102 protein-coding genes, 5 tRNA genes, 1 pseudogene and 1 riboswitch (1 of these 109 only partly in view) are annotated in these 112,974 nt (G+C 71.9%); of the genes and pseudogenes, 23 read left to right on the forward strand and 85 right to left on the reverse strand.

From position 1 onward, the window contains the following. The 10 genes from ACOTKD_RS33785 to ACOTKD_RS33830 form a co-directional block, all read right to left on the reverse strand. Positions 1-619: flavodoxin-dependent (E)-4-hydroxy-3-methylbut-2-enyl-diphosphate synthase (locus ACOTKD_RS33785; protein ID WP_424892824.1), on the reverse strand; the 619-nt coding region annotated here is incomplete at its 3' end. Between the two features lie 174 nt (positions 620-793). Next, positions 794-2,095 (reverse strand): M50 family metallopeptidase, encoded by a 1,302-nt coding sequence (locus ACOTKD_RS33790; RefSeq protein ID WP_424892825.1) that lies wholly within the window; start codon positions 2,093-2,095, stop codon positions 794-796. Further along, a complete protein-coding gene (dxr, locus tag ACOTKD_RS33795; RefSeq protein ID WP_424892826.1) occupies positions 2,092-3,369 on the reverse strand; it encodes a 1-deoxy-D-xylulose-5-phosphate reductoisomerase in 1,278 nt (425 codons plus the stop codon). Before dxr ends, ACOTKD_RS33790 begins: the two co-directional genes overlap by 4 nt. 275 nt (positions 3,370-3,644) lie before the next feature. Next, positions 3,645-5,579, reverse strand: a complete 1,935-nt coding sequence (locus tag ACOTKD_RS33800; RefSeq protein ID WP_424892827.1) for an acyl-CoA dehydrogenase family protein — start codon at positions 5,577-5,579, stop codon at positions 3,645-3,647. A gap of 337 nt (positions 5,580-5,916) precedes the next feature. Continuing rightward, a complete protein-coding gene (locus ACOTKD_RS33805) occupies positions 5,917-6,642 on the reverse strand; it encodes a response regulator (protein WP_424892828.1) in 726 nt (241 codons plus the stop codon). Further along, positions 6,608-7,870, reverse strand: a complete 1,263-nt coding sequence (locus ACOTKD_RS33810) for a sensor histidine kinase (RefSeq protein ID WP_424892829.1) — start codon at positions 7,868-7,870, stop codon at positions 6,608-6,610. The genes ACOTKD_RS33805 and ACOTKD_RS33810 overlap by 35 nt, the downstream gene beginning before the upstream one ends. Before the next feature lie 461 nt (positions 7,871-8,331). After that, positions 8,332-9,291 carry an NADP-dependent oxidoreductase gene (locus ACOTKD_RS33815; RefSeq protein WP_424892830.1) on the reverse strand — a complete coding sequence of 320 codons (960 nt, stop codon included), beginning with the start codon at positions 9,289-9,291 and terminating at the stop codon, positions 8,332-8,334. 221 nt (positions 9,292-9,512) lie between these two features. Beyond that, entirely contained in the window at positions 9,513-10,958 is a 1,446-nt protein-coding gene (locus ACOTKD_RS33820) for an aldehyde dehydrogenase family protein (RefSeq protein WP_424892831.1), read from the reverse strand. Between the two features lie 327 nt (positions 10,959-11,285). After that, entirely contained in the window at positions 11,286-12,941 is a 1,656-nt protein-coding gene (locus ACOTKD_RS33825) for a PucR family transcriptional regulator (protein WP_424892832.1), read from the reverse strand. Between the two features lie 99 nt (positions 12,942-13,040). Further along, the gene (locus tag ACOTKD_RS33830) at positions 13,041-15,119 is read right to left on the reverse strand and encodes an ATP-binding protein (protein WP_424892833.1); all 2,079 of its coding nucleotides are present in this window, start codon (positions 15,117-15,119) and stop codon (positions 13,041-13,043) included. A gap of 458 nt (positions 15,120-15,577) precedes the next feature. On the opposite strand from ACOTKD_RS33830, the gene gabT reads away from it, so the two are divergent. Then, positions 15,578-16,927, forward strand: coding sequence for a 4-aminobutyrate--2-oxoglutarate transaminase (gene gabT / locus ACOTKD_RS33835; RefSeq protein WP_424892834.1), 1,350 nt, complete (start codon positions 15,578-15,580; stop codon positions 16,925-16,927). 609 nt (positions 16,928-17,536) lie between these two features. Beyond that, a complete protein-coding gene (locus ACOTKD_RS33840; RefSeq protein ID WP_424892911.1) occupies positions 17,537-18,079 on the forward strand; it encodes a phosphatase PAP2 family protein in 543 nt (180 codons plus the stop codon). Here ACOTKD_RS33840 and ACOTKD_RS33845 read toward each other — a convergent pair. From ACOTKD_RS33845 to ACOTKD_RS33870, 6 genes are all read right to left on the reverse strand, one after another. After that, positions 18,006-18,467, reverse strand: a complete 462-nt coding sequence (locus ACOTKD_RS33845) for a hypothetical protein (protein WP_424892835.1) — start codon at positions 18,465-18,467, stop codon at positions 18,006-18,008. The genes ACOTKD_RS33840 and ACOTKD_RS33845 overlap by 74 nt on opposite strands. Positions 18,468-18,819: 352 nt before the next feature. Next, positions 18,820-20,232, reverse strand: a complete 1,413-nt coding sequence (locus ACOTKD_RS33850; RefSeq protein WP_424892836.1) for an NAD(P)/FAD-dependent oxidoreductase — start codon at positions 20,230-20,232, stop codon at positions 18,820-18,822. Positions 20,233-20,236: 4 nt separating this feature from the next. Beyond that, positions 20,237-21,067 carry an ABC transporter permease gene (locus ACOTKD_RS33855; protein WP_424892837.1) on the reverse strand — a complete coding sequence of 277 codons (831 nt, stop codon included), beginning with the start codon at positions 21,065-21,067 and terminating at the stop codon, positions 20,237-20,239. Further along, a complete protein-coding gene (locus ACOTKD_RS33860) occupies positions 21,067-21,987 on the reverse strand; it encodes an ABC transporter permease (protein WP_424892838.1) in 921 nt (306 codons plus the stop codon). Before ACOTKD_RS33860 ends, ACOTKD_RS33855 begins: the two co-directional genes overlap by 1 nt. Beyond that, positions 21,987-23,150: an ABC transporter ATP-binding protein gene (locus ACOTKD_RS33865; RefSeq protein ID WP_424892839.1), complete on the reverse strand. Its 1,164-nt coding sequence runs from the start codon at positions 23,148-23,150 to the stop codon at positions 21,987-21,989. Before ACOTKD_RS33865 ends, ACOTKD_RS33860 begins: the two co-directional genes overlap by 1 nt. Before the next feature lie 109 nt (positions 23,151-23,259). Then, positions 23,260-23,640, reverse strand: coding sequence for a hypothetical protein (locus ACOTKD_RS33870; protein WP_424892840.1), 381 nt, complete (start codon positions 23,638-23,640; stop codon positions 23,260-23,262). Positions 23,641-24,033: 393 nt separating this feature from the next. Between ACOTKD_RS33870 and ACOTKD_RS33875 the strand changes: the two genes are divergently transcribed. Further along, entirely contained in the window at positions 24,034-24,492 is a 459-nt protein-coding gene (locus tag ACOTKD_RS33875) for a phospholipase (RefSeq protein WP_424892841.1), read from the forward strand. Positions 24,493-24,618: 126 nt separating this feature from the next. Here the strand turns inward: ACOTKD_RS33875 and ACOTKD_RS33880 are convergent, their stop codons facing one another. Together ACOTKD_RS33880 and ACOTKD_RS33885 are read right to left on the reverse strand one after the other, a co-directional pair. Beyond that, positions 24,619-26,142 carry a gamma-aminobutyraldehyde dehydrogenase gene (locus ACOTKD_RS33880; protein WP_424892842.1) on the reverse strand — a complete coding sequence of 508 codons (1,524 nt, stop codon included), beginning with the start codon at positions 26,140-26,142 and terminating at the stop codon, positions 24,619-24,621. A gap of 148 nt (positions 26,143-26,290) precedes the next feature. Further along, positions 26,291-26,803, reverse strand: a complete 513-nt coding sequence (locus tag ACOTKD_RS33885) for a DUF4190 domain-containing protein (RefSeq protein WP_424892843.1) — start codon at positions 26,801-26,803, stop codon at positions 26,291-26,293. A gap of 139 nt (positions 26,804-26,942) precedes the next feature. Between ACOTKD_RS33885 and ACOTKD_RS33890 the strand changes: the two genes are divergently transcribed. Further along, entirely contained in the window at positions 26,943-27,563 is a 621-nt protein-coding gene (locus ACOTKD_RS33890; RefSeq protein WP_424892912.1) for an NADAR family protein, read from the forward strand. Here the strand turns inward: ACOTKD_RS33890 and ACOTKD_RS33895 are convergent. Further along, positions 27,515-28,078: a DUF4190 domain-containing protein gene (locus ACOTKD_RS33895; protein ID WP_424892844.1), complete on the reverse strand. Its 564-nt coding sequence runs from the start codon at positions 28,076-28,078 to the stop codon at positions 27,515-27,517. The genes ACOTKD_RS33890 and ACOTKD_RS33895 overlap by 49 nt on opposite strands. A 407-nt stretch (positions 28,079-28,485) precedes the next feature. Between ACOTKD_RS33895 and ACOTKD_RS33900 the strand changes: the two genes are divergently transcribed. Beyond that, positions 28,486-29,508, forward strand: a complete 1,023-nt coding sequence (locus ACOTKD_RS33900; RefSeq protein WP_424892845.1) for an adenosine deaminase — start codon at positions 28,486-28,488, stop codon at positions 29,506-29,508. A 36-nt stretch (positions 29,509-29,544) separates the two neighbouring features. After that, complete coding sequence (locus tag ACOTKD_RS33905) at positions 29,545-30,258, forward strand: glycerophosphodiester phosphodiesterase (protein WP_424892846.1); 714 nt, start codon at positions 29,545-29,547, stop codon at positions 30,256-30,258. Between the two features lie 59 nt (positions 30,259-30,317). Here ACOTKD_RS33905 and ACOTKD_RS33910 read toward each other — a convergent pair whose 3' ends face one another. Then, on the reverse strand, positions 30,318-31,505 hold the full coding sequence (locus ACOTKD_RS33910) for a polyamine ABC transporter substrate-binding protein (RefSeq protein WP_424892847.1): 1,188 nt from the start codon (positions 31,503-31,505) through the stop codon (positions 30,318-30,320). A gap of 429 nt (positions 31,506-31,934) precedes the next feature. Beyond that, positions 31,935-33,386, reverse strand: a complete 1,452-nt coding sequence (locus tag ACOTKD_RS33915; protein ID WP_424892848.1) for a gamma-aminobutyraldehyde dehydrogenase — start codon at positions 33,384-33,386, stop codon at positions 31,935-31,937. 164 nt (positions 33,387-33,550) lie between these two features. Here ACOTKD_RS33915 and ACOTKD_RS33920 point away from each other — a divergent pair, with 164 nt between their 5' ends. The 5 genes from ACOTKD_RS33920 to ACOTKD_RS33940 all read left to right on the forward strand — a co-directional run bounded on the left by ACOTKD_RS33920 (position 33,551) and on the right by ACOTKD_RS33940 (position 39,135). Continuing rightward, positions 33,551-34,054 carry an Lrp/AsnC family transcriptional regulator gene (locus ACOTKD_RS33920; RefSeq protein WP_424892849.1) on the forward strand — a complete coding sequence of 168 codons (504 nt, stop codon included), beginning with the start codon at positions 33,551-33,553 and terminating at the stop codon, positions 34,052-34,054. Then, positions 34,039-35,418 carry an aspartate aminotransferase family protein gene (locus ACOTKD_RS33925; RefSeq protein WP_424892850.1) on the forward strand — a complete coding sequence of 460 codons (1,380 nt, stop codon included), beginning with the start codon at positions 34,039-34,041 and terminating at the stop codon, positions 35,416-35,418. The genes ACOTKD_RS33920 and ACOTKD_RS33925 overlap by 16 nt, the downstream gene beginning before the upstream one ends. Positions 35,419-36,071: 653 nt before the next feature. After that, positions 36,072-36,809, forward strand: a complete 738-nt coding sequence (locus ACOTKD_RS33930) for an ABC transporter ATP-binding protein (protein ID WP_424892851.1) — start codon at positions 36,072-36,074, stop codon at positions 36,807-36,809. After that, on the forward strand, positions 36,791-38,068 hold the full coding sequence (locus tag ACOTKD_RS33935) for a hypothetical protein (RefSeq protein WP_424892852.1): 1,278 nt from the start codon (positions 36,791-36,793) through the stop codon (positions 38,066-38,068). The genes ACOTKD_RS33930 and ACOTKD_RS33935 overlap by 19 nt, the downstream gene beginning before the upstream one ends. A 146-nt stretch (positions 38,069-38,214) precedes the next feature. Then, positions 38,215-39,135 (forward strand): hypothetical protein, encoded by a 921-nt coding sequence (locus tag ACOTKD_RS33940; protein WP_424892853.1) that lies wholly within the window; start codon positions 38,215-38,217, stop codon positions 39,133-39,135. 67 nt (positions 39,136-39,202) lie between these two features. Here ACOTKD_RS33940 and ACOTKD_RS33945 read toward each other — a convergent pair whose 3' ends face one another. From ACOTKD_RS33945 to rpsB, 9 genes are all read right to left on the reverse strand, one after another. Further along, entirely contained in the window at positions 39,203-40,246 is a 1,044-nt protein-coding gene (locus tag ACOTKD_RS33945) for an ABC transporter ATP-binding protein (protein ID WP_424892855.1), read from the reverse strand. Then, positions 40,247-41,881, reverse strand: coding sequence for an ABC transporter permease (locus tag ACOTKD_RS33950; RefSeq protein WP_424892856.1), 1,635 nt, complete (start codon positions 41,879-41,881; stop codon positions 40,247-40,249). Positions 41,882-41,937: 56 nt separating this feature from the next. Further along, positions 41,938-43,038, reverse strand: a complete 1,101-nt coding sequence (locus tag ACOTKD_RS33955) for a thiamine ABC transporter substrate-binding protein (protein WP_424892857.1) — start codon at positions 43,036-43,038, stop codon at positions 41,938-41,940. Next, positions 43,034-43,141: riboswitch (TPP riboswitch) on the reverse strand. Its footprint overlaps the gene before it by 5 nt. A gap of 66 nt (positions 43,142-43,207) precedes the next feature. Next, a complete protein-coding gene (gene rlmN / locus ACOTKD_RS33960; protein ID WP_030369662.1) occupies positions 43,208-44,317 on the reverse strand; it encodes a 23S rRNA (adenine(2503)-C(2))-methyltransferase RlmN in 1,110 nt (369 codons plus the stop codon). 167 nt (positions 44,318-44,484) lie between these two features. Then, positions 44,485-45,588 carry a phosphatidate cytidylyltransferase gene (locus ACOTKD_RS33965; protein WP_424892858.1) on the reverse strand — a complete coding sequence of 368 codons (1,104 nt, stop codon included), beginning with the start codon at positions 45,586-45,588 and terminating at the stop codon, positions 44,485-44,487. After that, positions 45,588-46,145: a ribosome recycling factor gene (frr, locus tag ACOTKD_RS33970; RefSeq protein WP_424892859.1), complete on the reverse strand. Its 558-nt coding sequence runs from the start codon at positions 46,143-46,145 to the stop codon at positions 45,588-45,590. The genes ACOTKD_RS33965 and frr overlap by 1 nt, the downstream gene beginning before the upstream one ends. Positions 46,146-46,311: 166 nt before the next feature. Next, the gene (pyrH, locus tag ACOTKD_RS33975) at positions 46,312-47,091 is read right to left on the reverse strand and encodes a UMP kinase (RefSeq protein ID WP_424892860.1); all 780 of its coding nucleotides are present in this window, start codon (positions 47,089-47,091) and stop codon (positions 46,312-46,314) included. Positions 47,092-47,253: 162 nt separating this feature from the next. Continuing rightward, on the reverse strand, positions 47,254-48,090 hold the full coding sequence (gene tsf / locus ACOTKD_RS33980) for a translation elongation factor Ts (RefSeq protein WP_424892861.1): 837 nt from the start codon (positions 48,088-48,090) through the stop codon (positions 47,254-47,256). Between the two features lie 100 nt (positions 48,091-48,190). Beyond that, positions 48,191-49,042 (reverse strand): 30S ribosomal protein S2, encoded by an 852-nt coding sequence (gene rpsB / locus ACOTKD_RS33985; protein WP_106676927.1) that lies wholly within the window; start codon positions 49,040-49,042, stop codon positions 48,191-48,193. 695 nt (positions 49,043-49,737) lie between these two features. On the opposite strand from rpsB, the gene ACOTKD_RS33990 reads away from it, so the two are divergent. Beyond that, a complete protein-coding gene (locus tag ACOTKD_RS33990) occupies positions 49,738-50,145 on the forward strand; it encodes a M23 family metallopeptidase (protein ID WP_424892862.1) in 408 nt (135 codons plus the stop codon). On the opposite strand, the gene ACOTKD_RS33995 is transcribed toward ACOTKD_RS33990, so the two are convergent. The 18 genes and pseudogenes from ACOTKD_RS33995 to proS all read right to left on the reverse strand — a co-directional run bounded on the left by ACOTKD_RS33995 (position 50,135) and on the right by proS (position 65,137). Continuing rightward, positions 50,135-50,674 carry a TetR/AcrR family transcriptional regulator gene (locus tag ACOTKD_RS33995; protein WP_424892913.1) on the reverse strand — a complete coding sequence of 180 codons (540 nt, stop codon included), beginning with the start codon at positions 50,672-50,674 and terminating at the stop codon, positions 50,135-50,137. The genes ACOTKD_RS33990 and ACOTKD_RS33995 overlap by 11 nt on opposite strands. A 102-nt stretch (positions 50,675-50,776) precedes the next feature. After that, positions 50,777-51,613: an RNA polymerase sigma factor WhiG gene (gene whiG / locus ACOTKD_RS34000; RefSeq protein WP_030369654.1), complete on the reverse strand. Its 837-nt coding sequence runs from the start codon at positions 51,611-51,613 to the stop codon at positions 50,777-50,779. Positions 51,614-51,851: 238 nt separating this feature from the next. Continuing rightward, the gene (dprA, locus tag ACOTKD_RS34005; protein ID WP_424892914.1) at positions 51,852-53,093 is read right to left on the reverse strand and encodes a DNA-processing protein DprA; all 1,242 of its coding nucleotides are present in this window, start codon (positions 53,091-53,093) and stop codon (positions 51,852-51,854) included. After that, positions 53,030-54,637 carry a YifB family Mg chelatase-like AAA ATPase gene (locus ACOTKD_RS34010; RefSeq protein ID WP_424892863.1) on the reverse strand — a complete coding sequence of 536 codons (1,608 nt, stop codon included), beginning with the start codon at positions 54,635-54,637 and terminating at the stop codon, positions 53,030-53,032. Before ACOTKD_RS34010 ends, dprA begins: the two co-directional genes overlap by 64 nt. After that, a complete protein-coding gene (locus tag ACOTKD_RS34015) occupies positions 54,637-54,996 on the reverse strand; it encodes a YraN family protein (RefSeq protein WP_424892864.1) in 360 nt (119 codons plus the stop codon). The genes ACOTKD_RS34010 and ACOTKD_RS34015 overlap by 1 nt, the downstream gene beginning before the upstream one ends. Before the next feature lie 82 nt (positions 54,997-55,078). Next, positions 55,079-55,387 carry a DUF2469 domain-containing protein gene (locus ACOTKD_RS34020; protein WP_424892865.1) on the reverse strand — a complete coding sequence of 103 codons (309 nt, stop codon included), beginning with the start codon at positions 55,385-55,387 and terminating at the stop codon, positions 55,079-55,081. A gap of 39 nt (positions 55,388-55,426) precedes the next feature. Further along, entirely contained in the window at positions 55,427-55,936 is a 510-nt protein-coding gene (locus ACOTKD_RS34025) for an NUDIX hydrolase (RefSeq protein ID WP_424892866.1), read from the reverse strand. Further along, entirely contained in the window at positions 55,926-56,672 is a 747-nt protein-coding gene (gene lepB / locus ACOTKD_RS34030; RefSeq protein WP_424892867.1) for a signal peptidase I, read from the reverse strand. Before lepB (ACOTKD_RS34030) ends, ACOTKD_RS34025 begins: the two co-directional genes overlap by 11 nt. 111 nt (positions 56,673-56,783) lie before the next feature. Further along, the gene (gene lepB / locus ACOTKD_RS34035) at positions 56,784-57,788 is read right to left on the reverse strand and encodes a signal peptidase I (RefSeq protein WP_424892915.1); all 1,005 of its coding nucleotides are present in this window, start codon (positions 57,786-57,788) and stop codon (positions 56,784-56,786) included. Continuing rightward, positions 57,730-58,767, reverse strand: a complete 1,038-nt coding sequence (gene lepB, locus ACOTKD_RS34040; protein WP_424892868.1) for a signal peptidase I — start codon at positions 58,765-58,767, stop codon at positions 57,730-57,732. The genes lepB (ACOTKD_RS34035) and lepB (ACOTKD_RS34040) overlap by 59 nt, the downstream gene beginning before the upstream one ends. 169 nt (positions 58,768-58,936) lie before the next feature. Continuing rightward, positions 58,937-59,722, reverse strand: a pseudogene (gene lepB, locus ACOTKD_RS34045) (signal peptidase I); the annotation flags it as partial. A 45-nt stretch (positions 59,723-59,767) separates the two neighbouring features. Next, positions 59,768-60,118 carry a 50S ribosomal protein L19 gene (rplS, locus tag ACOTKD_RS34050; RefSeq protein WP_424892869.1) on the reverse strand — a complete coding sequence of 117 codons (351 nt, stop codon included), beginning with the start codon at positions 60,116-60,118 and terminating at the stop codon, positions 59,768-59,770. 130 nt (positions 60,119-60,248) lie between these two features. Beyond that, a complete protein-coding gene (gene trmD / locus ACOTKD_RS34055; RefSeq protein WP_424892870.1) occupies positions 60,249-61,067 on the reverse strand; it encodes a tRNA (guanosine(37)-N1)-methyltransferase TrmD in 819 nt (272 codons plus the stop codon). After that, positions 61,067-61,744, reverse strand: a complete 678-nt coding sequence (gene rimM, locus ACOTKD_RS34060; protein ID WP_424892871.1) for a ribosome maturation factor RimM — start codon at positions 61,742-61,744, stop codon at positions 61,067-61,069. Before rimM ends, trmD begins: the two co-directional genes overlap by 1 nt. Positions 61,745-61,828: 84 nt before the next feature. Next, entirely contained in the window at positions 61,829-62,068 is a 240-nt protein-coding gene (locus ACOTKD_RS34065; RefSeq protein WP_020868149.1) for an RNA-binding protein, read from the reverse strand. A 2-nt stretch (positions 62,069-62,070) separates the two neighbouring features. After that, positions 62,071-62,505: a 30S ribosomal protein S16 gene (gene rpsP, locus ACOTKD_RS34070; RefSeq protein WP_106679545.1), complete on the reverse strand. Its 435-nt coding sequence runs from the start codon at positions 62,503-62,505 to the stop codon at positions 62,071-62,073. Positions 62,506-62,660: 155 nt separating this feature from the next. Continuing rightward, positions 62,661-63,251 (reverse strand): hypothetical protein, encoded by a 591-nt coding sequence (locus ACOTKD_RS34075; protein ID WP_424892872.1) that lies wholly within the window; start codon positions 63,249-63,251, stop codon positions 62,661-62,663. Positions 63,252-63,721: 470 nt separating this feature from the next. Beyond that, positions 63,722-65,137 (reverse strand): proline--tRNA ligase, encoded by a 1,416-nt coding sequence (gene proS / locus ACOTKD_RS34080; protein ID WP_424892873.1) that lies wholly within the window; start codon positions 65,135-65,137, stop codon positions 63,722-63,724. A gap of 297 nt (positions 65,138-65,434) precedes the next feature. Here proS and ACOTKD_RS34085 point away from each other — a divergent pair, with 297 nt between their 5' ends. Continuing rightward, positions 65,435-66,256, forward strand: a complete 822-nt coding sequence (locus tag ACOTKD_RS34085; protein ID WP_424892874.1) for an SAM-dependent methyltransferase — start codon at positions 65,435-65,437, stop codon at positions 66,254-66,256. A 198-nt stretch (positions 66,257-66,454) separates the two neighbouring features. Here the strand turns inward: ACOTKD_RS34085 and ffh are convergent, their stop codons facing one another. The 5 genes from ffh to ACOTKD_RS34110 all read right to left on the reverse strand — a co-directional run bounded on the left by ffh (position 66,455) and on the right by ACOTKD_RS34110 (position 74,254). Then, positions 66,455-67,999: a signal recognition particle protein gene (ffh, locus tag ACOTKD_RS34090; RefSeq protein WP_424892875.1), complete on the reverse strand. Its 1,545-nt coding sequence runs from the start codon at positions 67,997-67,999 to the stop codon at positions 66,455-66,457. Positions 68,000-68,075: 76 nt separating this feature from the next. After that, positions 68,076-70,505 (reverse strand): [protein-PII] uridylyltransferase, encoded by a 2,430-nt coding sequence (locus tag ACOTKD_RS34095; RefSeq protein WP_424892876.1) that lies wholly within the window; start codon positions 70,503-70,505, stop codon positions 68,076-68,078. Positions 70,506-70,720: 215 nt separating this feature from the next. After that, entirely contained in the window at positions 70,721-71,059 is a 339-nt protein-coding gene (locus ACOTKD_RS34100; RefSeq protein ID WP_030369327.1) for a P-II family nitrogen regulator, read from the reverse strand. Next, positions 71,056-72,366, reverse strand: a complete 1,311-nt coding sequence (locus tag ACOTKD_RS34105) for an ammonium transporter (protein WP_424892877.1) — start codon at positions 72,364-72,366, stop codon at positions 71,056-71,058. The genes ACOTKD_RS34100 and ACOTKD_RS34105 overlap by 4 nt, the downstream gene beginning before the upstream one ends. 397 nt (positions 72,367-72,763) lie before the next feature. Continuing rightward, on the reverse strand, positions 72,764-74,254 hold the full coding sequence (locus ACOTKD_RS34110) for a hypothetical protein (RefSeq protein ID WP_424892878.1): 1,491 nt from the start codon (positions 74,252-74,254) through the stop codon (positions 72,764-72,766). 469 nt (positions 74,255-74,723) lie between these two features. Here ACOTKD_RS34110 and ACOTKD_RS34115 point away from each other — a divergent pair, with 469 nt between their 5' ends. Further along, positions 74,724-75,401 (forward strand): bifunctional DNA primase/polymerase, encoded by a 678-nt coding sequence (locus tag ACOTKD_RS34115; protein ID WP_424892879.1) that lies wholly within the window; start codon positions 74,724-74,726, stop codon positions 75,399-75,401. A 186-nt stretch (positions 75,402-75,587) separates the two neighbouring features. On the opposite strand, the gene ftsY is transcribed toward ACOTKD_RS34115, so the two are convergent. Beyond that, positions 75,588-76,832, reverse strand: coding sequence for a signal recognition particle-docking protein FtsY (gene ftsY / locus ACOTKD_RS34120; protein ID WP_424892880.1), 1,245 nt, complete (start codon positions 76,830-76,832; stop codon positions 75,588-75,590). A gap of 209 nt (positions 76,833-77,041) precedes the next feature. Here ftsY and ACOTKD_RS34125 point away from each other — a divergent pair, with 209 nt between their 5' ends. Next, a complete protein-coding gene (locus ACOTKD_RS34125) occupies positions 77,042-78,526 on the forward strand; it encodes a purine-cytosine permease family protein (protein WP_424892881.1) in 1,485 nt (494 codons plus the stop codon). 735 nt (positions 78,527-79,261) lie between these two features. On the opposite strand, the gene ACOTKD_RS34130 is transcribed toward ACOTKD_RS34125, so the two are convergent. The 4 genes from ACOTKD_RS34130 to ACOTKD_RS34145 all read right to left on the reverse strand — a co-directional run bounded on the left by ACOTKD_RS34130 (position 79,262) and on the right by ACOTKD_RS34145 (position 85,724). Then, positions 79,262-80,680, reverse strand: a complete 1,419-nt coding sequence (locus ACOTKD_RS34130; RefSeq protein WP_424892882.1) for a sugar porter family MFS transporter — start codon at positions 80,678-80,680, stop codon at positions 79,262-79,264. Between the two features lie 223 nt (positions 80,681-80,903). Next, entirely contained in the window at positions 80,904-84,521 is a 3,618-nt protein-coding gene (smc, locus tag ACOTKD_RS34135) for a chromosome segregation protein SMC (protein ID WP_424892883.1), read from the reverse strand. Positions 84,522-84,790: 269 nt separating this feature from the next. Continuing rightward, positions 84,791-84,997 (reverse strand): hypothetical protein, encoded by a 207-nt coding sequence (locus tag ACOTKD_RS34140; protein WP_030369319.1) that lies wholly within the window; start codon positions 84,995-84,997, stop codon positions 84,791-84,793. Positions 84,998-85,442: 445 nt separating this feature from the next. Beyond that, positions 85,443-85,724 (reverse strand): acylphosphatase, encoded by a 282-nt coding sequence (locus tag ACOTKD_RS34145; protein WP_424892884.1) that lies wholly within the window; start codon positions 85,722-85,724, stop codon positions 85,443-85,445. A gap of 364 nt (positions 85,725-86,088) precedes the next feature. Between ACOTKD_RS34145 and ACOTKD_RS34150 the strand changes: the two genes are divergently transcribed. Then, positions 86,089-86,910 carry a CAP domain-containing protein gene (locus tag ACOTKD_RS34150; protein ID WP_424892916.1) on the forward strand — a complete coding sequence of 274 codons (822 nt, stop codon included), beginning with the start codon at positions 86,089-86,091 and terminating at the stop codon, positions 86,908-86,910. 83 nt (positions 86,911-86,993) lie between these two features. Here the strand turns inward: ACOTKD_RS34150 and mutM are convergent, their stop codons facing one another. The 9 genes from mutM to ACOTKD_RS34195 all read right to left on the reverse strand — a co-directional run bounded on the left by mutM (position 86,994) and on the right by ACOTKD_RS34195 (position 96,756). Next, entirely contained in the window at positions 86,994-87,884 is an 891-nt protein-coding gene (gene mutM / locus ACOTKD_RS34155) for a bifunctional DNA-formamidopyrimidine glycosylase/DNA-(apurinic or apyrimidinic site) lyase (protein ID WP_424892885.1), read from the reverse strand. A 154-nt stretch (positions 87,885-88,038) separates the two neighbouring features. After that, positions 88,039-88,893: a ribonuclease III gene (gene rnc / locus ACOTKD_RS34160; protein ID WP_424892886.1), complete on the reverse strand. Its 855-nt coding sequence runs from the start codon at positions 88,891-88,893 to the stop codon at positions 88,039-88,041. A 19-nt stretch (positions 88,894-88,912) separates the two neighbouring features. Next, positions 88,913-89,086, reverse strand: coding sequence for a 50S ribosomal protein L32 (rpmF, locus tag ACOTKD_RS34165; protein ID WP_015657589.1), 174 nt, complete (start codon positions 89,084-89,086; stop codon positions 88,913-88,915). A gap of 2 nt (positions 89,087-89,088) precedes the next feature. Beyond that, on the reverse strand, positions 89,089-89,685 hold the full coding sequence (locus ACOTKD_RS34170; protein ID WP_190021973.1) for a YceD family protein: 597 nt from the start codon (positions 89,683-89,685) through the stop codon (positions 89,089-89,091). Positions 89,686-89,899: 214 nt separating this feature from the next. Next, complete coding sequence (locus ACOTKD_RS34175; protein WP_424892887.1) at positions 89,900-91,015, reverse strand: ATP synthase F0 subunit B; 1,116 nt, start codon at positions 91,013-91,015, stop codon at positions 89,900-89,902. A 97-nt stretch (positions 91,016-91,112) separates the two neighbouring features. Then, entirely contained in the window at positions 91,113-91,622 is a 510-nt protein-coding gene (coaD, locus tag ACOTKD_RS34180) for a pantetheine-phosphate adenylyltransferase (protein ID WP_424892888.1), read from the reverse strand. Next, a complete protein-coding gene (gene rsmD, locus ACOTKD_RS34185) occupies positions 91,619-92,218 on the reverse strand; it encodes a 16S rRNA (guanine(966)-N(2))-methyltransferase RsmD (protein WP_424892889.1) in 600 nt (199 codons plus the stop codon). Before rsmD ends, coaD begins: the two co-directional genes overlap by 4 nt. A 204-nt stretch (positions 92,219-92,422) precedes the next feature. Next, a complete protein-coding gene (gene recG / locus ACOTKD_RS34190; protein ID WP_424892890.1) occupies positions 92,423-94,675 on the reverse strand; it encodes an ATP-dependent DNA helicase RecG in 2,253 nt (750 codons plus the stop codon). A gap of 71 nt (positions 94,676-94,746) precedes the next feature. Beyond that, complete coding sequence (locus tag ACOTKD_RS34195; RefSeq protein ID WP_424892891.1) at positions 94,747-96,756, reverse strand: DAK2 domain-containing protein; 2,010 nt, start codon at positions 96,754-96,756, stop codon at positions 94,747-94,749. A 292-nt stretch (positions 96,757-97,048) separates the two neighbouring features. Between ACOTKD_RS34195 and rpmB the strand changes: the two genes are divergently transcribed. Further along, positions 97,049-97,234, forward strand: a complete 186-nt coding sequence (gene rpmB / locus ACOTKD_RS34200; protein WP_078660562.1) for a 50S ribosomal protein L28 — start codon at positions 97,049-97,051, stop codon at positions 97,232-97,234. A gap of 197 nt (positions 97,235-97,431) precedes the next feature. Here the strand turns inward: rpmB and thiD are convergent, their stop codons facing one another. Both thiD and ACOTKD_RS34210 read right to left on the reverse strand, forming a co-directional pair. Continuing rightward, the gene (gene thiD, locus ACOTKD_RS34205) at positions 97,432-98,223 is read right to left on the reverse strand and encodes a bifunctional hydroxymethylpyrimidine kinase/phosphomethylpyrimidine kinase (RefSeq protein ID WP_424892892.1); all 792 of its coding nucleotides are present in this window, start codon (positions 98,221-98,223) and stop codon (positions 97,432-97,434) included. 209 nt (positions 98,224-98,432) lie between these two features. Continuing rightward, positions 98,433-99,404 (reverse strand): thiamine-phosphate kinase, encoded by a 972-nt coding sequence (locus ACOTKD_RS34210; RefSeq protein ID WP_424892893.1) that lies wholly within the window; start codon positions 99,402-99,404, stop codon positions 98,433-98,435. Positions 99,405-99,541: 137 nt separating this feature from the next. On the opposite strand from ACOTKD_RS34210, the gene ACOTKD_RS34215 reads away from it, so the two are divergent. Both ACOTKD_RS34215 and ACOTKD_RS34220 read left to right on the forward strand, forming a co-directional pair. Beyond that, a complete protein-coding gene (locus ACOTKD_RS34215; RefSeq protein ID WP_030369306.1) occupies positions 99,542-99,775 on the forward strand; it encodes an Lrp/AsnC family transcriptional regulator in 234 nt (77 codons plus the stop codon). Between the two features lie 20 nt (positions 99,776-99,795). Further along, positions 99,796-100,299 carry a DUF3515 domain-containing protein gene (locus ACOTKD_RS34220; protein ID WP_424892894.1) on the forward strand — a complete coding sequence of 168 codons (504 nt, stop codon included), beginning with the start codon at positions 99,796-99,798 and terminating at the stop codon, positions 100,297-100,299. 13 nt (positions 100,300-100,312) lie between these two features. On the opposite strand, the gene ACOTKD_RS34225 is transcribed toward ACOTKD_RS34220, so the two are convergent. The 3 genes from ACOTKD_RS34225 to ACOTKD_RS34235 are packed head-to-tail and all read right to left on the reverse strand — an operon-like array spanning position 100,313 to position 103,243. Next, positions 100,313-101,461: a D-alanine--D-alanine ligase family protein gene (locus tag ACOTKD_RS34225; protein ID WP_424892895.1), complete on the reverse strand. Its 1,149-nt coding sequence runs from the start codon at positions 101,459-101,461 to the stop codon at positions 100,313-100,315. A 34-nt stretch (positions 101,462-101,495) separates the two neighbouring features. After that, complete coding sequence (locus ACOTKD_RS34230; protein ID WP_424892896.1) at positions 101,496-102,497, reverse strand: NAD(P)H-dependent glycerol-3-phosphate dehydrogenase; 1,002 nt, start codon at positions 102,495-102,497, stop codon at positions 101,496-101,498. Then, positions 102,494-103,243, reverse strand: a complete 750-nt coding sequence (locus tag ACOTKD_RS34235; protein ID WP_424892897.1) for a lysophospholipid acyltransferase family protein — start codon at positions 103,241-103,243, stop codon at positions 102,494-102,496. The genes ACOTKD_RS34230 and ACOTKD_RS34235 overlap by 4 nt, the downstream gene beginning before the upstream one ends. 161 nt (positions 103,244-103,404) lie before the next feature. Between ACOTKD_RS34235 and cofC the strand changes: the two genes are divergently transcribed. Both cofC and ACOTKD_RS34245 read left to right on the forward strand, forming a co-directional pair. Next, the gene (cofC, locus tag ACOTKD_RS34240; RefSeq protein WP_424892917.1) at positions 103,405-104,136 is read left to right on the forward strand and encodes a 2-phospho-L-lactate guanylyltransferase; all 732 of its coding nucleotides are present in this window, start codon (positions 103,405-103,407) and stop codon (positions 104,134-104,136) included. A 9-nt stretch (positions 104,137-104,145) separates the two neighbouring features. Beyond that, entirely contained in the window at positions 104,146-104,370 is a 225-nt protein-coding gene (locus tag ACOTKD_RS34245) for a hypothetical protein (RefSeq protein WP_424892898.1), read from the forward strand. A 202-nt stretch (positions 104,371-104,572) separates the two neighbouring features. On the opposite strand, the gene ACOTKD_RS34250 is transcribed toward ACOTKD_RS34245, so the two are convergent. From ACOTKD_RS34250 to leuC, 4 genes are all read right to left on the reverse strand, one after another. After that, entirely contained in the window at positions 104,573-105,277 is a 705-nt protein-coding gene (locus ACOTKD_RS34250; RefSeq protein WP_424892899.1) for an HU family DNA-binding protein, read from the reverse strand. Between the two features lie 125 nt (positions 105,278-105,402). Then, positions 105,403-105,648, reverse strand: a complete 246-nt coding sequence (locus ACOTKD_RS34255) for a hypothetical protein (RefSeq protein WP_030369298.1) — start codon at positions 105,646-105,648, stop codon at positions 105,403-105,405. A gap of 169 nt (positions 105,649-105,817) precedes the next feature. After that, a complete protein-coding gene (gene leuD / locus ACOTKD_RS34260) occupies positions 105,818-106,411 on the reverse strand; it encodes a 3-isopropylmalate dehydratase small subunit (protein WP_106679579.1) in 594 nt (197 codons plus the stop codon). Positions 106,412-106,417: 6 nt separating this feature from the next. Continuing rightward, the gene (gene leuC, locus ACOTKD_RS34265) at positions 106,418-107,869 is read right to left on the reverse strand and encodes a 3-isopropylmalate dehydratase large subunit (protein ID WP_424892900.1); all 1,452 of its coding nucleotides are present in this window, start codon (positions 107,867-107,869) and stop codon (positions 106,418-106,420) included. A 127-nt stretch (positions 107,870-107,996) separates the two neighbouring features. On the opposite strand from leuC, the gene ndgR reads away from it, so the two are divergent. Next, complete coding sequence (gene ndgR, locus ACOTKD_RS34270; protein WP_030369295.1) at positions 107,997-108,725, forward strand: IclR family transcriptional regulator NdgR; 729 nt, start codon at positions 107,997-107,999, stop codon at positions 108,723-108,725. Positions 108,726-108,994: 269 nt separating this feature from the next. Here ndgR and ACOTKD_RS34275 read toward each other — a convergent pair whose 3' ends face one another. Continuing rightward, positions 108,995-109,507, reverse strand: a complete 513-nt coding sequence (locus ACOTKD_RS34275) for a DUF4188 domain-containing protein (protein WP_424892901.1) — start codon at positions 109,505-109,507, stop codon at positions 108,995-108,997. Between the two features lie 82 nt (positions 109,508-109,589). Here ACOTKD_RS34275 and ACOTKD_RS34280 point away from each other — a divergent pair, with 82 nt between their 5' ends. Next, on the forward strand, positions 109,590-110,243 hold the full coding sequence (locus ACOTKD_RS34280; protein WP_424892902.1) for a MerR family transcriptional regulator: 654 nt from the start codon (positions 109,590-109,592) through the stop codon (positions 110,241-110,243). A gap of 285 nt (positions 110,244-110,528) precedes the next feature. Here ACOTKD_RS34280 and ACOTKD_RS34285 read toward each other — a convergent pair whose 3' ends face one another. The 8 genes from ACOTKD_RS34285 to gltX all read right to left on the reverse strand — a co-directional run. Next, positions 110,529-111,590: an anti-sigma factor RsbA family regulatory protein gene (locus ACOTKD_RS34285; RefSeq protein ID WP_424892903.1), complete on the reverse strand. Its 1,062-nt coding sequence runs from the start codon at positions 111,588-111,590 to the stop codon at positions 110,529-110,531. Next, positions 111,580-111,921, reverse strand: a complete 342-nt coding sequence (locus ACOTKD_RS34290) for an STAS domain-containing protein (protein ID WP_424892904.1) — start codon at positions 111,919-111,921, stop codon at positions 111,580-111,582. The genes ACOTKD_RS34285 and ACOTKD_RS34290 overlap by 11 nt, the downstream gene beginning before the upstream one ends. Positions 111,922-112,173: 252 nt before the next feature. Beyond that, positions 112,174-112,249, reverse strand: a tRNA-Glu gene (locus tag ACOTKD_RS34295). 41 nt (positions 112,250-112,290) lie between these two features. After that, positions 112,291-112,362: transfer RNA gene (locus ACOTKD_RS34300), tRNA-Gln, on the reverse strand. An 18-nt stretch (positions 112,363-112,380) separates the two neighbouring features. Further along, positions 112,381-112,453: transfer RNA gene (locus ACOTKD_RS34305), tRNA-Glu, on the reverse strand. Positions 112,454-112,493: 40 nt separating this feature from the next. Next, positions 112,494-112,566 (reverse strand) — tRNA-Glu (locus ACOTKD_RS34310). Positions 112,567-112,648: 82 nt separating this feature from the next. After that, a tRNA-Gln gene (locus ACOTKD_RS34315) sits at positions 112,649-112,720 on the reverse strand. A gap of 231 nt (positions 112,721-112,951) precedes the next feature. Then, a protein-coding gene (gene gltX / locus ACOTKD_RS34320) for a glutamate--tRNA ligase (RefSeq protein ID WP_424892905.1) crosses the window boundary here: on the reverse strand, positions 112,952-112,974 show its end. The gene runs 1,489 nt beyond the window's last position; the window shows 23 of its 1,512 coding nt (coding positions 1,490-1,512); its start codon lies beyond the right edge, outside the window; the stop codon is at positions 112,952-112,954.

A 112,974-nucleotide genomic window follows, 5' to 3' on the forward strand; every position in this document is an offset into this window, starting at 1 on the left:
CCGCCAGCTGACGGTACGCGTTGACCATCACCACCGGGTCGTTGTGCTTCACCGAGATCTTGATGTCGCGGAAACCGTGCTCCTCGAACAGCGACGCCTCCCACAGCGCCGACTCCACCAGCGCCTCGGGCGTCGCCTTGCCGTACTTCTGCAGCAGGCGGCGGTCCAGCGAGCCCGCGTTCACACCGATCCGGATGGGGGTGCCCGCGTCGGAGGCCGCCTTCGCGATCTCCTTGACCTTGTCGTCGAACTGCTTGATGTTGCCCGGGTTCACCCGCACCGCGGCGCAGCCGGCGTCGATGGCGGCGAAGACGTACTTCGGCTGGAAGTGGATGTCCGCGATCACCGGGATCTGCGACTTCTTCGCGATCACCGGCAGCGCGTCCGCGTCGTCCTGCGTGGGGCAGGCCACGCGCACGATCTGGCAGCCCGAAGCCGTCAGCTCGGCGATCTGCTGCAGCGTGGCGCCGATGTCCGACGTCCTGGTCGTGGTCATCGACTGCACCGAGACGGGTGCGTCGCCTCCGACGGCCACGGAGCCGACCTGGATCTTGCGGCTGACCCTGCGGTCGGCGAGCTTGATCGGAACGGAGGGCATTCCAAGCGAAATCGCAGTCATGTGGCGAGCAACCCCAAGGTGTGAATCAAGGTCCCGAGATCGGCGGGCTCCGCTTCGAGATTACGGCACCCGGTCCGTTGGAAGCACATCCCATCGCGGAGGCCCCTCAAACGCGGACGACCGGCCACAAAATCCGGCCGGTCGCCACAAACGGGCGTTTGTCCTCACTTCGCGCTAGGTGAGCCGTACAGGGTTCACCACGTCCGCGATGAGGACGAGAAGAGTGAAGCAGATGAAGATTCCCGCCACCACATAGGCGACCGGCATCAGCTTCGCGACGTCGAACGGCCCCGGGTCGGGGCGCCGGAACACCTTGGCGAAGGCGCGCCGCACGGACTCCCACAGCGCCCCGGCGATGTGCCCGCCGTCCAGCGGCAGCAGGGGCAGCATGTTGAACAGGAACAGCGAGAGGTTGAAGCCCGCGACCAGGAACAGCATGGTCGCGATCTGCTGCGACGGCGGGATGTCGAGGTTGAACACCTCGCCGCCCACCCGTGCCGCCCCTACGACGCCCATCGGGGAGTCGGCCTTGCGCTCGCCGCCGTCGAACGCGGCGTTCCACAGGTCGGGGATCTTGCTGGGAAGCGCGATCAGCGACTCGACGCCGGACTGCACCATGTCGCCCATACGGTCGACGGACTGGCCGAAGGTCTGCGGCACCACGCCCGTGGCGGGCGCGAAGCCGAGGAACCCGGCCGTCACGTACTGCCCCTTGATGGGCGCGCCCTTGCTGTCGTACTTCTGGACCTGGTTGGAGATGAGGTTCGCGCTCAGGGTCTTGCGGACGCCGTCGCGCTCGACGGTGACGGTGGCCGGGCCGGTGGTCCTGCGGATCTCCTTCTGGAGCGTGGCCCAGTCGTCGGTGCGGTGCCCGTTGAAGGCCACGATCTTGTCGCGCGGCTTGAGGCCGGCGGCCTTGGCCGGGGAGTCCGGGTTGCCCTTGCCGCACTTGTCGGTGGGGGCGCTGGCGGCGACGACGCACTCGGAGACGGTCGAGACGGTCGTCGTCTGCGTGCTGATCCCGAAGGACATCATCACGCCGAGGAAGATCGCGACGGCCAGGACGAGGTTCATGAACGGGCCGGCGAACATCACGATGACGCGCTTCCACGGCTTGCGCGTGTAGAACAGCCGCGTCTCGTCGCCGGGCTGGAGCTCTTCGAAGGCGGCCGAACGGGCGTCCTCGATCATGCCGCGCCACGGCGAGGTGGAGCGGGCGGTGATCCGCCCGTCCGCACCGGGCGGGAACATGCCGATCATGCGGATGTAGCCGCCGAGCGGGACGGCCTTGATGCCGTACTCGGTCTCGCCCTTCTTCCGCGAGAAGATCGTCGGCCCGAAGCCGACCATGTACTGCGGCACGCGGATGCCGAACAGCTTCGCGGTCGACAGGTGGCCGAGCTCGTGCCAGGCGATCGAGAACAGCAGACCCACCACGAAGACGACTATCCCGAGGACCGTCATCAGTGTCGTCATGCGCGGGCCTCCGAGGTCGCCTTCGCGGTACGGGCCGCCGGGGCCGTCCGCGCTGCCAGTTCACGGGCCCGGGCGCGTGCCCAGGCCTCCGCTTCCAAGACGTCCGCGACGGTGAGACGGGTTCCCGTGGTGGGCGTGCCGTGTTCCGCCACCACCTCCGCGACCGTATCGACAATCCCGTTGAACGGCAGCCCGCCGGCGAGGAAGGCGTCGACGCACTCCTCGTTGGCGGCGTTGAAGACGGCGGGCGCCGTGCCGCCCAGCCCGCCGACGTGCCGGGCGAGCCCGACGGACGGGAAGGCCTCGTCGTCGAGGGGGAAGAACTCCCAGGTGGAGGCCGTGGACCAGTCGAAGGCGGGGGCAGCGTCCGGGATCCGCTCCGGCCAGCCGAGGCCGATGGCGATGGGGCCGCGCATGTCGGGCGGGGTCGCCTGGGCCAGCGTGGAGCCGTCGACGAACTCCACCATCGAGTGGACGTAGGACTGCGGGTGGACGACGACCTCGATGCGGTCGAAGGGGATGTCGTACAGCAGGTGCGCCTCGATGACCTCGAGGCCCTTGTTGACGAGAGTGGCGGAGTTGATCGTGATCACCGGCCCCATGGACCAGGTGGGGTGGGCGAGCGCGTCCCGGGGGGTCACGGAGGCCAGCTCGGCCTTCGTACGGCCCCTGAAGGGCCCGCCTGAGGCCGTGACGACCAGCTTGCGGACCTCGGCGCGCGTGCCGCCCAGCAGCGCCTGGAAGAGCGCGGCGTGCTCGGAGTCCACGGGGATGATCTGTCCGGGCTTGGCGAGGGCCTTGACGAGGGGTCCGCCGACGATGAGCGACTCCTTGTTGGCCAGGGCGAGCGTCCGGCCCGCCTCCAGGGCCGCCAGGGTCGGCGCCAGGCCGATCGAACCGGTGATGCCGTTCAGGACGGTGTGGCACTCGCTGCGGGCCAGCTCGGTGGCCGCGTCGGGGCCCGCGAGGATCTCGGGCTGCGGCTCCGCCCCGTACTGCGCCGCCAGCGCCTCGCGCAGCGCGGGCACGGTGTCGGTACGGGCGACGGCGACGGTGCGCACCTTCAGCTGCCGCGCCTGCTCGGCGAGGAGCCCCACGCGGCCGCCGGCGGCCGACAGGCCGGTCACCCGGAACCGGTCGGGGTTGCGGAGCACGAGGTCGATGGCCTGGGTGCCGATCGAGCCGGTCGAGCCGAGGATCACGATCTCGCGCGGTCCGCCCGCGGCGGTGGGGGCGGAGTAGCGCAGATGCGGGTCAGCGAGGGAGTCCGTCATGGGCTCCATTGTTGCCTCTTCCGCACGGAGGGCGGACAGGGAGGCCCTGTCCGCCCTCCGTGGGGTGACATCCGCATGGGGCGGGGCGCGCCCGCATGGGGCGGTGAAGCTGCCGCATGGGGCGGCGGAGCCCCGCATGAGGCGGTGATGACTGCCGCATGGGGCGGAGCTGCGCCGCATGAGGCTGTGGATCAGCCGCATGGGGCGAGGCGAGGCCGCATGAGGCGGTGGAGGAGCCGCATGAGGCGCGAGAGCGCCCGCATGGGGCGGCGGGGTCAGCGGATGGGGCGGTGGACGTTGTCCGTCTTGGCGGGGCCGGGGGTGGCGTCCGCGATCCAGGGGCCGTCGCCGCTGGGGTCGAGGATGCCGGCCTCGAGCCACTCGTACGCCCCGGACATCACGCCGGAGACGACCTTGCGGTCGAGTTCGTCGGTGTTGGTCCACAGCCGACCGAAGAGCTCCTCAATCCGGATCCGGGCCTGACGGCAGAAGGCGTCGGCGAGCTCGTACGCTTCCGCCCCGTGTTCGCCCTCGGCACGCAGCCGCTCCGCGCGGACGCATGCCGCGCTCATCGCGAAGAGCTCCGCGCCGATGTCGACGATGCGGCCCAGGAAGCCCTGCTTGGTCTCCATGCGGCCCTGCCAGCGCGACATGGCGTAGAAGGTGGAACGCGCTAGTTTGCGCGACGAGCGTTCGACGTAGCGCAGATGGGTGGCGAGGTCGCGGTGGCCCGCGGGGTGGAACTCGGCGTACGTGCGCGGGAGCTGCCCGGGGCCGGTGACCAGCTTGGGCAGCCAGCGGGCGTAGAAGCCCCCTGCGCGGGCGCCTGCGCGGGCCTTGTCGCCCAGTGACTTCTCGGGGTCGATGAGGTCGCCCGCGACGGAGAGGTGGGCGTCCACGGCCTCGCGGGCGATCAGCAGGTGCATGATCTCCGTGGAGCCCTCGAAGATGCGGTTGATGCGGGCGTCGCGCAGCATCTGCTCGGCGGGCACCGCGCGCTCGCCCCGTGCGGCGAGCGAGGCGGCGCTCTCGTAGCCCCGTCCGCCGCGGATCTGCACGAGCTCGTCGGTCATCAGCCAGGCCATTTCGCTCGCGTACAGCTTGGCGAGCGCGGCCTCGATGCGGATGTCGTTGCGGTCCTCGTCGGCCATCTGGCCCGACAGGTCGAGGACGGCCTCCAGGGCGAAGGTCGTCGCGGCGATGAAGGAGATCTTCGAGCCGACCGCCTCGTGCCGGGCGATGGGCTTGCCCCACTGCTCGCGTGCCGTGGACCACTCACGGGCGATCTTCAGCGCCCACTTGCCGCCGGCGACGCACATGGCGGGGATGGACAGCCGGCCGGTGTTGAGCGTCGTCAGGGCGATCTTGAGCCCGGAGCCCTCGGGGCCGATGCGGTTGGCGGCGGGGACGCGCACCCGGTGGAAGCGCGTGACACCGTTCTCGATGCCGCGCAGGCCCATGAAGGCGTTGCGCTGCTCGACGGTGACGCCTTCGGCCGTGGCCTCCACCACGAAGGCCGTGATGCCACCCTTGTGGCCCTCGCTCCTGGGCACCCGCGCCATGACGACCAGGAGGTCGGCGACGACGCCGTTGGTCGTCCAGAGCTTGACCCCGTCGAGGATGTAGTCGTCGCCGTCGGGGACCGCCGCGGTCGCGAGGCGGGCGGGGTCGGAGCCGACGTCGGGCTCGGTGAGCAGGAACGCCGAGATGTCGGTGCGGGCGCAGCGCGGCAGGAAGGTCTCCTTCTGCTGCTGGGTGCCGAAGAGCTTGAGCGGCTGCGGGACGCCGATGGACTGGTGGGCGGAGAGCAGCGCGCCGACGGCGGGGCTGACGGAGCCGACGACGGCGAGGGCCTTGTTGTAGTAGACCGAGGTGAGCCCCAGGCCCCCGTACTTGGTGTCGATCTTCATGCCGAGAGCACCGAGCTCCTTGAGCCCGTTCACCGTCTCGTCCGGGATCTTCGCCTCCCGCTCGATGCGGGCGGGGTCGATGCGGGTCTCGCAGAAGTCGCGGAGCTTGGCGAGGAACTCCTCGCCGCGCCGTACGTCCTCCAGGGCCGGGGTCGGGTGCGGGTGGATCAGATCGAGGCGGAACCGGCCGAGGAAGAGTTCCTTGGCGAAACTGGGCTTCTTCCAGTCCTGCTCCCGGGCCGCTTCGGCGACCTGGCGTGCTTCGCGCTCGGAGACCGGTCGTACGGATGGTGCGGTCATGAGGCACCTCGCCGCTTCAGTCGGGGCCGTCCCGGTCGGCTACCGACCGGTACTACTGGACCGTATGTACCCGATCCTCCCGTCATCTACCAGACCTCGCGCAACGATCCGGTCCGGGGCGGCCGGGGCATGGTGGCCTCGCCGCATGGGGCGGGGCATGGGGCCTCAGCATGAGGCGGGGCATGGGGCCGACGCCCGGTGTGCTGGGCCACAGGAGCATGACGGCCGTGTGATCAACGATGTAGGCGTGAGCCGGGCTTGGGCGTGAGGCCTGCGCCTGGTGCCTGGGCGTACGCTCGGGACAGGGCGTGAGCCGGGGGCCGGGGGCCTGGAGCGCTCAGTTTCCCGTACCGGGGACGACGAGGCCGTTCTCGTAGGCGACGACGACCGCCTGCGCACGGCTGCACAGGCCGAGCTTGGCCATGGCGCGGTTGAGGTGCGTCTTGACGGTGGCCTCGCTGATCACGAGTTCGGCGGCGATCTCCGCGTTGGACAGGCCTCGTGCGGTGTGCCGCAGCACCTCGAGCTCACGGCCGGTGAGCGCGTCGAGGGCGGTTCCGGGCGGGGCGGAGGTGCCCGCGTCCGTCCGCCGGGTGAAGGCCTCGACGAGGCGGCGGGTGACGCTGGGGGCGAAGAGCGTGTCGCCCCCAGCGACCGCCGTGACGGCGGCCAGGAGCCGTTGCGGGCCCGCGTCCTTGAGCAGGAAGCCGGCGGCACCGGCGCGCAGGGCCGCGTACACGTACTCGTCGAGGTCGAAGGTGGTCAGCACAAGGACACGGGGCGCCGGGGGCGGTGCGTCGCACAGGATCCGCTCCGTGGCGGTGATGCCGCTGAGGTCGGGCATCCGGATGTCCATGAGGATCACGTCGGGCCGGTGCTCGGCGGCGAGCGCCACGGCCTCCTCCCCGCCGGACGCCTCGGCGACGACCTCCATGCCGGGCGCGGCGCGCAGCAGTGCGGCGACACCGGCGCGGATGAGGACCTGGTCGTCCACGACGAGGACGCGTATGTCCCCCGTGCCGCCCGCCTCAGGCGCCCGTGCCCCGCCCGCCTTCCCCGTCATCCCCCGCTGTCCCTCTCCCGCGCACCGCCGGCTGCAAGGGAAGGGTGAGCCGGACCTCGAACCCGCCCTCGTCCCGCGGTCCTGCGGCCAGGGTTCCCCCGTAGATCCTGGCGCGCTCGCGCATGCCGATCAACCCGTGTCCGCCCGACGGTACGGGGATGGCCGGAACGTTTCCCCGCCCGTCGTCGGTGACCCGGACCGACAGCTGGTGCGGCTGGAAGGCGACGTGGACCGTGGCTCGCGCGGGGCGGGCGTGCTTGATGACGTTGGTGAGTGCCTCCTGGACGACGCGGTAGGCGCACAGGTCCGGTCCTTGGGCAAGCGGACGCCGCTCCCCCACGATCTGCAGCTCCACTTCCACGCCGGCCGCCCGTACGCGCGCGGCCATGTCCTGGAGCCGGTCCAGCCCGGGCGTGGGCTGGTAGGGGCCTTCCTCTCCGGCGCGCTCCCCCACGCCCTCCGGGCCGACGCGCAGCACGGCCAGGAGCCGGCGCAGTTCTTCCAGTGCCTCGCCGCTGGCAGCCGAGATGGTGCCGAGTGCCCCATGGGCGGTGCCGGGGTCGGCGGTGAAGACGTAATGGGCGAGCCCTGCCTGGACGGAGATCACCGACATGTGGTGTGCCACCACGTCGTGCAGTTCGCGGGCGATGCGGACGCGCTCCTCGGCGACCGCACGGCGGGCGTTCTCCTCGCGCTCGCGCCGCAGTTGCCCGGTCAGCTCGGACAGGGTGCGGTTGCGGGCGCCCAGCTTGCGGGCGTTGTCGCCGAACTTCCACATGATGAACGGCACGACAAGGGCCTGGGCGATGGCGGTCGTCGGGGCGTTGCTGCCGGCGAACAGCGCCCCCGCCACCCACACCGCGGCGAACGCGACTCCGCAGGCCGCGGCATGGGCCGTGCGGCGCATGGACGCGACCGTGTAGAGCGCCAGCATCAGAGCCGCGCTGTTGACGACCGGCCAGAACCCCGCGGCGATGTACCACAGCCACAGGGCTGCGGCACCGGCGAAGACCGCCACAGGGGCGCTGCGGCGGGCGGCGAGGAGAAGGTTGATGACGCAGATCAGCGTGTAGCCGAGGGCGTCGGGCCGGTCCCAGTACCACCCTTCCGGCGGGCGTTCGCCGGCGAGCAGCAGCGCTACGACGGTGAACCCCGCCGCCAGCGGCACGTCCAGCGCCGCCCTCGGCCGGCCCGCAACCTGCCCTCGTAGCGCCCGCCACGTCCGCATCGCCGCAGCGTAGCCATCCTGAGGGCAGCCCGGCATCGGTCAGGCGGAGGCTGTCCCGTCTACCGCACTGGTTGGAGACCGCCGAGCGGCTGCTGCGCGAGTTGAGGGTGGAATTCCACCCGTTACGGGACGACCGGCCCGCAGGCGGTCCGTACCGTCGGTGACGTCGGCCCGGCATCGGTCACGGGGGACGCGCCGACGGGACGGGGGAACCACGGGGGAACGCAGTGCGCTCCGTGCTCCGGCACGGAGCTGCGGGGCGCACTGTGCGGGTGCGGGACGACGGTGCCACGGCATGAGGCCGCGCCACGGAGGCGCCCCATGCCGCGCATGAGGCGGACCGGGACCGGTACGGGGCACCTGGAGCCCCGTGCGGACGCATGAGGCCGCGCATGGGGCCGCGCGCATGAGGCCACGAGGCTCGCCGCATGAGGCGGGTGACGCCGGCGGGCAAGCAGTGATCAGTCGCCGACGGTCAGCACGATCTTCCCGGAGGTGCGGCCCGTCTCCCCCAGCTCGTGCGCCTTGGCTGCCTCGGCGAGGGGCAGGACTGCGGCGATCTCCGTGCGGAGCCGTCCGGACTCGGCGAGCTCGCTGATGCCCCGCAGGCCCGCGAGGTCGGGCTCGACCATCATGCGCGCGGCGCGGATGCCGCGTTCGCGGGCCTCGGCCAGGACCGGCTCCTGCAGGGGGAGCAGCGAGACGAGGGTGCCGCCGGGGCGCAGGGTGCGCAGGGAGCGGGCCGGGTAGTCACCGCTGATGGACTCCACGACGACGTCGAGGTTCTCCAGCTCCTCGGCGAAGTCCTGCTCGCGGTAGTCGATGAGTTCGTCGGCGCCGAGGCCGCGCAGGAAGTCGTGCTTGGCGGCGCTGGCCGTGCCGATGACGTACGCGCCCCGGGCCTTGGCGATCTGCACGGCCAGGTGGCCGACGCCACCCGCGGCCGCGTGGATGAGGACACGCTGGCCCTCCGTGACCCGGGCAGTGTCGACGACGGCCTGCCACGCGGTGAGCGCGGCGAGGGGCAGGGCTGCGGCCTGGACGTGGTCGAGGCCCTGGGGCTTGGGGGCGAAGTGCCGGGAGGGCGCGGCGACGTACTCGGCGTACGCGCCCGCCGGGTGCGGGAAGCGCGGCATGCCGTAGACCTCGTCGCCCGGGGCGTACAGGGTCACGCCGTCGCCGACCGCCTCGACCACGCCCGAGACGTCGAAGCCGAGGCCGAAGGGCGGGACGTGGCCCGAGTAGTAGTAGCCACGTGTCCGGGTTTTCCAGTCGACCGGGTTGACCCCTGCGGCCCGTACCCGCACGAGGATCTCGGTGGGGCCCGGCACGGGGCGGTCGGTCTCGACGAGCTGCAGCACCTCGGGGCCGCCTGCGGTCTCCTGGCGGATGGCGTGCATGCGGGCGGGGGTGGCGGTCATGGTGGCGCTCCTTGCAGTCGTGCCGTTCGGTTCGATGTCCCCAAGATTCGCGGAGATCGAGGACGGCAACGAGTGGCCTGACTGCCATGGTTCGTAAGGATCAGGCCAGAACGGGATCGAGCCAGGACTTGGGAGCCGTAGCCGGGAACGCCGACGGCCGGGGCGCGCTCCATGCGCGTCCCGGCCGTCCGGTGGGGCTCTGCTGCCTGCAGGGGGCTCTGTCAGAGCGCCAGGCCCGTCAGCACGAGCACCCGCTCGTAGGTGTAGTCGTCCATCGCGTAGCGGACGCCCTCGCGCCCCACGCCGGACTGCTTGGCACCGCCGTAGGGCATCTGGTCGGCGCGGTACGACGGGACGTCGCCGATGATGACGCCGCCGGTCTCCAGCGCGCGGTGCGCCCGGAACGCGGTCTGCAGGTCGTGCGTGAAGACGCCGGCCTGCAGGCCGTACGGAGAGTCGTTGACCGCGGCAAAGGCGGCCTCCTCGCCCTCGGCCTTGGTGATCGTCAGGACCGGGCCGAAGACCTCTTCGCAGGCGATGGTCACGTCCGCCGGCACGTCCGCGAGGACGGTCGGGGCGTACGTGGCACCGTCGCGCTTGCCGCCGACGAGGAGAGTGGCGCCGTTCTCCACAGCCTCGTTCACCCAGGCCTCCACCCGCTTGGCGGCGTCCTCGCTGACCAGCGGGCCGACGTCCGTCGCGGCGTCCGACGGGTCACCGGTGACCTGGGCCTCGACGGCGGCGACGACCTTGGGCACGAGGCGCTCGTACAGCGAGGCGTCCGCGATGACCCGCTGCACCGAGATGCAGGACTGGCCGCCCTGGTAGTTGGAGAACGTCGCGATGCGCTGCGCGGCCCAGTCGAGGTCCTCCTCGGAGGACCAGTCGGCGAGGACGACCGCCGCGCCGTTGCCGCCGAGTTCGAGGGTGACGTGCTTGCGCGGGGCCGAGTCGAGGATCGACCAGCCCACCGGGCCGGAGCCGGTGAAGGAGATGACCGGCAGCCGCTCGTCCTGGACGAGGGCGGGCATGCGGTCGTTCGGGACCGGCAGCACGCTCCAGGAGCCGGCCGGCAGGTCCGTCTCGGCCAGGATCTCGCCCAGCACGAGGGAGGAGATCGGGGTCGCCGGGGCGGGCTTGAGGATGATCGGCGCACCGACGGCGATCGCCGGGGCGACCTTGTGGGCGCTCAGGTTCAGCGGGAAGTTGAACGGCGCGATGCCCAGCACGGTGCCGCGCGGGAAGCGGCGCGTGAGCGCCAGGCGGCCGGTGCCGCCCGCGTCGGTGTCCAGGCGCTGCGCATCGCCGGCGTTGAAGCGGCGGGCCTCCTCGGCGGCCCAGCGGAAGACCGAGACGGCGCGGCCGACCTCGCCGCGCGCCCACTTGATGGGCTTGCCGTTCTCGGCGGAGATGAGCTGGGCTATCTCCTCGGCGCGCTCGGTGAGCCGCTTCGCGACGTGGTCGAGGGCGGCGGTCCGCACGTGGGCGGGCGTCGCCGCGAACTCCTCTCGTACGGCGTGCGCGGCGGCAACGGCCTCCTCGACCTGCGCCTCGGTGGGCACGCTCACGGTGCCGACGAGACGGCCGTCCCAGGAGTTCGTGACGTCGAAGGTCTCCTCGCCGGTGGCCTCGCGGCCGGCCAGCCAGAACGCGTGGGGAGCAGTCACAATCCCGGCCCTTCCCAAGTGGTGTGGATATTGCTCCCCCACCGTAGGTGCGGGGTGGCCGGGCGCCGATTGTCCGTGGTGGAGCAGTACTGCGGGAGGGGGCACCGCAATGGCGGGGTGGCAGGCATGCCGGAGTCCCTCTCGCTCCTGCCCCGGGGCCGCCTTGGCCGGGCTGCCGGCTTTCATCTGCCGGCTTCCCGCCCAGGAGGCCGGCGCCTGGGCCTGAGGCGGCCCCGCCCGCCGCCTGAGGCCCCTCGCCGCCCTCCGGGCCTGGCCGTCGCCGGTGCCCGGCCTCAGGCCACCGTCACTCCTAACCCGAGGCCGCCGTCACTCCTGGCCTGAGGCCGTCGTCGCCTTCAAGGCCAGCCACAGCTCCATGCGGACGTCCGGGTCATCGAGTGACCGGCCCAGGATCTCCTCCACCCTGCGCATGCGGTAGCGGAGGGTGTGACGGTGGACGCCGAGGTCCGCCGCTGCCGCGTCCCACTGGCCGTGACGGGAAAGCCAGGCCCGCAAGGAGGCGACGAGGTCGCCGCGGCCCGTGGCGTCGTGTTCGTGCAGGGCCCGCAGCATGCCGTCCGCAAAGGCGCGTACGGCGTCGTCCGCGAGGAGCGGCAGAACGGAACCGGCGGCGACCTCCTCGTGCTCGACGAGGACCCTGCCGCGGCGGCGCGCGACGGACAGGGCCTGCTCCGCCTGGCGGAAGGCCGCCGCCGAGGCGATGGGTCCCGCGGGGGCGGAGAGGCCCATGACGAGGTCGCAGGCGGGGGCCGCGGTGCTGCGGTCCCGCGGGCGGGTCTTCGTCCCGCGCCGTGTCTCTATGGCGCGGGCGTGTTCCCCGCATGCGGCGGCCACCGCTCCGCCGTCGGGCGCAAGGACGACGAGCCGCCCCCCGTCCGGGACGACCAGCAGCGGCTCCGCCACCCGGCCCGCCGCGGTCTCCAGGGTGTCCGCGAGGACCGCGAGGGGGTCCACAGGGGCTTCGGGCTCCTCCTCGGGAGCCGCAGCGTCGATGTCGGCGGGCGCCTCCACCGCCTCGGCGACGATCATCCGGAACGGCGCGTCCAGAAGGCTGCCGTACAGATCGCCGGCCACGGCCCGCGCGTGATCGGGTTCGCCGGCCAGCAGCATGCGCAGCAGCGCCGCGCCCAGCCGCTGCTCCGCCTCCTGCAGGGCCCGGGAGCGCTCGGTGGTGAGGGTGAGCAGGGCGATGGCGGAATGCACGGCGTAGCGTTCGGCGGTGCCCAGGGGCGCGCCCGTCCCGACGGCGAGGACTCCGCGTGCGCGCCGCCCGGAGCCGAGGGACTGCAGTTCGACCCGGTCTGCTCCCTCCTCGGAAGGATCCGTTCCCAGGACGGCGGTCGCGGGCGCGGGGCGCTCACGCAGCCGCTCGACGTCCGCTCCGAGGCGCGCGGCACGGCGCACGGCCCACTCGGGCGCCGCCGCGACAAGCCCGCCTGAGGCGTCGTACAGCGCCGCCCAGCCGTCGAGGTGTGCGGCCAGCCTGGCGACGAGGGCGGCCGGGCCGTCCGGCCCGAGGGCGGCCCGGGTGAGCTCGCGCTGGGCCTCGAAACCGGCGGTCACCGCCCGGTACTGATCGGCCGCGATGGCTGCGGACACGGCCTTGGTGATGGCGATGAACGGCGTGCGCCGGGGCACCTCCAGCAGTGGCAGGCCTTCCTCGGCAGCAGCGTCGACCAGGGCTCCGGGCACTGTCTCGTAGTTGACACCGACCGCGAAGCCCAGGCCCACGACGCCGGCGCGCACGAGGCGGCGGACGTACTGCCGCATGGCCTCCGGATCCTCCGCGTCGATCTTCAACGCGGTGATCAGGAGCAGCTCGCCGCCGTCCATCCACGGCACCGGGTCGGCCAGCTCGCTGACGTGCGCCCAGCGGACCGGCCTGTCCAGCCGGTCCTCCCCCGCGAGCACGGTGAGTTTCAGCGCGGAGTGGTGGACGAGTGAAGCAAGCGTGGGGGGCATGGCACCTTCGGAGGGGGCGTCGCGACAACAGTGCCGCCGCGTATGAACTGCTGCAACCGATTCTGCCTCAGTGGAGCAATCACGGGGAACAGGACCGCTTCACCGCTGCAGATCGATCAGCACCGGAGGCGCGCTGCTCCCCCGTACGGAGGTCACCGACAGCACGGCGTGCCCCGCGGGCACACCGTGCGCCAGCTCGGAGGCGGACCAGCGTTCCCGCTCCACCTTGCGCACCGTCACCGACTGGGCTGTGACCGCCCGCCCCGTGACCAGCCTGCGCACCACATGGGTAACGCGGGTCAGCGGCTCGTGGGCGATGACCTGACGGTCGGTGACGTCACGGGTCTCCACCCATTCCTTGCCCCACACCTCCGCGAAGCGCGCCCCGTCCCACGTGGTGATCCCGGAGAAGGCCATGCGGCAGCCGACAGCGCCCAGCAGCGCACTGCGCAGGGACTCGGGCACGTCGTCGAGCGTGCGGAGGGTGAGCAGTGCCCCGGCGTTCGCGGAACGGAGCCGCGCGAGGCCCCGTACCGCCTCGGGAGTGACGGCGTGGGTGGCGTCGTCGAGCACGAGGCAGGCGAAGAGGGAACGGTCTCCCCGGGCGACCGCGCACTCCGTGAACTGGGCGAGGACGAGCCGGGCCAGCATCCGCGACGCCTCGGCGTGCCCGCGTTCGGGCAGGTCGATCCGGACGCGCAGGGGGTGTTCCAGGGCGCGCAGGGAGAAGGTGCGGGAGGGGTCGGTGGTGTCGAAGAAGCGGGCGAAGGCGGGGCGGTCGAGGAGCGCGAGGCGGTCGGCGAGCATGGGGCCGGCGTCGCCGGGCCGGTGCGCCTGCCGCTCCCGCGCGTCGATCTCCCGGACGAGGGCCTCGTGCCCCGCGTCCACGAGGGCGGCGCGCAGGGCGCCTACCGCGGCGGGTGAGCCGTCCAGGAGCTCCCGCAGTTCGGGGACGGACGGGAAACGGCCGTGGGCGGCGCGGTAAGGGCCGAGGATCTGGGCCAGCACCGTTGCGGCCCGGCGCCCGCCCTCGCCCGGCAGTGTGGCGGTGAGGTCGCCCACGAGCCCTTCGGCGAGGACGGCGGCGGCCTCGTCGGGGTCGTCGGTGCCGCCGTACAGGTCGAGGTCGTACGCGGAGTCCTGCCGGCCGATCCGCACCACGACGTCGAACGCCTCGTCGGGCGCCAGTCCCGCCCCCGCCGCGCCGACCGCGACGACGGCCGCCCGGCCGGCCAGGGCTTGCAGGCACTGCGACTCCAGCACGGGGCGGACCAGACGGTCGGTCTTGCCGCTGCCGGGCGGGCCGACGGCGAGCAGGGACGTGCCGAGCAGGCCGGGGTCGAGGGCGTATCCCGCGCCTCGGTGCACATACGGATTGCGCTCGTCCTCCACGGCAGCACCGATGCGCACCTGCCGGGTGACAAGGTCGTGGCGGGCGGCACGGACAGGCAGGTCGCGCGCACCGGAGGGATGCGCGCAGGCGGCCGCCCCGTGCCGCAGAACGGTTTCGGTGAAGGCGGCGAGCCGCCCGGGCTGCACGCGTACGGACTGCCACGCGCGCTCGATGCGGGAGTGGTCGACGTCGTTCATCAGCCCGGCGCGGGCCTCCGCGGCGAGCCGGTCGGCGGCCTCATGCGCACCCGCGGCGCGGAGCTGCGGCCAGTCGGCGGGGTCCTGGCGGGGGCCGCCTCCCACGGCGGCAGGGATGACACCGCCGTCGTCCCACAGCCGCGAGAGCAGCGGGGCGGCGTACCGCCGCCAGACCTGCGGCCAGCGCCCCAGGCGGCCGAAGACGTAGAGGAGGGCGCCGAGGCAGATGGCGTAGTAGATGTAGACGGTCCACACCGCCGCCATGCCCCGGTGCCAGGAGTCGGGGGTCAGGACGGTCAGGGGCCAGAGCCAGTACATGCCGAGGTAGCCGTTCCAGAGCAGCGATCCCAGCAGCCAGCCGCACAGGAGGGCGATGACCGCCCCGCTGAGGAGCTGCCGCCCGGGGATGCGGTCCGGCTCCTCGGGCGGCTTGGGGTGGTAGCCGTACGCCCAGATGCCGGGCCCGGCGGAGACGCGCGACGCGCGGAGCCAGGTGAGGAACGGGGACCGGTCGCGCGAAGCCGCCCCAGGCTCCCTCCCGGGCCGCTGGGGCACGGCACGAGGCCGGGGCGGGGCCTCGACGGGCATGGGGGGAGGCGCCCCCTGCGGCACGGAGGGTGCGGCATGAGGCATGGGTGGCGGCACCGGCAGGCCCGAGTGCTGCGGCGGCAGGGGCGGGGCCCCGGCCGCCTGGGCAGGCGCCTCCGCCGCCCCAGGCGTGCCGCCTCGTGCACCCGGTGCGTCGTACGTGCCCTCGTGCTCCATCGCTGCCCCTCGCCCCCCGCCGGCCGGCTTCATGCTTGTTGTGTGAGTGCGCGCCGCAGCTCAATCTAGTGGCCCACCGTGGCGAGTTCAGCGCCCCGGGCCGTGCCATCCTCGTGATCACCCGGGAGCGTGCAGGCGGGCCTGATGCGCCCCGCCATGTCCGGTACGGACAACGCGACGCGCCCACTTCTCCCGAACGGAGCATGCCCGACCCCCGCCGCCGCCCCTAGCCTGCGACTAAAAGTCCGTCCGAAGCCCGTTCTCTCCCCCTGGAGCACCTCATGACCGAACTGACCGGAGGCCCGGCCCTCCCCCAGGAGCGCCGCATCGTCACCGCGATCCCCGGCCCGAAGTCGCAGGAGCTGCTCGCCCGGAAGAACGCGGCCGTCGCGGGCGGCGTCGGCCTGACGCTGCCGGTGTTCACCAAGCGCGCCGGCGGTGGCGTGCTCGAGGACGTGGACGGCAACTCCCTGATCGACTTCGGCTCCGGCATCGCCGTGACCTCGGTCGGCAGCTCCGCCGAGGCCGTGGTGCGCCGTGCGACCGCGCAGCTCGCCGACTTCACCCACACCTGTTTCATGGTGACCCCCTACGAGGGCTACGTGGAGGTCTGCGAGCAGCTCGCCGAGCTGACGCCGGGTGACCACGCCAAGAAGTCCGCGCTGTTCAACTCGGGCGCCGAGGCCGTCGAGAACGCGGTGAAGATCGCCCGCGCGTACACCAAGCGCCAGGCCGTCGTCGTCTTCGACCACGGCTACCACGGCCGTACGAACCTGACGATGGCGCTCACCGCCAAGAACATGCCGTACAAGCACGGCTTCGGCCCGTTCGCCCCCGAGGTCTACCGCGTGCCGGTGGCGTACGGCTACCGCTGGCCCACCGGCCCGGAGAACTGCGCCGAGGAGGCCGCGGCCCAGGCCATCGACGCCATGACCAAGCAGGTCGGCGCCGACAACATCGCCGCGATCATCATCGAGCCGGTGCTGGGCGAGGGCGGCTTCATCGAGCCCGCCAAGGGCTTCCTGCCGCGCATCGCGCAGTTCGCGAAGGACAACGGCATCGTCTTCGTCGCGGATGAGATCCAGTCCGGCTTCTGCCGCACGGGGCAGTGGTTCGCGTGCGAGGACGAGGGCATCGTCCCCGACCTGATCACCACCGCCAAGGGCATCGCGGGCGGTCTGCCGCTCGCCGCCGTGACCGGCCGCGCGGAGATCATGGACGCGGCGCACGCGGGCGGCCTGGGCGGCACGTACGGCGGCAACCCGGTGGCCTGCGCGGCGGCGCTCGGCTCGATCGAGACCATGCGCGAGATGGACCTCAACGCGAAGGCCAAGCGCATCGAGGAGGTCATGAAGGGCCGCCTCTCCGCCATGCAGGAGAAGTTCGACATCATCGGCGACATCCGCGGACGCGGCGCGATGATCGCGATCGAGCTGGTGAAGTCGGGCAGCAAGGACGCCAACCCGGAGGCCGCCGGCGCCCTCGCCAAGGCCTGCCACGCGGAGGGCCTGATCGTCCTCACGTGCGGCACCTACGGCAACGTGCTGCGCTTCCTGCCGCCGCTGGTCATCGGCGAGGACCTGCTCAACGAGGGCCTGGACATCATCGAGGCCGCCTTCGCCCGCCTGTAGCCACGGCGGGCGGACGAGGGTGAAGAACCTGTGCGGAGCGGGTGGTGGAGGGGTGATCCGGCTGTCCGGACCGCCCGGCCTGCCGTACGGTTTCTGCAGATGAGAGAAACACCTCGTCCGCAGGGGACTGCGGGCGGAGCCGAGCCGGTACGTCCCCAGTGCCGACCCGGCCGTGCCTTCGCGCACACCACTGGAGCCCTGTGCTCCGGACATCCTCACCGATCGGATGGCCGCCCGCCCCATACCCCCCGGGGCGCGCGGCACCCCGGTCCTCACGGCGGCCTCGGAACCTCCCCCCCTGTTCCGGGGCCGCCGGCATGGCGCCACCGCCTCATGCGCGGCATTTTTCCGGCGCTGTGCGTACTGCTCTTCGTTCTGATCACCTGGCAGGTTGCGGCCCGTGGCCCCTTGCGGGCGCTCGACGAGGACCTCGGTCGTACGGTCGCGGCTTCGTCCGCCCCTGGCGGCGCCGCGCAGTTCCTCGCCGATCTCGGCAACACGTCGGTCGCGGTGCCCGTACTGATCGTCGCCATGGCCGCTTCCGTGCTGCTGCCGCGCCGCCGGCACCGGCCCAGGCCGTGGCTGCCGTCTGTGTGGGCGGCTCTCGCGATGGCGGCCGTCCCGGCCGTGATCGTGCCCGTAAAGGCCTGGATAGGCCGCACGGGGCCACCGGCCATGACGGCGTCCGGCGTGCACGACGGCTTCTTTCCTTCAGGCCATACGGCCACCGCCGCAGTCGCGTACGGGGCTGCCCTCCTGCTGCTCATGTCGCCCCTCGCCTCCGTGTCACGGGCGCGGCCCCATGCCGGCGTCTCTCCGCAGCCGCCTCATGCGGCTTGCGCCCGTATCGCGCCTCATGCCGGCTCTCCTCTCGGCAGCGCCCCGCCTCATGCGCGCCCCTCGCGGCTGAAGCCTCGCGACCGCCACGCGCGCACGCGCGCGTTGGCAGTGGTGGCCTACGTCCTCCTGAACGCGGGTGTTGCGGCCGGCCTGGTGCGGTGCGGCTACCACTGGCCGCTCGACGTGGTGGGCGCCTGGTGCCTGTCCGGCGTACTGCTGTGGGGCCTGGCACAGGCCCTCATGCGTCCCGGTCACGGGCGAGGGTCACGGCCGCCTCATGCATCGACAGCTCCAGCAGTACGGGGTCGGTGAGCGTGCCGGTACCGTCGGGCGGGACCACCCACCGGACGCCTGAGGCGGCACGCGCCGGGTGAGGCACGACGATCCAGCTGCCGGTGCCGGCGGCGCGCACGCCCGTGGCGATCCATCCTGCAGCGGTGCCCGGGGGCACGAAGAAGCCCATGCGGCAGTCGCCGAAGTCCGCCAGGACAGGGCCCAGCCGGTCCGTACAGCGGGACAGGATCTCCAGCGTGGGGCGGCCCAGTTCGCTGGAGAGAATGAGGACGTCCCAGATCCTGCCGGCGGGCAGCAGCGTCACCCCGAGGGGGTTGCGCTCCCACTCCCACCGGCAGGTCCCCGGATCGGGTGCCGCCGTCGCCAGCCACTCCACCGCGCTCGGCCTCCCCGCGTCGTCACTCATGGCAGTGCCTCCGTTCCGTGTTCGCTCGTTCTGCGTTCACGGATGGAGAGGCCCCGGAGTGCGGATCATTACGCGGGATTCCGGAACGGGTGGAGGTGAAGGGTTCACTGTCCGCAGGACGGCGTGACCCAACGCGCCTGGAGGCCGCGCATGGGGCGCCGGGCGGCATGCGCATGAGGCCGACGCACGAGACGCGCATGAGGCCGACGCACGGGACGCATCATCAGCACTACCCGCCGCAGCGCTGCCGCATGAGGCCGGGCGCGGCCCCACCGCATGAGGCCGACGCGCCCGCCTGCGTACGGCCCCGCTCCATGCCCCGCCCGGCCGCTCTCAGCCCCGGCCTCCTCCCTCAGCTGTCGAAACCCAGGCCGACCTTGTCCATCGCCTTGAGCCAGAGGTTGCGTCGCCCGCCGTTCTCGTCGGCCTTCGTCATCGACCACTGGGTGATGCCGATGCCCATGGAGCGCACCGGTTCGGGCGGGAACGGCAGCGGCTTGCTGCGCACCATGGCCAGCTCGGTGCGCTCCGTGCGTTCCCCCGAGAGCAGGTCGAGCATCACGTCGGCGCCGAAGCGGGTGGCGCCGACGCCCAGCCCCGTGTAGCCGAGGGCGTAGGCGACCTTGCCCCCGTGCGCCGTGCCGAAGAAGGCCGAGAAGCGCGAGCAGGTGTCGATGGCGCCGCCCCAGCTGTGGGTGAAGCGCACGTCCTCGAGCTGCGGGAAGCAGCGGAAGAAGTGCTCGGCGAGCTTCTGGTACGTGGCCGGGTGGTGGTCGTACTCCGACCGGACGCCGCCGCCGTAGTGGTACACGATGTCGTAGCCGCCCCACAGGATGCGGTGGTCGGGCGTGATGCGGAAGTAGTGGAAGTGGTTGGCTGCGTCCCCGAGCCCCTGCCGGCCCTTCCATCCGACGGCCGCGAGCTGTTCGGCGTTCAGCGGCTCCGTCATCAGGGCGTAGTCGTAGACGGGCGCGATGTAGGGGCGGACGCGCTTGACCAGTGAGGGGAAGGCGTTGGTGCCCAGGGCTGCGTGGCGGGCGTAGACGCGCCCGTACGGGGTGCGGACGGCGAGGCCGGCGGCACGGGAGGACAGTTCGGTCCCGGGCGTGTGCTCGTAGATGCGCACTCCGAGCTCCGTGCAGGCGCGCTTGAGGCCCCATGCGAGCCGGGCGGGGTGGAGCATCGCGACCCCGTCGCGGTCCCAGAGCCCGGCCAGGAAGGTCGGGGAGTGGACTTCGGCGCGCAGGGAGTCCTTGTCGAGGTACTCGTAGCCTGTGAGGCCGAGGGCATCGAGCTCCTCGGCGGCCTCCTGGAGCTCGTGCACCTGGTGCGGGGCGGTGGCGATGTCGATCTCACCCGTGCGTTCGAAGTCGCAGTCGATGCCGTACCGGGTGAGAGTGGCCTCGATGCCGTCGAGGTTGCCGAGGCCGAGTTCGTGGAGGGCGGCGAGCTCGTCAGGCCACCGTGAGGCGCCATTGGCCCAGCCGTGGGTGAGGGAGGCGGAGCAGAAGCCGCCGTTGCGGCCTGAGGCCGCCCAGCCGGTCTCCTGGGCCTCGATGAGGACGACGTCCCGGCCGGGGTCGCGCTCCTTGGCGAGGAGCGCGGTCCACAGTCCGGAGTATCCGCCGCCGACGACGAGCAGGTCGCAGTGCTCGTCGCCGACGAGCGCGGGGAGCGCCTCCGGCCGGGAGGGGTCGTCGAGCCAGTAGGGCCGGGGAGCGGCGTCAGAGAGTGCTTGGACAGGGTTCATGGCACGAGCGGCCATGTTCTCAGCTCCTTTTTCGGCGCCCGCCGATCAGCTGACCAGCAAGGACGCACAGCACGGCGACGGCGAACATCGCCGTTCCGATGACATTGATTTGAACGGGTGTGCCCCGTTGTGCGGATCCCCAGACGAACATGGGGAAGGTCACAGTCGAGCCGGCGTTGAAGTTGGTGATGATGAAGTCGTCGAAGGACAGGGCGAAGGAGAGCAGGGCGCCCGCCACGATGCCCGGGGCGGCGATCGGGAGGGTGACCCGCAGGAAGGTCTGCAGCGGGGTGGCGTAGAGGTCCTGGGCGGCTTGTTCGAGCCGGGGGTCCATGGACATCACCCGGGCCTTGACGGCCGTCACCACGAAGCTCAGGCAGAAGGTGATGTGGGCGATCAGGATGGTCCAGAAGCCGAAGGTGACGCCCATGTTGAGGAAGAGGGTGGCCAGCGAGGCGGCCATGACGACCTCGGGCATGGCCATCGGCAGGAAGATCAGGGTGCTGACGGAGGACCGGGCGCGGAAGCGGTAGCGGGCGAGCGCAAAGGCGAGCGCCGTACCCAGGACGGTGGCCCCCACGGTCGCCCAGACGGCGATCTGCAGGCTGAGCGAGAGGGAGCCACACAGGTCGGCGACGCCGCACGGGTCGGTCCAGGCGTCGGTGGAGAAGCGCTGCCACTCGTAGTTGAAGCGGCCGTTGGGCTTGTTGAACGAGAAGACGGTGACGACGACGTTGGGCAGCACGAGATAGGCCAGTGTGGCCAGCCCCGCGAGCACGACGAGGTTGTGGCGGAGCCACCGCACGGGGCGGCTGGAAAGGACGGCCTGGCGGGCGGGCGTAGCTGTCATCAGACCAGGTCCTCCGTCCCGGACTTGCGGATGTAGACGGTGACCATGGCGAGGATGGCGGCCATGAGGATGAAGGACAGGGCGGCGGCGGTCGGGTAGTCCAGGACGCGCAGGAACTGGGACTGGATGACGTTGCCGATCATCTTCTGGTCGGTGGAGCCGAGCAGCTCGGCGTTGATGTAGTCGCCCGTGGCGGGGATGAAGGTGAGCAGCGTGCCGGCGACGACTCCGGGCATGGAGAGCGGGAAGGTCACCTTGCGGAAGGTGGTCAGCGGCCGCGCGTAGAGGTCGCCGGCCGCCTCGTGCAGCCGTGCGTCGATGCGCTCCAGCGAGGTGTACAGCGGCAGGATCATGAAGGGCAGGAAGTTGTAGGTCAGGCCGCAGACGACGGCAAGGGGCGTGGCGAGGACGCGGTGCCCCTCGGTGACGCCGAGGGCGTTGGTGACGTCGAGAACGTGCAGGCTCGCGAGCGCGGAGACGACGGGGCCGCCGTCGGAGAGGATCGTCTTCCAGGCGAGGGTGCGGATCAGGAAGCTGGTGAAGAACGGCGCGATGACGAGGATCATCAGGACGTTGCGCCAGCGGCCGGCTTTGAAGGCGATGAGGTAGGCCAGCGGGTAGCCGAGGGCGAGGCAGAGCGCGGTGGCGGTCGCGGCGTAGGCCACGGAGCGCAGGAACTGGGGGTAGTACTCGGTCAGCGCGTCCCAGTACGTGGCGAAGTGCCAGGTGACCTGGAAGCCCTCTTCGAGGGAGCCGGTCTGTACGGAGGTGGACGCCTGGTAGACGAGCGGGGCGGCGAAGAAGACGAGCAGCCAGAGGATGCCGGGGAGCAGGAGCCAGTACGGGGTGGGCTTCCCGCCTCGTGCGGTCGTGCGGGAGGCCGCACGGGGCGCGGGGGGCTTGTCGGTGACGAGTGCCATCAGGTGCCCTCCCCCGCGTCCGTGCCGGCCTCGATGCTCTGCGCTGCGTCCAGTCCGAAACTGTGTCCGGGGTTCCAGTGCAGGACGACGTCGGCGCCCGGCATGAGGCGGCTGTCGCGCTCGATGTTCTGCTCGTAGACGGAGAGCCCCGTGGCCACCGGGCTGTCGACGAGGTACTGGGTGGAGACGCCGATGAAGCTGGAGGCGGTGATGCGGCCGTGGACGCGGTTGCGCCCCTCGGGGATGGTGCCGGCGTCGTCGGCGTGCGTGAGGGTGATCTTCTCCGGCCGTATCCCGATGAGGAGCTTCCCGCCCGCACGGGGGGCGGTGGTACATCGCGCACGAGGCAGGGCGAGTTTGGTATCCGCGGCGCGCAGGACGAGGGTCTCGCCGGAGGTGTCGAGGGCCTCGGCGGTGATGAGGTTCGAGGTGCCGAGGAAGTTGGCGACGAAGGTGGTGCGGGGGGTCTCGTAGAGGTCGGCGGGGGCGCCGAGCTGTTCGACCCGGCCGGCGTTCATGACCGCGACCGTGTCGGCCATCGTCATGGCCTCTTCCTGGTCGTGGGTGACGTGGATGAAGGTGATGCCGACCTCGGTCTGGATGCGCTTGAGCTCGAGCTGCATCTGGCGGCGCAGCTTGAGGTCGAGGGCGCCGAGAGGCTCGTCGAGGAGGAGCACCTGGGGGTGGTTGATCAGGGCGCGGGCGACGGCGACGCGCTGCTGCTGGCCGCCGGAGAGCTGGTGGGGCTTGCGGCGGGCGAAGTCGCCGAGCTGGACGAGGTCGAGCATGTCGCCGACCTGCTTCTTGACGGACTTGATGCCGCGGCGGCGCAGGCCGAAGGCGACGTTCTCGTAGATGTCGAGGTGCGGGAAGAGCGCGTAGCTCTGGAAGACGGTGTTGACGGGGCGCTTGTGCGGAGGGAGGGCGGTGACGTCCTTGCCGGCGAGTTCCACAGCGCCGGTGGTGGGCTGCTCCAGGCCGGCGATCATGCGCAGAGTGGTGGTCTTGCCGCAGCCCGAGGCGCCGAGGAGGGCGAAGAAGGAGCCGGCGGGGACGGACAGGTCGAGCGGGTGGACGGCGGTGAAGGCGCCGTAGCTCTTGCTGATGGCGGTGAGGCGGACGTCCGTGCCGCTGCTGCTGTCGGTCGGGGCGGTTGCTGTCATGGTTCTTCGGTCCAGGGGTCTCGAGGGCGTGAGCGCGTACGGCACGTACAGCCGCGTACGTTCTCATATGTCCGGGGCGGGCGCCGCGCCGGTGGTCCGTTTCGGCGGATCAGGCGCCGGCGAGCCCGGAGAATGCGGCCTCGAACGCCTCGCCCTCGGCGGTGGTCAGGGTGTGGAAGGCATGGGCCTTCGCCGTCATCGCCGCACTGGGGACGATCAGGCTGTTGCCGGCCGGTGCCTTGCCGGTCTTCGCGAGCCCGTCCCGCAGCCCGGCTACGGGGACGGCGCAGCTGATGGCGGCGGCGAGTCGTACGGCGGCCTTCGGCTGGTAGCAGTAGCGGTCGATGAGGCGCTCGGCGTTCCTCTTGGTGGCGGGTGTTGCGGGGGTCCAGAAGATTGTCGCTGGAAAACGTGCAGCCCGCGTCCGGCATCGCGTACTGGATGCCGGTGCGGTCGGCCTGGAGCCGGATGGGATCCCTCGCTCAGGCAATGCAGGCGGCGATGTCGCCGTAGTTGAGGTCGCTTGTGCAGTCGTGACCGGTGAAGCGGCGGATCCTGCCATGACCAAGGGCCCGCCTGAGGCGAGCGCGCCCGCTCCGCCCGTGCGCAGCAGGGCCCGGTGATTCACCACGGTCCGTGGCTGGTAGCGCTCCATACGAGGTGCCCTTTCCGTAGCTGCGACGGACTTTGAGCGAGGATCCTGACAGAGTAAACGGCACTGAACAAGGGATTCCACTGTTTCCTTTTGGTTACGCAACAGTTCCGCGGCGCGCATTGATCACGCGATCAGGCCCCTGTCCATATGGCGGCTCCGCGTACATCAGCACACGGGGAAGCGAGCGGGCAGCACCAATACCGCTCGCAACACAGAACGGGGAATTCGTTGGGTTACCGAAAAACGCTGACGACTGCCGCGGCGCTCGGCGCCGCCCTGCTCACGGGGGCCACGGCCGAACCGGCCCTTGCCGAACCATCACCGAGACCTCCGCTCCAGGCATATACCGACAAGCTGCTCTTCGCCTCTTCCATGGAGAGGTTCCAGTCCGTACGCAATGACGCCGGCCGCACCGAGCAGCTCGACTGGTCGTCGGACGGCTGCTCCTGGGCCCCGGACCGGCCCATGGGCTTCGGCTTCCTGCCGTCGTGCCAGCGCCACGACTTCGGCTACCGGAACTACAAGAGGCAGGGCCGTTTCGACCACGACACGCGTCTCGCCATCGACAAAAATTTCAGGGCGGACTTGCACGCCTATTGCCGCACCGTGGAGAAGAAGAAGGTCGGCAGCTGCGAGTACTGGGCCGGGGTCTATTACGGGAAGGTCCGCGAGCACGGCGGTCCCTGAGGGCGGCCTGCATTCGTCCGGCCGGAATCCGGGGTACGCCGTCCGGGCACGGGCACGCCGACCGCAATCCGGCCGATCGAGGCTCGGCCGGGCGGAATTTCGTCGGCCGGTGCAAGGAACGGGACATCAGCCCAGCGAGAACACGGTTCGGTGCCATGACTTCCGGGCAACAGCCGTGTTGTCGGACATGACGTGCTTGATCTGGGTGTATTCCTCGAATGAATAGGCGGACATGTCCTTTCCGCAGCCCGACGCCCGGCACCCGCCGTGGGGCATCTCGCTGACGATCGGGATGTGGTCGTTGACCCATACACAGCCCGCCCTGATCTCCCGGGTGGCCCGCCCCGTGCGGTAGACGTCACGGCTCCATGCGGACGCCGCCAGCCCGTACGGCGTGTCGTTGGCGAGCGCGATGCCCTCGTCGTCGCTGTCGAAGGGCAGCACGACGAGCACGGGGCCGAACACCTCGTCCTGCACGATCTCGCTGTCCTGGGGAGCGCCCGTGATGAGCGTGGGGAGGTAGTACGCGCCCTTCGCCAGTTCCCCCGCCGGCGCCGCACCGCCGGTGACGACGGCGGCATACGTACGCGCCCGTTCGACGAATCCCGCGACGCGGTCTCGCTGAGCGTACGAAACCAGCGGACCGAGGTCCGTGGCGGGGTCGAAGGGATCGCCGAGGCGGACGGACGCCATCAGGTCGGCCACCCCGGAGACGAACGCCTCGTACAGGGGGCGCTGGACGTAGGCGCGGGTGGCCGCGGTGCAGTCCTGCCCGCTGTTGATGAGGGCTCCGGCGACCGCCCCGTGCACCGCGGCTTCGAGGTTTGCGTCGTCGAAGACGACGAACGGTGCCTTGCCACCGAGTTCGAGGTGGAGCCGCTTGACCGTCCCGGTCGCGATCTCGGCGACCCGTCGGCCGACCGCCGTGGAGCCGGTGAACGACGTCATGGCGACGGCTGGATGGCCCACGAGGCGCTCCCCGGCATCCGCGCCGGCTCCGCTGACGACGTTCACGACACCGTCGGGGATGCCGGCTTCGGTGGCCGCCTGGGCGAACATCAACGACGTCAGGGGCGTCAGCTCGGCGGGCTTGAGCACAATGGTGTTGCCTGCGGCGACGGCAGGGAGGACCTTCCAGGCAGCCATCTGGAGGGGATAGTTCCACGGGGCGACGGAGCCCACGACGCCGATGGGCTCGCGGCGCACGTAGGAGGTGTGGTCACTGCTGTACTCGCCAGCGGAACGGCCCTCCAAGTGGCGCGCCGCGCCCGCGAAGAAGGCGGCGTTGTCCACCGTGCCCGGCACGTCGAACTCGGTGGTGAGGCGGATCGGCTTGCCGCACTGCGCGGACTCCGCACGGGCGAACTCCGCCGCCCGGCCGGCGAGCGCGGCCGCGAAGCGGTGCAGTGCGTCGGAGCGCTCCCCGGGTGTCGCCCCGCCCCATGCGGGAAAGGCGGCTTCGGCGGCCGCGACGGCGGCGTCCACGTCCTGCGGGCCGGCCAGCTCGTACCGAAGCACCTCTTCGCCTGTGGCAGGGTCCACGACGGCGTGCGTACGGCCCGAGGTGCCCGGGCGCAGCCGCCCCCCGATGTACTGCGCACCGCCGGCGAACCGCCCCGCCGCGTCGAACCGCTGCTCCGTCGCACCCATCGCACACTCCTCCGCCGGCTGCATCCCTGAGTGCTGCGCAGCACAGGGGCATTGGGGCCGATCCTGACAGAGGAGAGGGCAACCAACAAGGGATTCCGTCGCAGTTACGAGTTCCCGCGACGGAATCGGTGCAAGGTCTGGGATCCGGCTACAGCCCGGCGCCGAGGCCGAGCAGGCTCGCGAAGAAGGCGAACCACAGCACGGGGAGCACCAGGGCCACGATGCCGAGGACGATGCCGGTGGTCGCGGCGCTCCGGTTGGTCGCCTCGCCCTTCGTGACCTTGGAGCGGCCGACGGCGCCGAAGATGATGCCGAGGATGCCCAGGATCAGCCCGAAGAACCAGAGGAAGACCAGGAGGCTGCACACCGCGCCGATGATGCCGCAGACGAGGCCGGCGGTTCCCATGCCGTTGCTGGGCTGCATGGGGCCCGCGTAGCCGCCTGCGGGGTAGCCCTGTACGGGCGGTGCGGAGGGGTAGCCGCTCTGCGCCGGGTAGGCGCTCGGTGCCTGTGCGGGATAGCCGCTCTGACCGGGGTATCCGCTCTGCGCAGGCTGCGCCGCCTGGTTCGGGTAACCGTAGCCGGGCTGCTGGGGCGGCACCGGGGGCTGCTGGGGTCGCTGCTGGGGCGCCCCATAGGGATTCTGGTTGTAGTCAGACATGAAAAATGTCCCCTCCGTTGAACTGCGTCCGGCAATGCTATGGGGAACGGTCGGGCACGGTCAGCCGAGTTCAGGTGCCCGCAGGAGCTGCAGAACGGCAGGCATGAAGATCAACGGGGACCAGCAGGAGCACGAGCGCATGGAGCGGCATACGGGGCGGCGCGAGGCGCGCCACGCGGACGGTCCGCGTTCGGTGGCGGAGTTGACGGCGGCTGTCGCCCGTGGGGAGCGCTTCAAGTACGTCTGTTTCTGGGGGCATCAGCCGCAGCGTGACGGGCGCATCGGCGCGAGCTGCTTCAGCCAGTGGTGGCCTTCGCCGTTCACCGTGGACGGCACCGTCTACGCGACCGCCGAGCACTGGATGATGGCCGGAAAGGCACGGCTCTTCGGTGACGCGGAGGCGGAAGCCGAAGCGATCGCGGCCTCGCACCCGAAGCAGGCGAAGGATGCGGGGCGCAAGGTACGCGGGTTCGACGAGGAGACGTGGCGGCGCCACCGCTTCGAGCTGGTGGTGGAGGGCAGCGTCCACAAGTTCGCGCAGGACGCGGCACTGAGCGCCTATCTGCTGGGCACGGGGCACCGGGTGCTGGTGGAGGCCAGCCCGCTCGACCGGGTCTGGGGCATCGGGCTCGCCGCGGACGACGAACGGGCCGGGGAACCGGCCCGCTGGCAGGGCGACAACCTCCTGGGTTTCGCGCTGATGGAGGCGCGTCAGCGGCTGGCCGGGCGGTCCACGATCAGCACGGGGGCCGACAGGTAGGCGCCGTAGGTCGCCCCGGGGTCGTCGTCGGGCGCCGGACCGTCGCTGTCGTCGACGTCGATGTTGATGTACACGATGACCATCAGGGCGGTGGCGACGAGCCCCACGCCCCCGAGAATCAGGCCGGCGAGCGCTTGCCCGGGGTTCGTGGCCTCTCCCTTGCGCGCCTTGACGCGCCCCACCGCGCCGAAGACGATCGCCAGGACGCCGAGCACCACTCCCAGGACGACCGTGGGGGCGAGCACGGTGCCGACGATGCCGAGCACGAGGGCCGCCAGCCCCATGCCGTTGCTGGGCACGGGTGGCACGTAGAACGGTGCGGCCGGATAGCCGTACGAGCCGGGCTGGTACGCGCCGGGGCCGTAGGGGCTCTGACCGTACGGCGGCGCCTGCATGCCGTAAAGGGGAGGGCCCGGGGCTGCGGAAGGGCGGCCGGGCGGTCCGTAGAGCGTCTGGTCGTACGGGCTTCCGTGGTACGCGCTGGGGGTGCCGGGGCCGGTCGGTGCGAGGGGCACGGGCGGGACGGGGCCCGGGGCCGGGGTGGGGGGTGGCAGCGGGGCCGCATGGGGCTCGGCCGGTGCCGCATGAGGCGGGACGACGGCATGAGGCGCGGGCACTGCATCGGGCACTGCATGGGGCCGCAGCGGTCCGGCGGCATGAGGCGCCGGGGCGCCACCGGCATGCTGCCCGGATACCGGCCGCGCACCGGGCTTCTCAAGGGGTATCCGCCGCTGCGGCGGAGCCCAGGGATCGGAGTTCCGCGGCTCCGGCTGCTCGTCGGCCCCGGTGGCCTTGTCGGACATAGCCCTCCCCAGTCGATACTCCGTCATGCTAAGGCCTGAGCACAACGGTCGCGCACGTCCCGCATACGATGAACGGCACCCGTCGACCGGCTCCGTCCGACCGCGCCATGGAGGCACGCATGTCCGTACTCGACTCGTTCATCGCCGGGCTCCCGAAGGCGGAGCTCCATGTGCACCACGTCGGGTCGGCGTCCCCGCGCATCGTCTCCGAACTGGCCGCCCGCCACCCGGACTCGCCCGTGCCGACGGACCCCGAGGCGCTGGCCGACTTCTTCACCTTCCGCGACTTCGCCCACTTCATCGAGGTCTACCTCTCGGTGGTCGACCTGATCCGCGACGCGGAGGACGTGCGGCTCCTGACGTACGAGGTCGCGCGCGACATGGCGCGGCAGAACATCCGCTACGCCGAACTGACCGTCACTCCCTACAGCTCGACCCGGCGCGGCATTCCCGACGCGGCCTTCGTGGAGGCCATCGAGGACGCCCGCAAGGCGGCCGAGGCGGAGCTGGGCGTCGTGCTGCGCTGGTGCTTCGACATCCCGGGCGAGGCGGGGCTGGAAGCCGCGGAGGAGACCGCACGGATCGCCTGTGAGCTGAAGCCTGAGGGGCTCGTCTCCTTCGGGCTGGGCGGGCCGGAGATCGGGGTGCCCAGGCCGCAGTTCAAGCCGTTCTTCGACCGGGCCATCGCCGCGGGGCTGCACAGCGTGCCCCATGCCGGTGAGACGACGGGCCCGCAGACCATCTGGGACGCCCTGGTCGACCTGCGCGCCGAGCGGATCGGTCACGGCACGAGCGCCCCGCAGGACCCGGACCTGCTGGCCCACCTGGCCGAGCACCGCATCCCGCTGGAGGTCTGCCCGACGTCCAACCTCGCCACCCGCGCGGTGACCGACCTGGAGCAGCACCCCATCAAGGAGATGGTGGCCGCCGGCGTCCTGGTGACGGTCAACAGCGACGACCCGCCCATGTTCGGCACCGACCTCAACCGCGAGTACGGGGTCGCCGCGCGCCTCCTGGAGCTCGACGCGGCCGGCGTTGCCGATCTCGCCAAGAACGCCGTGGAGGCCTCGTTCATGGACTCGGCGGGCAAGGCCGCGCTCCGGGCCGAGATCGACGCGTACACGGCCGCCTGGCGGGGCTGACGGCCGCAGGCGCACGCCGCAGGGACAATGAGCAGCATGTCCAGCCCGAACTCCCCCGCCGTGGGTGCCCGCGCCGTGACCGCTGTCGCCCACCGCGGCGATCCGTACCGGTTCCGGGAGAACACCCTCCCCTCGATCCGTTCGGCGCTGGAGGCCGGGGCGGGGGCAGTGGAGGTCGACGTCCGCCTCACGCGCGACGGTGTGCCCGTGCTGCTGCACGACGCGACGCTGGAGCGCCTGTGGGGCCTCACGCGGGTCCTGGACTCGCTCTCGGCGGACGAACTGCGGGAGCTGACCGGAGGCAGGGTGCCCACCCTGCGTGAGGCCCTGCAGCTCGGCGCGGGGCACTCGGGGCCGCGGCTGTTCATCGACCTGCCGGACGCGTCGGCCGCCGAGGCGGCCGTCGCCGAAGTACACGCGAGCGGGGCCACCGGGCGCGTGTACTACTGCGGCGGAGCGGCGTCGATGCTGGCGGTGCGCCGCGCGGACGCGTCCGCGGAGACCGCTCTGACGTGGACGACGCTGATGCCGCCGCGCCGTGCGCTGCTCGCCGCGGTCGCTCCGCGCTGGCTGAACTACCGGTTCGGCCTGGTGAGCCCCGAGCTCGTGGCCCGCAACCACTCCGACGGGCTGCTGGTGTCGGCCTGGACCGCGGACACCCGGTTCACGATGCGGCGGTTGCTGGCGGCGGGCGTCGACGCGATCACCACGAACCGGGTCGGAACACTGCAGTCGCTGCTCCAGGGCTGAGGGGTGCGGCGGAGCGGGGCGCACGGGGCAGGCAGCGGCGGCTCCCGCATGAGGCGGGGCTAGAGGCCGACGATCTCGTTCCACTCCTTGGTGAAGGCGGGCCGCTCCCGTGCGGTCATGTCGCGCGCCGTCGCCAGGCGTTTGCGCATGTCGTCGCTGGGGAAGATGAGCGGGTTCTCGGCAAGCTCCGCCTGTTCCTTGTCAGAGGACGAGGCCAGGACGTCGCGCGCGGCAGGCACGGGGCAGACGTAGTTGACCGCGGCGGCAAGCTCTGCGGCGACCTCCGGCCGGTAGTAGTAGTCGACGAGCGCCTCGGCGCTGTGCTTGTGGCGGGCGAGGTTGGGCACCATGAGGCTCTCGGCCCACAGCTCGGCACCCTCCTCCGGGACGACGAACTCGATGTCGGGGTTGTCGGCCTGGAGCTGGATGATGTCGCCGGAGTACGCCTGGCAGGCCAGGACATCACCGGACGAGAGGTCCTTGATGTAGTCGTTGCCCGTGAAGCGGCGGATGTGCCGCTTGCGCACGAGGCCTCGCAACTGGTCGGTCATGGTGTGGAAGTCGTCGGCGGTCCAGCGAGTGACGTCGGCGCCGTTGCCCTGCATGAGCAGCGAGTACGCCTCGTCCAGGCCCGCGAGCAGCGTGACCCGGCCACGCAGGTCGTCCTTCCACAGATCGGAGGTGTGGCGGATCTCCCGGCCGAGCTTCTTGCGGTTGTACGCGATGCCCGTGATGCCGGACTGCCAGGGGACGGTGTGCAGCCGGCCGGGGTCGAAGGAGGGCTTGCGCAGCAGCGGGTCGAGGTGGCGGTCGACGTTCGGCTGACGGGAGCGGTCCATCCCCTGGACCCAGCCCAGGCGAACGTAGCGGGATGCCATCCAGTCACTGACGACGATCAGGTCCCTCCCGGTCTCCTGATGGTTCATCAGGGCTGGGCTGACCTTGCCGAAGAACTCGTCGTTGTCGTTGATCTCCTCGGTGTACTTCACCGATATGCCGCTCTGCTTCTCGAACGCGTCGAGCGTGGGGCGCTTCTGCGGGTCGTTCTCGTCCACGTCGATGTAGAGCGGCCAGTTGGCGAACACGAGGCGCTTGTCGCTGCCGGACCGGTCCTCGGCGGCCCTGTCGGCCGGTTTGACGTAGGCGGCGGGCACGCCGCAGCCGGCGAGTGCGGCGGCCCCGGCGCCGGCGCCCAGCGCGCGCAGCAGGGTCCGGCGGGACAGGGGCTTCACTGGCTTCTCTCGCATTCCGGCAGCATGGTGGGTCGGATCTTCGCGGACAATGTACGGCCTGTCCGGGAGGCGACCGCACTTCCCGACACCCTGACGGCCGGGAACGGCCGGCCGTCGATGATACCGGCGCCGGACACGCGGCGGCCCGCACCGGAACGAGCGTCCGGTGCGGGCCACTGTGGCGGCATGGGGCAGCGCCCGGGGCCGGCGGGCCTGGGGCCCCACAGTTCGTAGGGCGTGGGGCCACCGGCCGTGCGGCATGAGGCGCAGTGGCCTGGCTGCCGCATGAGGCGGGCAGGCGCGCCCGGCATGAAGCGGGGGCGTCCACGCCACGAGGCGGCTCGACCCGCCTCACGGGGCAGGCGTTCTGCCGCATGAGGCAAGCCTGCCCAGCGCATGAAGCGGGCCCCGCCTCTCGCATGAGGCGGGGCCGACCCGGCCTCGTCAGTCCAGCGACGTCATGACGTGCTTGACGCGCGTGTAGTCCTCGAAGCCGTAGGCCGAGAGGTCCTTGCCGTAGCCGGACTTCTTGAAGCCTCCATGGGGCATCTCGGCGACCAGCGGGATGTGCGTGTTGATCCACACGCAGCCGAAGTCGAGCTTCTTGGACATCCGCATGGCGCGGCCGTGGTCCTTCGTCCACACCGAGGAGGCCAGCGCGTACTCGACGCCGTTGGCGTACGCGACGGCCTGGTCCTCGTCCGCGAACGACTGGACGGTGATCACGGGGCCGAAGACCTCGTGCTGGATGATCTCGTCGTCCTGCTTGAGGCCGGAGACGACGGTCGGGGCGAAGAAGTAGCCCTTCTCGCCGACCCGGTGTCCGCCGGTCTCGAGCTTGGCGTGGCCGGGAAGCCGCTCGATGAACCCGGCGACCTGCTTGAGCTGGTTGGCGTTGTTGAGGGGCCCGTAGAGCACGTCCTCGTCGTCCGGCTGCCCCGTCTTGGTGTCGGCGGCCGCCTTGGAGAGCGCGGTGACGAACTCGTCGTGGATCGACTCGTGGACGAGGACGCGGGTCGCGGCCGTACAGTCCTGGCCGGCGTTGAAGTAGCCGGCGACGGCGATGTCCTCGACGGCCTTGGCGATGTCGGCGTCGTCGAAGACGACGACGGGGGCCTTGCCGCCGAGCTCCAGGTGGACCCGCTTGAGGTCCTTGGAGGCGGACTCCGCGACCTGCATGCCGGCCCGCACGGAGCCGGTGATCGAGGCCATGGCCGGCACCGGGTGCTCGACCATGAGGCGGCCGGTCTCCCGGTCGCCGCAGATGACGTTGAAGACGCCCTTCGGGTGGCCGAGCTCCTCCAGCACGCCGCCGATGATCTCGGCGATGAGCACCGTGGAGGCGGGCGTGGTGTCGGAGGGCTTGAGGACGACCGTGTTGCCCGCGGCGAGCGCCGGGGCGAACTTCCACACGGCCATCATCATCGGGTAGTTCCACGGTGCCACCTGCGCGCAGACGCCGATCGGCTCGCGGCGGATGATGGAGGTCAGGCCCTCCATGTACTCGCCCGCGGAGCGGCCCTCCAGCATCCGCGCGGCGCCCGCGAAGAAGCGGATCTGGTCCACCATCGGGGGGACCTCTTCGCTGCGCGTGAGGGCCAGCGGCTTGCCGGTGTTCTCGGACTCGGCGGCGATGAGCTCCTCGGCACGCGCCTCGATGGCGTCGGCGATCTTGAGCAGGACCTTCTGGCGCTCGCCCGGCACCAGGTCGCGCCACGCGGGGAAGGCCGCTTCGGCCGCCGCCATGGCGGCGTCGACATCCGCGGCACCGGACAGCGGAGCGGTGGCGTAGGCCTCGCCCGTGGCCGGATTGACCACCTCGATGGTCCGTCCGTCGGCGGCGTCGCGGAACTCCCCGTCGATGAAATTGCGAAGACGACGCAGCTCGGTGGTCATGGCTGCCACCCCTCCTGTCAGATGTCCACTGGGTGAGACCGTCAGCCTAGTCAGTGAGCCCGCGTTTTCGACATACCTCACACCCATGAACGACGGAATCAGTTATTCCCTCACCATCTTGCAACGAATTTCATCGCTCCAGGGTTGCCACACGGACGAGACGCATGCACAGTGGACATGTGGCCACTCGTAGTCCAGACCCGAAGAACGTGCACGGCACGCCGCTCATCGACGCCGTCTCCCTGGCGATCATCGAGCAGCTCCAGGAAGACGGCCGCCGTCCCTATGCGGCGATCGGCAAGGCCGTGGGGCTGTCCGAGGCAGCCGTCCGGCAGCGCGTCCAGAAGCTGCTCGACCAGGGCGTGATGCAGATCGTCGCAGTCACCGACCCGCTCACCGTGGGCTTCCGGCGCCAGGCGATGGTCGGCATCAACGTGGAGGGCGACCTCGATCCGGTCGCCGACGCCCTGACCGCGATGGACGAGGTCGAGTACGTCGTCGTGACCGCAGGCTCCTTCGACCTCCTCATCGAGATCGTCTGCGAGGACGACGATCACCTCCTCGAAACGATCAACAAGCGCATCCGCACCCTGCCGGGCGTGCGCTCCACCGAGAGCTTCGTCTACCTCAAGCTCCGCAAGCAGACCTACACATGGGGAACCCGATAGCCGTGAGCAAGGACCTCTCCCAGACCGCGTACGACCACCTGTGGATGCACTTCACCCGCATGTCGTCGTACGAGAACGCCCCCGTGCCGACCATCGTGCGCGGCGAGGGCACCTACATCTTCGACGACAAGGGCAAGCGCTACCTGGACGGCCTCGCGGGGCTGTTCGTGGTCCAGGCGGGCCACGGGCGGGCCGAGCTGGCCGAGGCGGCCGCCAAGCAGGCGCAGGAGCTGGCGTTCTTCCCGGTGTGGAGCTACGCGCACCCCAAGGCGATCGAGCTCGCCGAGCGCCTCGCCCACCACGCGCCGGGCGACCTCAACAAGGTCTTCTTCACCACCGGTGGCGGCGAGGCCGTGGAGACCGCGTGGAAGCTCGCGAAGCAGTACCACAAGCTCACCGGCAACCCCACGAAGTACAAGGTCATATCCCGGGCCGTCGCCTACCACGGCACGCCCCAGGGGGCGCTGGCCATCACAGGCCTGCCGGCGCTCAAGGCCCCTTTCGAGCCGCTCGTCCCCGGTGCGTACAAGGTTCCCAACACCAACATCTACCGGGCCCCGGTCCACGGTGACGACCCGGAGGCGTTCGGCCGCTGGGCGGCCGACCAGATCGAGCAGCAGATCCTCTTCGAGGGCGCCGACACGGTCGCGGCAGTCTTCCTGGAGCCGGTGCAGAACGCCGGCGGGTGCTTCCCGCCCCCGCCCGGCTATTTCCAGCGGGTGCGCGAGATCTGTGATACGTACAACGTGCTGCTCGTCTCGGACGAGGTCATCTGCGCCTTCGGCCGCCTCGGCACGATGTTCGCTTGCGACAAGTTCGGCTACGTTCCGGACATCATCACGTGCGCCAAGGGCATGACGTCCGGCTACTCCCCCATCGGCGCCACCGTCGTCTCCGACCGGATCGCCGAGCCGTTCTTCAAGGGCAGCAACACCTTCCTGCACGGCTACACCTTCGGCGGCCACCCTGTATCGGCGGCGGTCGCGCTCACCAACCTCGACATCTTCGAGCGCGAGGGCCTCAACCAGCACGTGCTCGACAACGAGGCGGCCTTCCACGCGACCCTGTCGAAGCTGCACGACCTGCCCATCGTCGGCGATGTGCGCGGCAACGGCTTCTTCTACGGCATCGAGCTGGTGAAGGACAAGGCCACCAAGGAGTCCTTCACGCCGGAGGAGTGCGAACGGCTGCTTTACGGCTTCGTGTCCAAGAAGCTGTTCGAGAACGGCCTGTACTGCCGTGCCGACGACCGCGGCGACCCCGTCATCCAGGTCGCCCCGCCGCTGATTTCCGACCAGTCGACCTTCGACGAGATCGAGCAGATCGTCCGCGGCGTGCTCACGGAGGCCTGGACCAGGATCTGACGGACCAGGACGAGCCGCCGGCGCCGCCCGCGGTTCGCCCCTCCCGCCGTGGCCCCGCGCGACCCCCCCCAGGTCATGCGCGCGTGGGCCACGGCTTCGTTGCAGGCGGGCATGAGGCGCAGGCATCGCGCGACGCCGCCCCATGCCAGTCACACGGGGCCTCATGCGGGGGGGGCTCATGCGGGGGGCTCATGCGGGGGGCCTCATGCGGGGGGCCTCATGCGGGGGGCCTCATGCGCGGCCGCATGCCGGGCTTCATGCGACGCCTCAGCCAGGCCCAGCCAGGCCTCATACGGGGTTTCAGCCGGGCCTCATGCGGGCTTCAGCCGGGCCCCATGCCGCGCCTCATGCCGCCGGTGGGCCCGTACTGTTCCAGGGCGCACACGCCACACACTCGTCGCACGCGGGACGCACGCCCGTCGCACGCGCACCACGCCTCTCCGCACATCCGGTCGCACGGTTCCGTCGCATTTGCGCTCCGACTCATATGCGACCCCTGGGGCATGAGGCCGACCGGAGGAAAGTGGGCCGTCCAGCGCCGAGCCTGGGCAAAGGCTAGGATCCCGGTTCCGTACGGTGCCAGTGACCCAATGGCCTCCGGTTCGTTCCCCCGGACAGGGGAACGGACCCTACAGCGACCCGAGGTGCTCGATATGGTGGCCCCGCCGGACAACGACGTGCTCTGGGCACGCGGCCTGCACTACGCCCACAGCGGTTCCCCCGCGCTCGCGGGAGTCTCCATCGGCGTACGCGAGGGAGAGATTCTCGCCATCACCGGGCCACGCGGCTCAGGCAAGACCACGCTCCTCAAATGCCTGTCCGGGCAGATCCTTCCCGACCCCGGCGAGGTGTGGTTCAACAGCGCCCCCGTGCACACCCTCTCGCGTGCCGCCCGAGAGCGGCTGCGACGCGAGCGGTTCGGCTGGATCGACAGCAAGCCCCACCTCGTGCCGGAGCTGACGGCCTGGGAGAACACAGCGCTGCCGCTGCTGATGCGCGGTGTCGGACACCGGGCCGCCAAGCGCACGGCAGGTGAGTGGCTGGAGCGCCTCGACGTCGGCGACTGCCAACGCAAGCGGCCGGCCGCCCTGCTCCAGGCGCAGCGCCAGCGGATCGCCATCGCGCGGGCGCTGGCGAGCGAGCCCACCGTGCTGTTCGCCGACGAGCCGACGGCTCCGCTGCACAACGCCGACCGTGCGCAGGTGCTGCGCACGCTGACCACGGCAGCGCGCTCGCACCACATCACGGTCGTCATCGCCACGCTGGACGACGAGATCGCCACCTTGGCCGACCGTACGGTCTCCCTGGTCGACGGCCGCCGGGGCACCGCGCTCCCGGTGCTGGACGCGCCTGACGGAGAAGGCAGGGCGGCGTGCTCAGTCTCCGCCTAGCGCGCGGCGCGCACCCGCTCGTCCTGCTGCGCAGGCTGCTGGTGGCGGCCGCCGCGGCGGGTGTGGGCTTCCTGCTGCTGTGCACCCTGGGTTATGCGGTGGCCCATCCGCAGTCGACGGGCCAGTCGCTCGTCCGGCTGGTGTGGTGCGCGGTGCCGCTCGCGGCAGTGGTGCAGTTCGCGCTTGCGGTGGCCCGCAGCGACCCGGCCACGCGCCCCCGTGACGGCCTGGACGCCGCGGGTCTCGGCCCCGTGCAGCTCACGCTGCTCGCGGCGGCGTCCACCGCGATCTCGTGCACGCTCGGCAGCGGGTTCGCCCTTCTGCTGTACATGGAGCTCCGGGGCGACCTCGGTGGGCCGCTGAGCGGTTCGGCGAGCCGGCTGCTGGACGGGCAGGTGCACCTGCCGTGGGGCGCGACGCTGACCCTGCTCGGCCTCCTGCCGGCGCTTGCAGCAGGAGCCTGCATCATTGCACTGCACCCGCGGCGTGAGGCGGCGGCCATGAGGCAGCAAGCCGCCGATCAGGCCCCCACGGAGCCCATGGAGGGCGCAGAGGGCGCGGAGGGCGCGGAGCCGGCCGAGGGGCCTGCCGACGCTTCTCCGATCCCGCCTGCCGCCCCCGTACCCAGGCCCGCCTACGCGGGCCTCCCGTGGGGCGTCGCGATCATCGCGGTAGGGCTCGCCCTGGAGGCGTACGTGGGCCATGGCCCGGCGCCCGATCCCAACAAGCTGATCTCACTGCCCGGACGCGCGGACGGCACCTCTCCCGGCGTGCTGGGGGGCTGGCTCCTGGCCTCCCTGGGGCTCGTGCTGGCCGGCCCCGGGCTGACCCACTGGTGCGGGGTGCTCCTGGCCGCCGGGCGGCCCGGAGCGGTACGACTGCTGGCCGGTCGGATACTGCAGGACGCCGCCACCCGGATCGGCCGGCCGCTCGGCGTGCTCTGCGCGGTCGCCTCAGGCGCTCTGGCCGCCGCCGAACTCTACGGCGCCGCATGGAACTCCTCCGGGCCCCGTCCCTTCGGCCCTCTCACCGGCCTCGGCGCGGCGCTTGTGATGGCCTGTGTCACGGCTACGGCCATCACAGCGGCCCTGGACAGCCGGCAGAACCGGACCGGCACCACGGCGGCCCTGCAGCGCCTCGGCATCCCCGCGTCCATGCTCCGTGGGGCGGCCGTCTTGCGTACGTGCGTGCTGCTGGCCGTCCTGACGCCTCTCACGTGGGCGATCGCGGAGCTCGTGGCACTGCCGATGACACGCTGAAGGCGCCTGGGGCGGGCCCGCGGTCCGGGCCCGCCAAGCGGCTGCAGCACAACAGTTCTTGACCAGTTCTTGACTGAAGGCAACTTCGTCGCCGGATTGAGCGTCTGCTGAGGAGCACGACGGATATCCGGCGAACGGAGCTATTGGTGATCATCGGCCTTGTGACGGCTGTCGCGGCCTCGGCCTGTTACGGCACAGGTTCGGTCCTGCAAGCCGTGGGCTCGCGGAAATCGGCCCGCCGGGAGGCCGCGAAGGCCTCTTCGACGGGTACCACCCAGCACGGTGGGCCGAGCCTGTCCTCCACCGCGAAGGCCGCGGTGACGTGGGAGTTCATGGTCGGTACGGTCCTCGACTTCCTCGGCTTCGGGCTCGGCGCGCTCGCCGCCCGCATGCTGCCGCTCTTCCTCTCCCAGACGGTCATCAGCGCCAACCTCGTCGTGACCGCGCTGCTGAGCATCAAGCTCCTGGGCATCCGGCTGACCAAGCCCGAGTGGGCGTCCATCGGTGTCGTCTGCTCGGCTCTGGTGCTGCTGGCGACGGCCGCGGGCCACGAGGGGGGCGGCGACACCCCGATGTCCACGCACTGGTGGCTGCTGATCATTTCGGTCGTGCTGATGGGCGGCGGCACCGTGGCCGTCCGTCTGCTCGGTGCGCGCGCCGCGATCCTGGCCGGTCTGCTGTCCGGCCTCGGCTTCGGCGCGATCGGCGTGGGCGTCCGGATCCTGGACGGGATCGACCCGTTCGACCTTCCGGCGCTGATCGCCGACCCGGCGCTCTACGCGATCCTGATATCCGGTGCGGTCGGCATGTACCTGCACACGGTGGCCCTGCAGATCGGTTCGGTCAACGGCGCCACGGCGGCACTGGTGGTCGGCGAGACCATTCTTCCGGGCATCATCGGCGTCCTGCTGCTCGGCGACAACTCCCGCCCCGGCTTCGCCTGGGTCGCTGTCCTCGGCTTCGTCCTGGCGGTCGCGGGCGCTGTCGCAGTCGCCTGGTTCGGCGAGCCGGACACACCCGTGGCCGAGCCCGAGCCACAGGAGCTCCAGCCTTCGGCGGTTCGCTGACCGTCGTCAGGGCCCCGGCCGCCGCCCGGCAGCCGGGGCCCTGACGTATCCGGCCTTTTGCCGTCGCTCAGCCGTGCCCCGCGGCCGCGCTGTCCAGCAGGACGACGTCCGCCACGTCGAAATCGACGCCTACGCGGTCGCCGGCCTCGGGGGCCCCGTGCAGCCCGCATGCCGCCTCCAGCGCCGGGCCGTCCGCGGGGCGCAGCATCAGCACCACGTGATCGCCCCGGAACGTCCGTCCCGTGACCGTGCACGGCAGGCCCTCGGCCTCAGGCACCAGCCGTACGCCTGCGGGCCGTACGAGCAGCCTGCAGGCACCCTGCCGCGAACCTGACGGAACGGGAATCCTGCCCCATGCGGTGTCAGCCCGATCACCGCTGACCGTCGCCTCGACCACGTTGTCGAAGCCCAAGAAGCGGGCCACGAATTCGGACGCCGGCCGCTGCCACACCTCCAGCGGTGTGCCGGCCTGGGCGATCCGGCCGTCGCGCATGACGACCACCCGGTCGGCCAGTGCGAACGCCTCACCCTGGTCGTGGGTGACGGCCAGCACCGTGGTGCCGAGCCGGCCGAAAAGATCGCGCAGCTCCACCACCAGGCGCTCGCGCAGGCTGCGGTCCAGCTGTCCGAGGGGTTCGTCGAGCATCAGCAGCCGGGGCTGGGGTGCGAGGGCCCGTGCGAGGGCCACTCGCTGCTGCTCGCCACCGGACAGAGCCGCGATCGAGCGGCGCTGCGCGCCGGGCAGCCCCACGAGGTCCAGCAGGTCGGCGACCTTCCGCGCCGTCTCGGCGCGCCCCGTCCCGCGCATGCGCAGCCCGAACGCGACGTTCCCCGCAACGTCGCGCTGCGGGAAGAGCTGGTGGTCCTGGAACATGAGGCCCACACCGCGCCGGTGCGTGGGGACGCCGCTCTGGTCCTGACCCGCGAGGAGCACCCGGCCGGAGTCGGTGTGCTGCAGGCCGGCCACCACCCGCAGCAGCGTGGATTTGCCGCTGCCGCTGGGGCCCAGCACGCAGACGATCTCCTGTTCGGCGACCTCCAGGTCCACCGCGTCGAGCGCCGCGCGCTCACCGAAGCGGACGCCTATCTTCTCCAGGTGCAGCAGGGCCATCTAGAACTCCCCCGTACGGTCGGTGCGGATGCGTTCCAGCACCAGCAGCGCTGCGGCGCACACCAGCATCAGGATCGTGCTCAGGGCCATGGCCTGCCCGTAGGTGAGCTCCCCGGGGCGGCCCAGCAGCCTGGCGACCGCGACCGGCAGCGTGGGGCTGTCGGGGCGGGCAATGAAGACGGTCGCCCCGAACTCGCCCAGGGACACGGCGAACGCGAAACCGGCCGCGACCCCCAGCGCCCTGCCGACCAGCGGCAGATCCACCTCTCGCCATGCCCGCAGCGGCGAGGCCCCCAGTACGGCGGCGGCCTCACGCAGCCGGGCGTCCACGGCGCGCAGGACCGGCAGTACGGTGCGGACGACGAACGGGACGCCCACGAGGGCCTGTGCGAGCGGCACCAGGATCCAGGACGCCCGCAGGTCCAGCGGCGGCTCGTCGAGACTGATGAGGAAGCCGAAGCCGACGGTCACGGCGGACGTGCCGAGCGGCAGCATGAGCAGGGCGTCGAAGCCCCGCACGAGGCGGCCCTCGCGCCGTGTCAGCGCCGCGGCTGCGAGGCCCCCGACGACGACCGCGATGGCCGTCGCGGCGAGCCCGTACGCGAGGGAATTGCCGATCGCCTCCAGCGGGGCGACGACGAACGTGCCGGCGTTGCTGTCCGCAGAGGCCAGCGCCCGGTAGAAGGTCAGCCCGTATCCGTCCGGGCCCTCGAAGGAGCGCAGCATGAGGACCACGAGCGGCGCGAGGATGAGCACGGCGACGACCGCCAGGACGGACGCCAGGAACGCCCACTGCCCAGCGCCCCGTGGGCGCCGCGCGGTGCGCGCCGGGTCGACCAGCCTCAGGGTCGCCTCACGCCGGCGCACCGTCCAGGCGTGCACGGCCAGCAGGGCGGCCACGGCCACGAACTGCAGGAGGGTGAGGACGGCTGCCGTCGGCAGGTCGAGCATCTGCGCGGTCTGCTGGTAGATCTCCACTTCCAGGGTGGCGTAGCGCGGTCCGCCGAGGATCTGCACGACGCCGAAGGAGGTGAAGGTGAAGAGGAAGACCATGAGGGCGGCGGCGGCCACCGCGGGTGCCAGGGCGGGCAGTGTGACCCGCCGCCAGGCCGTGAAGCGCCCCGCGCCCAGGACCCTCGCCGCTTCCTCCTGGCGGGGGTCGAGCTGGGCCCACAGGCCGCCGACGGTGCGGACGACCACGGCGTAGTTGAAGAACACGTGGGCGAGCAGGATCGCCCACACCGTCGTGTCCAGGCGCACCCCCCACCATTCGTCCAGCAGTCCCCCGCGCCCGAGCAGCGCCAGGAAGGCCGAGCCGGCGACGACGGTCGGCAGGACGAACGGCACGGTGACCACGGCGCGCAGCATGCGCTTGCCAGGGAAGTCGAAGCGCGCGAAGGCGTACGCCCCGGGCAGGGCCAGGGCGAGGGTCAGTGCGGTGGAGGCGGCCGCCTGCCAGGTGGTGAACCACAGCACGTGGCCGATGGCCGGGTCGGTCAGGACCTCGCCGACGCGGGCGAACTGCCACTGCCCGCCGTCCTTCAGGCCCCGGGAGACGATCGCGGCGACCGGGTAGGCGAAGAAGACGCCGAAGAAGGCGAGCGGCAGGGCCATGAGGCCGAGCCGCACCGCCATCCGCCGCCCGGCCCCGCCCGCGCCTCGTGCGGGGCCCCGTGCCGCGGCCCCCGGTTCTACTTCAGGACGAGCGAGGACCATGCCTTGACCCACTGGTCGCGGTTCTTGGCGATCTTCTCGGGGGCGAGCGTGCCGGGCTCGTTCACCTGCGCGCCGTACTTGGTGAACAGTTCGGGGAGCTTGGCGTCCTGGTTGGCGGGCTTGACGAACATCTGCAGCGGCATGTCCTCCTGGAACGTACGGCTCAGGAGGAAGTCGATCAGGGCCTTGCCGCCCTCGGGGTTCTTCGCGCCCTTCAGCAGCCCGGCGAACTCGTTCTGCTGGAAGCAGGTGCCCGTGGCCACGCCGGTCGGCGCCTCGGCGGGCTGCGGCTTCACGCCCATGACCTCGGCCGGCGGGCTGGAGGCGTAGGAGACGACGAGGGGCTTGTCGCCCTTGGCCTTCTTCCCGCCCGCCGAGCCGGAGAAGCGCTCGTTGTAGGCCTGCTCCCAGCCGTCCACGACCTCCACGCCGTTGGCCTTGAGCTTCTTCCAGTAGTCCTGCCAGCCGTCGTCGCCGTACTTGGCGGCCGTGGCGAGCTGGAAGGCGAGGCCGGGGGACGAGGTGGCGACGTTCTCGGTGACGAGGAGGTTCTTGTACTCGGGCTTGACGAGGTCGTCGAGGGTCTGCGGCGGGGCCAGCTTGTGGTCGGCGAAATAGGCGCGGTCGTAGTTGACGCAGATGTCGCCGGTGTCGACGGGGGTGACCCGGTGCTCGGCGGCGTCGGCCTGGAGCTTCCTCGGGACCCGCTCCAGGCCCTTGGCCTCGTACGGGGCGAAGATGCCGTTGTCGAGCGCCCGGGACAGGAGGGTGTTGTCGACGCCGAAGAAGACGTCGCCCTGCGGGTGGCTCTTGGACAGGATGGCCTGGTTCACGGCCTGGCCGGCGTCGCCGCCCTTGAGGACGTTGACCTTGTAGCCGGTCTGCCGGGTGAACTGCTTGAGCACCTCGTCGGACGCGGCGAAGGAGTTGTGCGAGACCAGGGTGACGGTCTTGTCCTTGCCGTCCGACGCGCCCGAGGCGCCGGAGTCGTCCGAACCGCCGCACGCGGCCAGGGCCGGGAAGGCGAGCGCGGCGACGGCCGCCGTGCCGATGGCACGCCGAAGGTTGGTGTTCATGGTTGAGCTGACTCCCTACGCCGGTATGACCCGGATCAGGTCCGAGGGTCTGCGGGCCGTGCCGCACTCTCAGCGCCCCGTGGGCGCTCCCCTGTCGGATTGTTCATTTGTGCGAAGGCACCGTATCAGTGCCCTCGCCATGGATCGCCGTCCGAGCTGCGTCGCCGGCTCAGCGCTCGGTGGCGGCCAGCTGTCCGCAGGCGCCGTCGATCTCCTGGCCACGCGTGTCCCGGACGGTCACGGGCACGCCGTGCGCGGCGATGGCCGCGACGAAGGCGCGCTCGTCCTCGGGCCGGGAGGCCGTCCACTTCGACCCCGGGGTGGGGTTGAGCGGAATGAGGTTGACGTGGACGCGCTTGCCCTTGAGGAGCCGCCCGAGGAGGTCGCCGCGCCACGCCTGGTCGTTGATGTCGCGGATCAGGGCGTACTCGATGGAGATCCGGCGGCCGGACTTCTCCGCGTACTCCCACGCCGCGTCGAGGACCTCGCGGACCTTCCAGCGGGTGTTGACCGGCACCAGGGTGTCGCGCAGCTCGTCGTCCGGCGCGTGCAGGGAGACGGCCAGGCGGCACTTGAAGCCCTCGTCGGCGAAGCGCAGCATCGCGGGGACCAGGCCGACGGTGGAGACGGTGATGCCGCGCTGGGAGAGCCCCAGGCCGTCCGGCTCGGGGTCCGTGAGGCGGCGGATGGCGCCGACGACCCGCTTGTAGTTGGCCAGCGGCTCGCCCATGCCCATGAAGACGATGTTGGACAGCCGCGCGGGGCCGCCGGGGACCTCGCCGTCGCGCAGGGCCCGCATGCCGTCGACGATCTGGTGGACGATCTCGGCCGTCGACAGGTTCCGGTCCAGCCCGGCCTGGCCCGTCGCGCAGAACGGGCAGTTCATGCCGCAGCCGGCCTGTGAGCTGATGCACATGGTGACCCGGTCGGGGTAGCGCATCAGCACGGACTCCACCAGCTTGCCGTCGTGCAGGCGCCAGAGGGTCTTGCGGGTGGTGTCGTCGTCGCAGGAGATGTGCCGCACGACGCTCATGAGCTCCGGCAGCAGCTCGGTGGCGAGCTTCTCGCGCGCCGCCGCCGGGATGTCGGTCCACGTCGCGGGGTCGTGCGCGTACCGGGCGAAGTAGTGCTGAGAGAGCTGCTTGGCGCGGAACGGCTTCTCGCCGATCGCGGAGACGGCCTCACGCCGCTCGGCGGGCGAGAGGTCGGCGAGGTGGCGCGGCGGCAGCTTGGCCCCCCGGGGGGCGACGAACGTCAGTTCTCCAGGCGCGGGGGCCATGAGCAAAGACTCCTCATTGACGACGGCGGATGACCTCCGCTATCGCGGAGCCAGCGGCAGGACGATGCCGGAACCCGGAGATCTCACCAGGGGCACCCCCGCATGGGGCGGGGCCGGAAAAGGGCCCGTCGCACAGCGACGAGCCCTTCCAGGGTACCTGGCCCGCCTCAGGCCGAGCCGACGAAGACGACCAGGAGGAGCCAGACCACCGGCGCGGTCGGCAGGAGCGAGTCCAGCCGGTCCATGATGCCGCCGTGCCCCGGCAGCAGGGCGCCCATGTCCTTGATGCCGAGATCCCTCTTGATCATGGATTCACCGAGGTCGCCCAGCGTGGCGCTGACCGCGACGGCGAGGCCGAGGAGCAGCCCCTCCCACCACGCTCCGTCGTCGATCAGGAACTGCATGCACAGCGCGCCGGCGACCATCGCGAAGGCGATCGCCCCGATCAGCCCCTCGCGCGTCTTGCCGGGGCTGATGCGCGGGGCCAGCTTGCGCTTGCCGAACTTCCAGCCCACCGCGTACGCCCCCGTGTCGCTGACCACCGTCAGGATCAGGAACGTGAGCACCCGCCACGCGCCGTCCCCGGCCGCCAGCATGAGGGCCACGAAGGTGGCCAGGAACGGCACGTAGAAGGCCGCGAAGATGCCCGCCGTGACGTCCTTCAGGTAGTCGTCCGGCGACTCCGTCATGCGCCACACGAGGACCGCCAGGGCTGTGAAGGCCACGGCCACCCACGCGCCCTCGGCACCACTGGCATAGCCGGCGATGACCATGGCGGCCCCGCCGACCGCGAGGGGCACCAGCGGGGCGCGGATCGACTTGCGCTCCGCGAGGCGTGAGGTCAGCTCCCACAGCCCGACCACCACGGCGATCACGATCACGCCGAGGAAGACGGGCTTGTAGATGAACAGGGAGGCGAGAATCACCGCGCCGAGGCCGACGCCGACCCCTATCGCCGCCCGCAGATCACGGCCGGCGCTCTTCTTTCCTGCCTTCGGCGACTCGGGCGAGGCAGGCACCGGGGCAGGGTCCTGGGGCCGGATGTCGGGCTCCTGTTCGTCGCGGAACAGGGGGCCGCGGAGATGGGCGGCCCCCTGGTCACGGTCGTCCTGGTCTCCGCCTGCGGAGGGCACGATGGGCATGGGCCGAGTCTGCGCCGCCACGCCCGCCTCGTGCACAGGACCCGCCGAGGGGGCCGCAGAGGACGGCCCCCGGTCGGTGGACACCCGGTATCCGGCGCTCGGCGGGGTCCCCCAGGATGTCTCGTTCATCAGACCTCGAGGAGCTCGGCTTCCTTGTGCTTGAGCAGCTCGTCCACCTGCGCGACGTACTTCGCGGTGGTGTCGTCGAGCTCCTTCTCCGCGCGGCGCACCTCGTCCTCGCCGGACTCCTTGTCCTTGACGAGCTTGTCGAGGGCGTCCTTGGCCTTGCGGCGGACGGAGCGGATCGAGACCTTGGCGTCCTCGCCCTTGGTCTTGGCGACCTTGACGAATTCCTTGCGACGCTGCTCGGTCAGCTCCGGGAAGGTCACCCGGATGATGTTGCCGTCGTTGCTCGGGTTGACGCCGAGGTCGGAGTCGCGGATCGCCTGCTCGATGTTGCGGAGCGCGCTCTTGTCGAAGGGCGTCACCACCGCCATGCGCGGCTCCGGCACCGAGAAGGACGCCAGCTGGTTGATCGGCGTCAGCGCACCGTAGTAGTCCGCCACGATCTTGTTGAACATCGCCGGGTGCGCACGCCCGGTGCGGATCGCCGCGAAGTCCTCCTTGGCGACCACAACGGCCTTCTCCATCTTCTCCTCGGCCTCGAGGAGGATCTCTTCGATCACCACTTGCTCCTGGTGTTATCAGTAAGCAGAGCCTCGCCCCTGCGCGCGTCTTCTCCTGCACGGTGTCCGACCGGCAGGCAGTTGTCCATCCCCGTGCCGAGGTCTTCCCTCGGCACGGAGTTGCCGTCCGTATCGGGTCCGGCCCTACGGACGGCAGTGCGGGTGGTCAGTCCCGCGTGCTCTGGTCGCTCACGAGCGTGCCGATCTTCTCACCCTTGACCGCACGCCCGATGTTGCCCTCGGCGAGCAGCTCGAAGACCAGGATCGGCAGCTTGTTGTCCATGCACAGGCTGATGGCGGTGGCGTCGGCGACCTTCAGGCCCCGTGCGAGCACCTCGCTGTACTCGAGGGCGTCGAACTTCACCGCGTCGGGGTTCTTCTTCGGGTCGGAGTCGTAGACCCCGTCGACGCCGTTCTTGCCCATCAGGATCGCCTCGGCGTGGATCTCCAGGGCGCGCTGGGCGGCGGTGGTGTCGGTGGAGAAGTAGGGCATGCCCATGCCCGCGCCGAAGATCACGACGCGGCCCTTCTCCAGGTGGCGCACGGCGCGCAGCGGAATGAACGGCTCCGCGACCTGCCCCATGGTGATGCCGGTCTGGACGCGGGTCTCGATGCCTTCCTTGACCAGGAAGTCCTGGAGGGCGAGGGAGTTCATCACGGTGCCGAGCATGCCCATGTAGTCCGAGCGGGCCCGGTCCATGCCGCGCTGCTGCAGCTCGGCGCCGCGGAAGAAGTTGCCGCCGCCGATGACGACGGCGATCTCGTAGCCCTCGCGGACCACGGCCGCGATCTCACGGGCGATGGCGTGCACGACATCGGGGTCGACGCCGAGGCCGCCCCCGCCGGCGAACGCCTCGCCGGACAGTTTGAGCAGGAACCGGCGGCGTGAGCCGTGGTCAGCACTGGTGTCGTCGGCAGCCTGCCGGGCGTCCGCACCCTGATTCATTGGAGCTCTCCTCGTGCACATACGAAGAAGGCCATTGCCGGATGGGTCCTTTCGGTTCCCTGTACGGCAATGGCCTCCTCGTCACATCAGCGGCCGACCGGTGAGGGATCGGCTGCGTACGACCCTAGCGGGTCGCAGGTCAATCGCTGCCCTGCTGACGGCTCAGGCGCCGACGCGGATGCGCGCGAAGCGCTTCAGCGTGACACCGGCCTCATCCAGGACCTTCTGGACGGTCTTCTTGTTGTCCTTGGCGAACGCCTGCTCGAGAACGGCGTTCTCCTTGACGAAGCCGGTGACGCGACCCTCGATGATCTTCGGCAGGGCGGCCTCGGGCTTGCCCTCCTCGCGGGCGGTGGCCTCGGCGACGCGGCGCTCGTTCTCCAGGACGTCGGCCGGGATGTCCTCACGGGAGAGGAACTTCGGCGCGAACGCGGCGATGTGCTGCGCGACGTCCTTGGCGACCTCGGCGTTCTCCTTGTCCAGCTCGACCAGGACGCCGACCTGCGGGGGCAGGTCCGCGGCGGTGCGGTGCATGTACACGGAGACGAAGCCGTCGTCGAAGCGCGCGAAGCGGTCGACGACGATCTTCTCGCCCAGGGTGGCGTTGGCCTCGTCCACGAACGCCTGGACGGTCTTGCCGGCCTCGATCTCGGAGCCCATGAGGGCCTCGACGTCGGCCGGGGCGCTCTTGGCGACGTGGGCGGCCAGAGCCTCGGCGACGGCCACGAACTTCTCGCCCTTGGCGACGAAGTCGGTCTCGCACTTCAGCTCGACGATGACACCGGAGGTGTTGTCGTCGGCGACGACGGAGACGACGGCACCGTTCTCGGTGGTGCGGCTCTCGCGCTTGGCAACGCCCTTGAGGCCCTTGACGCGCACGATCTCGACGGCCTTCTCGAGGTTGCCCTCGGCCTCGTCCAGCGCCTTCTTGCAGTCCATCATGCCGGCGCCGGTGAGCTCACGGAGCTTCTTGACGTCAGCGGCGGTGAAGTTCGCCATGGTCTGTGAATCTCTCTCGAAAGTCGTTGGGTGACTACGGGTGCACGACGGGGGAGGCGCTCCTCGCGCCGTCCCCCGTCATGATCTACCGACTGAGTTGTCAGGCCTGCTCGGCGTCCGCGGCCGGAGCCTCGGCAGCGGCCTCGGCCGGCTTCTCGGCCTCGGCGTCGGCCTTCTTCTCGCCCTCGAGCAGGTCGCGCTCCCACTCGGCGAGGGGCTCGCCGGCGGCCTTGTCGGCCTTCGCGTCACCGGTGGCGGCACCGGAGCGGGCGATGAGGCCCTCGGCGACGGCGTCGGCGATCACACGGGTGAGCAGCGTGACGGAGCGGATCGCGTCGTCGTTGCCCGGGATCTTGTAGTCGACCTCGTCGGGGTCGCAGTTGGTGTCGAGGATCGCGACGACCGGGATGCGGAGCTTGCGCGCCTCACCGACGGCGATGTGCTCCTTCTTGGTGTCGACGATCCAGACGGCGCTCGGCACCTTCTGCATCTCGCGGATGCCGCCGAGGGTCTTCTCCAGCTTGGCCTTCTCGCGGGAGAGGACCAGGAGCTCCTTCTTGGTGAGGCCGGAGGCGGCCACGTCCTCGAAGTCGATGAGCTCGAGCTCCTTCAGGCGCTGCAGGCGCTTGTAGACGGTCGAGAAGTTGGTGAGCATGCCGCCCAGCCAGCGCTGGTTGACGTAGGGCATGCCGACACGGGTCGCCTGCTCGGCGATGGCCTCCTGGGCCTGCTTCTTCGTACCGACGAACATGATGGAGCCGCCGTGCGCGACGGTCTCCTTGACGAACTCGTAGGCGCGGTCGATGTACGACAGCGACTGGAGCAGGTCGATGATGTAGATGCCGTTGCGCTCCGTGAAGATGAAACGCTTCATCTTCGGGTTCCAACGACGGGTCTGGTGACCGAAGTGGACGCCGCTCTCCAGCAGCTCCCGCATCGTGACGACGGCCATGGCCGCGCTCCTTGAAATACTCGGTTCCACGACGGCCGGGCGGCCGCCGCTCCTGACGCCCCGACGCGCCTGCCGTGGACGGCGCCCTTGCGAGGAACCTTCCGCGGACCGAGAGACACGGCCACCGGGCTGCCCGAAAAGGGACTGACGCGCCGGTAGCGGGGCGTGCGAAGTCGATCCGGTGACCCGGATCGCCATGAGAAGTGTACGGGACCCGGGAAGGCGCGGGTGACGACGTTGTGCACAACCCGCGAGTAGTCCACAGATCTCCGTCAAGATCCCCGCGATCGCCGGAAGTCCGCCACCGTACCGGCATGACTCTCATCGGATCTTTGACACGGCTCGGATCTTTCACGCGACGCCTGCTCGCCGGGGCCGGAGCGGTCACGCTCTGTGTCCTCGCGGCGGCGGTCGCGGGCGGTACGGCACCGGGCGCACGGGCCTCGGCGGCTCCCGCTCCCGCTCCGGCCCCCGCACCTGCTCCGGCACCTCCTCCGGCGCCCGAGGTGCCCGCCGCCGCGCCCGCGGCATCCGCCCGGTCCGCGCCCGCGGGGCCCGGGCCGGCCGGGCCGGGGAGCGGCGGGCCGGGGCGGGGCGACCGGGCCTGGCCTGTCGCCGGGGCGCGAGGTGGCCGACCTCTGCTCGTACGGGTCTGGCGGCCGCCGCCGGTGCCCTGGGCCGCTGGACACCGCGGAGTGGATCTCGTCGCCCGTCCCGGTCAGCCGGTGCGTGCCGCCGCGCCCGGCACCGTGTCCTTCGCCGGCACCGTCGCCGGGCGGGGTGTGGTGGCGGTCAAGCACCCGGGGACGGGCGATCCGCCGCTGCGGACCACGTACGAGCCGGTGGACGCGATGGTGAAGGAAGGGGACGAGGTGACGGCGGGGCAAGTGATCGGCACGCTCCAGGCGGGGCCCTCCCTCTCACACTGCCTGAAGGGGACGGGAGGTGCGGCCGGCTCCGGGGCCTGCCTGCACTGGGGGCTGCTCCGCGGAAAGATCTACCTGGACCCCCTGTCCCTGCTGCCGCCGTGGATGCTGCGCAGGCCGCCGTCCCGGCTCCTGCCGCTGTCCGGCGGGGCCGGTACGGCCGTGGTCAGCCCCTGACGCCGCGCAGCGCCATGGACACGGCCGCTTCGATGATGCGGTCCGGCTCCTCGGCCGCGCCGAGCTCGATCCGGCGTACGGCTGCGTCGACGACGCCCTGCAGGAGCATGGCGGCCAGGCGGGGCTGCTCGTGGCCGAGGCCTTCGAGGGCCTCCACGACCATGGCGATGAGCCCGCCGTGGGCGGCGCGGATCTTCTCGCGCGCGCCCGCGTCCAGCTCTCCGGCGGAGATCGCGACCACGGCGCGGTGGCGGCGGTCTCCGACGAGGGCCAGCTGGCGGCGCACGTACGCCTCGATCTTCGCCTCGGGTGTGTCCGCGTTCTCCATGGCGGCCTCGACCTCAGCTGCCCACACGGGGAAGTCGACGGCACACAGCTCCTCGACCACGGCCGCCCGCGAGCGGAAGTACTCGTAGACCGAGGACCGGGCCAGTCCCGTGCGCTCGGCCAGGGCGGGGAAGGTCAGCGCCTCCGTGCCGCCTTCGGACAGCAGGGAGCGGGCGGCGTCCAGCAGGGCGCCGCGCTGCATCGTCCGGTGCTCGGCCACTGAGGCCGCTCGAATCCTGGGCACGTCCCCACTTTACGGATTACCGGGGGCCGGGACGACGCCGAGGGAGGATTCCCGCCGGTGTCAGCGGCCGACGTCCGCCAGCTTGGCCCTCAGCTGGAGCACCGACTTCGTGTGGATCTGGCTGACCCTGCTCTCCGTGACGCCGAGGACGTGCCCGATCTCGGCCAGGGTGAGGCCCTCGTAGTAGTAGAGGGTGACCACGGTCTTCTCGCGCTCGGGGAGCGTGTTGATCGCGCGGGCGAGGAGGCGGCGCAGCTCGCGGTCCTCGGCGACCTCGACGGGGTCGTCGGCAGCGGTGTCCTCCAGGGTGTCCATCAGGCTCAGCCGTTCGCCGCCCTCGGCGCCGGCGTGCAGGAGGTCCTCCAGGGCGACCACGTTGGTGAGCGACAACTGGCTGAAGACGCCGTGCAGTTCCTCGATGCCGATGCCCATCTCGGCCGCCACCTCGGCCTCGGTGGGGGTGCGCCGCAGCTCGGCCTCCAGCGTGGCGTACGCGCGCTCGACCGCGCGGGCCTTCTGGCGGACGGAGCGCGGGATCCAGTCCAGCGCGCGCAGTTCGTCGATCATCGCCCCGCGGATCCGGGTGATGGCGTACGTCTCGAACTTGATCTCCCGGGCGGGGTCGAACTTCTCGATGGCGTCGATGAGTCCGAAGATCCCCGAGGACACGAAGTCGGCCTGTTCGACGTTGGACGGCAGACCGACGCTGACACGCCCCGCCACGTACTTCACCAGGGGCGAGTAGTGGAGGATCAGCTGTTCCCGCAGCCGGTCGTCGCCCGAGGCCTTGTACGACCGCCACAGCTCATCGAGCGTCGAGGGTGCGGGAGGGCGCTCGGCGCCGCGCGCCGCGGGCGGCACCGCCGCGCGGTCCGAACCGGAGGTGTGCTGGGGCATTCGTCGTCTTGAGCCGTTCTGCTGTGACGTGGGTCGAGTGGTACGAATGGCTGGAATCCCGTGAGCGTAGCGTGACTGCTGCGTTGCGGTATGCGATGAGTCCTCTTCGGTCGGTGTGCGGAGGGGTTCCCCGGCGGCCGCACCGGCGTGCAGCCGCGGGGGCGCGAGTGGCCGTACGGGCCTCGCCGTATCGGCGGCCGCGGTCGTCCCCTTAACCTTTTCACCCGATCGCCCCAGGTCAAGAACCGCCTCGCCGCGCGGACGGGCGCCGTCCGGGGGGCTTGGGGGTGCCGGATGTTGACGGTGGGGCGGCCAACTTCCAGTGATCGTCGTGGCGTTCGACGAAGCCGAGGGACTGCAGCTCGTACAGCCTGGCGAGCGTCTGATCCCTGCTCAGGCCCGCGTTTCGCGCGATGAGGTCCGCTTCACCGCCGCTGCCTCCGGGCACGGCTTCGAGCACCATGGCCGCCGGCGGCGCCAGCAGGTCGCGCGCGACGACGGGGCCGTGGCGCTCGGGTGCGAGGTCGCCGATGCCGCCGACGAGCTCGGCGATCTCGTCGGCGTCGGTGACGAGGGCCGCGTCCTCGCGGAGCAGTTCGTGGACGCCGGCCGAGAGGCCGGACGTGACGGGCCCGGGCACGCCCATCGTCTGCCGTCCCAGCCGGCGGGCGCGACGGGCCGTCACCAGCGAGCCGCTGCGGTACTCGGCCTCCACCACAACGGTGCCGCGCGTCAGCGCGGCGATGACACGGTTGCGCAGGACGAAACGGCTGCGGGTGGGGTGGCCGCCCGGGGGCAACTCGGCCAGCACGAGACCCCGTTCCACGATCCGGTCCAGCAGGTCCGCGTGGCCTCGCGGGTAGGGCACGTCGACCCCGCAGGCCAGCACTGCCACGGTCACCCCGCCCGCGGCGAGCGCCCCTCGGTGCGCGGCGCCGTCGACGCCGTACGCGGCGCCGGACACGACCACCCAGCCGCGCCGGGCCAGCCCGGCGCCGAGGAGGGACGCGACGTGCGAGCCGTAGTCGGTGCATGCGCGGGCGCCGACCACGGCGACGGAGCGCAGGGCCCACAGCCGCAGGTCGGCGCCGCCGCGCACCCACAGGCCGAGCGGACGGGCGTCGCCGAGGTCGTCCAGTTGGCCGGGCCATTCCCGGTCGCCGGGGCAGACGAAACGACCGCCCAGCCCGGCGACGGCGTCGAGGTCGCCCTGGGGATCGAGGGTGGTGGCGCGCTGCCGGCAGCCTGCGAGCCGCTCATGGCCGGCGCCCTTCGGCGCCGGCCCCGTACCTGTGAGGCCCCGCACCACCCGCACGGCCCCCATCTCCCGCACCCAGCGGCCCACGCGCTCGTCACCGGGCTCGGTCAGCCGGGTCAGCGCGGCACGGGCCAGCCGGTCCTCGGGGGCGGGGGCGGTCACGGGCGGTCCCCCGTCAGAACGGTGCCTCGATGGACACCCGTACGCAGCTCCAGGGCGCAGTTGACGTCCGCGGTGCCGGGGCGGTCGTGCCCGGCGAGGTCGGCCACGGTCCAGGCGACCCGCAGCACGCGGTCGAGGCCACGCGCCGTCAGCAGGCCCCGTTCCATGTCGCGTTCGGCCTCGGCGAGGGCTCCCGGGCCGACGCGCCAGCGGGTCCGCAGTTCGTGGCCGGGGACCTCGCTGTTGGTCACCCAGGGCGTGTCCGCGAGGCGGGCGGCGGCCCGTTCCCGGGCGGCACGGACCCTCTCGGCCACCTCGGCCGTCGTCTCCGCTCCCGCCTCGGCCCCCGTGAGCTCGGAGCGGGCCACCGGCTCGACCGTCACTCTCAGGTCGACCCGGTCCAGGAGGGGGCCGGAGAGGCGGGCGCGGTAGCGCCTGACGGCCTGCGGGGCACAGTCGCAGCCCTCGGCCAGCATGCCGTGCCTGCCGCAAGGGCAGGGGTTCGCGGCCAGGACGAGCAGGAACCGGGCGGGGAGCCTCAGCACGCCGCCGGAACGGGCCACGATCACATGCCCCGATTCGAGCGGCTGCCTCAGCGCGTCGAGCACACGTCCGGAGAACTCCGGTGCCTCGTCCATGAAGAGCACGCCACGATGCGCGAGGGACACCGCGCCGGGACGCGGCAGCCCCGAGCCGCCGCCTACCAGGGAGGGCATGGACGCCGAGTGGTGCGGGGCGCAGTAGGGGGCCCTGTCGACGAGGGGCTGCCCGGCGGGGAGCGTCCCCGCTACGGAGTGGACCGCCGTGACTTCGAGGGACTCCTGTGGCGTGAGCGGCGGCAGCAGACCGGGCAGCCGCTCGGCGAGCATGGTCTTGCCCGCTCCGGGCGGGCCCTGGAGGAGCAGGTGGTGCCGCCCGGCCGCGGCCACTTCGAGGGCCGTCCGGGCCCTGGCCTGTCCGGCGACCTCGGAGAGGTCGGGCTGCCGCTCGCCGAGCAGGACGCCCGTTCCCAGGCCGACCCCCGGCACCGAGAGCCCCGCGAGCATCGGATCCGGGCGGCCCTCCTGCAGCGGCTCCTCCTGCGGCACCGGCTCGTCCGTCAGGACCGCGATCAGCTGGCGCAGACTGTGGATGCCGAGGACCGAGACCCCGGGCACGAGGGAGGCCTCGGCGGCGGTGCGCTCGGGGACGACGACCTGCCGGTAGCCGGCGTCGGCTGCGGCCAGGACGGCCGGCAGGACGCCCGGCACCGGCCGGACGCGGCCGTCGAGGCCCAGCTCGCCGATCAGCACCAGATCGTCGAGCTCGCGCGGGTCGAGGCGCTCCGAGGCGGCCAGGACGGCACAGGCGACGGCGAGATCGAAGCCGCTGCCGCTCTTGGGGACCGCCGCCGGGCTCAGGCCGACGGTCAGCTTCTTCTGCGGCCACTCTGCGCCGGAGTTCACCACGGCGGCGCGGACGCGATCCTTGCTCTCGACGAGGCTCTTGTCGGGGAGGCCGACGAGGGTGAAGGCGGCGACTCCGGGCTCGAGGTCGGCCTGGACCTCGACCACCACTCCCTCGACGCCGACCAGCGCCACCGAGCACGTACGGGCGAAGCCCATCACGCCACCCCCTTGGCGTGCTCGACGGCGGGGGCGCCGCGACCGGGGACGATCACGCCCACCAGGTCGATCCGCACGCCGCCCGGGGGCGGACCGCCGTGGTGCTCCAGCCAGCGCTCGGCGAGCCGGCGCAGCCGTTCCGCCTTCGCCGGGGTGACGGCGGCCATCGGATGCTCGTACACACCGGTGCTGCGGGTCTTGACCTCGCAGACCACCAGGGTGTCGGCCTCCATGGCCACGATGTCGATCTCGCCCTCGCGGCATCTCCAGTTCCGTTCGAGGACGACGATGCCGGCCTGGGCCAGCAGGCGGACGGCAAGATTCTCGCCGTAGCGGCCGAGTGCTTCTCGGGCGTTCACGGGCACCACCTCCGGCGCCCACCCTGCCGCCGCGGCCCGTAACCGTTGGATCTTGGTGGATAACCCGTCGGTTGTGGAGAACTCAGCCACCCGGAAGGTCGAGCTCGGCCTTGTTGAGCTCCTCGATGTTCACGTCCTTGAACGTGAGCACCCGCACCTGTTTCACGAAGCGCGCGGGGCGGTACATGTCCCAGACCCAGGCGTCGGCCATCGAGACCTCGAAGAAGACCTCGCCCTGGACCGAGTGCACCTGCATCTCGTAGTCGTTGGTGAGGTAGAAGCGGCGCTCGGTCTCGATCACGTATTTGAACAGACCGACGACATCGCGGTACTCCCGGTAGAGCTTCAGCTCCATCTCGGTCTCGTACTTCTCGAGGTCCTCGGCGCTCATGGCATGTTCCCCTTCAGCCGTGCGTCTCCCCATTGTGCGTCAGGCACGCTCCGTCTCCAGGAGCACCGGCGTACACGGGGGTCCCTCGTCGAGCAGCGTACGCAGCAGCCCGGCGAGCCTGGTCGGATACACCGTCTCACGGGTCGCGAGGAGTTCCCCGCAGGTCCACCAGCGCAGCCCCGTGACGCTGCGCCGCTCCAGTTCCGTCCCGCCGCCGGTCCACCGGCCCGGCTGCGCCGTACGGGCCAGGAAGTAGCGCTCGTCCTGGTTCCAGAGGCGGCCGTCGAACGGGAAGGAGCAGGTGCGGCGCCACAGCACGGGGCCCAGTTCGATCTCTGTGATCCCGGTCTCCTCGGCCAGCTCCCGGCGCGCCGCCTGCTCCCACGTCTCGGTGCCCTCCAGACCGCCGCCCGGGGTGAACCACCAGGTGGTCGAGGGATCGTCCGGTTCGTAGCCGTGCATCAGCAGGATGCGGTCGGACGGGTCGAGCAGGACGACCCGCGACGCCCTGCGCGGCTCGCCGGCGCTGCCGGACGCCTCACCGGCCATGGGCGGGCACCTCCTCCTTGCGCCTCGGTGTGACGAGGCGCGCCACGGGGCCGTACGCCGCGCCGCCCAGGATCAGCACCGCTCCGGCGATCACGGCGGCCAGCACGAGCGGCAGCGGGCCGGGCTGCGAGGTGCCGCCGGGGAGGGCGGCGAAGGACTCGGGTCTGTCCATCATGCCCCAGCCCGCCACGGGCCAGGCAGTGGCGTCCACACGTGCCCGGACGGCACCGCGCGGCACGGTGCCGTGTGAGGCGTCGGAGAGGTGGCCACGAGAGTCCACGGAGTCGCTGCGGTGGTCTCCGAGCAGGAAGAGCTGTCCCTCGGGGACGGTCGCGGAGAAGCGGGTGGGCGACGCCGCGCTCGTGTCCTGCAGATACGGTTCCTCGATCGGTTTGCCGTCGACCGTGAGGCGCCCCTGGCGGTCACAGCAGGCCACGGTGTCGCCGCCGGTACCGACGACCCGTTTGACCATCGGCGTGTCGCCCCAGATCTTGTCCTTGAAGACGACGATGTCCCCACGACGGACGTCGCCGCCGGCTATGCGCTCGGCGAGGACCCGGTCGCCCATCCCGATGGTGGGCGCCATGGAGTCGGTGGGGACGGTGTACGGCTGGTAGAGCAGGGCGCCCCAGACGAAGCCGCCGAGGAAGAGCACACAGCCGACGGCCACGGCCAGCCCGGACAGCTTCCAGCCCCCGCGGCCGTGGCCGTCGTCCGGACGTCCTGCTCCGCTCATCCCAGTGCTCCCGCCCCGCGTAGAAGATCGGACTCCGCGTGCCCAGGGCACGGGAACCGCACACTACCGGGCGGTATGCAGGCGAGTCAGCCCTTCGGGAGGCTCCGCCGGTCAGTCCCTGAGGGCGCTCCGGAGGGTGAGCTCCTCGGTGCCGCCCTGTGCGGCCGACCGGCGCCGGCGCCACAGGACGAGCGGCACCGCTCCGGCGAGACCGAGCGCGGACGGCGCGGCCGCGGCGGCCGCGCTGAGCCCCGGCTGGTCGAAGGTGCCGGGGACACCGAGGAAGGACCAGCGGTTGATCGGCCAGGCGACCACGAAGGCGCGGCCCACGACGTCGGACACAGGGACGAAGCCGTGGTCCTGGTTCGGGTGGTAGCGCGAGTCCAGGGAGTTCTGGCGGTGGTCACCCATCACCCAGAGCTTCCCCTTGGGGACCTCGATCGGGCCGAAGGGCTGGTCGTCGCACGGGGTGTTGTCGGGGAAGAGGTAGTCCTTCTCCGACAGCGCCTTGCCGTTGACCTTGACCGGGCCGCCCTTCTGGCACTCCACGGTGTCTCCGCCGACCGCGATGACCCGCTTGATGAGGTCCTTCTCCTCGGCCGAGGGCATGAGGCCGATGAAGCTGAGGACCTTCTGCACGCCACCGCCCAGCGGGCCGGACTGCGGGGTCTGGGTCTCGTCGCCCAGCCAGTTGTCGGGGTCGTGGAAGACCACGACCTCGCCGCGCTCGGGCTCGGCGCCGAACCACGGGGTGAGTTTGTCCACCAGCACGCGGTCGCCGCGCTGGAGGGTGTTCTGCATCGAGTCCGACGGGATCGAGAACGCCTGCACCAGGAACGTCTTGATCAGCAGCGCGAGGACCAGGGCGATGCCGATCAGGATCGGCAGCTCCTTCCAGAACGACCGCTGCTTCTTGGGCCTCTCCCCGCGCGGGCCCTCACCGTCGGTGTCCGCCTCCGGGTTCACGTCTTCGCCGTCCGTCCGCGCCGGCCCGCCCGTAGCCTCCTGGGACGCCTGGGACATGGCCTCCTCCGGCACACCGGCCCCTGGCGACCCGTCAGCCTCCCCGGGCCGCTTCTCGGGCTCTTCGTGACCGGACCGTGCGCCGACCGCCAAGTCCCCCACATCCACTCCTCTCGCTCCGCTCTCCACGCTGCGGCCTGCCGTACGCATGAGGCAGGCCCACCACTCCCATAACGAGCGGGAGTTCCGCAGGGGTCGGGAGTTGGATCAATCCTTGCTGATCCATGGGGGACACACTATGCGGCGAACCGCGCGCTTGGATCTCCGCGGGCGGCGCGTCACCGACCGATGCGAAAGTGTCTCTTTCGGACAGCTGCCGCCAGTGGCCGAGGGGCCATGCGATCACCACCGCACGGCCGATCACCCGGTCCTGCGGCACGGTGCCCTGCCCGGGGCCGTCCAGGTGGAAGCGCGAATCAGCCGAATTGGAACGGTGGTCGCCCATCACGAAGTAGCGCCCCGCGGGGACCCGTACCGTGAATTCAATCTTGGAGGGCGGGTTGTCCGGGTGCAGATAGGGCTCGTCGAGCGGCGTTCCGTTGACCGTGATTTTGCCGTTCTCGTCACAGCACTTGACCGTGTCACCGCCGACGCCGATCACTCTCTTGATCAGGTCGTGCTCGTTCGCCGCCGGCAGCAGGCCGATGAAGGTCAGGAACTGCTTGACCTGTCTGACCCCCACCGGGTCGGGTCCGGCGCCCGTCTGCTCCCCGTCCTGCCAGCCGCCGGGGTCCCGGAAGACGATGACGTCACCGCGCTGCGGCCTGGAGCCGAACCAGGGCGTCAGCTTGTCCACGAGCACGCGGTCGCCGATCCGGATGGTCTGCTCCATGGAGCCGGAGGGGATCACGAACGCCTGCACCAGGAACGTCTTGAGCACGAGGGCGATCAGCAGCGCGACCGCTATGAGGATCGGCACCTCCTTGACCGCGGAGCGGCGCCGGCGCCGCTTGACCCGCCGGGCCGCCTTCCGCCGCGCCGCACGGCCGCCTGTGGCCGCGCCGCCCGTACCCGCCGCTTCTGCGCCTGCGGGGCCTGCCGGGCCCGGCAGCGTACGTCCCCGGCTACCCACCCGGTCTCCCTGCGTGTCCGGCGGGCTCCGCGGGGGGCCCGGCGTGTCCGGTGGGCTGTCCGGCCGGCCCGGAGGACTGTCCGGCCCGGTCCCGGCCTCGGGCGGGCTGCTCCCCGCCCCATGCGTCGCCCCGTGCGGCCTGCTTTCCTACGTGCCCGGCCGTCTCATCCGGTTCCGGAACGCGCGCATAAGCGTCGGGGCGCTCCAGGGTGCTCATCCTCCCGAAGGGCCAGCCGATCCAGTCGGCCCGTCCGATGACCCTGCTCACCGGCACCATGCCCCCGCCGGGCTCCCCCAGGTGATCGCGTGAGTCGCGGGAGTCGCCCCGGTGGTCGCCCATCACCCACAGCTTCCCCGCGGGCACCACGGCGTCGAAGGGCACGCGGGACGGGTCGTCGCCCGGGTAGAGGAAGCCCTCGTCCACCGGGTGGCCGTTGATCTGCAGCCGGCCCCGGGCGTCGCAGCAGGTGACCCGGTCGCCCCCGACACCGACCACGCGCTTGATGTAGACCGTCGCCGCCGGCCCCATGAGGCCGACGGACGAGGCGCCCTTACGGATCAGCGCCGCCACCGGGTTCTCCGCCGGCGCGTCCTGGACGAAGGACCCGGTGCCGTCGAAGACGATCACGTCACCGCGCCGGGGCTCGCCCCCGAAGGCGTAGGCGAGCTTGTTGACCAGGACACGGTCCCCCACGCGGAGCGTGTTCTCCATCGAGCCGCTGGGGATCAGGAAGGGCTGCACCACGTAGCTGCTCAGCAGCAGCATGAAGACGAGGCAGAGCGTCAGCAGCACGCCTGCACGGCGCATGAGGCCGCCGCCCCGCAGCCACGCCCGGGCGGCCCTGACCGAGGCCGCCGGAGAGGCGGGAAAACGCGAGGAGCGCGACCCCTGCTCCTCCCCCTCTGCGGGGCGGGGAGAGCGGTCGCGCTCCGAAAGCTGTACGTCGGTGTCCATCGAGCCGAAAGCCTATCCGGCCGGGCGAGGACTCCGGACGGAAGCTCAGTTGTCGCGCTTCTCCTTGATCTTCGCGGCCTTGCCGCGGAGCTCACGGAGGTAGTACAGCTTGGCGCGACGGACGTCACCGCGGGTGACGAGCTCGACCTTCTCGAAGATCGGGCTGTGCACCGGGAAGGTGCGCTCGACGCCGACGGAGAACGAGACCTTGCGGACCGTGAAGGTCTCGCTGATGCCCGCGCCCTGGCGGCGAATGACGGCACCCTTGAACTGCTGGATACGGGAGCGGTTGCCCTCGATGACGCGGACGTGGACGTTCACGGTGTCGCCGGGGCGGAAGGCCGGGACGTCGGTGCGCAGCGACGCGGCGTTGACGTTGTCGAGCAGGGAGGACATGTTCGTCTGCTTCCTCGCCGATGCCACAGGTCATCAGCGGAATTCGTACCGAAGTGGGGATGGTGCCGGAACGCCGGGCGGACGTCGTTCCCCCTGTGGCAGGGGCGCACGCCGGGCGCAAGGCAACGGCTTATTCTTCCACGTCCGGGGCCACTCGCCCAAATCGGCCGTCGGGGCCGGGGCCCCAGCCCAGGATCGAGAGGATCTCGCGGTCCTTCTTGTCGAAGGCCGCGGGGTCCGCGCGCTCGATCAGATCAGGGCGGTTGCGCACGGTGCGGCGGAACGCCTCGTCGCGGCGCCAGCGGGCGATCTTGCCGTGGTGGCCGCTGAGCAGGACGTCCGGGATGCCGCGGCCGCGCCACTCCGGGGGCTTGGTGTAGACGGGGCCCTCGAGGAGATCCGCCATGGCGCCCGGGGCGAAGGAGTCGTCGCGGTGGGACTCGGCGTTGCCGAGGACGCCGGGGAGCAGGCGCGCGACAGCCTCGACCATCACGAGGACGGGGGCCTCGCCGCCGGCCAGGACGTAGTCGCCGATGGACACCTCGCGGACGTCGAGGCGATCGCTGTACTCCTCGATGACCCGGCGGTCGATGCCCTCGTAGCGGGCGGGGGTGAAGACCAGCCACGGCTTCTCGGAGAGCTCGACGGCGAGCTCCTGGGTGAAGGGCCGGCCGCTGGGCGTCGGGACGACGAGCACGGGCAGCTCCTCCCCCTGCGCCCCCGACTCGATGACCGCGTCCAGGGCCTCGCCCCAGGGGTCCGGCTTCATGACCATGCCGGGGCCGCCGCCGTAGGGCGTGTCGTCGACGGTGTTGTGCTTGTCGTGCGTCCACTCGCGCAGGTCGTGCACGCGGACGTCCAGCCGGCCCCGTGCGCGCGCCTTGCCGACGAGCGAGACGTTCAGCGGCTCGAGGTACTCGGGGAAGATCGTGACGACGTCGATGCGCATCAGGCGTCGCCTCGCTCGGAGTCCCGCCCGGAATCCGGCTCGGAGCCGTGCGCGGCGTCCTGGGCAGTGCCGGCCCCGGAGTCCTGGCCGGGCTCCGTCTCGGGGCCCTGTCCGGCCTCGTGCCCCGCCTCATGCGCCGCCTCACGCGCGGACGCGATCTCCGCCTCGCCGGTGTCGATCAGGCCGCGCGGCGGGTCGATGACGGCACGCTGCTCGTCCAGGTCGATCTCCGTGACGATCTCGGAGACGAAGGGGATCATGACTTCGGAACCGTCGGGCCGCTCCACGATGAACAGGTCCTGCGACGGCAGGTGGGAGATCTCGCTGATCCGGCCGACGAGGGTGCCGTCGGTGGTGACGACCTCCAGGTCCATCAACTGGTGGTCGTAGAACTCCTCCGGGTCCTCCGGGGTCTCCTCCGGATCGACCTCGGCGATGAGGAGGATGTTGCGGAGCGCCTCGGCGGCCGTGCGGTCGCCCACTCCCGCGAAGCGCAGCAGCAGCCGGCCGCTGTGCACGCGGCCGGACTCGATGGTCAGCGGCCCCGCGGAGGCGGGGTCCGTGGCCAGGACGGCGCCGGGTCCGAGCCGGAGCTCGGGCTCGTCCGTGCGCACCTCAACCGTGACCTCACCCCTGATGCCGTGGGCGCGGCCGATCCTGCCGACTACGAGCTGCATGTTTCCTTCTCTGCTCTCCGTACGCGACAACGGGCCGGGAAGGGCCCAAGCCCTTCCCGGCCCGTGCCGGTGCTCAGCCGCTTCTCAGCGGACCTGATCCACGTCGACGAGGTCGACGCGGATGCCACGACCGCCGATGGCGCCCACGACGGTGCGCAGGGCACGCGCGGTGCGGCCGTTGCGGCCGATCACCTTGCCGAGGTCGTCCGGGTGGACCCGGACCTCCAGCACGCGCCCGCGGCGCAGGTTGCGCGAAGCGACCTGCACCTCGTCGGGGTTGTCGACGATGCCCTTCACGAGGTGCTCAAGGGCCTCCTCGAGCATCCTCAGGCCTCGGTCGACTCAGCGGACTCGGCCTCAGCGGCCTCGTCCTTCTTCTCCGACTTCTTCGCCTTCGGGGTGATGGCCTCACCCTTCGCCTCGCCCGCGGCGCTCACGACGGCGTCGAAGAGACCGCTGTGGTCCTTCTTCGGCTCGGCGACGAGCATCGGGGCCGGGGCCGGCAGGCCCTTGAACTTCTGCCAGTCACCGGTGACCTTGAGGATGGCCAGAACCGGCTCGGTCGGCTGCGCGCCGACACCCAGCCAGTACTGGACACGCTCGGAGTCGACCTCGATGCGCGAGGGGTTCTGCACCGGGTGGTACAGACCGATCTCCTCGATGGCCCGGCCGTCACGGCGGGTACGGGAGTCGGCGATGACGATGCGGTAGTGAGGCGAACGGATCTTGCCCAGACGCTTCAGCTTGATCTTGACTGCCACGGGAGTGGTGTCTCCTGGTCTTGACGTGGTTGGGCACAACGAGATGCCACGTGGGGTTGCGGTACTCGGATGCCCGACGGACGCGCCAGCCGGAGGAGAGAGGGGTCCTATGCGACTGTCGAGTACAGCGTCCCATTGTGCCACACCACTCCAGGTCAGCCGACCGTGACCGCCTCGGGAATCCGGAAGGGCTGACCGCAGCCGCCGCACATGATGGGCGCCTGGGCGAGCACGGAGGGCACGACCCGCACGTTCCGGCCGCAGTCGCACACCGCCTTGACCCGTACCCCGCCGCCCGACGAGCCGTGCCGCGCCGCCGGCCCGCGGAAGGTGCGGGAGGTGTCGGCGGTGGTGGCGACCGTGTGCGCCTTGAGGGCGCGCTGCAGTCTGTCGATGGTGGGGCGGTAGCGCTTGCGCGCCTCCGGATTGAGCACGACCAGAGAGAAGCCGCTGCTGGGATGCGGATCGTCGCTGTGGTCGAGCCCGAGCTCCTCGGCGATCGCCAGGAACCGGCGATTGTGGTAGCGGCCTGCGCGTGACGTGTCACGCACACCGCGGGCGGCCGCGATGCCGTGCACTGCCTCGTGCAGCAGCCGTTCGAAGGAGAGCTCGGCGCCGCATGCGGACGACGACTCCCCGATCAGCGATTCGGGCGCGGCTAGATCCGGCAGCTCGGGGTGGTACCGCTGAATGTCGGCCCACGCCTGCGCCAGCTCTGCGGCGAGAACAGGTGGTGTCGTGCTCACGTCGTGACAACGAGCAGGGGCGGCCCGGTGTTCCGATACCGGGCCATCCCAAATAATTTGCACGTACCAGTCAGTTTCACGCTCATGCGTCGCGACGAGGGCGGGTGCGCAGATCTGTGGAGAAGCCGCGCACCCGTTCGCAACCCGGGACGTACTGACTCATCAGTAGGCGCGCACCGGGGGGCGTGCGCCCCCTTGGACGGGCCGGCGCCCCCGGACGCCCCGCGGAGCGTGGAGGGCAGCGCTCCGGTCGAGGCCGTCCCACGCTGCTGCCGCCTCATGCGGGCGGCTGGCGGGCGCCTCATGCCGGTGCCTCATCCCAGTACCGCTCCCGTACGGACGTCCTGTGACGTGAGGACGTCCGGTGACGGTGCGGACGCCCCGCGCCGCAACGGCCTCATGCCGCATGCCGTCGCTCCGCAGGACGCCGCATGGGGCGCCGCCTCATGCGCCGCCCCATGCCTTCGCTCCTAGTAGGCGCGCGCCACGATCGCGATCGCGCCCGGCGCGTCGTCCGACTCGGGCACGGAGCCGTCCTCGCCGACCAGGCAGCGGACGGTCACGGCCTGCTCGGCCAGCTTGGCCTCGCCCTCCGGACCCAGGTCCGCCCAGGGGATCCGCGCCCAGCCGCCGGCCACGGCGGCCTCGGCCGCCTCCTCGATGGTCTTCACGTCGGTCGTACGGGACTCCCGGCGCTCGCGCGACTGGGCCAGCAGCAGCGCCTGGTCCTCCTCCAGGACCTTCGGCAGCATCCCGACGAGCTCGTCGATGCGGACCGGCTCCTTGCCCCCGGGGATGCGGCGGGCCAGCATCGCGGTGCCGTTCTCCAGGTCGCGCGGGCCGACCTCGATGCGCACCGGGACGCCCTTGAGCTCCCAGTCCACGGCGCGGCGGCCGAACGGCGTGTCCGTGCGGTCGTCGACCTGCACCCGGATTCCGGCGGCCTTCAGCTGGTCGCCGATCTCGCGGACCTTGGCGATGACGGCGTCGTCGCCCTTGATCGCGAGGACGACGGCCTGGACCGGCGCCAGGCGCGGCGGGACGCGCAGGCCGTTGTCGTCGCCGTGCGACATGATCAGACCGCCGACCATCCGGGTGGACGAGCCCCAGGAGGTCTGCCAGACCAGCTCCTGCTTGCCGTCCTTGGACAGGTAGGAGGTGTTGAAGGCCTTGGCGAAGTTCTGGCCGAGCTCGTGGCTGGTGCCCATCTGCAGCGCCTTGCCGTCGCCCATCATGCCCTCGAGCGTGAGGGTGTTGATCGCGCCCGCGAAGCGCTCCTTGGGCGTCTTGCGGCCGAGGACCACGTCGATGCCCAGGACGTTGATCATGAAGTCCGCGTAGACCTCCTTGTGGATGTACGCGGCGTAGTCCCGGGCGTCCTCGTAGGTGGCGTGGGCGGTGTGGCCCTCCTGCCAGAGGAACTCGGTGGTGCGCAGGAAGACGCGCGGGCGCATCTCCCAACGGACCACGTTCGCCCACTGGTTGATCAGCAGGGGCAGGTCGCGGTAGCTCTGCACCCACTTCGAGAAGTAGTCGTTGATGATCGTCTCGGAGGTGGGGCGGACGACGACCGGCTCTTCCAGCTCCTTGCCGCCGCCGTGCGTGACGACCGCGAGCTCGGGGGCGAAGCCCTCGACGTGCTCGGCCTCACGCGTCAGGTACGACTGCGGGATGAAGAGGGGGAAGTACGCGTTGGAAGCGCCCGCGTCCTTGATGCGCGCGTCCATCTCCTGCTGCATGCGCTCCCAGAGCCCGTACCCGTACGGCCGGATGACCATGGTGCCGCGCACGGGGCCGTTGTCGGCCAGCTCGGCCTTGTTGATCAAGTCCTGGTACCAGCGCGGGAAGTCGTCCGCCTGAGGGGTGAGAATGGGAGCCTTTGCCATGATGCGAATGGTACGGGCCCGATCCGTCCGAGCGTGAATCCGCTGTTCCGGTCCCTGCCCCGCGCCGCTCGTGCGCCGCCCCCGGCCGCGTGCGCGCCCTTGTGCGCCTCCCGTGCGGATGCGCCCGGCACATGCCATCGTGGGCGTACGGGAACGCGCCCGCGCCACCCCCTGGACTCGGGAACGGATGCGGAGTTCCCTGGCACCAGGGGGTGCTTTTCCGGCAACGCGCACGGCAGCACACGGGGGCGGTGGATCGGGCATGCACACGTCTCTCGGCGGATTGGGGCGCTTTCCATGACACCTACGCTCGTACGGCGGCACCGGCCGTCCTCTTCGTCGCCCGAGTCGCGGGCCCGCGACTGGGCGGAAATCCAGGAACGGATGCTGGTGCCGCTCTACGAAGCGGTGTACGAGCGCCTCGAGGTCGGGTCGGGCACCAGGCTGCTCAGCCTGGGCTGCGGATCCGGCCTGGCCCTGCTCATGGCGTCCGCCCGCGGCGCCACGGTCTCCGGCGTGGACCCGGACGGGCGCCGCCTCGCGCTCGCCCGCGAGCGGCTGCTGCCCGAGGGCGGCGGCGCCGCGCGCCTGGGGCACGGGGCCCCCGAGAGCCTCATGGAGCGCGGCACCCCGGCCTTCAACCTCGTCACCGCCTTCGACCCGCTGTACTGCGCGGGCGGGAGCGCGCACGGCATGGCCACGGCGCTCGCCCGGGCGGCCTCATGCGCCGAGCGAGGAGCCCCCGTGGTGCTGGCGGGCTGGGGTCCCCAGGAGCGCTGCGCGGCGTCGGGGGCGCTCAGGGTCGCGGCCCGGCTCGCGGACCCCATGTGCGCGCCGGCGCGCTGGCGGCCGAGCGGCCGCGACGACCTGGAGAACCTGGCGCACGAGGCCGGTCTCCGGCCGGACGGCTCCGGCCGGGTCGCATGCCCGTACGGCTATGCCGACATGGGAAGCGCGGTGCGCGGCATGCTCTCCACCGGCGCCTTCGACGCGGCCGCCCGCGCCACGGACGAGGAGCAGGTCACCAAGGAGCTCGTCGAGGCGCTGCACCCCTATCTGCGCCGCGACGGCACGGTGTGGATGCCCAACGTCTTCCGCTACCTGATAGCACGCGCCTAGCGAAGTTCCGCGTCCGGCGCGGCAAGCGGCGGCGCGTACGTCACAGCCCCCGCGGCCTCTCGGCTGCGGGGGCTGTGACGTTTGTTTGCCGCGACTATTTGCGACGGCTTTTTGCGGCGACGTTTATTTGCGTAGCGGCCGCCTACGGGACGCTGCCCGCGTACGCGCTTACGGCGGCGCGATGCGGGCCGTGCCCGGTCAGCCCATGAACTTCTTGAACTCCTCCGGGAGTTCGAAGTCCTTCGCGTCCTGGCCGGCAGGCAGGCCCAGGGCACCGCCGGCCTGCTGCTCGCGGCGGGCGGCCGCGGCCTGCTCCTCGGCCTTGCGCTTCATCGGGTTGCCGCTCTGGCGCTTGCCCTTGGCCTGCTTCTGCTGCTTCTTCTTGCGACCGGCGCCGCCGCCCATGCCCGGCAGGCCGGGCATCCCCGGCATGCCGCCGCCCTGCGCCATGCGGGACATCATCTTGCGGGCGTCGAAGAACCGCTCCACCAGGTTCTTGACGGCGCTGACGTCCACGCCCGAACCCTTGGCGATACGGGCCCGGCGCGAGCCGTTGATGATCGTCGGGTCCTGGCGCTCGGCCGGGGTCATGGACTTGATGATCGCGGCGGTGCGGTCGACGTCGCGCTCGTCCAGGTTGTTGATCTGGTCCTTGATCTGCCCCATGCCCGGCAGCATGCCGAGGAGCTTGCTGATGGAGCCCATCTTGCGGACCTGCTCCATCTGCGACAGGAAGTCGTCGAGCGTGAACTCCTTGGGGCCCTTCGCCAGCTTGGCCGCCATCTTCTCGGCCTCGTCCTGGCTGAAGGTCTGCTCGGCCTTCTCGATCAGGCTGAGCATGTCGCCCATGCCCAGGATGCGGGACGCCATGCGGTCCGGGTGGAACGCGTCGAAGTCGTCCAGCTTCTCGCCGTTGGAGGCGAACATGATCTGCTTGCCGGTCACGTGCGCGACCGACAGGGCGGCACCACCGCGGGCGTCGCCGTCGAGCTTGGAGAGCACCACGCCGTCGAAGCCGACGCCGTCGCGGAAGGCCTCGGCGGTGTTGACCGCGTCCTGGCCGATCATGGCGTCGAGGACGAAGAGGATCTCGTCCGGGGAGACCGCGTCGCGGATGTCCGCGGCCTGCTGCATCATCTCGGCGTCGATGCCGAGGCGGCCGGCGGTGTCGACGATGACGATGTCGTACTGCTTGGTGCGGGCGAACTCGATCGAGTCCTTGGCGACCTGGACCGGGTCGCCGACGCCGTTGCCCGGCTGGGGCGCGTAGACGCCGACACCGGCGCGCTCGGCGACGACGGAGAGCTGGTTGACGGCGTTGGGGCGCTGGAGGTCGCAGGCGACGAGCAGCGGGGCGTGGCCCTGGGCCTTCAGCCAGCGGCCGAGCTTTCCGGCGAGCGTCGTCTTACCGGCACCCTGGAGACCGGCGAGCATGATGACCGTCGGCGCGGTCTTGGCGAAGCGCAGGCGCCGGGTCTCGCCGCCGAGGATGCCGATGAGCTCCTCGTTGACGATCTTGATGACCTGCTGGGCGGGGTTGAGGGCCTGCGAGACCTCGGCACCGAGCGCCCGCTCCTTGACCTGCTTGATGAACGAGCGGACGGCGGGCAGGGCCACGTCCGCCTCGAGCAGGGCGATACGGATCTCGCGCGCGGTGGCGTCGATGTCCGCCTCGGAGAGGCGGCCCTTGCCCCGGAGGTTCTTGAAAGTCGCTGCGAGGCGGTCGGAGAGGGTATCGAACACGGTGGTCGCGGATCCTTCTTGTTGAGTGTCAAGTCGGCGGCTGACCCCCAAGGGTATCCGCACCCTCCCGGTGCGGTCAGCCGCCCAGCGCCTCCTCTGTCGCGCGGGCGATCGCGGAGGCGGCACGGGGCGTGAGCGCGGCCCCGTCCGGGCCGGTCACGTAGAACGCATCCACCGCACTGGCCCCGAGCGTGCTCACGCGGGCGCTGCGCACCCAGACCCCCGCTTCGTCCAGGGCCCGGCCGATGCGGTGGAGGAGGCCGGGCTCGTCCTGGGCGCGGACCTCCAGGACCGTGGCCCCGTGCGAGGCCGCCGCGGCGACCGTCACGCTCGGCGGGGCGTGCTGTACGCCCCGCCGGCGCCTGCTGTACGCGGCCTCCCGCTCGGCCAGGCGGGCCGGGACGTCGAGGGAGCCGTCCAGGGCGCGCACGAGGTCGTTGCGCAGCCGGGCGGCCCCGGGCGGGGAGCCGTACTCGGCGGCCACCCGCCAGTTCAGCAGGAGCGCTCCGTCCACCGCGTGCAGGTCCGCGGCCCGTACGGTCAGCCGGTGCAGCGCCAGGACGCCGGCCGCCGCGGGCAGGACGCCGGGCTGGTCGGGGACGGCGATGCGCAGTTCCACGCCGACGGGGGCCGGGTCACCGTCCCCGGCGGGCCCCGTGCCCTCCGGGCGGGACTCGAGCGTCACGGCCGGGGCGCCCGTACGGACGGCCTCGGCGGCCAGGCGGAGGGCCTCCGGGGCGGGCGGGGCGGGCGCATGGGGCGCCGGCGCCCCGTCCCCCACGAGGGCCGCCGCGGCCCGGCGGACCAGCTCGGCGACGAGCGACGCGCGCCAGGCGCTCCATGCGGCGGGCCCCGTGGCGAGGGCGTCGGCCTCGGTGAGGGCGTGCAGAAGCTCCAGCGTGGCCGTGTCCGGTACGGCGTCGGTGACGGTGCGGACGGTCGCCGGGTCGGCGAGGTCGCGCCGGGTGGCGGTGTCGATCAGCAGGAGATGGTGGCGGACGAGCGTGGCGAGGACGTCGGTGTCGGCGGCGTCGAAGCCGGTCCTGCGGGCGATGTCGCGTGCGAGGGCCTCACCCGTGACGGAGTGGTCGCCGGGCAGTCCCTTGCCGATGTCGTGCAGCAGGGCGGCGACGAGCAGGAGGTCCGGCCGGCCGACGCGGCGCGTGAGGGCGGCGGCGCGGACGGCGGTCTCGACGAGGTGCCGGTCGACGGTCCACCGGTGGACGGCGTTGCGCTGGGGCCGGCAGCGCACGTGCTCCCACTCGGGCAGCAGCGAGGAAATGATCCCCTCGGCTTCGAGGGCCTCCCAGACGGGCACGGTGGGCGGCCCCGCGCCGAGGAGGGTCACGAGCTGTTCACGGGCCTCGGCGGGCCAGGGCTGCGGCATGGGGCCCGCCGAGGCGGCGAGGCGGCGCACCGCATGGGGCGACAGCGGCAGGCCGGCCTGAGCCGCCGCCGCGGCTGCACGGAGCGCCAGGACGGGGTCGCGCTCGGGCCGCGCGGTGCGGGCGAGCCCGGCTTCGCCGTCCTGTTCGACGACCCCGTCGGCGAGGGAGAGCCGCTCGACCTCGGCGAACCCGCCGCGTCCCCCGCGCCCGCCCAGGATGCGGCGCAGGCGCGGCCGCACGGAGCGGGCGCGCAGGACCCGGCCGACCTCGCGCCAGGTGATGTCCGCGGCGTAGGAGACCGTACGGGCGGCCTCGTACACACCGTGCAGGAGGGCGTCGGCGTCGGCGAGGCCGAGGGCCTCGGCGACCTGGTCCTGTTCCTGGAGGGCGAGCCGGTCGGTGGCGCGCCCGGTGGTGAGGTGGAGGGCGTCGCGGACGTCGAGGAGGTGGGTGCGGGCGCGTTCGAGCCCGGCGCGGGGGGCGTCGGCGAGCCATGAGGCGGCGACGGCGCGCAGGGCGGTGGCGTCGCGGAGGCCGCCCCGTGCCTCTTTGAGGTCGGGTTCGAGGAGGAAGCGGAGTTCACCCTGGTGCCGGGTGCGGTCCTCGCCGAGTTCGCGGAGTTCGGGGAGGCGGGTGGGGGCCTGGGCGCGCCAGTCCGCGTAGGCGGTGGCGCGCAGGGCCGCGGTGAGCTGTTCGTCGCCGGCGAGGTGGCGGGCGTCGAGGAGACCGAGGTGGACCTTGAGGTCTCCGGCGGCGGTGCGGCGGGCCTCGGCGGGGGTGCGTACGGAGTGGTCGAGGGCGAGGCCCATGTCCCAGACGGGGTACCAGACGCGGTCGGCAATGGCGGCGATCTTGGAGATGTCCGCGCTGCCGTCGTGCAGGAGGAGGACGTCGAGGTCGCTGCGGGGGGACAGTTCGCCGCGCCCGTAGCCGCCGACGGCGACGAGGGCGACTCCCCGGCTCTCGCCCAGCAGGGCGCCGAGCCACTGGTCGGTGAGCCGGGCGAGGGCGGCACGGCGCGGCGGTCCGGTGAGCGCCCCCTGGTGCAGGAGGTGCAGCCGGGCCGCCGCGTAGCCGCCGGGCTCGGTGTCGGCGGGGCGGGACTGCGGGCCGGTCAACTCGGCTCCCTTCGCAGCGTGCTGGCGGGTGGCGTCGATGGGGCCGTCCGGCGGGCCGGATCCGGCGGGTGCGCCTGTCGGATCCGGCCCCGTTCCGTGGGCCCGGTGTGCATCAGATCCGGCCGGTGGGCCGGGTAGGCCGGGCTCGGGCAGATCCGGCCCGGCCGGTGGAGTCGGACGGGTCGGGCCCCTGGATCAGATGAGTCGGGCCCTGGTCAGATGGCGTCGGGGCCGCGCTCGCCGGTGCGTACGCGGACCACGGTCTCGACGGGGACCACCCAGACCTTGCCGTCGCCGATCTTGCCGGTGTGGGCCTTCTTGACGATGACGTCGATGACGTCCTCGGCGTCGCTGTCCTCGACGAGGACCTCTATGCGGACCTTGGGGACGAGGTCGACCTGGTACTCGGCACCGCGGTAGACCTCCGTGTGGCCGCGCTGGCGGCCGTAGCCGCTGGCCTCGGTGACGGTCAGGCCCTGGATGCCGAAGGTGCGGAGGGCTTCCTTGATGTCGTCGACGCGGAAGGGCTTGACGACTGCGGTGATGAGCTTCATACGTCCACCTTCTTGTTCTGCGGCGTGCCCGCCTGGTCCGGTCCGGCCTGTTCCGGGGTGCCGGCCGGGCGCTGCGGGGCGGGCGCGGCGCTGCGGGCGACGGCACCGACCCCGGTGAGGTCGTAGGCGGTCTCGGCGTGGAAGGCCTGGTCGATGCCGCCGACCTCGTCGTCCTCGGTGGCCCGGAAGCCGATGGTCTTGTCCACGAGTTTGGCGAGGAGCCAGGAGACGGTGAACGAGTAGGCCATGACGGAGAAGGCCCCGGCGGCCTGCCGGCCGAGCTGTGTGGCGCCACCGACTCCGTCGGTGGCGAGGAGGCCGACGAGGAGGGTGCCGATGACGCCGCCCACGAGGTGGACGCCGACGACGTCGAGGGAGTCGTCGAAGCCGAACCTGAACTTCAGGCTGACGGCCCAGGAGCACACGGCGCCGGCCACGACGCCGATGAGGAGGGCGCCGAAGGCGTTGACGGCGGCACCCGAGGGGGTGATGGCCACGAGGCCCGCGACGGCCCCCGAGGCGGCGCCCAGGGTGGTGAAGGCCCCGTGCCGGATGCGCTCGTAGGCGAGCCACCCGAGCATGGCGGCGCCGGTGGCGACCTGGGTGTTCATGGCCATGTTGGCGGCGGTGCCGTTGGCGGCGAGCGCGGAGCCGGCGTTGAAGCCGAACCAGCCGAACCACAGCAGCCCCGTGCCGAGCACCACCAGCGGCAGGCTGTGCGGGCGCATGGGGTCCTTCTTGAAGCCGATGCGCTTGCCGACGACGAGGACGGCGGCGAGCGCGCCGATGCCCGCGTTGATGTGGACGGCGGTGCCGCCCGCGAAGTCGATCACCTTGAGCTTGAACAGCCAGCCGTCGGCCTGCCAGACCCAGTGGGCGACGGGGAAGTAGACGACGCTGACCCAGAGGGTGATGAACAGGGCCCAGGCGCTGAACTTCACGCGGTCGGCGAGCGCCCCGCTCATCAGTGCGGGGGTGATCACGGCGAACATCAGCTGGAAGAGGGCGAAGGCGAAGACGGGAATGCCTTCCTTGCCTCCGGTCAGGGTTTCGGGGCCGATGCCCTTGAAGCCGATGTGGCCGAGGTCGCCGAGCAGGCCTGCGCCGGCGTCGTCGCCGAAGGCGAGCGAGTAGCCGAAGAGCACCCAGAGGACGGTGACGATGCCGAGCGAGACGAACGACATCATCAGCATGTTCAAGGCGCTCTTGACCCGCACCATGCCGCCGTAGAAGAAGGCCAGCCCCGGTGTCATCAGCATCACGAGTGCGGCACTGATCAATACGAATGCGGTATCCGCGCCATTCATGGTCGGTGTCTCCTCGAAGCGGCGGCCCGAACGGGCCGGTTTTCGCCATGAGGTTGGCGCAGCGGGATTTCAGCCGATGAAGCTGCTTGTTTCGCCGCAGTGACGAAGGCGGCGGGAGTGTTACGCCCGGGTGAAGCGGACGCGGCGGGTGCCTGATCACCGCTACGCTCCGCCGCCTCCCCGGGGTTGCGGTGCCGGTGCTCCCGGTGCATGGGGCCGGGCATGAGGCCGGGCACGGAGCAGGGCATGAAGCCAGGCACGGAGCAGGGCATGAGGCGCAGGGCATGAGGCCGGATACAGGCCGGCCGCGGCGTCCGCCCGGGGTGACCTGGCATGGGGGAGCCGAGTCGGGTTGTTCGGGAGGAGCACCGCGGCCGGGTAGAGGGGCCGGCAGGGGTCAGACCGCCTGGACGGCTTCCGCCGATTCCGGCAGGTGGACGGAGATCTGCTCGGTGAGGGCGAGGACTTCCGCAACGTCCCCGTAGTCGCGCACGGCATTGCCGACGGTCTTGCGCAGGCGGTTGTTGACCCGCTCGGAGCGCACCTGCTTGGCGAGCTTGAGGGCCTTGCCGGCGAGGACGGTGGACTGCTCGGGCTCGCCCTCCATGAGGTGGACGGTGGCCATGCCGATGAGATTGAGCGCATACGAACGGTGGTGCTCGGTGTCCTGCGCGAAGAGCTCCACGGCGCGCTCCATCTTGGGCCGGGCGAGGGAGGCGTACGTGGGGCTGCGGCCGGCCACGTAGGCGAGGTCGCGGTAGGAGTGGGCGTTCTCCGCGTTGAGCTCGGCCTCGGAGAAGAAGCGGATCCAGTCGGGGTCGCCGTCGCCGGGGGTGCAGTCGGAGAAGCAGTCCTCCGCCATGGTGACCGCGCGCTTGCACTTGGCGGGCTGGCCCATGTTGGCGTACGCGCGGGCCTCCACGGCGTAGAGCATCGCCTGGGTGCGCGAGGTGGCCGTTTCGCGGGCTCCGTACTGGCCGAGGTGGATGAGCTCCAGGGCATCCTCGGGACGGCCGAGGTGGATCATCTGACGGCCCATGCTGGAGAGGATGTACGCGCCGAGGGAGCGGTCTCCGGCTTCCTTGGCGGCGTGGAGCGCGAGGACGAAGTACTTCTGCGCGGTGGGGTGCAGGCCGATGTCGTAGCTCATCCAGCCGGCGAGCTCGGCCAGCTCGGCGGCGGCCTTGAACAGCCTCTTGGAGGTGGCCTCGGGCTGGGACTCCTGGAGCAGGTCGGTGACCTCGTGGAGCTGCCCGACGACGGCCTTGCGGCGCAGGCCGCCACCGCACTGGGCGTCCCACTGGCGGAACATCATCGTGGTCGACTCGAGGAGGTCGAGCTCGGGGCCGGAGAGGCGGCCCGGCCGCGAGCGCTCCTGCGACAGCGGGCCGGAGCCGTCCTTGCCACCGGAGCCGGGTGTCAGCCAGCGCTGCATGGGCTCGATGAGCGAGGGGCCCGCGGAGAGGGCGAGCGAGGCGCCGAGGAAGCCGCGCCGCGCGAGCATCAGGTCGCTGCGGGAGAACTCGCTGATCAGCTCGACGGTCTGCGGGCCCGCCCAGGGCAGGTCGACGCCGGAGACGGACGGGGACTGGTGGGCCGTCCGCAGGCCGATGTCCTCGATGCCGACGACGCAGCCGAAGCGCTCGGAGAACAGCTCGGAGAGGATCTTCGGGATGGGCTCGCGGGGCTGCTCGCCGTCCAGCCAGCGGCGCACGCGCGAGGTGTCCGTGCTGATGTGGTGAGCGCCCAACTGCCGTGCCCTGCGGTTGACCTGGCGCGCCAGCTCGCCCTTGGACCATCCGCTGCGCAGGAACCAGGAGCCCAACTGCTCGTTGGGGCGCTTGTCAGCCTTCTCGGCACCGCCAGCGCCGCTGCCGTTGCTGCCCACCTGGAAGCCCCCATCCCGAACTCTGTCTGTGCGTGAACCGAGTGAACCACCCACAGCTTGCCGCTTCTTGCGGCTGTCTGTGTGGCGATGCACCCCCGGCTGCGAGGAATTCCGGCCGGGTGACGAGACGGTCCATGCCTCCGGCATACCCACCAGTGGGGTGCATCTCCCATGGGTTCGTGCACCGAAAGTAATCCTACGATCACTGCTGAAGCGAGGGCAGTCCAGTAAACGCCACCATTCGCCACCCCAAGGAATGAACCCGGCCGCACCGTCACGCGATTGACTTGACACCGGACGACCAGGGGGGCACGGAGAGGAGGTGGACCGGTGCACGCTCCGGCGCACGTCCGCCTCCGCACCACCGGCCGCACACCGTCACGCCGCCCCCCGAAGGGATTCGGCAACGGTCCGTGTTCGAGACACTCCGACTCGTAACCATCTGCGAGCACGACCCGTTGGAGGGGGCATGGGCTTCACAATCGGCGGCATCCGGGACCTGCGCTCTGGCTCTCGTCGCCGCGGACGCGCGTCCGAGTGCGTGACGACGGTGGCGGAGTACACCGGCCTGTGGGGGTGGGATGTGGTGCCCGGCGCCCGCGCCTCCCGGGCGGGGCGTCCGTCGAGCGCGGTCTGCTCGTGCGGTGCCGGCGACTGCCCCTCCCCCGGCGCCCACCCGCTCTCCTTCGCCCCGACGGTGCCCGCGGGCGCCACGCTGGGAGCCGCCGCGGCCGCATGGGGCGAGGTGCCGGGGGCCGCCGTGCTGCTGCCCGTGGGGCGCTCCTTCGACGTCCTGGAGGTCGCCGAGGCCGCCGGGCGGCACGCCCTGGTCCGGCTGGAGCGCATGGGGCTGCCGCTCGGGCCGGTGGCGCTCACGCCGGACGGCCGGGCGCTGTTCTTCGTCGCCCCGGGTGCCGCGAAGGAGCTCCCCCAGCTGCTCTACCGCATGGGGTGGGACGACGCCCGGCTCGACCTGCGCTGCATGGGGCCCGGCGAGCACGTCACCGCGCCCCCCTCGGACCACGCCGGGCTCGGCCCCATGCGCTGGCTCCGCCCGCCCACGCTGGACACCGCCGGGCGCCCCCCGCAGGCCCGGCTGCTCCTCGGCACTCTCGCCTATGTGTGCCACCGGTCGGCGGCGTCCTGAGCCCCGGCGGCCGCGCCCCGGCTCCCCGTACGAAAGGGCCCCTTTCGCAGCTGCACCTGCGGAAGGGGCCCTTTCTCGGCTTGGCCGGCTCCGGCCGGGGACGCCGGCACGTGCTCCCGTGGACCTCCCGGCCCGGCGCCCGGCCGGATCCCCGGCCGACCACCGTCCGGCGCGCGACGTGACGCGTCAGTCGCCGATGAGCGCGTCGACGAAGGCCTCGGGCTCGAACGGCGCGAGGTCGTCCGCGCCCTCGCCGAGACCGACGAGCTTCACGGGCACGCCCAGCTCGCGCTGGACGGCCACGACGATGCCGCCCTTGGCGGTGCCGTCGAGCTTCGTGAGGACGATGCCGGTGATGTTGACGACCTCACCGAAGACGCGCGCCTGTACGAGGCCGTTCTGACCGGTCGTGGCGTCCAGGACGAGCAGCACCTCGTCGACCGAGCCGTGCTTCTCGACGACCCGCTTGACCTTGCCGAGCTCGTCCATGAGGCCGGTCTTGGTGTGGAGCCGGCCCGCGGTGTCGATCAGGACGACGTCGGCGTTCTCGGCGATGCCTTCCTTGACCGCGTCGAAGGCGATCGACGCCGGGTCGCCGCCCTCGGGCCCGCGGACCGTGCGGGCGCCGACGCGCTCGCCCCAGGTCTGGAGCTGGTCGGCCGCGGCGGCGCGGAAGGTGTCGGCCGCACCCAGGACGACGGACTTGCCGTCGGCGACGAGCACACGGGCGAGCTTGCCCGTGGTGGTGGTCTTCCCGGTGCCGTTGACGCCGACGACCATGACGACGCCGGGCTTCTCCTCGCCGTTCACGCCCACGCCGGGCTCGGTGTGGACGGAGCGGTCGGCGTCGGTGCCGATGAGGGTGAGCAGCTCCTCGCGGAGCAGGGCGCGCAGTTCCTCGGGGGTGCGGGTGCCGAGCACCTTGACGCGCTCACGGAGGCGCTCGACGAGCTCCTGCGTGGGGGCGACGCCGACGTCGGCGGTCAGCAGGGTGTCCTCGATCTCCTCCCACGTGTCCTCGTCGAGGTGCTCGCGGGACAGCAGGGTCAGCAGACCCTTGCCGAGGGAGTTCTGGGAGCGGGACAGCCTCGTGCGCAGCCGCACGAGGCGGCCGGCGGTGGGCTCGGGCACCTCGACCGCGGGCGCGGCGGGCGTCTCGGGCTCGGCCGGGGCGGCGGGCGCCTCGGGGGCGGCTTCGGCGGCCGGCGCCTCGGCGGCCGGGAGCTCGACCTCCTCCACGGTCCGGCGCGGCTCGGCGCTCGGGGGCTCGGCCTCCTCGCCTACGTGGGGCTCGGCGGGCGGCGCGGTGACGGACGGGCTGCTCGGCGGGGCCGGCGGCAGCTGCTTCTTCTTACGGCTGCTGACCACGAGCCCGCTGATCGCGCCGAGCGCGACCACAGCGATGACTACAGCAAGGATGACGATTTCCATAACGCACCCAGTATCGGACACCGCGCCGCCGGTGGGCGGTCTCGGCGGGTGACGTGCGCCTTTAGGGATTCCTCCAAGGACTAATCACCCCAATGGGCTAAAGTTGGAGCAAAGTACGATGGCGTGGGGCTGTGCGACGCGCGTAGAGTCCCCCAAGACCTTTTCTGCCCAGGCTTCCCGCCCCGCTTCACCCGCACGGAGCCCCCCACATGGACAACGCGTCCAACCTGTCCACCGCCGAGTCCGGCGGCGCGATAGAAACCCGCGGTATCGAGCCCGTTCCGGACCACGAGCGTCACGGCCGGGTCCGTGAGCTCTTCCCGACGTGGGTCGCCGCCAACATCAGTGTGCTGCTGCTCACCATGGGCGCGGCCCTGGTGGTCTTCAACAAACTGAACTTCTGGCAGGTCCTGATCGTCGCCGCGTGCGCCGCGCTCGCGTCGTTCGGCATGGTCGGCGTCCTGTCGGTCTCCGGCAAGTGGGGCGGTGCGCCGGGCGCGATGCTCTCCCGCGCGACGTTCGGCGTCCGCGGCAACCTCTTCCCGGGTGCGATCCTGTGGGTCGCGCGCTTCGGGTGGGAGACGATCAACGCGGTCACCGGCGCGTACGCGGTGCTGACCGTTCTCGACCTGGTCTTCGGGATCAAGAGCAACACCCCGCTGATCGTCGTCACGCTCTTCGCGTTCGTCGCGTGCACGTTCCTGGTGAGCGGCATGGGGCGCAAGGCGCTCAACGTGTGCAACAAGTGGTCGACGTACCTCTTCGGCATCTTCAGCGTCCTGGTGCTCGTCTACCTGATCGCCAACATCAAGTGGGACGACGTCTTCTCCAAGCCGGCCGGCACCACGGCGATGATGATCGCCGGCATCGGCACCATCGCGGCCGGCGGCATCAGCTGGGTGCCCACCGGCCCCGACTTCGCGCGCTACCTGCCCCACGCGGCGTCCGGCAAGAAGATCGTCGGTGCGACGATCTCCGGTGCGGGCATCGTGATGGTCCCCATGGTCCTCATGGGCGGGGTCATGGCCGTCGCCACTCCCGACCTGGCCGAGGCCCCCGACCCGGTCTCCTTCCTCGGCGACATCCTGCCGACCTGGCTGGCCGTGCCGTACCTGATCACCGCCATCGTGGGCATGCTGCTGATCAACAGCCTCTCGATGTACTCGGCCGGCTTCACCGCCCAGACGATGGGCGTCAAGCTGCCCCGCGCCATGGCCGTCAGCATCAACGCGATCATCTCGCTGGTCGGCGGTCTGCTGCTGATGCTGGTCGCGAAGAGCTTCCTCAGCTCCTTCATCACCTTCCTGATCCTGCTCGCGGTCTCCTTCTCCGCCTGGATCGGCGTCTACGCGGTCGACATGGCGCGCCGCAAGTCCCGCGCCGTGCGGTACGACGCGGAGGCCCTCATGGACACCGGCCGCACCAGCCGCTACTGGTACGTGGGCGGCTTCTGCTGGCAGGCGATGACCGCCTGGGCGGTCGCGCTGGCCGCGGGCATCTGCTTCACCCAGTGCGACTGGTTCACCGGCCCGCTGGCGTCGACGTTCATCGGCAAGTACGGGCTGGGCTGGGCCGCCACGATCGCCATCTCGGCGCTGATCATGGCTGTGCTGCCGACGCCGCGTGAGGTTTCCGCGGCGGACGCGGCGGCTGCCGCCGACGACGACACGGAGCGGGTGAAGGTCGGCGCCTGACGCGCCGCAGCTCCCTGCACGAGGGCGCCCCCACTGCTACGGCGGTGGGGGCGCCCTCGTTTGTGCCGGGCCCCCGGGCGGTGCGGCTGTGCGCCGCGGCGGACGGGCGGGCGGCGCCTCATGCCGGCGCACGGGGCGGGCCGCCGGGCTGCGTGTACGTCGGACCGGTGGGCGGCACGGCGCTGCCGTTGCACGAGTGCACGAGCTTGTACGCGTTGCGACCGACGCCACGGTGCCGGAGGGCATGCCCCGGGCGTTGGTCCTGTACAGGGGGCCGGGGCATGAGGCCCGCTGCACGCCGCCGGTGCACGCCGCCGGTGCCGAGCTGGGCGCTGCGGCGGGCATGAGGCGGGCGCCGCATGAGGCGGCGGCCCCATGCGCCGCTTCGTGCGGTGCCTCATGCCACGGCCCCGCGCCCCCGCCTCGCCTCATGCGGACAGATCCACCAGCCATCGAGCCCCCTTGCGCCGTGGCCTCCCGCCCGCAGCGGCGTCGGCTCTTCCGGGCGGCTCTCCCCCTGCCAGGTGGCGCGAGACCGCCGCATGGCGGCGCATGAGGCGGGCGCACGAGGCACCGCATGGGACAGCGCATGAGGCGCCGCATGAGGCGGCCGCCCGCCCTCCTGAAGCGACAGGCGGCAGGCAACACCCCGTCGCGTCGTACGCAAACAGGACGCTGCCCCGGCTCGTCGGTGAGCCGGGGCAGCGTCCTGTTGAGGAGAGGGCGGCGGGGGGGTTAGCCCATCTCCTCCAACGCCTTGCCCTTCGTCTCCTTGACGTACTTGAGCACGAAGGGGATGGAGAGCACGGCGAAGACCGCGTAGATGACGTACGTGCCGGAGAGGTTCCAGTCCGAGAGGCTCGGGAAGCTCGCGGTGATGGCCCAGTTGGCGATCCACTGCGCGGAGGCGGCGACGCCGAGCGCCGCGGCGCGGATGCGGTTGGGGAACATCTCGCCGAGGAAGACCCAGACCACGACGCCCCACGAGAGGGCGAAGAAGAGCACGAAGGCGTGCGCCGCGATCAGGGCGACCGTGCCCTGCGCGGTGGGCAGGGAGCCGTCGCCGGCCTGTGCGGAGAAGGCCCAGGCCTCAAGGGCGAGGGAGATGGCCATACCGGCGGAGCCGACGAGGGCGAGCGGCTTGCGGCCGACGCGGTCGACGAAGATCATCGCGATCACGGTGCCGACGATGTTGATGATCGACGTGGTGAACGAGTAGAGGAACGAGTCGCTCGGGTCGATGCCGACGGACTGCCACAGGGTGGCCGAGTAGTAGAAGGCCACGTTGATGCCGACGAGCTGCTGGAAGACCGACAGGCCGATGCCGACCCAGACGATGGGCAGGAAGCCCGCCTTGCCGCCGATGAGGTCCTTGAAGGTGGACTTCTCCTCGCTGTGCATCGCGAGCTCGATCTCGGCGACGCGCTTGTCGAGGTCGACGCCGTGGCCCTCGACGTCGGCGAGGACGGCCTTCGCCTTGTCGACCTTGCCGACGGAGATCAGGAAGCGGGGCGACTCGGGGATCGCGAAGGAGAGCAGACCGTAGAGGACGGCCGGGACGACCATGACGCCGAGCATCAGCTGCCAGGCCTCGATGCCCATGACGTGACCGCGCTGGTCGCCGTCGGCGAGGTTGAGGACGCCCCAGTTGACGAGCTGCGAGACGGCGATGCCGACGACGATCGCGGCCTGCTGGAACGAGCCGAGGCGGCCGCGGTAGGCGGGCGGCGAGACCTCGGCGATGTAGGCCGGGCCGATGACGGAGGCCATGCCGATGGCGATGCCGCCGAGGACGCGCCAGAAGGCGAGGTCCCACAGGGCGAACGGCAGGGCGGAGCCGACGGCGCTGATCGTGAAGAGCGTCGCGGAGATCTGCATGACGCGGATGCGGCCTATGCGGTCCGCGAGCCGGCCCGCGGTGGCGGCGCCGATCGCGCAGCCGATGAGGGCGATGGCGATGACCTGGGCCAGGGCTGCGGAGCCGATGTCGTACTTCCCGCGAATGCCCTCGACGGCGCCGTTGATCACGGAGCTGTCGTAGCCGAAGAGAAAGCCACCCATGGCCGCGGCCGCGGTGATGAAGATGACATGCCCGAGGTGGTCCGGCTGGGCCTTGCGGCCCTCGGACCCCTGCGCCGTCGCAGTGCTGGTCAACGTGTACTCCTGAGGCCCGGCGGCACTGCCGAGCGTGGGGGGCTGGCCCTTCAAGTGGGGCACACGACTTGGGGGCTCACCACTTGAAGGTATTAGCAACGCTGCAGACCCTATGTCTTCATTTTCTTAAGTCAATAGGTCGTAACCAAGAAGTTTCCTGCAGGCATCTCACAGGTTGAGTTCAACACTTGAAGAAGTGAAGTCGCCGACAGGGATAACAAGATCAACGCAGTCGCTGGCTGATGACCTTGGAGACGCCGTCGCCCTGCATCGAGACGCCGTACAGGGCGTCGGCGACCTCCATCGTCCGCTTCTGGTGCGTGATCACGATCAGCTGCGAGCTCTCCTGCAGCTCCTTCATGATCCCGATCAGCCGCTGGAGGTTGGTGTCGTCCAGCGCCGCCTCGACCTCGTCCATCACGTAGAACGGGCTCGGCCGCGCCTTGAAGATCGCGACGAGCAGCGCCACGGCGGTCAGGGAGCGCTCGCCGCCCGACAGGAGCGACAGGCGCTTGACCTTCTTGCCCGGCGGGCGCGCCTCGACGTCCACGCCGGTGGCCAGCATGTCGTCCGGGTCGGTCAGGACGAGCCGCCCCTCGCCCCCGGGGAAGAGCCGGGAGAAGACGCCCTCGAACTCGCGGGCCGTGTCCCGGTACGCCTCGGTGAAGACCTCCTCGACGCGCTTGTCGACGTCCTTGACGACCTGGAGCAGGTCGCTGCGGGTCTTCTTGAGGTCCTCCAGTTGCTCGGAGAGGAACTGGTGGCGCTCCTCCAGAGCCGCGAACTCCTCCAGGGCGAGCGGGTTGACCTTGCCCAGCTGCTGGTAGGCGCGCTCGGCGGCCCGCAGCCGCTTCTCCTGCTCCGTGCGGACGTACGGGGCGGGCCGGTTCCTGGGGTGGTCCGGGTCCTCCGGCAGTTCCTCGCCCTCGGCCGGCGGGGACGGCGGTACGAGCTGGTCCGGCCCGTACTCCGCGACCAGGCCCGCGGGTTCGACGCCGAGCTCCTCCAGGGCCCTGGCCTCCAGCTGCTCGATGCGCAGCCGCTTCTCCGCGCCGAGCACCTCGCCCTTGTGCACCGAGTCGGTGAGCTTGTCCAGCTCGCCCTTCAGCTCGCGGCCCCGGTTGCGCTCGGCGACGAGTTCCCGCTCCCGGACGGACTTCGCCTCCTCCGCGTGGCGCCGCTCCTCGTCGGCGCGGACGAGGGAGACCTCGACGTGCGCGAGGAGCTGCCGTGCGCCGGACGCGACGGCCGCGGCGACCCGCGCCTCGTGCTGCAGCCTGAGGCGGCGCCTCTCCGCGCGGGCCCGGGCCTCGCGCTCGGCGCGGGCCGCGCGGTCCAGGCCGTCCGCCCGGCCCGCGAGGGCCTTGACGCGCTCCTCGTGCGTACGGACCTGGAGCCGCGCCTCCATCTCGGTCTGCCGGGCGTTCGCGCCGTCGGCGGCGAGCCGGTCCCGTACGGAGGTGTCGGGCTCGCCGGCTCCCTCGCCCGGGGCGGCCTCCTCGGCCACGGCCAGCCGTTCGGCGAGCTCCTCGGCCTCTTCGCCGGCCCGGGCGAGGGCCTCCTCGGCGCGGGCCACGGCCGCGGCGGTCCGGCCGGCCTCGTCGGCCGCCGCGCGCGCCTGCCCGGCGAGCCGCCCGAGGGCCTGGGCGACCTGGGACTTCTCCCGGTCGGCGGCGCTGCGCAGGGCGGCCAGCTCCTCCACGCGTGCGGCGCATTCGGCGCGCCGTGCGACGGCGTCGCGCTGTGCGGTCTGCAGGACGGCGCACCGCGCGTCCAGGTCGGCCAGTTCGGCAGTGGCTTCGTCGACGGCCGCCTGGACCTCCAGGAGGCTCGGTGCGCCGCCGGAGCCTCCCTGGGCGAAGTGTGCCCCGAGGAGGTCGCCTTCGGCGGTCACGGCGACGGCCCCGGGGCGCTCGCCGACCAGTTCCTCGGCGTCCTCCAGCGTCGCGACGACCACGACGTCGCGCAGCAGGGGGCGGACGGCGTCGACGACGGGGGCGGGGCCGTCGACGAGTTCGAGGGCGGGACGGGGGCCGCACGGGGCGGCGCCCTGCGGGCCCCGTGCGGGCGCCGGCACGGGGCCCGGCACGAGGCCGTCACTCTGCGCCGCGCCGCGCTCCAGGCCCCGTGCCACCACGAGCGCCGCCCGCCCCGCGTCCTGCTTGCGGAGCAGCCGCAGCGCCTCGGCCGCCGTGGTGGTGTCCGTGACCGCGAGCGCGTCGGCGGCGGCCCCGAGGGCGGCGGCGACCGGCAGTTCGTAGCCGGGGGCGACGGTCAGCAGCGCGGCTGCCGGGCCCAGCAGTCCGGACAAACGATCCTGCGCAGCCAGCAGCGCCCCCGTGCCGTCCTTGCGGCGCAGCCCCAGGGCGAGCGCGTCGCGGCGCGCGCCGGTGGCCGCGCGGCGGCGTTCGGTGGCGGTGGCCTCCTCGCGGGCCTCGGTCAGTGCGGCTTCCGCGGCGGTGAGTTCCGCCTTGGCGGCCTCGTGCCGGCTCGCCAGTTCGGCGTCCCCGGCGTCGAGCCCCGCGACCTCCGCCTGCTGCCGCTCGTACTCCTCCTGGGCGGCGGCCGCGCGCTCCCGGGCCTCGTCGCGCGCGGTGACCAGCCGGTCGATCTCGGACTGTGCGGAGGCCGCACGGCCACGGGCGGCGGTGACGCGCCCCTGGAGCCGGGCGAGCTCCTCGCGGTGGTCGGCGATGGCCCGGGCGGCGTCCCTGAGGCGGCGTTCCTCGTCCGCCAGCTGCCGCTCCAGGGCGGCACGGTGCTCGCTGGTGTCCTCCAGGGCGCGGCTCGCCGCCTCCAGGGCGGCCTCCAGTTCGGCCTCCTGCTCGCGGATGCGGGCCGCCTCGCGCTCCAGGTCCTCCGGGTCCCGGCCACGCCGTTCTTCGGCCGGGGCGGAGGTCGCGCTGGTGACGCGCGCGTCGGCGAGGCCGATCGTGCCCCGTACCCGCTCGGCGAGGCGGGAGAGCTCGTACCAGGTCTGCTGCGCACCGGCCAGGCGTGGAGTGAGCGCCCGCACCTGCTCCTCCAGGGCCGCCTCACGCTGGAGCGCGGTCCGCAGCTCGGCCTCGGCGGCGTCCATGCGGGCCTTGAGCGCGGCCTCGTCCGCGAGCTCGGTGCGCAGCGCCTCCCGGAGGGCGACGAGGTCGTCGGCGAGGAGCCTCAGGCGGGCATCGCGCAGGTCGGCCTGGATGACGGCGGCGCGGCGGGCGACGGCGGCCTGCCGGCCGAGCGGTTTGAGCTGCCGCCGCAGTTCGTCGGTGAGGTCCTGGACGCGGGCGAGGTTGGCGCGCATCGCGTCGAGCTTGCGGAGCGCCTTCTCCTTGCGCTTGCGGTGCTTGAGGACGCCCGCCGCCTCTTCGATGAAGGCCCGGCGGCCGGCCGGGTCGGCGTGCAGGACGGAGTCGAGCTGCCCCTGGCCGACGATGACGTGCATCTCGCGGCCGATGCCCGAGTCCGAGAGGAGCTCCTGGATGTCGAGGAGCCGGCAAGTGTCGCCGTTGAGCTGGTACTCGCTGCCTCCGTTGCGGAACATGATCCGCGTGATGGTGACCTCGGAGTAGTCGATCGGCAGGGCGCCGTCGGAGTTGTCGATCGTGAGGGAGACCTCGGCGCGGCCCAGCGGCGGGCGGCCGGTCGTCCCCGCGAAGATCACGTCTTCCATCTTGCCGCCGCGCAGGGACTTGGCCCCTTGCTCGCCCATGACCCAGGAGAGGGCGTCGACGACATTGGACTTGCCGGAGCCGTTGGGTCCCACGACGCAGGTGATCCCGGGCTCGAAGCGCAGGGTCGTCGCGGAGGCGAAGGATTTGAACCCCCGCAGGGTCAGGCTCTTGAGGTGCACGCGGAAGGACTCTACCGTCCGGCCCTCTCCCGGCACCGTCCCGGACGGGGTGCTGGCGCGCCGTGCCGCCGCAAAGGGTTTCACCCGGGAAGGGGCAGGGCACATCAGTCGTTAAGAGCGCACCGAAAAGTGGGAAAAAATAGCCGCAATCACCGGAAATACCGCGACCATATGATGATCAGAAATGACGAAGGGACGCCGAAGCGTCCCTTGCAACTCTCAAGCGGCTGACAGTGCAGCCCGACCGGCCCCCGGGGCAGGGCCTCTGGTCAGGCGAGCGCAGGCTCCGCCTTGGAAACGTCGATGCTGTCGAGCAGCGAGTCGCCGTGGTGAGCGGCGGCAGACAGCGCGTCATTCTCGGCCTGCATCCGGATGAGCTCGGATTCGAGGTCCTGGACACGCTGCTGAAGCCGTCGCATCTCGGCGAGGACTCGGGGGTCGGAGCCGCCGACGTAACCGAGAAGCGCCTTTGCCATGATGGATGGTCCTCCACACTGAGTGACCGACCGAAGCGGTGTGGGTCGTGAGGGATTCGCACCCGCGGTGTCTGCCATCGCTACTGCAGTCTTCAATGCCAAACAGCTAAGGTGCGCGGGGCTTCCAGAGTCTCACCAAAAGGTTTGACGGTCAACACGATCACACCCCGTATCCGCGGGCGTCCCAGGGGGCGCGGCGGTAGGTGCGCGGCGCCGAACTCTGCCGGGGCCCGAAGGGGCGTGGAGATCATCCGTTGTCTCGCAGCCTTCCACGCCGGGGCCGTCTTGGCAACCATCAGGGAATTTCTGCCCTTCGCATATGCCAACGGCATATCACTAAGGTCATCGCGGCCCTTCGCACCCGTTCTTCACGGCCCCCGCGCGCCCCTCCCGCTCCCCTCCTGGATGATTTTCCGTTTTCCGAACCGTTATGTCGGCGGATCCGTCAGCGGATCTCGAACCCGTCGTATCCGCCCCGCGGGTCACCCCAGATCTCGGTGACCCCGTCCACCCGCCCGGGCGTGTCGCCCGTCCGCAACCAATCGAGCAGAAGTTCGCATCCCTCGCGCGGGCCTTCCGCGACGACCTGGACCCGGCCGTCGGAGAGATTCGACGCGAAGCCGGCCAGCGCTCCGATCCGCAAAGCGTTCTCCCGTGTGAACCACCGGAAGCCGACACCTTGCACATGTCCACGGACCCACGCCGTGAGACGGACATTCTCGTTCATGTCTGCACGCTAACCGGCCAATTGCATAATCAGCACTTCGACCCCTCGGCTATTGCCGTACAGTCGCCGGTCGACAGGTCGCCCCGTACGAGTGACGCACACCGAGCCGAACACGTAAGGAAGGCAGCGGATGGGTCGCCACCGACGCTCTGGCCCACGGACCGCAGGCAGCCCCGTCCCCGCTCCCCCGGCAGCCGGGGGGACGTACGGCGCCCCGGAGTCCGGCCCCCCTGACGAAGCCGGCGGGCCGGCGGGCGGTCCACGGCCCCCGGGCTCCCGCCGCCCCGCCCGCAGCCGGGCGAGGACACCGGTACGGACGGGCCTGCTGGGCGCGTCCGCCGCGATGGCCATGGGCGTGGTCGCCATGACCTCGGGCCTCTTCTCCGGCGGCGGCACCCTCCAGCTCGGCAGCGACGGCAGCGGGGACCGGCAGGTGCGGACCGACGAGCCGCCCGTCGAGTTCGCCCTGCCGGACGGCGCCGGCCCCGGCCGGGGCCAACCGCACGTGAGCCGCAACGCCGAGCGGCCCCATGCGCCTCGTGCGGACACCGCGGCGCCTGTGGCCGCCTCGGCACCGGCCGCCCCCTCCGCGCCCGCCACGCCATCGGCAGCACCTTCCGGCCCCGCTCCCGGGCCCGGGGAGCCGCATGAGGCGGGCACCGGCTCCGAGGAAGCGGGCGAGGCACCCCCTGCCGACGCCCCGGACGACGACGGCACGGACCCCGCGGCCCGCGCCCAGGACCAAGCCCGGGCCGCCGGTCACGCGCAGCTGACGGGCCGGGAGAGCGCGGCCGAACAGGCCAGCATGTACCCGGCGATGGCGCAGCAGTTGCTCGCCCTGGTCAATCAGGAGCGTGCCAAGGCGGGCTGCCGGCCCCTGCGGGCCAGCGCCCAACTGACGAGGCTCGCCCAGTCGTTCAGTGACGACATGGCCCGGCGGGGGTTCTTCAGCCACACGGACCCGGACGGCCGCACCCCCTGGGACCGCGCCGCCAAGCGCGGCATCCGGAACCTCGGCGGGGAGAACATCGCGCGGGGCCATCCCGACGCCCGCGCCGTCATGGACGCCTGGATGCACAGCGCAGGGCACCGCGCGAACATCCTCAACGGCGAGTACCGGACGCTCGGCATCGGGCTGAACACCAGCGGGAGCGGCCCCTGGTGGACACAGGACTTCGGCTACTGACGGGGCTTCCGCCGACCGGCCGGCGGTGCCCTGCGCTCCGCGCCACCCGGGGCGCACGCCAAGGCCCTTCCGGCCGGGCGCCGCTAGGAAGCGGCGCGCGGGCGCGGGGGGCGCTGGCAGTGGGGGCAGAAGTAGCTGGAGCGGTTCATCCAGGGGCGGCGGCGCATGGCCGTGCCGCAGCGGCGGCACGGCTCGTCCTCGCGCCCGTACGCGTCCAGCGAGCGGTCGAAGTAGCCGGACTCGCCGTTCACGTTGACGTAGAGGCTGTCGAAGCTGGTGCCGCCGACGGCGAGGGCCTCGTTCATGACCTCGCGGATGTGCGTGAGCAGCTCGGCGCTGCGCGGCCGGGTCAGGGTCGCTGTGGGGCGGTCGTAGTGCAGCCTGGAGCGCCACAGCGCCTCGTCGGCGTAGATGTTGCCGACCCCGCTGATCAGCGACTGGTCGAGCAGAGCGCGCTTGATGGTCGTACGGCGCCGGCGCAGTGCGGCGTGGAAGGCCGCCTCGTCGAAGGCGGGGTCCAGGGGGTCGCGGGCGATGTGCGCGATTACGTCGGGGAGCCCCTCGGGGTCCCCGGGGACCGTGTCGTGCAGGGAGAGGCCGCCGAAGGTGCGCTGGTCGACGAAGCGCAGCTCCGTGCCGGCGTCGTCGGCGAAGCGGATGCGGAGGCGCAGGTGCTTCTCATCGGGGGCCTCATGCGGCTGGACGAGGAGCTGGCCGCTCATGCCGAGGTGGGCGAGGATCGCGCGGTCGGGCCCCGTGGGGCCGTCCGTCTCCAAAGGCAGCCACAAGTACTTGCCGCGCCGGCGGGCCACGCCGAGTCGGCGGCCGGTGAGCTGGGCGGCGAAGTCACCGGGCCCGGCGAGGTGCCGGCGGATGGCGCGGGGGTGGAGGACGTCGACGGCGGCCACGGTGCGGCCGCAGACCCAGCGCTCCAGGCCGCGGCGTACGACCTCGACCTCGGGCAGTTCGGGCACGGTGCTCCTCCAGCGCATGGGGCGGCCGCGCATGAGGCGGCCGGTACTCCGGATGCCGGTACTTGCGTACGGGCGGGTGCTCGCGTACGGCGGCACATTCGCCGAACGCCGGGCGGGCCTGGAGTCAGGCCCGCCCCGCGTTGGGGGACGTGCGTCAGGATTCGGTGCCGGCCTCGGGGGCCTCGGCCCCGGCCCGCTCCGCGGCTTCGGCCTTGCCGGCCTCGGCCTTCCCGGCGTCGGCCGGCTGTGCGGCCTCGGCCTTCTTGGCGGCAGCAGCGCGTGCTTCGGCCGCCTCGTGGATGGCGCGCCAGGCGGCCTCGGCCGCCTGCTGCTCCGCTTCCTTCTTGCTGCGGCCGGTGCCGGTGCCGTACGCGACACCACCGACGCGGGCAGCAGCCGTGAAGGTCTTCTCGTGGTCGGGACCGGTCTCGGAGACCAGGTACTCGGGCACGCCGAGCCCCTCCGTCGCGGTCAGCTCCTGGAGGCTGGTCTTCCAGTCCAGGCCGGCGCCGAGGTTCGAGGACTTCTCGATCAGGGGATCGAAGAGCCGGTGGACGAGCTCGGCAGCGGCCTCCAGGCCCTGGTCGAGGTAGACCGCACCGATCACCGCTTCAAGGGTGTCCGCGAGGATGGACGCCTTGTTGCGGCCGCCCGTGCCCTCTTCACCGCGGCCGAGCCGGATGAAGGAGCCGAGGTCGAGCCCGCGGCCGACCTCCGCCAGTGCACGGGAGTTGACCACCGCGGCCCGCAGCTTGGCCAGCTGGCCCTCGGGCAGGTCGGGGTGGATGCGGTAGAGCGTGTCCGTGACCACGAGGCCCAGCACGGAGTCCCCGAGGAACTCCAGGCGCTCGTTGGTCGGCAGACCGCCGTTCTCGTACGCGTAGGAACGGTGGGTCAGCGCACGCACCAGAAGGGCGGTCTCGAGTTTGTACCCGAGCCGCCCTTCCAGAAGCGTGTGAGACGAGGCCGTGTCCGCCGGCGCCCTCTTCGGCGTAGTGGCGTCTGACATGAAGCCTGTCACCCGCCGATCAGACCTCGAGGACCTGGCGCTTGTTGTAGGTGCCGCAGCTCGGGCACGCGATGTGCTGCTGCTTCGGCTCGTGGCAGCGCTCGCACGCCACCAGGGGGGTGACCGCAGCCTTCCACTGCGACCGGCGGTGGCGCGTGTTGCTGCGCGACATCTTCCGCTTCGGAACAGCCACGGCTACTTCTCCTGTGAGTCATCCCCGACGGAGCGGGGTGCGTTGTCCTTCTCGCCGTCCTGGTCGGAACCGGCGAGTCCCTGCAGTGCCGCCCAACGAATGTCGACGGTCTCGTGGTGGTGGTCCGGGTCGTCCGCCAGCCGTGCGCCGCATTCGGAGCACAGGCCGGGGCAGTCTTCCTGGCACACCGGCTGCAGCGGCAGTGCGAGCACCACCGCGTCGCGCAGCACGGGTTCGAGGTCGAGCAAGTCGGCCTCGAGAAAGAGCATGTCCTCTTCGTCTTCCTCGGCGTCGTCGCCGGTATCCGCGGGGCGGCTCCGGTCATCGGCGTCGGGGTAGGAGTACATCTCCTGGAAGTCCACTTCGAGCTCTCGCTCGAGCGGCTCCAGACACCTTACGCACTCCCCGGTGAGCGGTGCACGGGCGGTGCCTGTGACAAGCACCCCTTCCATGACCGACTCCAGTCGGAGGTCGAGCTCGACGGTCGCGCCCTCGGCCACGGAGATGACCTCGATACCGAGGTGATCGGGGGCCGGGACGGAGCGGGAGACCCTCTTCAGCGCACCGGGACGCCGGCCCAGCTCGCGTGTGTCGAACACGAGAGGGGAACGGTGATCGAGGCGGGCGTTCAGGGCTTCCTGCTTTCTACGCTGCGGTGACGGCGGCCCTGCGGCCGCAGGGGACGCGGGCAGCCGAGATCGCGAATGCACACGCGACCGAAGAGCCAGGATACTGGACGGGTCGCTGTAGACCCAATCGGCCTCCGGGCGCAGCCGATAGGGGGCGGGTGCGCGCCGGTGGGGCGGCCTGCGGTCAGCGGCCCTGCTCGTACCGGCGGAGCTGCTCCAGGTCGATCATCGACGTGTCGAAGAGGCTCGTCTCGTCCAGTGCGCCGCCCGCATGGGGCGGGCTCGGGGCGGGCTGGTGCTGCTGGGGCGCGTAGCCGCCCTGGGCGGCCCCGTAGCCGCCGTCCGGGGCGTGGGCGGGCCAGGCGTAGGGGTCGGCCTGCTGGTAGCCGCTCTGGGCCGCGTACGGGTCCGGCTGGTGCCCGTGGGAGCCGCTGTCCGCCCCGTACTGCTGCTGGTAGGTGTACGGGTCCGGCTGGTAGGCCTGGGGGTCGTAGTAGCCCTCGTAGCCGCCCGCATGGGGCGTCGCATGAGGCGCCCCGTGCGCGGCCGCCGCCGGCTCCGGTGCGGCCTGCGCCTGGGGCGCGGCCAGTCCGGCCAGGAAGTCGGCGTCGCTGGTGGGGTGGGCGGCGTGGAGGCCGTCCTGGGCCGCCATGTGAGCGCCCAGCTCGTCGGCGGGGCGGGCGCCGAGGAGCTTCTCGCGGCCGCGGCCCACGGCCTCCAGCGTCTTGCTCAGGACCGCGGAGACGGCGCCCAGCTTGGCGTCGACGTAGGCGTCGGCCTGCTGCCGCTGGACGCGGGGGTCGGAGCTGGGCTCCGGGGCGTCCCCGCCGGGGTCGCCCTGGCCGCCCCCCTCCTCCGTGCGGCCCAGGAGCTTCTCGCGGCCCCGGTCGACGGATCCGATGGTCTTGGTGAGGACGACCTCGAAGTTGGCGAGCTTGCTGTCGACGTAGTCGTCGGCCTCGGTGCGGACCTCCTCGGCCTGCCGGCGCGCCTCGGCGAGGATGCGGTCGGCCTCCTCCTGGGACTGCCGGGCGACCTCGGTGTCGGAGATCAGCGAGCCGCGGTGGGCCCGCGCGGACTCGATGATCCGCTCGGCCTCCTCGCGGGCCTCGGCGACCAGCTGCTCGCGGTCGCCGACGACCTCCTGCGCGCGGGCGAGCGCGCCGGGCAGCCCGGCGCGGAGCTCCTCGAGGAGGGCGAGCAGCTCGGCGCGGTTGATGACGCATGAGGCGGACATCGGCATGGACCGTGCGGCGGTGACGGTCGCGACGATCTCGTCGAGCTTCTTCTGGACGTCCACCGGGCGCTCGCCACTTTCTTCTGCCGGACGACACGAACGGGGACGACTGTACGGGCAGTCGGGCCCCGCCCGACAGCCGCCGGCGGAGGGGTGGGCGTCAGCGCTCGCCGAGGCGTTCGGTGAGCGCCTCCAGCACCAGTGGGGGCACCAGGTGGGAGACGTGGCCCCCCCCCGCGGCGCCCGCCATGAACACGCAGGCCGACACGAACCAGGACGGAGGGTTGGTGGGGACGAACAGGGTCTCGACGCCCGAGAGCCCGTTGTTCATCTGGGCCATCTGCAGCTCGTAGTCGAAGTCGCTGACCGCCCGCAGCCCCTTGACGATGGCGGGGATGTCGCGCTGCTTGCAGAAGTCGACGAGCAGGCCGTGGAAGGCCTCCACCTTCACGTTCCCGTACTCGGCCGTGACCTGGCGGAGCAGGTCTATCCGCTCCTCGACCGTGAACAGGCCCTGCTTCGACTTGTTGATCATCACTGCGACGTGGACGACGTCGTACAGCCTGGAAGCGCGGGCGATGATGTCGAGGTGTCCATTGGTGACGGGGTCGAACGACCCCGGACAGACGGCGCGGCGCAACGGTGTCTCCTCGCTCTCCGGTCCATTCATGACGCGCGGGGAGATGTCTCTTCGGCGCACGTCGAGGCGGCGCGACCGTACCAAAGCGTCCCCTCGCCGTAGCGGCGGGCCCTCAGTGCCTCGAAACCGTCCGGCCAGGGGAATTCCCCGCCTCTGGTGCTGCGCTCCACGGTGGCCAGCGCCTCGTCCGCAAGCCACCCTCCGGCACGGAGTGTGAGGAGAATCTCGCGGAGAGCCTCGTCGGTGACGGCGTAGGGCGGGTCCAGGAAGACCACGTCGTACGGGGTGGAGGGCGCGGGGCCGGCGACGATCTGCTCGGCCTTGCCGGCGCGGACCTCGGCGCCGGGGAGGCCGAGGGTGCGGACGTTCTCCCGGATGGTGCGCACCGCGCGGGCGTCGGACTCCACCAGCAGGACGTGCGCGGCGCCGCGGGAGAGCGCCTCCAGGCCGACCGCGCCCGAGCCGCCGTACAGGTCGAGGACGCGGGTGCCGTGGAGGGTGCCCAGGAGGGACTCCAGGGTGGAGAACAGGCCCTCGCGCGCCCGGTCGGAGGTCGGGCGGGTGCCGGTGCCGGGCGGCACGGAGAGGCGGCGTCCGCCGGCGGTGCCGGCGATCACGCGGGTCATGGGGTCCTCGGTCCTTCGCGACGGTGTGACGGAGCGGCGGCCTGACAGTCGGCCGGTCGGGGCGCCGCCCCTTCAGCCTAGGGCGTCGGCGCCCGGCGGGCGCCTCCGCGGGGCCCTTGACGTGGGGCTCCGCGGAGACTTGAGGCGGACAGGTCTGTCGCGGTCAGCGGCCTCGCGGCTCCCGGCGGCGCCTCAGGCCGTGCGTCAGCCCTTGTCCAGGTACTGCTCGCGTTCCTCGTCCAGCAGGGCGTCCAGGGCGGTGCGCAGATCGGGGAGCCCCGCCAGCTCCGGGTCGGCCGCGACGACCGCGGCGGCCTCCTCGCGGGCCGCGGCGATGACCTCCTCGTCGTCGATGACGGTGAGCATGCGCAGGGACGAGCGCACGCCGGACTGGGCCTGGCCGAGGACATCGCCCTCGCGGCGCTGTTCGAGGTCGATGCGGGACAGCTCGAAGCCGTCGAGCGTGCCCGCGACGGCGGCGAGCCGGGCGCGGGCGGGGCTGGCCTCGGGGGCGTCGGTGACGAGCAGGCACAGGCCCGGGGCGGAGCCGCGCCCCACGCGGCCGCGCAACTGGTGGAGCTGGGAGACCCCGAACCGGTCCGCGTCCATGATCACCATGACGGTGGAGTTGGGCACGTTCACCCCGACCTCGATGACGGTCGTGGCGACCAGGACGTCCACCTCACCGGCGGCGAAGCGGCGCATCACGTCGTCCTTCGCCTCGGGCTGCATGCGGCCGTGCAGCACCTCCACGCGCAGCCCCTTCAGGGGGCCCTTGGTGAGCTGCTCCGTGACGTCCACGACGGCGAGGGGCGGACGCCGCTCGGCGTCCGCCTCCGCGGCGGCCTTCTCCGGGTCGCTCTTGGAGCTGCCGGAGCGGCCCTTCGCGCCCGGCTTGGTGCCGTTCTCCTCCCCCAGGTCGTCGCCGATGCGGGGGCAGACCACGTACGCCTGGTGCCCGCCCTCGATCTCCTCGCGGACCCGCTCCCAGGTGCGCGCCAGGAAGTGGGGCTTGTCCTTGGCGGGCACCACGTGGGTGGCGATGGGCGAGCGGCCGGCCGGCAGCTGGTCCAGGACGGAGGTCTCCAGGTCGCCGAAGACGGTCATGGCGACGGTGCGCGGGATGGGGGTCGCCGTCATCACCAGGAGGTGCGGCGGTTGCTTGCCCTTGGAGCGGAGGGCGTCGCGCTGCTCGACGCCGAAGCGGTGCTGCTCGTCCACGACGACCAGGCCGAGGTCGTGGAACTGCACCTTGTCCTCGATGAGGGCGTGGGTGCCGATGACGATGCCGGCTTCGCCGGTGACGAGGTCGAGCAGCGCCTGCCGCCGGGCCGCCACCCCCATGGAACCCGTGAGCAGCACGACCTTGGTGCCGTGCTCCGCGCCGCCGAGCATGCCTCCCTCGGCGAGCTCCCCCATCATCTCGACGACGGACCGGTGGTGCTGCTGGGCGAGCACTTCGGTGGGGGCGAGCATGGCGGCCTGGCCGCCCGCGTCGACGACGCCCAGCATGGCGCGCAGCGCCACCATGGTCTTGCCGGAGCCGACCTCTCCCTGGAGGAGGCGGTGCATGGGGTGCTCCGTGGCCAGGTCGTCGAAGATCTCCGCGGAGACGGTGCGCTGGCCCTCGGTGAGCGTGAAGGGCAGCTTGGCGTCGAAGGCGTCGAGGATGCCGCCGGCCACGGGTTTGCGGGCGACGGCGGGCAGCTGGGAGTCGGCGTGCCGGCGGCGGGCGAGGGCGACCTGGAGGACGAACGCCTCGTCCCACTTCAGGCGTGCCCTGGCGTCCTCGATGTCGGCCTTGGTGCGGGGGCGGTGGACCTTGCGGAAGGCGTCGGGGAGCTCCGCGAGGCCGCGGCCGTCGCGCAGTGACGGGGGCAGCGGGTCGGTGAGGCCCTGCCACTGCTCGGCCTCGAAGAGGTCCAACAGGGTGTCGACGGCCTTGGTGAGCTTCCACGACTGGAACTGCTTGCAGGCGGGGTAGATCGGCAGCAGGCGGCCCGCGAAGGCCTCGGCGGCGTCGGCTCCGCTGTCGCGGTCCAGGAGCTCGTAGTCGGGGTGGAGGAGCTGGCGGGTGCGGTTGAAGACGGAGACCTTGCCGGCGAACATGCCGCGGCGGCCGGGAATCAGCTCCTTCTCCCGCGCGTAGGCGCCGCGGCCGAAGAAGACGAGCGTCAGGGACCCGCTGCCGTCGGTGACCACGACTTCCAGGCGGACGCCCTTGCCGTGGTTGAAGGTCTTCATGGCGGCTTTGGCGACCTGGGCGACGACGGTGACGTGCTCGTCCAGCGGCAGGTCCGCGAGGCGGGTCAGCTCACCGCGCTCGGCGTAGCGGCGCGGGTAGTGGTGCAGCAGATCACCGGCCGTGTGCAGGTCGAGGTGCTCGGCCATCACCTTCGCGGTGCTGCCGCCGAGGATCTTCTTCAGGGGTTCGTGAAGCGCGGGCACGGGTCCCATTGCACACCACGGCACTGACAGGCCGCGTCACGCGGCGCCGTCCGCCGCCGTCCGGGCCGGTGCCGCGGGGGTCATTCGATGCCGATGAGCAGCGGGGGCGCCTGCTGCCCGCCCCGGTAGACGACCGTGTCGACGGCGAGGTGCCCGCCCCGTACGTGCCGCTCCAGGCGGTCGGCGACGGCGGCGGGGACGTCCGCGCCGAGGACGAGGGTGACCATCTCGCCGCCCGCGGCGAGCATGCGGTCGAGGACGGTGGCGGCGGTGACGGTGAGGTCGGAGCCGATGACGGCCACGTCGCCGTCGATGAGGCCGAGCACGTCGCCGGCCTGGCAGACGCCGGCCATGGTCCAGGCCTGCCGTTCGGCGACGGCGAGCTCGGCGTAGCGCGTGGCGCCCGCGGCGGAGGTCATCGCGACGACGTCCTCGTCGAAGCGGCGTTCGGGCTCGTGGACGGCGAGCGCGGCGATGCCCTGGACGGCGGCGCGGGTGGGGATGAGGGCGACGCGGACGCCGGCGGCCCGGGCCTGCTCGGCGGCTGCGGCCGCGGCGTGCTGGAGTTCGGGGTCGTTGGGCAGCAGGACGACCTCGCGGGCGTTGGCGCGCCGGATGGCGTCGACGAGCTCGCCGCTGGCGGGAGGCTCCCCGGGGCGGGCGGCGACGACGGTGGCGCCGGCGTCGGTGCACAGCGCGGCGAGGCCCTCGCCGGGGACGACCGCCACGACGGCGCGCTGGGCGGGCTCGCGGGTACGGGCCGCGGCCGGCTCTCCGGTGGCCGCGGCGGTGTCGCCGGAGCCGGCGAAGTGCGTGATGCGGATGCGGTGGGGGCGGCCCGCGTCGATGCCCGCCTCGACGGCGGCTCCGGCGTCGTCCACGTGGACGTGGACGTTCCACAGGCCGTCGCCGCCGACGACGACGAGGGAGTCGCCCAGGGCGTCGAGCCGGGTGCGGAGGCGGGGGATGGCGGTGTCGTCGGCGTCGAGGAGGTAGATGACCTCGAAGGCGGGCGCGGCGCTGCCCGGCGTGGCGGCGGGGCAGGGCGCGGGGCCGTGGGCGGGGGCCTCATGCCGGGCCGCCTCGTGCGGGGCCTCATGCGGGGCCTCGGCATGAGGCCGGGTGTGCTCGGTGTGCTGCCGGTACGGGGCGGTGGGGCGCGACCACGCGCGCGTGCCGCGCGGGCCCCACGGGGCCGCCTCGCCGGACAGGGCCCTGGCGAGGGCGCCGAGCACCTCGACGAGGCCCAGGCCGCCGGAGTCGACGACTCCGGCCCGGCCGAGGGCGTCCAGCTGGCCGGGCGTCATCGCGAGGGCGGAACGGGCGGCCTCGTCCGCGGCGCGGGCCACGGCGGCGGTGTCGCCCTGCGCGCCGGCGGCGGCGTCCGCCGCGGCTGCGGCGACGGTGAGGATGGTGCCCTCGACGGGGCGGGCGACGCCTTCGTAGGCGGACTCCACGGCCCGCCGCAGGGCGCGGCGCAGGCGTTCGGCGTCGTGGCCGGCGGGGTGCCCCGTGCCGGTGCCGGCGGGGGGCATGAGGCGGGCCTCGTGCGGGCCGGCTCCATGCCCGGCGGCGGAGCCCTCCGCGGCTGCGGCGCCGCCCCCGGCCTCATGGGGACGGCCCGCACGGGGCCCGGCGGCATGAGGCCCGCCCGCGAGCTCCGTGCCGTCCGTGCCCTCTGCGCCTTCGCCTCCCGCGCCCTCGCCTTCTGTTTCCTTGTCCCCCGCGCCCTCGCCTCCTGTGTCCTCGTCCCCTGTGTCCTCCGCCAGTACCTCGGCCATGCCGCGCAGCAGCTGGGCCAGGATCGTGCCGGAGTTGCCGCGCGCGCCTATGAGGGCGCCGTGCGCCATGGCGCGGACGGCGTCGGGGAGCGTGGGGCGGGAGGCGGGCCCCGTGGTGGCATGGCCGTCGAAGACCGCGTCGACGGCCCGGGCGGCGGACTCGACGGTCAGGTACAGGTTCGTGCCCGTGTCGCCGTCCGGGACGGGATAGACGTTGATGGCGTCGATCTCCTCGCGGGCCCGCCCCAGTGCGTCGAGGGCCAGCGCGCACCAGGTGCGTACCGCAGCGGCGTCGAGCGTGTGCGGCACGTGTGTCCTCCTCGGACTCCCTGGGGCTGTGGAACGGTGATCGCAGACTAGCCCCGGGGCGGGTCCCGGCGGGAAGGCGGGCGGCCGGGGGGCGGGACGACAGGTCACAGCCCGGGCAGCCATGGTAGTTTCGTCGAACGGGAGCGGTCGTTGTATGCTGCTCCGGTTGCCTGATGAGAATCAGGCCATCCCCCTGGTAATGCCGGTCACTATAGATTTCGGCACGCAGGGATTTTCCGTACGTGCCTGTCGTCTCCGCGTAAGCGGGGGTGACCCGTCTTTGGAGTAACCCGTGGCTGCCAACTGCGACGTCTGCGGCAAGGGGCCGGGCTTCGGCAACGCTATTTCGCACTCGCACCGCCGTACCCCCCGTCGTTGGAACCCCAACATCCAGCGGGTGCGTGCTGTGGTCGGTGGGACGCCGAAGCGGCTCAACGTCTGCACCTCGTGCATCAAGGCCGACAAGGTCTCGCGCTAAGCGAGTGCTGTCCCCCGCGCAAGCGGGGGAAGCCGGTCTCGCTGTGACGTTATGTCGTGGCGCAGCCCATCCGGTTGCCTTGAGAGCCGGTCCACCTCACGGTGGGCCGGCTTTTTGCCGTACCCGGAACCGGATCCCGCCTCATGCGGCCCCCCGTCCCCCGGCGCGGCGCCTCATGCCCTTCCGCACAGCGTGCCCTACGGGCGCCAGCGCCATCCGTGGTCGACCGGCCCTATGCCGCCCCCCAGTGGGAAGCCGGCCGCGATGGCGCCCGTCACGTAGTCCTTGGCGGCTGTCACCGCCTCCGGCACCGTGTGTCCCTTGGCGAGGCCCGCGGCGATCGCGCTCGCCAGCGTGCAGCCCGTCCCGTGCGTGTGGCGGTTGTCGTGGCGCGGGGCCCGCAACCAGTGCTCCTCCGCGCCGTCGGTGAGCAGGTCCACTGCGTCGCCTTCCAGGTGGCCTCCCTTGATGAGCGCCCACCGGGGCCCGTAGGAGAGCACCGCGTCGGCCGCGCGCCTCATGCCGTCCTCCGAGGTGACCCGCAGCCCCGTCAGCCAGGCGACCTCGTCGAGGTTGGGGGTGGCGACGGTGGCGGCCGGCAGCAGCTTCGTGCGGACGGCGTCCAGGGCGGAGGCGGCGAGCAGCGCGTCGCCGTGTTTGGAGATGCCCACCGGGTCGACGACGACGGGGGCGGCGGTGCCGGCGAGGAGTCCGGCGACGGTCAGCACGAGTTCGGCCGAAGCGAGCATGCCGGTCTTGACGGCCTGGACGCCGATGTCGTCGACGACGCTGCGGTACTGGGCCCGCACGGCCTCCGAGGGCAGTTCCCAGGCCCCTTGCACGCCGCGGGAGTTCTGCGCGGTCACGGCCGTGAGCACGCTCATGCCGTGCACGCCGAGGGCGAGCATGGTCTTGAGGTCGGCCTGGATGCCCGCGCCGCCGCCGGAGTCGGATCCGGCGACGGTCAGCACGCGTGGGGGTATCGGCATGGGGCCGAATCTACAGCGCCGCCCCCGCCTCATGCCGTCCCCTGCCTCATGCCGTCCCGCGCCTCATGCGGCAGCCCACCTGAGGTGCGGGCACGAGGCGGGCCGCATGGGGCAGCCCGCGCCGGGCACGAGGCGGCCCGCATGAGGCAGCCCGCCCCATGCAGGCGCATGAGGCGCTCCCCCGGCGCTACGGCAGTCCCTCTACCGCGCTACTCCCCCTGCTCCAGGTCCCCGAAGTGGTCCCAGCCGCCGGTCTTGTCCCACGGGGCGCCGTCCACCGTCACCTGGGGCAGGGCCGAGGGGCTGACGACCTCGCCGATGACCTTCCAGCGGGCGGGCAGCTTCACGTCCGGCGGGAAGGTCGCCACGATCGCGTGGTCCTCTCCCCCGGTCAGCACCCACTGCAGCGGGTCGACGCCGACGGCCTGCCCGATATCCGACATCTGCGTGGGCACGTCGATGGCCGCCGTGCGCAGGTCGATCCGGACCTTGCTGGCCTCGGCGATGTGCCCGAGGTCGGCGACGAGGCCGTCGCTGACGTCCGTCATCGCGGTGGCGCCGAGGCTCGCCGCTGCCGGGCCCGCGTGGTACGGGGGCTCGGGGCGGCGGTGGGCCTCCACGAAGGCGCGGGGCGAGCGGAAGCCGCGGGCGAGGACCGCGAGGCCGGCGGCGGACCAGCCGAGCCAGCCGGTGACGGCGACGACGTCGCCGGGCTGGGCGCCGGAGCGGGTGACCGGCTCGTGGTTGCGGAGGTCACCGAGGGCGGTGATGGCGACGGTGATGGTGTCGCCGCGCACCACGTCGCCGCCGACGACGGCCGCGCCCGCGACCTGGCACTCGTCGCGGATGCCGTCCATGAGCTCGGTCGGCCAGGTGGCGGGGAGTTCGGCGGGGACGACCAGGCCGAGCAGGATCGCGGTGGGCACGGCGCCCATGGCCGCGATGTCGGCGAGGTTCTGCGCGGCGGCCTTGCGCCCGACGTCGTAGGCGGTCGACCAGTCGCGGCGGAAGTGCCGCCCTTCCAGAAGCACATCCGTACTGGCCACGACCCTGCGGTCGGGCGCAGCCACCACCGCGGCGTCGTCACCCGGCCCGAGCCGGACCGCAGGGGTGGTGGTGAGCCGGGAAGTCAGCTCTCTGATGAGCCCGAACTCCCCCAACTCGCCCACGGTGCCTTTCACTGAGCTCCTCCTAGGAGTATCGGTTGTGACATACGCCGCGCCGCGCAGGCAGCGCGGGTCTCCCCGCGCCGTGCGGCGACGCGGTACCGTGGCGTCTCTTCTCCCCACATGATCCTCGTAGCCGCCCTGGAGGTTCCGTGGTACAGGCGTACATCCTGATCCAGACCGAGGTCGGCAAGGCGTCGACCGTGGCCGAAGTCATCTCGAAGATCTCGGGGGTGATCCAGGCCGAGGACGTGACCGGTCCGTACGACGTGATCGTGCGCGCCCAGGCCGAGACCGTGGACGAGCTCGGCCGCATGGTGGTGGCCAGGATCCAGGCCGTGGAGGGCATCACCCGCACACTGACCTGCCCGGTCGTCCATCTCTAGGTCCCCCGTATGCTCGGCCGGTGAAGTCTTTCCTCCGCCGGCCCTTCGGCCTGCCCGCTGTCGTCGTGCTGTGCGCGGCCGCCGGCTGCTCGCCGGCGGGCGGCACGGAGGGGCCCGCCGTGCCCACGCCGTCGGCGCGGGCCGCCGGGCTCTGCCGGGCGCTGCACAAGGAGCTGCCGAAGACCGTGGACGGGAAGGAGCGGCGCACCGCCGATCCCGTCTCGGACTTCACCGCAGTGTGGGGTGATCCCGCGATCGCCCTGCGCTGCGGGGTGGAGCGTCCCGAGATCATCAAGCCCGGTTCCGAACACTACAACCCCGCCGCGGACTCGGTGGAGATCGACGGCGTGGACTGGCTGCCGGAGCGGCAGCCGGACGGCAGCGTCCGCTGCACGACCACCCTGCGGGAGGCGTTCGTGGAGGTGACGCTGCCGAAGCAGGTCGTCGGCGGGGCCGGCGATCTCGGTGCGCTCACCGATCTCGCCGGCGCCGTCGCGAAGACGATCCCGGTGGGGGTCGTCTAGCGCGGTCCGAGGGCTAGCGCAGGCCGGTCGGCCGACGCAGCGCCGCCTGGACGAGGCGGTCGATCAGCTCGGTGTAGCCGACGCCGCTCTCCTGCCACATGCGCGGGTACATGGAGATGGGCGTGAAGCCCGGCAGGGTGTTGATCTCGTTGATGACGAACTCGCCGTCCTCGGTGAGGAAGAAGTCGGCGCGCACGAGGCCCTCGCACGAGGCGGCGTCGAAGGCCTGGACGGCGAGCTCCTGCACCCGTGCCGTCTCCTGCGGCGTCAGCGGCGCGGGGACGAGGCCGGCGGCGGAGTCGATGTACTTCGCCTCGAAGTCGTAGAAGTCGTGGGCGGTGACCGGGGGGATCTCGGCGGGGACGCTGGCGCGCGGCCCGTCCTCGAACTCCAGGACGCCGCACTCGATCTCCCGGCCGCGCAGCAGCGACTCGACGAGGATCTTCGGGTCGTGGCGGCGGGCCTCGGCGACGGCCTCGTCCAGGCCGGAGGCGTCGTCGACCTTGGTGATGCCCATGGAGGAGCCGGCGCGGGCGGGCTTGATGAAGACGGGCCAGCCGTGCTCGCCGGCGAAGTCGACGATCTTCTTGCGGGCGGCCGCCGGATCCGTGTCCCACTCGCGCGGGCGGACGACCTCGTACGGGCCGACGGGCAGGCCGAAGGAGATGAAGACGCGCTTCATGTACTCCTTGTCCTGGCCGACGGCCGAGGCGAGCACACCGGCGCCCACGTAGGGGATGCCGGAGAGCTCCAGCAGGCCCTGGAGGGTGCCGTCCTCCCCGTAGGGGCCGTGCAGCACGGGGAAGACCACGTCGACCTCGCCCAGGGCCTTGGGCACGGCGCCCGGCTCCGTGTAGACGACCTCGCGGTCGGAGGGGTCGACCGGCAGGACGACGGTGCCGTCGGGCGACGGGGCGAGGTCGGCGACGCTCGGCAGCGTGCGGCCGGCGATGGCCATCCGCTCGGGGTCGTCCGCGGTGAGCGTCCAACGACCGTCGGTGGTGATGCCGATCGGCAGCACGTCGTACTTCGTGCGGTCGATGGCGCGCAGCACGGCGCCGGCGGTGACCACGGAAATGGCGTGCTCGGAACTGCGGCCGCCGAAGACGACCGCCACACGCGGCTTCCGGCCAGGGCTCTGGGGGGTGATCTCGCTGCTCATATCGCGACGAGAGTACCTCGTGGTGCGGGCAGCGTCAGTGCCGCTCGGGCTTGGCGCTGCGCGACATCAGCTCCTTGAGGGCGACGAGCGGCGGCTTGCCCTCGTGCACGATCTCCACGACGGTCTCCGTGATCGGCATGTCGACCCCGTGGCGGCGCGCCAGATCGAGCACCGACTCGCAGGACTTGACGCCCTCGGCGGTCTGCTTGGTGACGGCCACGGTCTCGGCGAGGGTCATGCCACGGCCGAGGCTCGCGCCGAAGGTGCGGTTGCGGGAGAGCGGCGAGGCGCAGGTGGCGACGAGGTCCCCCATGCCGGCGAGCCCGGCGAAGGTGTGCGCGTCGGCGCCCATGGCGAGGCCCAGGCGGGTGGTCTCGGCCAGGCCGCGGGTGATGAGGGAGGCCTTGGCGTTGTCGCCGAGCCCCATGCCGTCGGCGATGCCGACGGCGAGGGCGATGACGTTCTTGACGGCGCCGCCGAGTTCGCAGCCGACCACGTCGGTGTTGGTGTACGGGCGGAAGTAGGACGTGTGGCAGGCGGCCTGGAGCCGCTTGGCCACGGACTCGTCGCGGCAGGCGACGACGGCGGCGGCGGGCTGCCGGGCGGCGATCTCCTTGGCGAGGTTGGGGCCGGTCAGGACGGCCACCTGGTCGGCGGAGACCTTGGCGACCTCCTCGACGACCTCGCTCATGCGCTTGGCGGTGCCGAGCTCGATGCCCTTCATCAGGGAGACGAGGACGGTGTCGGCGGGCAGCAGGGGCGCCCACTCGGTGAGGTTGCCGCGCAGGGTCTGGGAGGGGACGGCGAGGACGGTGAACGCGGCGCCCCGTGCGGCCTCGGCGGGGTCGGTGGTGGCCCGTACGGAGGGCGGGAGCTCGGTGCCGGGGAGGTAGTCGGGGTTGGTGCGGGTGGTGTTGATCGCCTCCACGACCGCGGCGCGCCGGCCCCACATGGTGACCTCGCAGCCGGCGTCCGCGAGGATCATGGCGAAGGCGGTTCCCCAGGAACCGGTGCCGTAGACGGCGCAGCGCGTCACTTGTCGTCCTCCTGGGCCTTGCGGCGGGCCGCGGCTCGGGCCTTCTTGGGGTTGTACGGCTCGGCGGGGGCCGGCTCGCCGCGCAGTTCGGCGAGGAGGGCGGTGATGGCGCTCATGATGTCGTCGGTCGCGGCGCGCAGAACCTCCGCGGTGGGCTCCTTGCCGTAGTAGGCGGAGAGGTCCACCGGCGGGCCGGCCATCACCGTGAGGGTCTTGCGGGGGAAGAGCCGGAGCTTCTTCTCCTTGGCGTACGGCGGCATGGCCTCGTTGGCTCCCCACTGGGCGACGGGGATGACCGGGGCGCGGGTGAGCAGGGCGACGCGGGCGGCGCCGGTCTTGCCCTCCATGGGCCACATGTCGGGGTCGCGGGTGAGGGTGCCCTCGGGGTAGAAGGCCACGCACTCGCCCTTGTTGATGGCCTCGACGGCGGCCTTGAAGGCGGCCGCGGCGTCGGCCGACTCGCGGTAGACGGGGATCTGGCCCGTGCCGCGCAGGAGGGCGCCGACGAAGCTGCCCTTGAACAGGGCGGCCTTGGCGAGGAAGCGGGGGACGCGCCCGGTGTTGTACTGGTAGTGGGCGTAGGAGAGCGGGTCGAGATACGAGTTGTGGTTGACGGCGGTAATAAAACCGCCGTCGGCCGGAATGTGCTCCATTCCTCGCCAGTCCCGCTTGAACAGAACCACGAGCGGCGGTTTCGCCAACACCGCCGTAAAGCGGTACCAGAAGCCGATTCTGTGGCGGGACACTCGGACACCCTTCTCTTGGGACCTGGACTCTGTGCTGAACCCGGAGGCCGCACAAGTGTCGCCCCAGGTCCCCGGTCTGTCGAGAACACCGTAACCCCGCGCTCCACGGGCGGCTGCGGCAGCGGGTGACAATGAGGCTGTTGCGAAGAGAGGGGGCGGATGTGGTCTGGACGCTGGTGGTGCCGGTGAAGCCGCTGGCCCTGGCCAAGAGCCGTCTCGCCAGGGGGGCCGGGGAGGGGGCGCGGGCCGGCCTCGCGCTGGCGTTCGCGGTGGACACGGTGGCCGCGGCGCTGGCCTGCGCGGCGGTACGGGATGTGGTGGTCGTCACGGGCGATCCGCTGGCGGGGGCCGAGCTGGCCGCTCTCGGGGCGCGCGTCGTGGCCGAACCCGGGGGGTCCGGCGGCCTGAACGCCGCCCTTGCGCACGGCGCCCGGAGCGTACGGACCGGGCGGCCGGACGCCGCGGTGGCGACGCTCAACGCGGACCTTCCCGCGCTGCGCCCGGCGGAACTGGCGCGTGTGCTCGATTCGGCCACGGAATTCCCCCGCGCATTTCTCGCGGACGCGGCGGGAATCGGAACGACTCTGCTGGCGGCGGCTCCGGGAATGGAATTGGTGCCGGCGTTCGAAGGACATTCGCGCGCCCGTCACCGCGGTTCCGGAGCCCGTGAGATCGGGCTGGCAGGGGTGGATTCCGTGCGCCGGGACGTGGACACGGAGGAGGATTTGCGGGCCGCCCTGGCGCTGGGCGTGGGGCCCCGTACGGCTGCCGTGGTGGAGGCGTCCGCGGGGGTGCCCGGCGCATGGGGCGGCCGCCCCGTGCGGCAGGGCCCCGCGGGCGGTACGCGGCCGCACAGGGCGGCAGCGGAACGCTCCGCCCCGGGCGCCGACTAGGCTGCTGGCATGCAGGCCACCGCGTACACCTTCGACCCTCAGACGCGCTCCGGGAGCGTGCTCCTGGACGACGGCACCCCGCTGCCGTTCGACGCCGCGGCGTTCGACGCGGGGGGGCTGCGGCTGCTGCGGCCGGGCCAGCGGGTGCGCATCGAGTGCACGGGGCCGGCCGCCGGCGCGGAGGGGGCCCAGGAGGGCCGCCGCGTGACGCTGGTGACGCTGCAGACGTTCTGAGGTTGCTGCGGGCGTTGTGAAGGGCGCCCCGGAACCGGCACCGGGCGCGGCCTCATGCGGGCACTGAACGGGGCCTCATGCGGGCAGCAGGTGGGGCCTCGTGCGGCCGGGCCTACGGACGCACCGGCGCAGTGCCGTACACACACCGCGGGCCGGGCTCCCCGAGGGGAGCCCGGCCCGGCGCGGGACGCCGGTCGCCGCCTTACTTAGTGGCCGCGGTCTTCTTGGCGGTGGTCTTGCGCGCGGTGGTCTTGCGCGTCGTGGCCTTGGTCGCCGTGGCCTTCTTGGCGGGCGCGGTCTTCTTCGCGGCAGCCTTCTTAGCGGTGGCGGCCGTGGTGGCCTTCTTCGCCGGAGCGGCCTTCTTGGCGACGGTCTTCTTGGCGGCGGCCGTCGTCTTCTTGGCCGGAGCGGCCTTCTTGGCGACGGTCTTCTTCGCCGCGGCCGTCGTCTTCTTGGCCGTCGTGGTCTTCTTCGCGGCAGCCTTCTTGGCGGTGACGGCCGTGGTGGCCTTCTTCGCCGTCGTCTTCTTGGCGGTGGCCTTCTTCGCCGCGGCCTTGGTGGTGGCCTTGCCGCCCGAAAGGCTGCCCTTGGGCGCCTTCTTGACGGAGACCTCGCCACCCTTCGGCAGCTTCTTCGAGCCGCTCACCAGGTCCTTGAAGCCCTGACCCGCGCGGAAGCGCGGCACCGAGGTCTTCTTGACCCGCACGCGCTCACCCGTCTGCGGGTTGCGGGCGTAACGGGCCGGGCGGTCGACCTTCTCGAACGAGCCGAAGCCGGTGACCGAGACCCGGTCACCCGCGACGACCGCACGGACGATCGCGTCGAGCACCGCGTCAACGGCGTCTGCGGCCTGCTGACGGCCGCCGAGCTTGTCGGCAATCGCTTCAACGAGCTGCGCCTTGTTCACGTCTTCCCCTTCGGAGACATTGCTGGAACGAATGCGCTCCAGCCTTTTCGCACGTTAGGCAGATATATACCGCAAATCAAACACGAAACGGTCTAATCACCCTTGTGCCGCAACGAACTCGACCATCACGGAGTTCCGTCACGGTCGGGCTCTTCGGGGAAACGGCCCTCGTCGAGGTCGTTCATCAGCCGGTCCAGACGCATTGCGGCGCCTGAGAGATCGTGCTTCGCCGCGGCCGTGATGGCCAGCAGCTTCCGGGACAGCGCCATCCGTACGCCCTCCGGGACTTGCAGTGTGCGCACCCGGGAGTGCGCTTCCTTGAGTCGGTCCGCAACGAGCCGGTATAGCTCGAGTTGGCTGTCGCGTTCCATGCACCGATTGTGCCATCTGAGGCGAGTTGTCGCTTCACAGGGCCTCAACAGAGCGATGCGCCCCCTGTCCGAAGACAGGGGGCGCATCATGCCAAACCCTTGGTGAGCAGCGAAAATCCGGGGTCCTCCTAGAGCTCTCCCGGACGGCCGGAGGGGCGCGAAATCCGTGTCAGATCCGGGCCGTGGAGGGCTTGAAAGAGGGCCTTCCGGCCTCGAACGCGGCGACGTCGGCCTCGTGCCGGAGGGTCAGGCCGATGTCGTCCAGCCCCTCCAGCAGACGCCACCGGGCGTTCTCGTCAAGGTCGAAATCAGCCGTGATGCCCTCGGCCCGGACCTGGCGGGCGACGAGGTCGACGGTCACCTCGGCGGCGGGGTCGGCCTCGGTCAGCTCCCAGAGGGCGTCGACGGTCTCCTGCGGCAGGACGACGGTCAGCAGACCGTTCTTGAGCGAATTGCCACGGAAGATGTCGGCGAAGCGCGCGGAGACGACCGCCTTGAAGCCGTAGTTCTGCAGGGCCCAGACCGCGTGCTCACGGGACGAGCCGGTGCCGAAGTCCGGGCCGGCGACCAGGACGCTGGCCCCGCGGCGCTCGGGGCGGTTCAGCACGAACTCGGGGTCCTTGCGCCAGGCCTCGAACAGACCGTCCTCGAACCCGTCGCGGGTGACCTTCTTGAGCCAGTGCGCGGGGATGATCTGGTCGGTGTCGACGTTGCTGCGGCGCAGCGGTACGGCGCGGCCGGTGTGCGTGGTGAAAGCTTCCATGACGGTTCAGGCCCCCAGGGGAGTGCGGACGTCGGACGCGCCGGCCGGGGCGGCCGGGGAAGGCAGGTCTGCCGGGGAGGCCAGATGGCCCAGTACGGCGGTGGCGGCGGCCACCTGGGGCGAGACCAGGTGCGTACGGCCGCCCTTGCCCTGCCTGCCCTCGAAGTTGCGGTTGGAGGTCGACGCGGACCTCTCGCCCGGCGCGAGTTGGTCGGGGTTCATGCCGAGGCACATCGAACAGCCCGCGTGGCGCCACTCGGCACCGGCCGCGGTGAAGACCTTGTCCAGCCCCTCGTCGACGGCCTGCAGGGACACCCGTACGGAGCCGGGGACGACGAGCATCCGGATGCCGTCGGCGATCCGGCGCCCCTCCAGGACGGCCGCGGCGGCGCGCAGGTCCTCGATCCGGCCGTTGGTGCACGAGCCCACGAAGACGGTGTCGACGCGGATGTCGCGCAGCGGCTGACCTGCCGTCAACCCCATGTATTCCAGGGCCTTTTCGGCCGCCAGGCGGTCGGAGGGGTCGGGGTAGGCGGCGGGGTCGGGGACGGCCGCCGACAGGGGGGCTCCCTGCCCCGGGTTGGTGCCCCAGGTGACGAACGGGGAGAGCTCGGCGGCGTCGATGACGACCTCGTGGTCGAAGACGGCGTCGTCGTCGGTGCGCAGGGTGCGCCAGTAGTCGACGGCGGCGTCCCAGTCGTCGCCCTGGGGCGCGTGGGGCCGGCCCTTCAGGTAGGCGAAGGTGGTCTCGTCCGGCGCGATCATGCCCGCGCGGGCGCCCGCCTCGATGGACATGTTGCACACGGTCATCCGCGCCTCCATCGAGAGCTTCTCGATGGCCGTGCCGCGGTACTCGATGACGTAGCCCTGGCCGCCGCCGGTGCCGATGCGGGCGATGACGGCGAGGATCAGGTCCTTGGCGGTGACGCCCTCGGGCAGTTCGCCGTCGACGGTGACCGCCATGGTGCGGAACGGGGCCAGCGGCAGGGTCTGGGTGGCGAGGACGTGCTCGACCTGGCTGGTGCCGATGCCGAACGCCAGGGCGCCGAAGGCGCCGTGGGTGGAGGTGTGGCTGTCGCCGCAGACGACGGTGGTGCCGGGCTGGGTCAGCCCCAGCTGCGGTCCCACTACGTGGACGACGCCCTGTTCGACGTCGCCCAGCGGGTGCAGCCGGACCCCGAACTCGGCGCAGTTCTTGCGCAGCGTCTCCAGCTGGGTGCGGGAGACCGGGTCCGCGATGGGCTTGTCGATGTCGAGGGTCGGGGTGTTGTGGTCCTCGGTGGCGATGGTGAGGTCCAGGCGCCGCACGGGGCGCCCGGCCTTGCGGAGGCCGTCGAAGGCCTGCGGGCTGGTGACCTCGTGGAGCAGGTGCAGGTCGATGTAGAGCAGGTCGGGCTCGCCCTCGGCGCGCCTGACGACATGGTCGTCCCAAACCTTCTCTGCGAGTGTGCGTCCCATCGCTGTCCCTCCGGCCGGCGTCGTCGCCGGTCACATTCCTGTGGCTGTGGGTGCTCTCCAACCAGGTTGAGGCTTCTCCGGGAAATTTGAACTTGCGTTTCACAGTGTGAGACGCAAGTATCGTTGCATGGACAACACTGGTGGCGCCTCGAGCGGCGTGGGAGTACTCGACAAGGCGGCTCTGGTGCTGAGTGCGCTGGAGTCCGGTCCGGCGACCCTGGCGGGGCTCGTCACGGCCACGGGCCTGGCGCGCCCGACGGCGCACCGGCTGGCGGTGGCGCTGGAGCACCACCGGATGGTGGCGCGGGACATGCAGGGCCGGTTCATCCTCGGCCCGCGGCTGAGCGAGCTGGCGGCCGCGGCGGGCGAGGACAGACTCCTGGCGACGGCGGGCCCCGTGCTCACCCACCTGCGGGACGTGACGGGCGAGAGCGCGCAGCTCTACCGCCGCCAGGGCGACATGCGCATCTGCGTGGCCGCGGCGGAGCGGCTGTCCGGCCTGCGGGACACGGTGCCGGTGGGCTCCACGCTGCCCATGAAGGCCGGCTCGGCCGCTCAGGTGCTGATGGCGTGGGAGGAGCCGGAGCGGCTGCACCGCGGCCTGCAGGGGGCCCGCTTCACGGCGACGGCGCTCTCGGGCGTGCGGCGCCGGGGCTGGGCGCAGTCGATCGGCGAGCGGGAGCCGGGTGTGGCCTCGGTGTCCGCCCCCGTGCGCGGGCCGTCCAACCGCGTGGTCGCCGCCGTCTCGGTCTCCGGGCCGATCGAGCGCCTCACGCGGCACCCGGGTCGCATGCACGCCCAGGCGGTGCTGGACGCCGCGATGCGCCTCACGGAGGCACTGCGCCGCAACGGCTGACCGGAAGGCGCGGGGAAAGGAGCGTGGGGAGCGGGGCTCGTAGGGCAGGCGCATGAGGCGGCTGCACGAGGGCCTCATGCGGCCCGCTCGGCACGGCCCGCCTCATGCGGCCCGATGCCGGCGCCTCATGCGGCCCGGCACCGGTGCCCCGTGCGGGCGGACATCGCCGCTCCCACACGCCTCATGCGGCTGGACGCCGCCGCTCCCACGCGCCGCATGGGGCGGCCGCCCCATGCGGCGCCCCCATGCATCCGGCCTGCGGCTCCGCCTCAGGCGCCAGCCTCGTGCGCCCGGCTTCCGGCGCTCGCCAAGCGTTCTGCCGCGCGTTCGCCGCGCCTGGCCACCGGCTCGACGCCGTAGGCCTTGCCGAGCCCATGCTCCGGCATGCCGGAGTAGATCGACTCGTACGAACCGGCCGGCACGACGTACGTCTCGTGCCAGATGCCGACCTTCCCCTCGCTGCCCCGCGCGCGGCGGTTGAAGGCCGCCCACGCGGGGTGGTGCTCCTTGCTCCGGTCCGCGGCGTAGGCGAGCAGCTTCTCGCGGGATTCCCAGTACTGGACGACGCCGAAGTCCCTCGGACCGCCGCTGAGCAGCCGGTGGCCCAGCAGGCCGCTGTTCTCGTCGCGCGAGAGCTCCTTGAGCATGCGCGGCATCGCGAGGAACGCGGGCATCCAGTGGCGCACCGCCCGCCAGCGGTTGATCCGCATCCCGATCAGGAAGACGACCACGTCGCCTTCGGCTGCGGCGGTGACCCGTCCCGGTATCGGCTGTGCACTCATGAGAGCTCCCCCAGAAGTCATCGGATAGCGTCGCTATCCATGCTTGGATAGTGCCACTCTCCGATGAAGGGTGCAAGAGGATATGCGACTGGCCGAACTGAGCGAACGCAGTGGCGTGTCCACCGCCACGATCAAGTACTACTTGCGCGAAGGGCTGCTGCAGCCCGGTCGCAGGGTCTCCGCCACGCAGGCCGAGTACGACGACACGCACGTCCGCCGGCTGCGCCTGGTGCGGGCCCTGATCCAGCTGGGCAAGGTGCCGGTGGCCACCGCGCGCGAGGTCATCGCCGCCGCCGAGGACGAGTCCCTGGACCACCATCTGAGACTCGGCGCGGCCACGTGGGCCCTGCCGACCGGACCGGAGCCCGACGAGGACGACCCCGAGGTCGCCGCGGCGGGCCGCACGGTGACCGCCCTGCTGGAGCACATCGGCTGGCGGCACGACCAGGAGCTCGGGGAGCTGTCCCCCGCCTACCGCACGCTCGTCGCGGCGGTCGCCGCACTCAGGCGTCTCGGCTACCCCTGCGGCGTCGCGCACCTGCTGCCCTACGCGCGGCTCGCCGCACAGCTGGCGGTCACGGACCTCGACCTGGTCGAGGAGCAGCCCACGGAGGCCGGGCAGATCGAGGCGGCCGTCGCGCTGACGGTCCTCTACGAGCCGGTGCTGCTGAGCCTGCGCCGCCTCGCGCACTCCGAGGAGTCCGCCCGGCGCTTCACCGACGCCGACGGGGCATGAGGCCGCGGTCCCAAAGGCTCCGACAGCGCCTCCCGGCGGACACCAAGCCCGGACGGGCCCCATGCGGACCCCATGCCGAGCCTCACGCGGGCCCCCTGCCGAGTCCTCACGCAGGCCTCGCGCAGGGCCTCATGCGAAACCTCAGGCGGGCCTCAGGCCGTAGGCCCGCCTCATGCCGTACGCCCGCCTCACGCCCCGCGCCTCAGGTCGTAAGCCCGCCTCACGCCCCACACCGCACCCCCGCCCCCGTACCCCACGCGCGCCCCACACTCCACGCCCCGCACCTCACAACCGCTCCGCGTCCCCCGCCCCCGCCACCCGCAGGGTGAGGACCGTTTCCGGGCCCCGTGCGCGGACCTCCAGGGAGTCGGCGAGGCTGCGGGCGAGCCACAGACCGTCCTCGGCCCCGTGGGCGGCGCCGGGCGGCGCGGGGGGCCGGTAGCCCGCGAAGGGCGGGACGGCGGCGTCCGGCACCGCGCCACGTCCATCGCCCGGCCCCATGCGCCCGCCGTATCGATCCGTGCGCCCGCCGTCCCGTCCCGTGCGCCCGCCCCGCCCCGTGCGCCGCAGCTCGTACACCACGGCGCCCGGCTCCTCCCAGGCCCGCAGCGTGACGCGCGCGGCCTCCGGGGCCAGCAGGTAGGCGGCGGCCTCATGCGCGGCCAGTTCGGCGAGGGCGAGCCGGCCGCCGGTCAGGCCCGCACCGGCGGCCCGTTCGCGGGCGAGACGGCGCAGCGCCGCGGCATCGTCCGTGGGCCCCGTGCTGGCGGCGGACGGTGGCGCGCATGAGGCGGCCGGCCCCTCCATCGCAGCCGCGTAGGCCGCGGGGTCCGTGTAGGACGCGCACGGGGCCTGTCGCTCGCCGTCCAGGCGGACGGGATGGGTGGCGAGGGCCGCCTCCGCCACGCCACCGGGGACGACGCGGGTGTCGTAGGGGCAGACCATCCACACGGGCAGTCCGGCGAGGAGCACGTTGAGCCCGGATTCCATGCGTTTCCACTCGGCGGTCTGGCGGGCGGAGCGGCCGGCCCACACGGGTTCGGCGATCATGCGCGTGCGCCGGCCGGGGCGGGCGCGTCGCTGGTGGTAGCGCAGGAAGGCGGCGACCCGGTCGACGGGGCGGCGGCCGAAGTGGGCGGTCTCGGCGGTGTCGAGGTGGTGGGCGCTCTCCCCCAGGGCCTCCCGCAGCAGCTCGATGTTGGCGGGCGTCGTGGCGGCGAGGACGGGTTCCCCGGCCGCGAGTCCGTCCCGTACGAAGGGCACCGCCATCGCCAGGAACTGCGCGTCGGAGCCGTACAGGCAGGCGTGGTGGACGAACCCGGTCGAGCCGGTGCGGTCAGCAGCCATGCGCGGCCCCCAGCCGCAGGCCCGGCGTGGTGTCCCAGCCGATGAGGGTGATGACCTGCAGCAGGTGGGGCGGTACTCCGGCGAGCTCCACGGTGCAGTGGCGGGCGGCGCGGGCCCGGGCGAAGGTCATGAGCAGCCTTAGCCCGGCGAGGTCCAGGAACTCCACGCGGGACATCTCCAGGCGCAGGTCGCCGCGGACGGAGGCCACCGACCGCAGGGCCTCCCTGAGGTGGCGGTGGGAGCCGGCGTCGACCACCCCTTCGATCCGCAGTCCCGGCGGGCTGACGGTGGCGACGACGGTCAGTTCGGCCGTGCGGACGAGAGGATCCACTTCGACGCTCCTGGAATGGGCCGCTGCGGGGGCGTCCGGCACGGCGGGCTCTCGGCGGCGGATGGCGTGGTGACGCAGCTCCGGCGCCCCGCCGGCGCCCGAACTCCGCGGCGGGCAGGGCTTCGTGGCGCGGCGGGGCCGGCACCGGCCGCCGCTGGGATGGGCCATGGGGGGATTATCGGGCGGGGCCGGGGTGCGCGGAAGGCCGCATGAAAAAATGCCCCCCGCGTATGCGGGAGGCATTCTCTCCTGTGGTACCCCCGACCGGATTCGAACCGGCGCTACCGCCTTGAGAGGGCGGCGTGCTAGGCCGCTACACAACGGGGGCTTGCTTTTGTTTTGCTTTGCAGACTCAAAAAGCAATCTGCGCTGGGCTACCAGGACTCGAACCTAGACTAAATGAACCAGAATCACTCGTGCTGCCAATTACACCATAGCCCATGGTGGTTTTATAACCAGTACCCCCGACCGGATTCGAACCGGCGCTACCGCCTTGAGAGGGCGGCGTGCTAGGCCGCTACACAACGGGGGCCCTAGCGATCTCCCATCAGGTCCCCCTGAGTGGAAATCAGTACCCCCGACCGGATTCGAACCGGCGCTACCGCCTTGAGAGGGCGGCGTGCTAGGCCGCTACACAACGGGGGCTTGCACTTCGCTTTTGCGCTTTCGCGCGCTTCCTACTTTATCAGTAGTTTTGCGAGAGAATTTCGGCGAAGAATTTCTCTTGCTGGGGTACCAGGACTCGAACCTAGACTAAGTGAACCAGAATCACTCGTGCTGCCAATTACACCATACCCCACCGTAACTCCACCCCCGTCAGGGGGTCTTGTCCGGCTCGCGCCCTCCGCTCCGGCCTCTCGGCCCTCTCGGGCGGCGCAGGAAGAACATTACCCGAAGGAGGACGGGGCGCCAAAATCGATTGCCGCCCCTGCGCAAACGCAACGGGGCCCGTCAGCCTCGGGTGAGGCTGACGGGCCCCGTGGGGCGCCCTGCGCCGGGCACGCCGGACGTCCCGGAAGCGCCCGAGGCGTCAGGCGGTGAGCTTGGCCAGCG

Source organism: Streptomyces sp. XH2 (assembly GCF_049725035.1).
Lineage (GTDB): Bacteria > Actinomycetota > Actinomycetes > Streptomycetales > Streptomycetaceae > Streptomyces > Streptomyces roseoverticillatus.

What these genes read in the sequence shown, in the direction of transcription:
- ACOTKD_RS33790 (WP_424892825.1), bottom strand. Translation starts at nt 2,095, where the DNA reads ATGACGACACTGATGACGGTCCTCGGGATAGTCGTCTTCGTGGTGGGT.
- dxr (WP_424892826.1), bottom strand. Translation starts at nt 3,369, where the DNA reads ATGACGGACTCCCTCGCTGACCCGCATCTGCGCTACTCCGCCCCCACC.
- ACOTKD_RS33800 (WP_424892827.1), bottom strand. Translation starts at nt 5,579, where the DNA reads ATGACCGCACCATCCGTACGACCGGTCTCCGAGCGCGAAGCACGCCAG.
- ACOTKD_RS33805 (WP_424892828.1), bottom strand. Translation starts at nt 6,642, where the DNA reads ATGACGGGGAAGGCGGGCGGGGCACGGGCGCCTGAGGCGGGCGGCACG.
- ACOTKD_RS33810 (WP_424892829.1), bottom strand. Translation starts at nt 7,870, where the DNA reads ATGCGGACGTGGCGGGCGCTACGAGGGCAGGTTGCGGGCCGGCCGAGG.
- ACOTKD_RS33815 (WP_424892830.1), bottom strand. Translation starts at nt 9,291, where the DNA reads ATGACCGCCACCCCCGCCCGCATGCACGCCATCCGCCAGGAGACCGCA.
- ACOTKD_RS33825 (WP_424892832.1), bottom strand. Translation starts at nt 12,941, where the DNA reads ATGCCCCCCACGCTTGCTTCACTCGTCCACCACTCCGCGCTGAAACTC.
- ACOTKD_RS33830 (WP_424892833.1), bottom strand. Translation starts at nt 15,119, where the DNA reads ATGCCCGTCGAGGCCCCGCCCCGGCCTCGTGCCGTGCCCCAGCGGCCC.
- gabT (WP_424892834.1), top strand. Translation starts at nt 15,578, where the DNA reads ATGACCGAACTGACCGGAGGCCCGGCCCTCCCCCAGGAGCGCCGCATC.
- ACOTKD_RS33840 (WP_424892911.1), top strand. Translation starts at nt 17,537, where the DNA reads ATGGCGGCCGTCCCGGCCGTGATCGTGCCCGTAAAGGCCTGGATAGGC.
- ACOTKD_RS33845 (WP_424892835.1), bottom strand. Translation starts at nt 18,467, where the DNA reads ATGAGTGACGACGCGGGGAGGCCGAGCGCGGTGGAGTGGCTGGCGACG.
- ACOTKD_RS33850 (WP_424892836.1), bottom strand. Translation starts at nt 20,232, where the DNA reads ATGGCCGCTCGTGCCATGAACCCTGTCCAAGCACTCTCTGACGCCGCT.
- ACOTKD_RS33855 (WP_424892837.1), bottom strand. Translation starts at nt 21,067, where the DNA reads ATGACAGCTACGCCCGCCCGCCAGGCCGTCCTTTCCAGCCGCCCCGTG.
- ACOTKD_RS33860 (WP_424892838.1), bottom strand. Translation starts at nt 21,987, where the DNA reads ATGGCACTCGTCACCGACAAGCCCCCCGCGCCCCGTGCGGCCTCCCGC.
- ACOTKD_RS33865 (WP_424892839.1), bottom strand. Translation starts at nt 23,150, where the DNA reads ATGACAGCAACCGCCCCGACCGACAGCAGCAGCGGCACGGACGTCCGC.
- ACOTKD_RS33880 (WP_424892842.1), bottom strand. Translation starts at nt 26,142, where the DNA reads ATGGGTGCGACGGAGCAGCGGTTCGACGCGGCGGGGCGGTTCGCCGGC.
- ACOTKD_RS33885 (WP_424892843.1), bottom strand. Translation starts at nt 26,803, where the DNA reads ATGTCTGACTACAACCAGAATCCCTATGGGGCGCCCCAGCAGCGACCC.
- ACOTKD_RS33890 (WP_424892912.1), top strand. Translation starts at nt 26,943, where the DNA reads ATGGAGCGGCATACGGGGCGGCGCGAGGCGCGCCACGCGGACGGTCCG.
- ACOTKD_RS33900 (WP_424892845.1), top strand. Translation starts at nt 28,486, where the DNA reads ATGTCCGTACTCGACTCGTTCATCGCCGGGCTCCCGAAGGCGGAGCTC.
- ACOTKD_RS33905 (WP_424892846.1), top strand. Translation starts at nt 29,545, where the DNA reads ATGTCCAGCCCGAACTCCCCCGCCGTGGGTGCCCGCGCCGTGACCGCT.
- ACOTKD_RS33910 (WP_424892847.1), bottom strand. Translation starts at nt 31,505, where the DNA reads ATGCGAGAGAAGCCAGTGAAGCCCCTGTCCCGCCGGACCCTGCTGCGC.
- ACOTKD_RS33915 (WP_424892848.1), bottom strand. Translation starts at nt 33,386, where the DNA reads ATGACCACCGAGCTGCGTCGTCTTCGCAATTTCATCGACGGGGAGTTC.
- ACOTKD_RS33920 (WP_424892849.1), top strand. Translation starts at nt 33,551, where the DNA reads ATGCACAGTGGACATGTGGCCACTCGTAGTCCAGACCCGAAGAACGTG.
- ACOTKD_RS33925 (WP_424892850.1), top strand. Translation starts at nt 34,039, where the DNA reads ATGGGGAACCCGATAGCCGTGAGCAAGGACCTCTCCCAGACCGCGTAC.
- ACOTKD_RS33930 (WP_424892851.1), top strand. Translation starts at nt 36,072, where the DNA reads ATGGTGGCCCCGCCGGACAACGACGTGCTCTGGGCACGCGGCCTGCAC.
- ACOTKD_RS33945 (WP_424892855.1), bottom strand. Translation starts at nt 40,246, where the DNA reads ATGGCCCTGCTGCACCTGGAGAAGATAGGCGTCCGCTTCGGTGAGCGC.
- ACOTKD_RS33950 (WP_424892856.1), bottom strand. Translation starts at nt 41,881, where the DNA reads ATGGCGGTGCGGCTCGGCCTCATGGCCCTGCCGCTCGCCTTCTTCGGC.
- ACOTKD_RS33955 (WP_424892857.1), bottom strand. Translation starts at nt 43,038, where the DNA reads ATGAACACCAACCTTCGGCGTGCCATCGGCACGGCGGCCGTCGCCGCG.
- rlmN (WP_030369662.1), bottom strand. Translation starts at nt 44,317, where the DNA reads ATGGCCCCCGCGCCTGGAGAACTGACGTTCGTCGCCCCCCGGGGGGCC.
- ACOTKD_RS33965 (WP_424892858.1), bottom strand. Translation starts at nt 45,588, where the DNA reads ATGAACGAGACATCCTGGGGGACCCCGCCGAGCGCCGGATACCGGGTG.
- pyrH (WP_424892860.1), bottom strand. Translation starts at nt 47,091, where the DNA reads ATGAATCAGGGTGCGGACGCCCGGCAGGCTGCCGACGACACCAGTGCT.
- tsf (WP_424892861.1), bottom strand. Translation starts at nt 48,090, where the DNA reads ATGGCGAACTTCACCGCCGCTGACGTCAAGAAGCTCCGTGAGCTCACC.
- rpsB (WP_106676927.1), bottom strand. Translation starts at nt 49,042, where the DNA reads ATGGCCGTCGTCACGATGCGGGAGCTGCTGGAGAGCGGCGTCCACTTC.
- ACOTKD_RS33995 (WP_424892913.1), bottom strand. Translation starts at nt 50,674, where the DNA reads ATGCAGCGCGGCGCCCTGCTGGACGCCGCCCGCTCCCTGCTGTCCGAA.
- whiG (WP_030369654.1), bottom strand. Translation starts at nt 51,613, where the DNA reads ATGCCCCAGCACACCTCCGGTTCGGACCGCGCGGCGGTGCCGCCCGCG.
- ACOTKD_RS34010 (WP_424892863.1), bottom strand. Translation starts at nt 54,637, where the DNA reads ATGGGCTTCGCCCGTACGTGCTCGGTGGCGCTGGTCGGCGTCGAGGGA.
- ACOTKD_RS34020 (WP_424892865.1), bottom strand. Translation starts at nt 55,387, where the DNA reads ATGAGCGCCGAGGACCTCGAGAAGTACGAGACCGAGATGGAGCTGAAG.
- ACOTKD_RS34025 (WP_424892866.1), bottom strand. Translation starts at nt 55,936, where the DNA reads ATGGCCGGTGAGGCGTCCGGCAGCGCCGGCGAGCCGCGCAGGGCGTCG.
- lepB (WP_424892867.1), bottom strand. Translation starts at nt 56,672, where the DNA reads ATGAGCGGAGCAGGACGTCCGGACGACGGCCACGGCCGCGGGGGCTGG.
- rplS (WP_424892869.1), bottom strand. Translation starts at nt 60,118, where the DNA reads ATGTCCTCCCTGCTCGACAACGTCAACGCCGCGTCGCTGCGCACCGAC.
- trmD (WP_424892870.1), bottom strand. Translation starts at nt 61,067, where the DNA reads ATGCGCATCGACGTCGTCACGATCTTCCCCGAGTACCTCGAGCCGCTG.
- rimM (WP_424892871.1), bottom strand. Translation starts at nt 61,744, where the DNA reads ATGCAGCTCGTAGTCGGCAGGATCGGCCGCGCCCACGGCATCAGGGGT.
- ACOTKD_RS34065 (WP_020868149.1), bottom strand. Translation starts at nt 62,068, where the DNA reads ATGCTCGAGGAGGCCCTTGAGCACCTCGTGAAGGGCATCGTCGACAAC.
- proS (WP_424892873.1), bottom strand. Translation starts at nt 65,137, where the DNA reads ATGGCAAAGGCTCCCATTCTCACCCCTCAGGCGGACGACTTCCCGCGC.
- ACOTKD_RS34085 (WP_424892874.1), top strand. Translation starts at nt 65,435, where the DNA reads ATGACACCTACGCTCGTACGGCGGCACCGGCCGTCCTCTTCGTCGCCC.
- ACOTKD_RS34100 (WP_030369327.1), bottom strand. Translation starts at nt 71,059, where the DNA reads ATGAAGCTCATCACCGCAGTCGTCAAGCCCTTCCGCGTCGACGACATC.
- ACOTKD_RS34105 (WP_424892877.1), bottom strand. Translation starts at nt 72,366, where the DNA reads ATGAATGGCGCGGATACCGCATTCGTATTGATCAGTGCCGCACTCGTG.
- ACOTKD_RS34115 (WP_424892879.1), top strand. Translation starts at nt 74,724, where the DNA reads ATGGGCTTCACAATCGGCGGCATCCGGGACCTGCGCTCTGGCTCTCGT.
- ftsY (WP_424892880.1), bottom strand. Translation starts at nt 76,832, where the DNA reads ATGGAAATCGTCATCCTTGCTGTAGTCATCGCTGTGGTCGCGCTCGGC.
- ACOTKD_RS34125 (WP_424892881.1), top strand. Translation starts at nt 77,042, where the DNA reads ATGGACAACGCGTCCAACCTGTCCACCGCCGAGTCCGGCGGCGCGATA.
- ACOTKD_RS34140 (WP_030369319.1), bottom strand. Translation starts at nt 84,997, where the DNA reads ATGGCAAAGGCGCTTCTCGGTTACGTCGGCGGCTCCGACCCCCGAGTC.
- ACOTKD_RS34145 (WP_424892884.1), bottom strand. Translation starts at nt 85,724, where the DNA reads ATGAACGAGAATGTCCGTCTCACGGCGTGGGTCCGTGGACATGTGCAA.
- ACOTKD_RS34150 (WP_424892916.1), top strand. Translation starts at nt 86,089, where the DNA reads ATGACCTCGGGCCTCTTCTCCGGCGGCGGCACCCTCCAGCTCGGCAGC.
- rnc (WP_424892886.1), bottom strand. Translation starts at nt 88,893, where the DNA reads ATGTCAGACGCCACTACGCCGAAGAGGGCGCCGGCGGACACGGCCTCG.
- coaD (WP_424892888.1), bottom strand. Translation starts at nt 91,622, where the DNA reads ATGAATGGACCGGAGAGCGAGGAGACACCGTTGCGCCGCGCCGTCTGT.
- rsmD (WP_424892889.1), bottom strand. Translation starts at nt 92,218, where the DNA reads ATGACCCGCGTGATCGCCGGCACCGCCGGCGGACGCCGCCTCTCCGTG.
- recG (WP_424892890.1), bottom strand. Translation starts at nt 94,675, where the DNA reads ATGGGACCCGTGCCCGCGCTTCACGAACCCCTGAAGAAGATCCTCGGC.
- thiD (WP_424892892.1), bottom strand. Translation starts at nt 98,223, where the DNA reads ATGCCGATACCCCCACGCGTGCTGACCGTCGCCGGATCCGACTCCGGC.
- ACOTKD_RS34225 (WP_424892895.1), bottom strand. Translation starts at nt 101,461, where the DNA reads ATGAGCAGCGAGATCACCCCCCAGAGCCCTGGCCGGAAGCCGCGTGTG.
- ACOTKD_RS34245 (WP_424892898.1), top strand. Translation starts at nt 104,146, where the DNA reads ATGCAGGCCACCGCGTACACCTTCGACCCTCAGACGCGCTCCGGGAGC.
- ACOTKD_RS34255 (WP_030369298.1), bottom strand. Translation starts at nt 105,648, where the DNA reads ATGGAACGCGACAGCCAACTCGAGCTATACCGGCTCGTTGCGGACCGA.
- leuD (WP_106679579.1), bottom strand. Translation starts at nt 106,411, where the DNA reads ATGGAAGCTTTCACCACGCACACCGGCCGCGCCGTACCGCTGCGCCGC.
- leuC (WP_424892900.1), bottom strand. Translation starts at nt 107,869, where the DNA reads ATGGGACGCACACTCGCAGAGAAGGTTTGGGACGACCATGTCGTCAGG.
- ndgR (WP_030369295.1), top strand. Translation starts at nt 107,997, where the DNA reads ATGGACAACACTGGTGGCGCCTCGAGCGGCGTGGGAGTACTCGACAAG.
- ACOTKD_RS34275 (WP_424892901.1), bottom strand. Translation starts at nt 109,507, where the DNA reads ATGAGTGCACAGCCGATACCGGGACGGGTCACCGCCGCAGCCGAAGGC.
- ACOTKD_RS34280 (WP_424892902.1), top strand. Translation starts at nt 109,590, where the DNA reads ATGCGACTGGCCGAACTGAGCGAACGCAGTGGCGTGTCCACCGCCACG.
- ACOTKD_RS34285 (WP_424892903.1), bottom strand. Translation starts at nt 111,590, where the DNA reads ATGGCTGCTGACCGCACCGGCTCGACCGGGTTCGTCCACCACGCCTGC.